Source organism: Bradyrhizobium sp. BR14999, assembly GCF_056106085.1.
Map to the genome: position 1 here is coordinate 1408627 of NZ_CM148536.1, position 115343 is coordinate 1523969.

The window sequence follows — 115343 nt, forward strand, 5'->3', positions numbered from 1 at the left end:
TCCTCGCGCGCGATGATCGTGCCGGTGGCCTCGACGATGTCGGAGAAGCAGGATTTCGCGACCTTTAGCACCGTGACCGCCGGCCCCTTGGGGGCATCGTCCTCGGCGGCCCCGGCCGGATATGGGCCGAGAACGAACACGCCGGCGATGGCTGCGGGAAACAGGCTTCGGGCAACGGCACGGGGCAAATGACGCATCGAAAATTCCACGGGGTTCAAGCCCTTCAATCGATAGCAGATGGCAACGGGCCGGACTACGGCAGCGTTGTCCCATGGCGGGATGCCACGCCGGCGCGGGCCGGCGTGGCAAGTCTTTGATTAGTCGCGGGATTGGAGATCAGGTTCGCTCCCGCCGGACGGGGAAGGTCGCGGCGCGGGGCTGGCTGGCCGTCAGCTCCGGCGATCACCCAGCAGCTTGCCGGTGGCGCGATCGATCAGGTGCAGGCGCGTACAGGCCTGACACGGCACGGAAACATGCGTCCGATCGGTTGGCTCGTCGCCAAGCCGATATTGCACGTTCATGCCGGTCTGGGGGCACTTGAAGACAATTTGACGGTCCATGCCCGATGATATCGCGCCAAGGCGGGCCTCGCGAAATTACGGATGATTACGTAGGCCGGCCGCGCGTCCCTCACGGCAGGCTCAGAAACTCCACCCAGTTCGGCTTCTTGCCGGTGGGATAGGATTTCAGCTTGGCGAGCGCGCCGCTGCTCTGGTCGATCGCATAGACCGTCATGCCGTCGGAGAGTTCGCCGACCGCGGCGAGATAGCGCCCAGAAGGATCGATGTTGAAGCCGCGGGGCTGCTTCTCGGTCGGCACGCTACCGATCGTGGTCAGCTTGCCGCTGGTTGCATCGACCTTGTAGGCGGTGAGCGTGTTCGTGGTGCGCTCGGAGGCGTAGAGGAAGCGCCCGTCCGGGGTGATGTGGATGTCGGCGGCCCAAGGCTTTTTATCGGAAGCTTTGCCGTTGAACCCTTCCGGCAGTGCGGTGGTGCGCTGGATCTCGGTCCAGGCGCCGCTCTTGGCCTCATAGCTGAATGCCGCGACGTCGCCGTTCAGCTCGTGAACGAGATAGACGAACTTGCCGCCCGGGTGGAATACGAAGTGCCGCGGCCCCGATTTTTCCGGCAGCTTGTGCGCCGGCGGATCGCTCGGCGTCAGCGAGCCGGCCGCGGCGTCGAACGCAAAGCTCAGCACCTGGTCGGAGCCGAGATTGGTCGCGAACACGAAGCGGTTGTCGGGCGAGGGCAGGACGGCGTGCGCGTTCAGCCCGGTCGGGATCACCTGCTTCGGCTCGCCGGCGACGCCATTTGCTTGAAGCGGATTCAGCGCCACCTTGTTGCCGCCATAGGAGGCGCTGAACAGGAACTTACCGCTGCGATCGACGGCGATATTGGCCATGCTGTCGGCGAGCGGCCCGTTGCCGACATGCCTGAGCTGGCCGGTCTTGGGGTCGATCGCGAAGCTCACCGCGAGGTATGGCTGCGAGCGGATTCCGGCGATCAGCACGCGCTTGTCGGGCGTGATCGCGAGCGGCGTCGAGGATCCCGGCTTTTCGACGCCGGTGAAGCCGGCTGTCTGCACCGGAATCATCTCGCCACTCTCGGCCATCTTGAACACGCTGATGTCGTTGCTGTCGGCGTTGCCGACATAAGCGAAGGTTTCGGCCATGCCGGCGCGGACTCCAGGGATGAGGGCGAGAAAGGCGAGGGTGGTGGCGATCGCAGCGCGCGGCAGGCGCGATGCGATGCGTCGGGTCGGTCTCAACATGGTCTCCTCCTCAAAGCCGGTGCGGCATTGTCGTTTTGCCGTCGAGGATAGCGGGAGGCGCGCCGTCGCACCAAATTCCAGTTGGGATCGATCGATGCCGAAATTGTATCGGTCGCGCTCGGAGGCTACCGCACCGCCGCCGTCACGCTGCGGGAGGGCAAATGCGGGCCGGGCGGTTGGCCGGGCGGACCGAGCACGGTCCATACGGTGACCGCAAGCAGCCCGCAGGTCAGGATGGTCCAGGCGATCAGTCGTTTCCGCATCAGGCCTAATCCGCCGGTCGAATCTCGATGCTTCGGCCAACGATCGTGCACCGCAAACCGCGGCGATCCTATGACCTCGTTCACAGTGCGAACCAATGCCGCGCCAGCGCATTGAAGCATCATGCCCCGTGAAAACGACCTCGAAGGCAAGCCCGACATGGGCGGCAAGCATGGCGGTCAGCAAGGCCAGCCCAAGCTGCCGCCGCATCCGCATCAGGGCGAGCGCGACGAGGACGTCGTGGCAAAGCGCCACACCGGTCAAACCGGTCGCAGCTCCCCGCCGACCAAACAAGAATAGCCCCGCATGCGCGCCGGGAACGGCAGCCTCGCCTTGCCGTTACCCTGATCCTGCGGGCGGAGGAGATCGAAACGGAGGCTGGCACGTGTTTTGGATCTATTGGGACACCGCCTGGTCGCTGATCATCAGCGGCATCATGTTTGCGACCATCGTCAGCCATCCCGACGCCGAGATCGCCGAAGTGCGTGCCGCAAAAGGCATGATGTAAACGCCACGCGGCAAAGCGCGATGAGATCGGGTGATCGTCATCGCGCTTCGGTTCGCGCTGAGCATGATCCTTAAACGGCGGCAGACTTTGCGCTAACGCGGCCCGTCAGGTTCGGATCATGCTTCTAGCGGTCAGTAGTCCCAGAACGCCGGCACCCAGCGAAAGTGATCGCCGTCGACCGCCACCCGGCCGACCGATGGGAACGGCATGTGAGTGGCGACGAGGAGTTCTCCATTCGCCGCCAGCTCCCGCAGGAGACGGACACGAACGCGGGCCGCCTCTTCGGGATCGTGCTCGAAGCCGTTGTGCCACTCGGGGTGATCGAATCCGACGGTGAACACGGCATCGCCGGCGAATGTAAGCCGCTCGCCGCCGGATGCCAGGCGGACCACGCTGTGCCCGGGGGTGTGGCCGCCGGTGCGCGTGACCACCACTCCCGGCGCCACCTCGTGCTCGTCCTCGAAGGTGCGCAGCTGGTTATGGTACTCTTTCGCGAACCGCTTGGCGGTCGCCCGCAGCGCATCCGGAAATCCCGGCGGCATCGCGACGTGGGAGAAATCGGGCGCCTCCCAGAACTTGACCTCGGCGGCTGCAACGTGGATGCGCAGGTCCGGGCGCAACCGGTCCCTGACTTCGTCGACGAGCAGGCCGCCAATGTGGTCCATGTGCATGTGTGTCAGCACCACGTCGGTCACGGACCCAAGATCGATGCCGGCGGCTTCCAGTCGCTTGCTCAACTGCCCGGCCCGCGGCAGGTGCAAGTCGGGGTCGGACCCTAGTCCAGCGTCGACGAGGATGGTCTGGCCGCCGCTGCGCACCACGACCACGTTCAGCGCCCAATCGAAAGCATCCGGCGGCAGGAACATGTCCTTCAGCCAGGCCGCGCGGACGGCCGGGTCGGCGTTGTGGGCCAGCATCGCACCTGGCAGCGTCAGCACCCCATCGCTGATCACCAGCACGTCGATCTCGCCAATCCGCAGCGCGTAGCGCGATGGGACCAGCTCTTCGGGGCCCCTGCCGAGGTGTGCAGTGTCGTGCAAGTTCATGTTCGTCTTCTCCTGGGTGTTGCGGATCGTCTGATTCATTGTTGAAAGCTCCTGCGCTCTGTCTTGACGTTCAGTTCGGGAAAAGACCGCGCGTCTTCCGTGGGCAGCGCGCTCATTGCTGGTGCTGTCCCGTGATGATTTATCGAACGCGACGTGCGAGTGCCCCAGAGCGATTGCCGTCGCTATAGAGTGATTGCTGCCAACGCATGCGCGCAGCTATGCCAGTCCCAAGCCGCCATCGATCGCGACCACTTGGCCCGTCACCCATTCTGAAGTGGGGCCGGCAAGCCGGACGATCCATTCTGCGACATCGTCCGGAACGCCGCGCCGCCCGAGCGGTATGCGCGCGCGCTCCTGCTCTTTGATTGCCGCAGCCTGCTCCAGGGACAGCCCCATCATGCCAGTCAGAGCGCCAGATTCCGTGGGCCCCGCAGCGACCGCGTTCACGCGTATACCGACCGGTGCGAGCTCCAGCGCCCAGCAGCGAGTCAAGTGCTCCAATGCCGCCTTGCTGGCTGCGTAATGGGACAGGGCGCCCGCCGGCTTGTGGCCGAAAGTGCTCGAGACATTGATGATGGTGCCCTGTGTTGCCTTGAGGTGAGGCAGAGCAGCAGCGGCGAGCAGACTTGGGCCGATCACATTCACGGAGAAGATGTCCATGATCCGATCGGCCGTCGCGTCGGCCAGCGGAAGAATTGCGCCTGCGCCTGCGTTGTTCACCAGGGCATCGACCTTGCCCCAGGTATCGACCGCCTTGGCAATTGTGCGCCTGGCATCTTCGGCGGAGGCGACATCGGCAACCAGGCCGGCAATGTTTGCGTGCTCGGCAACTGTTTCTTCGATAGGGCCGGGACGGCGGCCGGTCACGAGCACCTTGTCGCCTTGTCTGGCGAAACGCAGTGCCGCCGCGCGCCCGATGCCCGAGCTGCCTCCCGTCACGATGACGACATTTTCACTTTTCATGTTCGATCTCCTTCTTCGCTGACAGCGCAGGTCCAGCCACGATCGACCGAGACCGCCGTGCGCTCGCGCGTGGGTGCGTGGCCGATGTCGTGTGAGTGCCTAAAGCGCGATGAGATCGGGATGAATCGTCATCGCGCTTTAGGTTATTGTTCGAGCATGATCTTTTCGGAAAACCGCTCCACACTTTTCCGGATCATGCTCTAGAGGTCAGTCACGCGCTCCGGATCGGCCGAGGCCAGCGCGACGGCACGTTCGGCGCGCGGCGGGTAGATCCAGACGGTGTTGATCTCCCGTTTCGTCTTCTTGGCGACCTCACCGACGATCTCCACGTTGCGCTCCCAGCCGCGCGTGAACAGTGCGCCGGCTTCGCCGAGATCGAGGCAGGTGACATAGGCCTTCTGGTGATAAGGCCTGGTCGGCAGGCCCAGTAGCTCCGCGGCCGCATTGTTGCCGGCGAAGGCGCCCATCCGCGTGGCGTGCTGGCATGACATCAGCGCGTAATTGCCCTCGTCGTCGCAGGCGGCACGCGCCGCATCGCCGGCCGCGAACACGCCCTGGACGCCTGGCACCTGCAAGCAGCGGTCGACCAGCAAGCGGCCGAAACTGTCGCGCTCGGCGGGGATCTGCGCGGCCAAAGGCGCGGCACGAATGCCGGCCGCCCAGATCACCGTCTCGGTCTCGATGTGTTCGCCGCTGGACAGGGTGACGCCGGACCCGTCGAGCGAGGCGACGCCGGCACCGAGCCGGGTTTGAACACCGAGCTTGTGAAGGGCGTCCTCGATGACGGGGCGAGGGCCTGCGCCCATGTCGGGCGCGATCGCATTGTTGCGCTCGACGATGATGACGCGGGACTTCGCATTGGTACCGAGGATGTCGCGCAGCCGTGCCGGCATTTCGGTGGCGGCCTCGATGCCGGTGAAGCCGCCGCCGGCGACGACGACCGTGTCGCGCCCGTTCGTGGCCGGCCGCTTGGCGAGGCCATGCAGGTGCTTGTCGAGCGCGATGGCGTCGTCGAGCGAATCGACGCTGAAGCCATGCTCGGCAAGACCTGGAATGTTCGGACGGAACAGCCGGCTGCCGGTGGTCACGACGAGACGGTCGTAAGACAGCGTCTTCTTCGTGCCCTTCGCGGTGGCGATCTTTACCATGCAGGATTTGGCGTCGACCGTCTCGGCGATGCCCTGCACATAGGTGACGTCGATGGCCTCGAGCACGTCGCGCAGGGGCGCCGTCAGGGTCTCGGGCTTCGGTTCGTAGAGCCGCGGGCGAACCACGAGCGTCGGCTCGGGGGCCACAAGCGCGATCTCGAGCGCCTCCGGCGAGACGCCCTGGATCTCGCGCAGGCGGGCTGCGGAAAGGGCGGCGTACATGCCGGCGAAGCCGGCGCCGATAATGACTAATCGCATGAGTTTGCTCCTTGGTAAGCAGTTTCGAAAGTCCGCGCGCGGGCCGTCGCTGCTCCGCTCAGGGCAGCGTCTGGCGATGGCACGAAGAGATGAGAAGAGATGATGTGAAACGCTGGTCTTAAGGCGCTACGCAGCGCGACAGCGTCGAATTCGGAGGCCAGGCTTGGCGAAAAATAACCGACTGAGCCGCGCTCGGGCCCCAGTCCTGGTAGGGAAGGCCGGAGCCATCCCGGGTCATGATCGACATCAGCGGGTAGGCTGGGTGCAGGGCCTGAGCGGGAATCTCCACCTCCTCGCCCGTCGCGGACGTGAAGCGAACGGCCAGCGAGAGTCCGTACAAGGTTGCGGTCGCAAGACCTCGGCGGCGCGAGGCGATCACCCGCCGGCTGATGAAGTTTTTCCAGGTCATCTTTTTCCAGGTCATCTTCGGTCTCCGTCGATTGGTCCGGGCATGGTGATGGTTTAGCGGATCGGATCTGCCGCTGCGCCAGAGCGATTGCCGTGGTTACAGCGCGATTGCTGCTAACGCTGGCGCCTGCGCCAGTCGCTCGGGCTCTCCCCGGTCAGCTTCCTGAAGGCAGCCGCGAATGCCGTCTGCGAGGAATAGCCAAGCGCGGCTGCGATCGAGACCACCGCATCGTCACTGTCGCGCAGCATCGTCATGGCCTGCTCGAGGCGGTGCTGGCGCAGCCAGGCATGCGGCGACAGCCCGGTGCTTTCCTTGAAGGCACGGCAGAAGTGAAAGCGCGACAGACCCGCATCGGACGCCAGCGCATCGAGCGAGACGTCTGCATCGCTGTCGGACCGCAATCGTTCGATCGCACGGAGCAGGACCTTCGGCGACAGCCCGCCCATGGTCGGCTGCAATGTGGTCGGCGAGCCCGAATGGGCCGCCAGGACGCGCGTGGCCAGAAGATCCGTCAGCTGATGCCGGAACAGATTATCCAGCGCGCCATGGCCCTCCAGCGCGTCCGCTGCGCTCAGCAGCAGTCGGGACGTGATGGGATCGGGATGCGCCGTTCGCTCCAGCAGGTCGGCCGGTCCGGTGGTCCCGGCCTCGTCGGCAATGCGCTTCAGCGTCGCATCGGGAAGATAGAGCTGAACCACGTCGACGGGTTTCGGAATGTCCCACCTGGAGCTCGATCCTTCCGGAATGATGATCAGGACCCCCGGACGAAACGTCCCGATCGCGACCGATCGTCCCGAGCGCCGCTCCATGCGCTGCATCACGCCGTTGTAGGCCATGATCACGTGGTGGCTCATGGGTTCGACGACGTCGTGCAGCGGATCGTGCTTCCAGTGCGCGATGCCGGCGCCGGAGGCATCCAGCGCCATGCGAAACGGTTCGGTCCTGAGCACGCGCGCCATCTCCGCACCGGCGACGCGCCGGTCGGAATGCGAGCTGTCCTCCCCCTGTGCGCCAGGCGCGGGTGGCAAGCCCTGCTGCGAGGGATCGCGCATGGGAGCAGTGTTTCCGGTCATTGTCGCGCCTCCTGATCAGTCGAGCTTCAAATCAGTCGCCCGTATTTGTACGGACGGCGCGCGTTCTATGGCTGCGAGGGCCCAGCGTATTGCCTGAAGCGGTCAGGCTTTGTCCGATCCTGCTCCAAGCAGGCGCGGGGTTTCGCGAACGCACGATGGGCGGAGGGGGAGGGAAACGTTTTATGACAAAAGGCGTGAGAGGCGGTCGCACGGATGTCGCGAGCGAACGTTCCGCGTTCGGTCGCGTGCCATCAGTTCAGCCGCATCACGAGCGCTTCGGTGCCGATCGTCACGGACACCGCGGATCGAGCGGCAGTCATGAGCGCGCGGCTCAAGCCGCCGCGGCCTGCGCCGACAAGAGCTGCTTCAGTTTCGCCGCAGGTACCGCCGGGCTGAACAGCCAGCCCTGCATCTGGCTGCATCCGAGCTGGCGCAGCACCTCGCGCTGGGCCTCGGTCTCGACGCCTTCGGCGGTCGTCGCCATGCGGCGGGCGGCAGCCATGTGCACCACGGCCTGCACGATCGGCGAGGAATCCTCGGGTTCGCCGATGTCGCTGATGAAGCTGCGGTCGATCTTGATCTTGTCGAAGGGGAAGCGGTGCAGATAGCTCAGCGACGAATAGCCGGTGCCGAAATCGTCGAGCGCGATGCGTACGCCGAGCTCGCGCAGCTGCTGGAGGACGGTCAGCGCCTCCTCGTCGTCGCGAATGAGCACGGTCTCGGTGATCTCGAGCTCGAGCCGTTCCGGCGCCAGCCCCGACTCCGCGAGCGCGGCGGCGACCTTGAGCGCCAGCGTCCGCGACCGGAACTGCACCGGCGAGACGTTCACCGCAACGTGGATCTGGCCGGGCCAGCTCGCGGCTTCGGTACTGGCCTGCTTCAGCACCCATTCGCCGATCTCGCCGATGAGGCCGGTCTCTTCGGCAACCGGGATGAAGTCCGCGGGCGAAACCATGCCGCGCTCGGGGTGGCGCCAGCGCAGCAGCGCCTCGCAGCCGGTGACGACATTGGCCGCGAGGTCGACCAGCGGCTGGTAGTGCACCTCGAACTCGCCGCGCGCGAGCGCCTGCCGCAGATCGAGCTCGAGCTGCCGGCGCGCCTTCGCCTTGGCGTCGTATTCGGGTGAGAAGACGCGGAAGGTGCGACGCCCTTCCGACTTCGCGGCGTACATCGCAAGATCGGCGCGCTTGAGCAGGTCGTCGATATTATCGCCATGGTCGGGCGCGATCGCGATGCCGATGCTGGCATCGGTCGGAATCTCCTGGCCCTTGCAATTCACGGGTGTGCGCAGGGCATTCAAGATCGTTTCCGCAAGCGTGGTCAGCTGGGCCTCATCGTGGGTGCCGGCCTTGATGATGGCGAATTCGTCGCCACCGAGCCGTGCCACCATGTCGTTGCCGCTGACGCAGGCGCGCAGGCGGTTCGCGACCTGGCGCAGCAGCTCGTCGCCGACCTCGTGTCCTAGCGAATCGTTGACGCCCTTGAACTCGTCGACGTCGATATAGAGGATCGCGAACGGCTTGCCTTGGGCAAGCTCGGCGACGCGGCGCTCCAGATGCCCGCGCATCAGCACGCGGTTGGGCAGGTCGGTCAGCGCGTCGTAATGCGCCATATGGGCGATACGCTCCTCGGCGCGGATGCGCGCGGTGACGTCGTCATGGGTCGCGAGCCAGCCGCCGGCCGCGCCCGGCTGGTTCTTGATCTCGATCAGCCGGCCGTCGGCGGTCTCGACGATGGTGCTCTGGATGCGCCCGACATTGTTCAGGATGTCGTCGCAATAGGACGAGACGTCGCCGTCGAACGAGCCGGTGTCGTGGCGATGCTGGATCACCTCGCGGAAATGGGCGCCGGGCTTCACCACCTCGCTCGACAGGGCATACATCTCGATATAGCGGCGGTTGCAGACGATCAGCCGCTCGTCCTGATCGAACATCAGGAGGCCCTGCGTCATGGTGTTCATGGCGGTGTCGAGCCGCTGCTTCTCCAGCGAGAGCCGGTGCGTCACCTGACGGAAGATCAGATAGAGCGTGAGCACGAGCAGGCCGATCGACACCACGGCCACCGTGACGAAGAACTTCGTCTGCGTGCGCCAGGTGGCGAGCGTCGCATCCATCGACTTGGTCGCAACCACCACCAACGGCTCGCCGGTGAGGAGGCGCGAGGCGACGATGCGGTCCTTGCCGTCGATCGGGCTTGCGAGCTTCGTGGTGACGAAGGTGCGCTCGAACACCGCCATCTGCTCGGGCGTGCCCTTGCGGTAGTTCTGCCCGATCATCGCGTCGACACGCGGGATGCGCGCGAGCAGCTGGCCGTTCTGGTGATGCATCGCGATCGAGGATTCTTCGCCCAGCCCAGTCGAGGCGAAGAAGGATTCGAGCTGCTCCGGCGCGATCGCGCGCGAGACGAGCCCAAGGAATTCGCCGTGCGGGCCGGAGACGCGCCGGGCGAACACGATCGCCGGTCCGTTGCCGAGCCGGCCCTGTACGACCTCGATCTCTTCCTGCGCGGCCGGATCGTTCTTGAGGCGATTGAAGTAGCCGCGGTCGGCCACCGAGATCTCGGCGACCGGCCAGCGCCGCGACGAGTTGATCAGCACGCCCTTGGAATCGAACACATTGGCGCCCGCGACGTCGGACCAGCCGCTGGCCTTTGCGCGCAGCACCTCGTGCATGGCGAGTGTGCCCATCTCGCTGCGGAACACCTCGGCGGATTCGATGCCGCGGCTTTCGAGCTCGGCGATGATGCTCTTCTGGAGCACCGCAAAGTCCTCGAACTCGCGGTCGAAATGCCGCGCCAGCAGCCGGACGGAGCTCTCCAGGCTGTCGCGGCCGCTCTCGATCGCGTTCTGCCGGAAGCGGTCGACGGTGAGCGCGGTGCCGATGGCGGTTGCGGCCATCAGCACGAAGCCGCCGACGATCAGCCATGTCAGCGGTGCCCCGCGCCAGCGGCGCAGCAACACGCGCATCCGCGCGGTCCATCGGATCGATGTGCCCATCCAGTCCTCCCGTGGGACGCAAGATGCAGCAAAACCGACAAGACCGCGTTACCAGCAAGGGTTACGAAAATATGAATCGGAACGGAATCAGGGGGTTGTTCCCCGGCGTCACCGCCGGATCTCCCACTTCAGGGCTTCCGCATTCGCCTTGGCGAACATCGCCGGCACGTCGAAGGTCCCGGTCTTGAGATCATAGCGGCAGCGCCAGTCGGCGAGGCCCTTCATGGCGACGTTCTTCGGATGCTTGTCCATTTCGCCCGACAGCGAGATCACGAGGTAACGGTTGTCGGGCCATGTCACGCCGAGACCGCGATAGGCCTCTTCCGTGCCTTTCACGAGATTGGCCGAGATGTGGTAGTCGAGCTTCATCTTCCGCGTGTCCGGCCGGCTGTGGAAATAGGCCCAGGCGAGATCGCTCAGCGAATGCTTCGTCGCGCTGACGAAGGCGCCCTTCTCGACATGGTAGAGAAAGAGGTCCTGCTCGCCGGAGCCGGTCTTCTGCATCCGCACCAGCCATTGCGAATCGCTCGTGAAACGGAAGCCGGCCGGATAGCCCTGCTCGGGCTTCAGTTCGGTCATCCCTTCGCCGTGTCGCGCCCACACCTGCCATTTGACGTCGAAATCCTCGCCGTCCTTCATGTACTGCTCGAGCTTGGTGGCCTTGTCGGGCGAGGTGAAGCCGAGATGTTCATCGTCGGTGAGGACGAAGCCCGGCGGCGGGCCGGAGGCAGCAAGCGCAGGCGAGGCGGCCAGCGTCAGGGCGAGCGCCAGCCATGGTGCAGGGCGGCAAAATGCGTTCACGGGGAAAATCCTTAAAAAAATTGGGCGCAATGCGGTCTCGTTGATTTGACGCCGACGGGGCCCTGCCGGTTCATCTCGGGCGCGGCTGCGCATCATCCCAACGATCGTCTTGCTGCCGCAGCGAAAACGGCGCAATTTGCGGCCCTCGGCTGATTTGCGTCCCAAGGTTCATTTCCGATGATCACCGCATCCAAGGCCTTCATTGCCTTCTGTCTGCTCGCGGTGGGCGGCACCGTGCTGGTGATCGGCCCCACCGAACTGCGCCGCCTGCTGCCGGGCGAGGCGAAGACCGAAGTCGCCGTCGGCGCCAAGCCGGAGGCCAAGGCCGAAGCCAAAGTCGAACCCAAGGCCGAAGCCAAGCCCGCGCTGAAGCCGGAACCCAAGCCGGAAGAGCAAAAGCTTGCCGCCAACGCGCCGCCGGCCCCAGCCGCATCGCCGTCGCCGGCGCCCGAGCCGAAGGCGGGCGCGCTGGCCGAGACGCAGAAGCAGGTCACGGCGCTGGCCGACCTCGCGCCGGTCAAGCCGCCGCCGGCAGCGGCGGATGCGGGTCCGCGTTTTGACGTCGCGCGCATCGACGATCATGGCGAGGCGGCGGTGATCGCCGGCCAGGCCACGCCGGGTGCGAAGGTGGAGCTGCTGCGCGACGGCAAGCCGCTCGACACCGTCACGGCCGATGCGTCGGGCCAGTTCGTGATGACCCCGCTGCAGCTTCCCGCCGGTTCCTATGAGCTGACCTTGCGGGCGAAATCGACCGACGGGACCGTCACGCAATCCAGCCGCAGCATGCCGGTGACCATTGCCGAGGCCGCGCCGCCGCCGGCACCCGCCGTGCGGCAAGAAGCGAAACAAGAGGCGAAACAGGCCGAGAAGCCTGACGACAAGCCTGAAGTCGTGGCCTCCTTGCCCTCGGCATCGCCACACCTGGCCTCAGCGCCCGACAGGCCCACGGCTCGGCCCAGATTGACGGGCGCACCGAAGCCGAAGGTGATGGCCCGGGCAGCGTCGACCGCGGTCGCATCGGCTTCCCCGGCGGACGCACTCAGTGGCACACCTGCGGAAGCGGGTGGCAGCCGTGTGATCTCCCGCGGCGACAGCCTGTGGGCGCTCAGCAAGCTCGCCTATGGTGACGGCGCCCGCTACGCCGTGATCTTCAACGCCAACCGCAACAAGATCCACAATCCCAATTTGATCTATCCCGGCCAGACCTTCGTGATGCCGCCAAAGGCGCAGTGACGGGCACGGTCTTTCCTCTCCCTCTCGCCAAAAGCGGGAGAGATAAGCAGTTGCCCGCGACGCTTTGCCCTCTGTGGTTCCGGAACAATCGGTTCCCCCGCGCGTCATTGTGATGCGACGCAGTGCGCGCTTGGCGTTGGGAGGAGGCCGAGGTGGTCAGGTCAGTTTTCATGTCCGGACGCATGGGACTGGCGGTGGCGGGCGCTGCTCTCATGTTTGGGGCCGTGCTGCTGCCTGGCAAGGCCGAGGCCCAGTTCGGATTGCGCGGCGGTCCGCTCGGCGTTGCACGTTTTGCCGTCGGCCACATGATCGGCCTGTCGCGCTTGCGCCATGCCCGCATGGCGGTGCGCGGTGGCCGCTACCGCTCGGCCGCGCTGAGGTCGCAGGATCCCCGCGGCGGCGAGCGCGGCCAGCCGGCCAACCCTTACGTCCTGCGTGCGGCGCTCACCGCGCAGGCCGCGCTGTCGGGCTGGCAGGGCGGTCGCCGCCCGCAGGGCTGGTGGCGCCACCCCGATGGCAGCTATGGCTGGGTCGGCCCGGTGTTCTGGCCGTTCGCGCATGACGATCTCACCACCGCGATCTTCTTTGGCGACACCACCAGCCTCTCGCTCTATGGCTATGGCGACATCTATGCCGCGATCTTCACGCCTTATGCCGCCACGGAGCTTGCCGCCTACACTGCACCGCAAGGCCGGCGCGCGCGGCGCACCCCGTCCGCGGAGACTCTTTGCGAAGCCAGCGACACCGGCGGTCTGCCCGTCGAACGCATCACTGCCGCCGTAGCGCCGAACGAATCGCAGCGCACCGCGCTCGACGAGCTCGCATCCACCTGGAATGCTGCGCGCGACACCATCCGGGCCGCCTGCCCGGCGCAGGCCCCGGACACCGCCGCCGAGCGCCTCGGCCTGATGCGCGAGCGGCTTGAGGCCATGATCAAGGCAATTGACGCGGTCGCGCCGCCGCTTGCGAAATTCGTCGGGCTTCTCAATGACGACCAGAAAGCCAGACTCAATGCGCTCGGCAATGAGCGTCGCGCCGCGCTTGCCGCGGCTCAGCCGAAGGACGCGCAGGCGGCCGCCGCGTGCAAGCCGGGCTACGATCCCCGCTATGACGAAAAGGCGCAGCGCCAATATGAGCAGCTGGTGCAGCAGCAATGGCCCGCTGCCGAGATTGCTTCCACGCTCAAGCTCGACGAGACCGCCCGCGCCCGCTTTGAGGTGCTCCAGGACACCACGCTGCGCACCATGGAGACGCTGAGCGCCTGCCCGGCGGAAGCCGCCGCGACACCGCAGGCCCGCCTCGCCGCCGTGAAGGCGCGACTTGAGACGATGCTGCAAGCGGTCGGCGGCATCAGCGATGCGCTCGACGACTTCGAGGCCGATCTGAGCGACGAGCAGAAGGCCGGCTTCGAGGCGATCGGACCGAAACGGGGGGCGTGATCACCCGCACGCCCAGTCGAACTTCATGTCCCTGAAGTCGAGCTGCGCATTGCCGCCGCCAAAATTATAGCCGCCGAAATATTCTTCGAACTCGATGTAGAACGGGCTCATCTCCGGCACCGCCTGGCACGGCCGCATGGTGCCGCCGAGGTGATTGTGGGCGTGGTCCTTGCTCCAGTCGTGCAGGCGGAAATTGTCGCGGCCCGGCACGCCGCCGACGTAATAGTAGTAAGGCTGATAGCCGGTCGGCGCCTTCTCGCGTGTGTGCTCGTCCTGCGGGCCCTTGCCGGCGTTCGGATCGCTCGCACGCGGCGTCAAGGCAATCGCGCGATTTTCAATGAGAGCAGCGCGCGGAGCGCTGGCGAACATCTTCTGCCCGTATGGCGGCGCGGCCTCGAAGAAGGCGCTGGCGCCACCAACGTCGAGCCAGCGCGGCCGCTCGGCCGTCGCAAGCGCCAGCGGCGCCGGCGGCGTCGCGAACGCGCCGTCATATTCGGCCTTGGTGAGCAGCAGCGCGGCATATTCATAGTCGAGGATGTCGGTCATCCGCGACAGCCGCGGATGCGCTGGTAGCGTCAGCACGGCCTCGCGGATTTCTGGGTCGTCGGGCGCGCCGCCGTCATTGTGATCGGGCGCGGTGGCAAAGAACGACACCGCGGCGATGTCTTCGCCATGCACGCGATAATCCTCCGGCAGCAGAAGCGTGAAACCGTGCATCAGCGGATAGCCGCTGACCGGATCGAGCGGCCATTGTTCGGATGTGATGCCCGGCGGCAGCCCATAGACCCAACCATGATCGCGCGCGCGGTCAGCGGGACGGTCCAGCATCTGCAAATCATAAGCACGCGAAGGCAAGGCAAACGCCACAGATCGTCTCCATCCGGATTTTCGCGAAGCGAGGATTGGTCGCAGGGAGGCGGGATATGGTTCGTGGGAGGGTGAATTGCGCGAGATCCTCGGCTTCGCCGGTGCGCCTCCCAAGAAGGCATCGGCTGCAGGCCTCTTGAGGAGAAATGATATCCGTTTTATGATATACATTAGATGATGTATATCATGGAGGGTTCCGTGCTGGTTTCCAAATGGGGAAATAGCTTGGCGGTTCGCCTGCCCAAGGCGCTTGTCGAGGCCCTGAATCTTTCGCCCGGCGACGAGCTCAACGTGGTGGAGGCCTCGAAGGGCCGGCTCGCAGTAGAGAAGATCGACAAGCGAGCGGAATTTCTCAGGCAGGTGGAGCAGTTCCAGTTTCCCCTGCCCGAAGGCTACAAGTTCGATCGCGATGAGGCGAACGAGCGGTGAGTGCCTTCTTCGACAGCAATATTCTGATCTACGCCTATTCGACCGACACAAAGCGCCAGCGGGCGCTGAACACGATTGCTGGCGGTGGTGCCATCAGCGCGCAGGTGCTGAACGAGTTCACCAACGTGTTGCGTAAGAAGCAGAAGCAGGATTGGCCAATGATCGAGGCAGCTGTGCAGTCCCTCCGCTTTCGCTTTCCCGACATCTTGCCGCTGACATCACACACGCACGCCGCGGCGCTTGCGCTTGCCAGCGGTCACACCCTTGCCTTTTATGACGCGCTGATCGTCGCTGCGGCGGTCGAGGCCGGCTGCGACACGCTCTACAGCGAAGACCTGCAACACGGCCGCAGCATCGGCGGGCTCACCATCGTCAATCCGTTTCTCGGGAGCGCACCGTGAACGCCCAGACTCACGTCGCCAAGATCTGGAATTTTACGCATGTCCTGCGCGATCAGGGCGTCTCTGGAGCGCTTTCGTAACGTCGCGAAATCAGCCTGAGCGCCCGATCATGTCAAATCACGCCAGCACCCGCGCGAGATTCGCGTAAGTCATTGATCCCAAAGCCCCCGGCTACTGTGCATGGGGTTGTTTTCGCACTTTTTGTTTGGCCGCTCAGCCTCGCCGCCGCGCCGCCGCGGCATCCACCACGTTCTCGACCTCGTCGCGCCAGGACAGGATCTCCATCGCGAGCACGGGGTGATTGAAGCCCTTGAGCTGGAGATCGTCGAGGGCGCGGGCTTCGACCCAGGGCTCGACCATGCCGTAGACGCGGCGGCTCACCACGATCTGGTTGGGCTTGGCCTCGCCGCAGAGGCGGGAGGCGAGGTTGGTGACGCTGCCGATCGCGGCATATTCCAGCCGCTGCTCGAAGCCGACCTGGCCCAGCGTCGCATAGCCGAGCGCAATGCCGATGCCGAACCCGAGGCTATGTCCGCGGTTGCGCCAGCGCTCGGTCAGCGGGCCGATGGTGTCGCGCATCTCCACCGCCATCTTCACCGCGCGCTGGATGTGGTCCTCGAATTGGATCGGCGCGTTGAACAGGATCATCACGCCGTCGCCGGCATATTTGTCGAGCGTGCCCTCATATTTGAAGATCAGCTTGCCGAGCGCTGCGTGATATTCGCGCAGCACGTTCATCGCCTCTTCCGGCTCGGTCGCTTCCGTGAACGCGGTGAAGCCGCGCAAATCGCAGAACACCACGGTCACCTCGCGGCGTTGGCTGGTGAGCAGCCCCTCGGGGCTGTCGGAGGAGGCGATCAGCTGTGCGACCTGCGGCGCCAGGAAACGCTCGAGCTTGCGGATGCGCTCGATCTCGCCGAGCTGGGTCTTGACGCGCGCCTCCAGCGACTTGTTCCAGTCCTTGAGCTGCTCGGTCTGCTCGCGCAGCTTGTCGGCCTGGGCGCGCACGGTCTCGTTCGCCGTCTCCAGCGCGTGGCTCTTGTGGTCGACCTCGGTGAACAGCCGCGCATTGCGCATCGCCAGCACCGCCTGGTTGGCGAAGGTGCGCATCAGGCCGATGATGCTGGGGGCGAATGCGCCGCTGGCACGGCGCAGCACCACCAGCGAGCCGAGCGTGCCCTGCTGGTCGACCAGCGGCACCACCAGCACCGCGTGGAAGCCGGCATTGATCGCGGCGTCGCGCAGCGGCTGCTCGGTGGCATCGTCGAGATCGGCCAGCGCGATCGGCGCGCCGCTCCCGGCCGAATCGCTCAGGATGTTCTCGCCTTCGTCGATGGTGACATGCGCGCCCTCGGCCGATTTGTCGATGCCGCCCGCCTCGACCAGGTTGAAGCGGCGCTTGTCCGCGTCATAGCCGTAGATCAGCACGGCATCGGCATGGGTGATCTCGATGGCGCGGGCCGCGATCGTCGGCAGCACGGCATTGAGATCGAGCGAGGAGGCGACCGCGCGGCCGACCTCTTCCAGCACCTTGAGCTCGTGGATCGACTGCGCGAGATCGCGGGTGCGCTCCTCGACCTTGGTCTCCAGGTTCGAATAGGTCTCCTGGATCTGATCGGCCATGCGATTGAACTGGCCGGCGAGGTCTTCCAGCTCGTCGGAGGTGTGGACGTCGATGCGGTGGCTGAAATCGCCCTCGCCGAGCTTGTGCGCGCCGTCGCGCAGCGCCGTGATCGGGATGATCATGCGGCGGGCGAGCAGCGTGCCGGCGAGGATCGCGACCAGCAGCCCCATGCCGATCAGCAGCGCGATGCGCACCAGCTGGTCGCGGATCGGCATCAGGGCCTGCGTGGTCGGCTGCTCGAACAGCACGCTCCAGCCGAGCTTCGGCACCGTGCTTGCGGCGCTCATCACCGCATGGCCGTTGAAATCGGTGCCCGACGTGTCGGGCTCGCGGCCGGGCGCAATCGCGGCCGCGACCTGCGGCAGCTTCGACAGGTCCTTGCCGACATCGGGCCCTTTCGAGGACGTCGCCAGCACGCGGCCCCGCGGATCGACCACATAGGCGAACGCGGCCTTGCCGACCTGGGCGTCGGACAGGAAGTCGGAGAGGAAGCTGAGATCGATCTCGGCGACCGTGACGCCGGCGTTGAAGCCGGAATGCGCCACCGAGATCGACATCAACGGGGTCCGGTCGGCGAACCAGGCCGGCGCGTAGCTGACGCCGCGGGCGACGGTGTCGGTGAAGCGCATGTCGCGGGAGAGGTCGGCATTGCTGCCGGTCGTGGTCGACTGGCGCGAGACGCGCAGCACCTCGCGGCCGTCGCCGTTGAGCTGGAACAGCTGGTTGACGACCGCGACCTGATGCAGGAGCGAGGCGTAATCGGCACGGCGCTTTTCGAGCGTGTCCTGGCTCGCCCGCGTCACCCAGCTGATCTGGCGTTCGAGCTCCGAGATCGATTGCTCGATCCGCCGCGCGGCGCCTTGCGCCTTGTCCTCCAGCCCGTCGGTCAGCGACGTCCGGGTGGCGCGGTAGGAGATCCAGGTCTCCATCGCGCCGTTGACGGCGAGCACGAACACGACGAGGCCGACGAGGGAGACGACATATTTGGCGAACAGGCCCTCGCGCAGAAACCGTGTCTTGTCGTTCGCTCCTGCCATCCCGATCCTCTCGCGCCGCCATTGCCGCCGCGCGCTACCGGCCGTACCGGCCCTTTCGCGCCGTTCTACCACAATTTGGGTCAGGGGATTGCCAAGGGGCCGGCCGAGCCGCCGTTGTGGTTACCCGCTATGGACGTCAGAAGCGGTGGCAAAGGGGCAGGTGGAAAAGCGGATGAATTGCCGCAGCCTGCGCGTTGGTCCGCCCCTCATCGATTAAAGAGTTGCCGCAGCACGTCGTTCATTGGCTGACTATCCTGCTGCGCGACGGGCGGATCCTCCAGGGCGGGAGCGGAAGGCGAGGCCTGTGGGGCCGGCGTGGATGGCGTCGCCGGCAGGCTGCGGCTGCGGCCGGTGCCAGTGCCGGTCCCGGCACCGCTGGAAAGCCCCTGCTGGATCAGATTGCCGATGGCTTCGCCCAAGGGGCCGCCGAGCAGATTGTTCTGTCCCGGCTGCTGACCTTGCGGATTGGCATTGCCGGTCGCATTGCCGCCGCCCGGTGCGGTGGTGCCGCCGAGCCCGAGGCCGCCCAGGATATTGCCGAGCCCGGCGCCATCGGGGCCGAACAGGCCCTTGCCCATCTCGCGCAGCTTGGCATAGGCGGCATCCGGATTATCCAGCACGCCGGCCATGTCAGGATAGATCCGCGGCTGCGACCAGGTGCCCTGGATCATCACGGGAATGCCGAAGCCGACCGGATCGGACGTGCGGCCCTGGCCCTCGGTCGTCATCACGAGCTTGGGCTCGACGCGAAAGCCCATCATCTTGGTGTCGAGGGCGATGGTGCCGGCGCCGGTCACGCGCACCAGCGGTCCGATCAGATTGAGATCGGTCGTCACCGCCTGGCCCTTGTCGATGCGGAAGGAGGCCGAGAGCTGCGACAAGTCCGTGCTCTGCTCCTGGCCGGGGTCCTGGCTTTCTTGCCAGCCGGACAGCGTGCTCGTGGTCAGCGAGCGGATCATCTGCGCAACGTTGATGCCGCGGATCGCGCCGTCCTGGAAATTGACGAAGGCCGTGCCCTGCATGTTCGCCATCAGCGCGCGCTGGCTGGCGCCGGCGCTGCGCAAAGCGAGCTTGGCCTGCAGCTTGCCGTCGATCCGGTCGAATTCGGCAAGGCCCTGGAGCAGCGGCAGCGCGCGCACGCCGACGAGATCGGAATGCATGGCGAAGCTCGGCGCGCCGGTGGTCGCATCCAGGATCACCTCGCCCGAGACCTGGCCGCCATAGGCGCCGAGGTTGGCGGTGCTGGCCTTCAGCACGCCGCCGGCGAGTTTTGCATCGAGCGCGAGCGGCGAAAGGCTGGCATCGCCGATCACGGCTTCGTTCGCCGAGATCCTGACTTGCGCGTCGACATAATTGAGCCCGGAGACGTCGATCGGCGCATTGCTCCAGGGTTGTCCGGCCGTGCCTTCCGGCGATTTCGCCAGCGGAATCGCGAGCCGCTGGAAGTCGAGATCGACCTTGACCAGCGGCTTGCTCGCGATGTCGACCGAAGCCCAGCCGTTGAAGGCGCCGTCGCCGAGTCTGCCATTGACGCCGTTGATCATCACGACATCGCCGCTCAGCCGCATGTCGGCGTGACCTGCGAGCTGGGATTTCAGCACGTCGGGCATGTCGATGGCGAAGTCGACCGGAATCGTCGGCCGGTCGCCCGGCGCCGTCGGCGTGGACGCCTTGATGTCGAACTTGGTCGGGTGCTCGCCGACGCGCGCGGTGCCGGTGATGTCGACCCGGCGGTCGCCGCCAACGACGGCATCGGCATTGATGGCACTGATGCGGCCCTCGACGCGATCGCGTATACGCGCGAATGCAACCTCGCCGTCGATGACCTTGACGCGGTCGATGGTCGCACCGCTCGTGTCGAGCGCGAGCGGCTTCGACGCGGTGCCGGCATTCGGCAGGCGCTCACGCAGCAACGGCTGGTAGAGCACGGGATGGGTGACGACGAACTCGCTGATCTCAGGGCGGCCCGACCAGACGCTGGAGAGCGACATGTCGGCCTGCACGCTGTCGACCGTCAGGCGCGTGATGCCGCTGCGGTCCTTCGGGTCTTGCAGCGTGATGTCGTTCAGGGTGACGTTCAGCGTCGGCCACAGGCTGATCTTGGTGGTGCCGTCGATCGACAGGCGATAACCGGTCGCCCTCTCGACCCGCGCGGCAATCGTCGAGGTCAGGAAGCCGGAGGGGATTCCGACCACCAGCAGGACCGCGATCGCGATGATGACGACAGCCAAAGCCGCGCCGACGAATTTCAGTGCTCTCATGTCGACTTCCCAACGACGGACGATCGGCAGCGAACCCGGCAGATTAACTGTCCTTTGCGCCCGTCTTTTGTGCCTCAGTTTATCCCGGGACGGGAAGCGGCTCCAAGCGCGCAAAAATAGTCGGGGGGTGCTGCAAAGTTATGTGACTTATGACACACTTCTCCGGCGCGGTTTTACGCGATCCTGATGTTGATGGTTCCAAGCGATTTGCCAAGGACATTCACGAGTAAATTGACGAGGACATTGAAATGAGCAAGCAGGCCGAATTTGCGGTCATCCTGAAGATGAACGCGATGTTCGCGGATCTCGGCGCGGACGAACTCCAGCGGCTGTCCAATCTCTGCCACACCCAGCATCTGGGGAGCGGCGAGGTGTTGTTTCAGAAGGGCGATCCCGGAAACGCGCTGTTCGGCGTGCGCCGCGGCCAGGTCCGCATCGAGACCGGCGCCTCCGACGGCAGCCGGCTGACGCTGAACTTCATGGGGCCGGGCGACCTGTTCGGCGAGGTCGCGGTGCTGGACGGCCAGAGCCGCACGGCCGATGCCACCGCGGGTGAGGCGAGCGAATTGTTCGTGCTGCGGCGCGAAGATTTCCTCGGCTTCCTCGAGCGCGAGCCGAAGGTCGCGATCAAGATCATCGCGCTGCTCTGCCAGCGCATCCGCTGGCAGAGCGAGCGCATGGAGGAATCCATGCTGCAGCCGCTGCCGGTGCGGCTGGCGCGGCGGCTCTGCGCGCTCGCCGCCGATTTCGGCTCCGAGGTGCACATCTCGCAGGAGCAGCTCGGCGTCTTCGTCGGCGCCGCCCGCGAAAGCGTCAACCGCCAGCTTCAGGCCTGGCGCAAGGAGGCGATCCTGGATCTCCAGCGCGGCCGGATATTGCTGCGGAACATGACCAAGCTGACGGCGATCGCGCGGAACGAGTAGGAGGTAGTTAAGCTGCTTCCGGCACATAGTGCAGGGTTAGCAGCTCTGACCGCAGGCATGGTGCTATAGCATATGATCGGCCGTCATCATCGCTGAATTCGACGAGCACCGTCTTGTCGTCAAGCTCTTCGACGATCGTGCCGACGTTTCCTCGCGCCAAGCGGTGCTCTGGAAGGCTCGCCAGCAAAGCGACGACATCCAGTGTCGCCGGCGCCCGCTTTCTTTTGCTCGCTACGCTCATCATAGCACCCAACAGGTGACGAATGTCGGCCGGTCGTCGCCGGTCCGTATGATCCATGCGGTTCTTACCACAGCCTGCTTCTGTTGTCGCCTAAGCAGGATATCCATGCGCCAGCGGCTGCCCCAGCGATCTGTCGCAATCTGGGACGCATCGCCAGAAAGGACTGCATTGAGGAGCGCACTGCGAAGCCAGGTTGCATCACCGCGCTGAAGATCGAGAGCGTCGCGGAAAACTCTCGCTTTGTGTCGACCGCGCGAATGCGAGGGGTTCAGGCAATAGTCTTCGAGCTTCCGAATGTCGACAGTAGCCTTCTTGCCATTCGGAATATGCATCGTGATGGCACCCAGTTTCGTTCCCGCTAACTCTACTCCGCCGCTGGGCGCGCGATATTCTTCGGCGCTGGTGTGGCTTCCGCCGGAGCTGCTCCGTGGTGGCCGGCAGCCTCCGCATCCTCGCTGTGCACGATCAGCCGCTTGCCGAAGCGCCAGATCAGGGCGCCGAAATCGTCCATCACCATGAACATCGCGGGCACGAACACCAGCGACAGGATGGTCGAGAAGATCAGGCCGCCGATCACCGCGAGCGCCATCGGTGAGCGGAACTCGCCGCCGGCGCCGACCGCGAGCGCGCTCGGCATCATGCCCGCGGCCATCGCGATCGTGGTCATCACGATCGGACGGGCGCGCTTCATGCCGGCATCGATCATGGCCTCTTCGCGCGGCTTGCCGGCGTGAATGGATTCGATGGCGAATTCCACCAGCATGATCGCGTTCTTGGTGACGATGCCCATGAGCATCAGGATGCCGATCCACACCGGCGTGGTGAGCTGCTTGCCGGTGACGAGCAAGGCGGCGATCGCGCCGCCGATCGAGAGCGGCAGCGAGAACAGGATGGTGATCGGCTGCAGGAAGGTGCCGAACAGCAGCACCAGCACGGCATAGACCATCATCAGGCCGGCCGTGATCGCGGTCGCAAAACCGTCAGACAATTCGTTGAGGCTTTCGGCGTCGCCCGAGGGTGAGACTTTCACGCCTTTCGGCAGGCTCTTCATCACCGGCAGCTCGTAGATCTTCTTGGTGGCATCGCCGAGCGCGGCGGAGCCGACGAGGTCGGCCGCGACGGTCGCCTGTCGCTCACGGTCGTAGCGGTTGATGCTGGTGGGGCCCTGGTCGAGCTTGACGTCGGCGATGACCGAGAGCGGCACGCCGCCCTTCTCGCCGTGCTCGCCGAGCGGCACGCGGAGCTGCTCGAGCGTCTTCAGATTGCCGCGCGCGGCGTCCTCGAGCTGAACACGGATCGGCACCAGGCGGTCGCCGACGTCGAACTTGGCAAGTGCAGGCCCGACGTCGCCGATGGTGGCGACGCGGATGGTCTGCGACAGGCTTTCGGTCGAGACGCCGAGCCGCGCGGCGAGATCGGCGCGCGGCTCGATGCGCAACTCGGGTCGTTCCAGCGAGGTTTCCGAGATCACGTTGGAGATGGTGGGAATGCGCTTCATCTGCGTCGCAAGCTCGCTCGCGACGTTGTTGACGATGTTGGGATCGACACCGGTCACCACCAGCGAGATCGCGCGCAAGCCGTTCTCGTCCAGGAACCAGAAGCGGATGTCGGGAACGTTCTCCAGCTCCTGGCTGATCGAGAACTCGAGCTCGCGCTGAGTGATGTCGCGGCTGTCCTTGGGCGTGTAGTTGATGATCAGGGCGGCGCGCCGGACTTCCTGGGTGCCCGGCGGGACGCGCCCGCCGTCGACGAAGATGCTCTTCACCTCGGGCCGCTTGCGCAGGCGCGCGACGATGTCTTCGGTGACCTTTTCGGTATAGGCGAGCTGAGTGCCCGGCGGCAGCTCGAGCGCAAGCAGCGAGCGGGCGCTGTCCTGCGCCGGCAGGAAGCCCTGCGGCAGCAGCGTGATGCTCCAGATCGAGGCGGCGAAGATGCCGAGTCCAATCAGCACCGTGATGAAATAGTGCCTCACCGACCAGGCCACGATTCCATGATAGGACCGCAAAATGCGGCCGGGCGGCGGCTCCTCATGCGAACTGTGCTTGAGGAAGTAGGCGGCCAGCACTGGGGTGACGAAGCGGGCCGCGAGCAGCGAGAAGAACACTTGCACCGAAACGGTGATGCCGAACTGCTTGAAGAACTGTCCGGCGATGCCCGACATGAAGCTCGCGGGTGCGAAGATCGCGATGATCGTCAGCGAGATCGCGATCACCGCGAGGCCGATCTCGTCGGCAGCCTCTAACGCGGCACGATAGGGCGACTTGCCCATGTTCATGTGCCGGACGATGTTCTCGATCTCGACGATGGCGTCGTCGACCAGAATACCCGTCGACAGCGTGATGGCGAGGAAGCTGACGAGGTTCAGCGAGAAGCCGAGCAGGTCCATCGCCCAGAACGCCGGGAAGATCGACAACGGCAGCGAGATCGCGGCGATGATGGTCGCGCGCAGGTCGCGCAGGAACAGGAGCACGATGACGACGGCGAGGATGGCGCCTTCGAACAGGGTCGAGATCGCCGCGTGGTAGTTGCCCTTGGTATATTCGACCGAGGTGTCGATCAGCTTCAAATCGACGTCGGGATAGGCGGTCTTGAGCGCGTCGATGCGCTTCTGCACGGCCTCGGCCACCTTCACATCGCTGGCGCCCTTGGAGCGCTTGATGCCGAGCGCGACCACCGGCTCGCCGTTGAATCGGGCGAAGGTGCGGCGGTCGGCGATGGTGTCGGTGACGGTGCCGAGATCGTCGAGCCGGACCTCGCCGCCGCCGAACAGCGGGATCATGGTGCCGGCAAGATCGCCCAGCGTCTTGGCGCCGGCGAGCGTGCGGATGGCCTGGTCGTTCTTGCCGATCTCGGCGCGGCCGCCGGCGACGTCGACATTGGTGCCGCGCAGGCTCTGGCTGACATTGACCGCGGTCAGCCCCATCGCCTGCAAACGGTCGGGATCAAGCGAGACCAGGATCTCGCGCTCGACACCGCCGATGCGCTCGACCTGGGCGACGCCGCGCACGCCTTGCAGCGCGCGCTTGACCACGTCGTCGACGAAATAGGAGAGCTGCTCCGGCGTCTTGCCGGGTGAGATCGCGGCATAGGTGACGATCGGCAGGCCGATGACGTCGACGCGCTGGATCAGCGGTTCGGTGACGTTCTGCGGCAGGTTGGAGCGCACGCGCGTCACCGCGTCCTTGACGTCGTTGAGCGCGCGGTCCGTGTTGGTCTCCAGCGCAAACTGGATCGTGGTGACCGACAGGCCATCGGTGATCGAAGAGGTGATGTGCCGCACGCCCTCGACGCCGGAGACCGCGTCTTCAACCGTCTTGGTGACCTGGGATTCGAGCTCGGCCGGCGCTGCGCCGAACTGCGAGACCGCAACCGAGATCACGGGGATGTCGGCCGACGGCAGCCGTGTGATCGCGAGCTTGGTGAAGGAGGTCCAGCCGAGAACCAGCAGGATGATCGAAAAGACGACAGACGGCAGCGGATGACGTATCGACCATGCCGAGATATTAAGAGCCATCAGCGTACTCGCGTGCGATCGAGTTCATCGGCGAACATGGTTTTGATCTGGTCGCCATCATGGAGCGAAGAGCCGGCGTCGGCGACGACGATTTCGCCGACCTCGAGCCCTTCCAGGATTTCCGTCGCGCTGTCGGACGACAGTCCGACCCGCACCTTGCGCGTCTCGACAATATTGCCTTTGACGACTTGCACGGTGAGATGGTCGATCGCGGTCTTCGGGATCGAGACGCCGCAGCTTCGCTTGGCGTCGATCGAGGCGCGGGCGAATACGCCGACCTTCAGCGAGGGATTGTTGGTGACGCTGATGCGGACGCGCCCGAGCTGGGTGGTGCGGTCGATTTCGGGCGCAACCAGCCGGACCCGGCCGATCAGATCGGGTGCGTCATCGCGGCTGATGCGCACGGTCGCGCCGGAGCTGAGCTTGGGCATATGAACCGCCGGGACTTGGGCGTCGAGCTCGATCTCGTTGTTGACGGCGATGCGGAACATCGGGCCGGCCTGCGGCGAGGCCGGCGCGCCGACGATGGTGCGGACCTCGGTGACGAGGCCCGGCGCGGGCGCCTTCAGCGAGAGCGGGCCTTGCGGGCCGGGGCGCTGCGGCTGGCCGGGCATCTGCGGTGGCGCGGTCAGGCGCGCCAGCTCCTGATTGTCGGTGACAACAGTGCCTTCGGTGACGAAGAGGTCCGTGACCCGCGAGCCTTCCTGGTCGGCGACGACCACGGCCTCGCGGCGCGGCACGAAGAAGCCGGTCACCCGCACGAGGTCGGAGAAGCAGGCATTGGTCGACTTCGTCACGATGACGAGCGCCTCGCCCGGCGTTTCCTTCGCCTCGGGGCGGCGCCGATGCTCGAACAGATAATAGCCAATGCCGAGCGCGACGACGAACGCCACCGTTCCGGCCGGCTTGAGATATGCGGAAAGGTTCATCGCCGGATCACCCTGGCCTGGCTCACGGCCGTCCGTACGAGGCCTATCGAGAGCGTTTCCCCGAAATAAAGCGGCGTCCCGCAAGGCTGCGGGACGCGCTTTGGAAGCGAGACGTTACACCACATCACGACGTGTCACTGCAAAGGATTGCGTCGTGCTTACTTCGATGCGGTGGTCTTGTTTTCCATGTTGACCACCTGCACGCGGCGGTTGACCTCCGCCATCGGCTGGCTCGGATCCTTCAGCTTGCTCTTGCCATAGCCGACGGTGACGAGGTCGGTCGCCGAGATGCCGTACTTGTCGACGAGGTAGCGCTTGATCGAATCCGCGCGGCGCTCCGACAGGTCCTGGTTGTAGGCTTCGCCGCCGGCGGCGTCGGTGTGACCGGCGACCACGAAGGTCGAGCCCTTCAGGTCGGGGCTGGTCAGCGCGCGACCGAGCGCCTGCACCGAAGGCATCGATTTGGCGCTGATATTGGCGGAGTTGTAGTCGAACGTGATCTCGAGATCGATGTTCGGCTTGTCCTTGGCGACGGAGGCGATTTCCTCGCGCTCGGTCGACGACAGCGAGCGCGTCGAGCGGCCGCGCACGGATTGGATCAGCTTGGTCTCCGCCGCGTTCGGCGCGGGATCGGCCTGCGGGGTGATCGAGAGGCCGCGGGTCAAAGGCTTCTTCGGCGGCGGCGCGAGTGCGCGGACGATCTCGTCCTCGGTGACGTTCTTGCTGTTGCTTTCGTCGCCCGCGAAGGCGGGCGACGCCGGCAGCGACAGAGCGGCGCCGATGGTGATGATGGACAGGATCGCGGTCAGTCCCTTTGCAGCCAATTTCATAGCAGTCCCTCCTGCGCAGCCAGCTCGCGCATTTCCAAATTCCTGCAATAGCCCTCGGGAAAGGCCCCCTTGCGGCATCCGCCCATTAGTCTTCCTTGGGCTGTTGAAGGTTCGAGGCGTCTGCTGCCTCAATCCAAAAAAATATCAACGCACTCCGTAGCTTGCGAATTCCTGAACGATGTTCGGATCCATCGCCTTGGCATTGGCGATGTCGAGCGCGCCTTCCTGGGCGGAGCCGTTGCGCTGCTTGGCGAGGCCGCGTCCGTAGAGCGAGGACGTCAGGCGCGGGTTGATCCTCAGGGCCGCGTCGAAATCGGCGATGGCGTTCTTGACCGCGCCCGATTTCAGGTTGACCAGCCCGCGGCTATCCAGCGCATCGACGAAGTTCGGCCGCAGCCGCAGCGCCTCGTTGCAATCCTTGAGCGCGCCCTGGAGATCGCCGACCACGGTGCGGGTCCAGCAGCGGTTGTTGAGTGCCTCGACGTCCTTCGCGTTGATGCGGAGCGTATCGTCGAAATCCTTGATGGCGAGGTTGTAGGCGCCCTTGCTGGCATAGACCTGGCCACGCCGGTACAGCGCGTTCACGTCGTCCGGATTGGCGGCAATCTTGGCCGTCAGGCTCTTGATCGTGGGGTCGTCAGCCAGGACGGCGGGGCTCGGTCCGCTGTCCGTGCTCGGCGCGGGACCGGGATCAACCGGCTTTACGGGCGGCGGCGGTGGCGGCAGGGCGGCCTCGACCTGCGGCTTCGGCGAGGCCGCCGGTGCGGGCGCAGGAGGGGGTGGAGGTGCAGGAGCCGCAGCCGTGTCGGCCGGCTTCGGCGGCGAAGGCGGTGTCGGCGGCGCGGGTGGTGCCGGCGGCGGGTTGTTGGCGACCACGGCCGGCGGCGCGGGTGGCGGCGTCGTTGACGGACGCGATCCGCCGGCCCCTGGAATGAACGAGAAATCTTCGGCCAATGAAGAGGATATCCACGGCACCTGCTCGCCTCGCGAGGCGCGGGTGACGCCCATCTTGGTGCGGTTCAGCGTCTCCTCGGCCATCAGGTCGGGGACGCGGATTTCCTTGAGCAGTTCCTGGACGAACAGGCTGTGCTCGCCACCGGCGTCCGAGACCACCGAGGCCAGCGCCGCCGAATACATCACCAGCGTGCCATTCGGCGCGATCACCGGGGTCAGGCCGGCCGAGAAGCTGCGGAACCGGCGCTCAAACGGGTTGCGTCTGGAGGCATCGACCAGCGCGATCTTGACGCCAGCGCCGCGGGTGTTGAGTTCGCCGAGCACGGTCTCCAGGCTGAAACCGTCGCGGCGCACGTCGGATTCGGTCCAGATCTGCGCATCGACCGGCAGCATGTAGCTCTGACGCGCGGACTGGATGCCGAATCCGCTGAAGAACACCAGCGCCACGGAGCCGGGCTTGATCTTGCCGTAGAGCTTGTCGAAGGCGCGGCGCATGCCGTCGCCGGTCAGGTTCTCGCCGATCTCGACGGAAAAGCCGTCGCGCTTGAGCTCGTCGGCGACGTCGCGCGCATCATTGATCGGTTCCTTCAGCGGGGCATCCGCATCCGGATATTTGGCGTTGCCGATCACCAGCGCAAAGCGGTCGCCAGCCGCAAGTGACGGGGCAGTCGGAACAAGCGAGATCAGCAAAGGCAGCAGAAAAAGGAAGCGAATTTTCATAATCAGCGCGGTCCAGCCAAAAAGGCACCGTTCCCAGCTTGCGCCGCGGCGACCTTAACTTTCGCTCCATGCATTATCAGACCCGGGATGGGGGGCGTCAACCGCTTGGAGATTCGACTTTATCGCGACGATCGACCGCAAGGCATGGCCGCGCTGCGAGGGGAATAAAGAGGCTGTCATGGTTGCACTCGATGCGATCTGGCTCGATCCTGTCCACGGGACGTTAGGGCAGCCAGGGCGACTAAAATGTGATTGGTCTCACATTGCAGGACCGCGGTCGTCGCAACCTCAGGTGTTTGACCTTTGCAACGGACAATGGCTTGGTCCGCCGGTGCGTCTCTGCAGGTCCACTCAGAAAAAAGCAAAACAAAGAGCAGCGTCATGGGAAACGTCTACGAGATCTACGCACTGCGCTATGCGACGATGTCGCCGCGCACCCCTCACATGAACTTCCTCGTGCCCGACCCGCATGACAGCGCGGCGCAGGATCTCGACTATTTCGTCTGGCTGATCCGAGGGCACGGTCGCGACATCCTGGTCGACACCGGCTTCAACGCCGAGGAGGCGAGCGCGCGGGCGCGCAAGCTGACGCTCAATCCGGTCGACGCGCTGGGGCGCTTCGGCGTCGCCGCGGCCGCGATTCGCGACGTCATCGTGACGCATCTGCATTACGACCACGCCGGCAATCTCGATCGCTTCCCACACGCCCGCTTCCATCTCCAGGAGCGCGAGATGGCTTACGCGACCGGCCGCTGCATGTGCAACGGCCTCTTGCGCCATCCGTTCTCGGTCGAGCACGTCACGCTGATGGTGCGTCACGTCTATGGCGAGCGCGTCACCTTCTATTCCGGCGATGGCGAGGTCGCGCCCGGCGTCACCGTGCATCGCGTCGGCGGCCATTCCGACGGCTTGCAGGTGGTCAAGGTCGAGACCGCGCGCGGACCGGTGGTGCTGGCGTCCGATGCCGCGCATTACTACGCCAATCTCCAGCGTAAGAGCCCGTTCCCGATCGTCTACAATGTCGGCGACATGGCGCAGGCCTGGGAGACGATCGAGCGCCTCGCCGGTCACCCTGATCGATTCATTCCCGGCCATGATCCGATCGTGACCGAGATCTATCCGCGCGCCAGCGACAAGGTCGACGCCTGGGCGCTGCACCTGCCGCCGGCGCGATCGTTTGCGAAATAGCCTGACGCAGACCCTCATCCTGAGGCGCGCGCTCTTGCGTGCGTCTCGAAGGATCAAGGCCGAGCTGCAGCAGCGGGGCCTTCATGGTTCTCGCGGCACGAGGTTATAAACGTCGGCAACGACCGTGGGCAGCTTGCTCGGATGTCGAAGCAAGCCAAAGAAGTACTCGAAGTGGACAAGCTCGAGGCGGTCGCCGACCGTGGCTACTTCGACGGAGAGGAGATATTAGCCTGCGAAGAGGCTGGCGTTGCAGTCACCTTGCCCAAGCCCATGACTTCGAACGCCAAGGCGGAGGGCCGGTTCGGCAAACAGGACTTCGCCTACCTGCCTGATGAGGACGTCTATCGCTGCCCCTCCGGCGAGCTGCTGCCCTATCACTTCACCAACATCGAGCATGGAATGACGCTGCGCCGTTACTGGTCGACGGCGGCATGCCAAGGCTGCGCGATCAAGAGCCAATGTACGCCGTCCAAGGAGCGTCGCATCACGCGCTGGAAGCACGAGCATGTGGTCGAGGAGGTCCAAAGAAGGCTCGATTCCAATCCCGACGCCATGCGGACGCGGCGCGAGACGGTCGAGCATCCCTTCGGCACGATCAAGGCCCGTATGGGTGCGACCCACTTCCTGATGAAGCGCCTGCGGAATGTCGCTGCTGAGATGGCGCTGCATGTTCTCGCCTATAACCTCACACGGGTGATGAACATCCTCGGCAAACCAAGCCTGATTGCAGCCATCCGCGCCGCCTGACGGCCGGAAGTGCGTCCAAAACTACAATCCCCCGGTCGCGGTACCTACTTTGGCCGGTCATTGGACGATTCGATACGCAAATACCGGCCGCGCGCAATACTTGGCGACCACGCCGCGTCAGGCCTATGCGTTTGCACACAACCAAGGCCCATCGGCGAAACTGCGGATAGCCTAGAGTTCTGCTTCGCAGGGTCTAGCGGACGCGAATTGCTCTCGTTGAGCTTTTCTCAGTTTGACCCGAAGGCGAAGATCGCGATAGCGCCCGGACGTCAGCAGCTGACGCCAGACCGGACGTGGTGGCCGCGGCCAAATCGACGCGAATGACCTTCAACGGACGTTTACTTGGGGTCGCTTCCCGCCAATTAGCTTAAGGATATAATCTGGCCAGCCTCCAGTCGGACTGCTGCCAGGTTCAGACCCATGAAGCGGTGGCGCTCAGTCAGCATTATCTGCATTGTCGTCACTGCGGGCCTGCTGGGTGCCGGGGCCCTTGTCGTCGGCCAGTCACGCGTGCCGACAGAAGCCATTGCATTCTCGGTAACTCGTACACCGGAGCTTATGGAACGCGCGTGGCACCTGCCAGTGGCCGCCACATTCCATGGGAACGTGAACTGGCAATCAAATAGCTCTCGTTGCGGACCTGCAGCTGTTGCGAATGCGTATAGGTCGCTCGGCGAGACGGCAAGCACGGAGGGTAAGGTGTTGGCCGGCACCGGGCGGTGCTGGACGGGCTTATGCATCCTGGGTCTCACGCTTGACGAACTGGCCGAGGTGGCGCGGACCAACACGAGCCGCAAAGTCACGGTCTTGCGTAATCTCAGCGAGGGCCAGTTTCTGGAACATTTGCGTCGTTCCAACGATCCAAGCCGACGCTACATCGTGAATTTCAATCGCGCGCAAATTTTTGGTGCTGGTGTTGGACATCATTCGCCCATTGGTGGCTATCTGGAAGCCGACGATCTAGTTTTCGTGCTCGATGTCAATTCCAATTACCAGCCATGGCTAGTCGAGCGAAAGCGGCTGTTCGCAGCTGTGAATACGTACGATGGCGATAAGAAGCGCGGGCTGTTGCTGATCGAGTAATTGCAAATCCCTGCGGCCTGTCACGTACAGCCCTGGGCTGAAGAAGGCGAGCGAGGCGGTGGAGGTGACGAGGCGATCGAATAAAACAAGGCTGCGAGCAGCTGCCTTGCGACGGCTCTGCTCGTGGCCCTGAGTCGAACAGCACTGCAGCCGTCACGACGTCGGCTGTCTGATGTGGTCCGGATTCCGATGAAGCATTTTCTGGAAGGACAGTCGGTTTTAGCGCGCCTCCCTGTTTTACTTTTGCTGGGCGGTTGTGCCGGAACGATGCCCGAGTGTAATTCTTTGGATGCGCGTAATACAGTGATTAAGATCGTTTCGGACGACAGCAACAACGCGCTTGTCAACTACGCCGTTATGAATTCGAGCGCGGTTGCGGCGATGATAAGTAATGCGGCCACAGAGGCCGAAAAACTAGCGATTTGGGAAAAGGCGAGACAAGGTGCCGCTTATAGGTTGGATGATGCGATAAGCACAAATTCAAGAAGCAAAGCCAAGCGAGCAGTTACCTGTACCGCGTTATTGTCTGCGACGGTTGAGGATGTGACAGCGCAAAAGGAGGTGGACTTCGAGGTGGAACTAACCGCAGACGGCAAGATTTCCGTTTCGGTCAGACCGTTTCAATTTTGACCGATGCCACGTAGTGGCCTCTTTCATATCAGGCCAAGCAGGGAATGTCGCCTTTGATGCTGTGGACGGCTCCTCCACCGGCACGAGAGTGCCAAGGTATGGGCGCCGTTTTTGAGGCTCCCACGATTCGGAGGAGCAGCCTATGCAGTCAATTTCGACGATCGGTCTGGATATTGCGAAGTCGGTCTTTCAAGTGCATGGCGTCGATGCAGCCGGGCAAGTGGTCATACGGCGTCAACTCAAGCGCCGTTTCGTGCTGTCCTTCTTTGAGAAGTTGGCGCCGTGCCTGGTGGGGATCGAGGCTTGCGCATCATCCCATTATTGGTCCCGTGAGTTGCAGGCGTTGGGACATACGGTGCGATTGATGCCTCCGGCCTATGTGAAGCCGTACGTCAAGCGGCACAAGAACGACACCACCGACGCGGAGGCGATTTGCGAGGCGGTCACGAGACCCAACATGCGGTTCGTGCCGACCAAGACGGTCGAGCAACAGAGCTGTCTGATGCTTCATCGAGCGCGCCACCTCTTCATCCGCCAGCAGACTGCCGTCATCAATTCAATCCGCGCCTATCTTGCCGAGTTCGGGATTGTCGCCCCGGTCGGGCGCCGGGGCGTCGATCAGTTGCTGGAAGTCGTCGCCGATACAGCTGACCGCCGGCTCCCGGAGGTGGCCCGCGCATGTCTTGCTGCCCTCGGCAGTCAATTGCGGGCGCTGAAGGTGCAAATCCTGGAGTTCGACAGGCGCATTGTCGCCTGGCATCGATCGAGCGCGACGAGCAAGCGACTGGACGCGATCCCTGGTGTCGGTCCGGCGCTGGCAACGGCGCTGGTCGCGAGCGCGTTCCGATCGGGTCGAGACTTCTCGGCCTGGGTTGGGCTCGTGCCGAAGCAGAACTCGAGCGGAGGCAAGGACAAACTTGGCAGTATCAGCAAGCAGGGCGATCGCTATTTGCGCAGCCTGTTCACGGCCGGCGCACTCGCCGTGATCCGCTATGCCAAGATCCATGGAACGGGGCGTCGGCCCTGGCTCTCCGCATTGCTGGCGCGGCGAGCAACTAAGGTCGCTGCCATCGCGCTCGCCAACAAACTCGCCAGGATAGCCTGGGCGATGATGGCGAGGAACGAACGCTACAAGGAACCCGCCGCTCTCATGGCGTAAACGAGATTACGCCGGATATGCCGGTGTGACGTAACGGTTGGAAGGGCGAACAGCACTTAATGCAGCGCCGGTCGATCCGGCGATCAGGACAACCCACACGGGCCACGGCATCTCCGAATGCGTGCTTTTGATCGGGACCTGATCCGCGGAGGGCATTATGGCCAGCGGTCACGTGAACCGCGCAAACAGGCCGAACACATGGCCGCTCCGACCAACGCCGCAAAGTGAAGATTCTCCTTGCCAACCCGGAGCCGTCCACACATGGCCCCGTAGCAGACCTTGGCCTATGTTTCGTCGATTTCCGCTTTATAGCTACCCACCCTAATACGCCTGCTTGGCGTCCGCCTCTTCGCTGGTCTGGATCAGGTCGAGACTCTGCTCGATCTTGCCGAGCAGCGCCGAGAGCTGCTTGCGCTCTTGCGCAGAGAGGCAGGCGAGGATCTCGTCTTCCCGCCGCAGCAATTGCGGGAATAGCTCCTCATAGAGCGCGCGGCCCTTCTTCGTCAGTTGCAGGCGGAACTCGCGACGGTCGGCTTCGTTCTCGACCCGCTCGATCAATCCCTGGTGCAGCAGCATCGTCACCGCCCGACTGATGGTCGATTTGTGCGTGCGGGTGCATTGCGAGATGAATTGCGCGCTACAGGCATCATTGCGGAAGCCGAGCGTGGCGATCACGCGCCATGCCGGAATGTCGAGGCCATGCCGCTCCTGATATTCGACCGCGAGCGCGGAACTCACCTCAGCCGCGAGCCGGTTGAGGCGGAACGGCACGAATTTGAACAGATCAAGCCGAGGCTTTGGCCGCGGCGAAGCCTCGTCGGCTTGCCGTGCGTTCAGCGCGATGTCGCTGGATGTCCTCGCCAAGGAAAGCGCTCCGAATTCAGTTGACGGCCGGCCGGCTCCGGTCCAAAATAGTTGCACGTGAGACTATCTAGCAGATCAGTCCTCTCCTGACCAGAGCGAAAGGTTAGCGCATGGCGCAGGCCAAATCCCAGTTCGGCTATCGCCGCCACCCCGATCAGGATCGTCCGGGCCAGGACCCGGCCGCGCATCCTGTCGTGGTCGTTGGTGCGGGCCCGGTGGGGTTGTCGCTCGCGATCGATCTTGCCCAGCGCGGCCAGCGCGTCGTGCTTCTGGACGATGCCGACCGTATCGGCGAAGGCTCGCGCGCGATCTGCTTCTCGAAGCGTTCGCTGGAATATTGGGACCGCCTCGGCGTCGGCGACCGCATGGTCGAGAAGGGCGTGATGTGGAGCGTCGGACGGATCTTTCACGGCGAGTCGCAGCTCTACCAGTTCAATCTGCTGCCCGAGGACGGCCACAAGCGCCCGGCCTTCATCAACCTTCAGCAATATTACGCCGAAGCCTATCTGGTCGATCGCATCCAGGATCTGCCTGCGATCGACCTGCGCTGGCGCAACAAGGTGACGGCGCTGGAGCAGCGCAACGATGCCGTCGCGCTGACGATCGAAACGCCGGAGGGAGCCTATCGGCTGCACGCGCAATATGTCATCGCCTGTGACGGCGCGCGGTCCTCGCTGCGGCAGATGGTCGGCGCCGAGTTCGCGGGACAGGTGTTCGAGGATCAGTTCCTGATCGCCGACGTCAAGATGACCGCGGAATTCCCGACCGAACGCTGGTTCTGGTTCGATCCGCCGTTCCATGCTGGACGTTCGGCGTTGCTGCACCGGCAGCCCGATGACGTCTGGCGCATCGATCTCCAGCTCAATCGCTACGCCGATCCGGTTCTCGAGAAGAAGCCGGGAAACGTGCGGCCGCGCATCGCGCGCATGCTCGGCCATGACAAGTTCGAGTTCGAGTGGATCTCGCTGTACAAATTCCAATGCCGGCGGATGGACCGCTTCATCCATGGCCGCGTGATTTTTGCCGGCGATTCCGCGCACCAGGTCTCGCCCTTCGGCGCACGCGGCGCCAACTCGGGACTGGAGGACGCCGAAAACCTCTCCTGGAAGCTCGTTCGCGTGCTGCGCGGGACTTCGCCCGCGAGCCTGCTCGAGAGCTACCATGTCGAGCGCAGCATGGCGGCCGACGAGAACATCCGCGAATCCACCCGCTCGACCGATTTCATGGCGCCGAACTCGCACCAGGAAGCGCGGTTGCGCAAGGCGGTGCTGTCGCTCGCCAAGGAGACCGAGTTCGGCAAGCGCATGGTCAATGCCGGCCGGCTGTCGGTGCCGTGCAGCTACCACTCGCCGCTGTCCTCGCTCGATGCGGATACGTGGCGCGGTGGACCGTCGCCCGGCTGTTCCATGCTCGACGCGCCCGTCGCAACGCGTGCCGGCGACCAGATCTATCTGACGGATGCCTTCCGCAAGGATGGAACGGACTTCACCTTGCTGTCGTTCAGCAATGGCGCGCCGGTCGATGTGCCCGATGGCATCAAGGGCATCTGCATTGGAGATGAGGGCGGGTTTGCCGATCCCTCGGGCCTGGTCGCAAAGCGCTACGGCGCCGAGTCGGGTGCCGCCTATCTGCTCAGGCCCGACGGTTATGTCGCGGCGCGCTTCCGTCGCCCGACGCGCGCGACGATCGCGGCGGCGCTGGCGCGGGCCGAAGGTTTGTATTGAGGTTTCGCATGCCGCTCTCCACCAGCTCCAACTTCGCGCGTCCCGACGATGCCTTTCGCGCCATCGTCGAGGCGCATCGCGGCCTGACCGAGGAGCAGAGCGCCGATTTCGACGCGGCGCTGGTGCTGATCCTCGCCAACCATATCGGCGACATCGACGTGCTGCGCGAAGCGATCGGGCTTGCCAAGCGGCGCATGATCGACGGCCAGCAGCAACAACAGCAACAACAATAACCCAGTGACTTGAAGGACGAATTGATGGCGAAGAACTTCGCATCCACCGGCGATCTCGCCGAGAAGAAGATCACCTTCTCCGAGATCGGCACCGATCTCTATGCCTTCACCGCCGAGGGCGATCCGAACACGGCCGTCATTGTCGGCGACGACGGCTGCCTCGTGTTCGATGCGCAGGCAACGCCCGCGATGGCGAACAAGGTGATCGAGCGCGTGCGCACCGTCACCAACAAGCCGATCAAATATGTCGTGCTGTCGCACTATCATGCGGTGCGCGTGCTGGGCGCATCCGCCTACAAGGCGCAAGGTATCGTCGCCTCGCAGGAGACCTATCGGCTGATCGAAGAGCGCGGCAAGCAGGATTGGGATTCCGAATACGACCGCTTCCCGCGCCTGTTCCAGGACGCGCAGAGCATCCCCGGCCTGACCTGGCCGACGCTGACCTTCGAAGGCGAGATGTCGATCTATCTGGGAAAACGCGAGGTGCGCCTGATGCAGCTTGGCGCCGGCCACACCTCCGGCGACATCGTCGCCTGGGTGCCGGATGCCGAGGTGATGTTCTCCGGCGATCTCATCGAATATCACTCGGCCTGTTATTGCGGCGATGCGCATTTGCGCGAATGGCCGCTGACGCTGAACGAGATCCGCAACTTCAATCCCAAGGCCATCGCGCCGGGCCGCGGCGATGCCCTGAAGGGCCTCGCCACCGGGCGCGAGGCCATCGCGATGACGCGCGATTTCGTCTCCACACTCTATGGCGCGGCCGAAATCTCCGTCGCCAAGGGCCGCACCTTGAAGGAGACGATGGCGGCGACGCGCGAGGTGATGGATCCGAAATTTTCGAGCTTTGCCATCTACGAGCACTGCCTGCCGTTCAACGTGTCGCGCGCCTTCGACGAAGCGTCGGGGATCGACGACCCCGTGATCTGGACCGACAAGCGCGACCAGGAAATGTGGGCGAACTTGCAAGGAGGAGGATAGTCATGAACATCAACACCTCGCCCGATCAGATCGTTCGCAGTTCCGCACAGGTGACGCCGGGCTACATGTCCGGCTTCGGCAACAGTTTTGAGACCGAGGCGCTGCCCGGCGCGCTGCCGATCGGGCACAACTCGCCGCAGCGCTGCGCCTATGGCCTCTATGCCGAGCAGCTCTCGGGTTCGCCCTTCACCGCGCCGCGCGGCACCAATGAGCGCTCCTGGCTGTACCGCATCCGCCCCTCGGTGAAGCATTCCGGCCGCTTCGAGAAGATCGATGCCGGGCTGTGGCGCTCGGCGCCGTGCCACGAATACGACCTGCCGATCGCGCAGCTGCGCTGGGACCCGGCGCCGATCCCGAAGGAGGAGGTGACCTTCCTCCAGGGCGTGCAGACCATGACGACCGCCGGCGACGTCAATACGCAGGCCGGCATGGCGGCGCATGTCTACCTCATCACCAAGTCGATGGTGGACCAGCATTTCTACAATGCCGACGGCGAGCTGATGTTCGTGCTTCAGCAGGGCGTCTTGCGTATCGTCACCGAGTTCGGCCGCATCGATGCCGAGCCCGGCGAGATCGTGGTGATTCCACGCGGCGTCAAGTTCCGCGTCGAAATCCCGAACGGTCCGGCGCGCGGCTATCTCTGTGAGAACTATGGCGGCGCCTTCACGCTGCCGGAGCGCGGGCCGATCGGCGCCAATTGCCTCGCCAATGCGCGCGACTTCCTGACGCCGGTCGCATATTACGAGGACAAGGACACACCGACCGAGCTTTACGTGAAATGGGGCGGCTCGCTGTTCAAGACCACGTTGCCGCATTCTCCGATCGACGTCGTCGCCTGGCACGGCAATTACGCGCCCTATAAGTACGACCTGCGCACGTTCTCGCCGGTCGGCGCGATCAGCTTCGACCATCCTGATCCGTCGATATTCACGGTGCTGACGTCGCCCTCGGAGACGGCGGGCACCGCGAATATCGACTTCGTGATCTTCCCCGAGCGCTGGATGGTCGCCGACAACACCTTCCGCCCGCCTTGGTATCACATGAACATCATGAGCGAGTTCATGGGCCTGATCTACGGCGTCTACGATGCCAAGCCGCAAGGCTTCGTCCCCGGCGGCATCAGCCTGCACAATTGCATGCTGCCTCACGGCCCCGATCGCGACGCGTTCGAGCATGCCAGCAATGGCGAGCTGAAGCCCGTGAAGCTGACCGGCACCATGGCCTTCATGTTCGAGACCCGGTACCCGCAGCGCGTCACCGCGCATGCCGCGAAGTCGTCGACGCTGCAGGACGATTATGCGGAGTGCTGGAAGGGCCTGGAGAAGCGGTTCGATCCGAACAGGCCGTGAGGCTTCTTACCCTCCCCTGGAGGGGGAGGGTCGATCGCGCGTAGCGCGAGCGGGGTGGGGTGACGGTCTCTCCACGTCCAACAGTGCTCGTGTTGAGAGATCACCCCACCCCGTCTCATATTTCGCTGCGCTCAATACGAGCCGACCCTCCCCCTCCAGGGGAGGGTGACACCGTCACCGCTGCGCCACGGAAAACCAATGCCCCACCCCAACGACCCCAGCCTTCGCTGCTTCATCGACATCGATCCCGCATCCGACTTCCCTATCCAGAACCTGCCCTATGGCGTGTTCTCGACCGCGGGCAATCCGACGCCGCGCGTGGGTGTTGCGATCGGCAATTACGTGCTCGATCTCTGGGAGCTCGAGCAGGACTCGCGGCTCGACGTTGGTCCGCTCGGTGTGTTCTCCGGGGCCTCGCTCAATTCCTTCATGGCGCTGGGACCGAGGGTCTGGACCAAGACGCGGGCACGGATCAGCGAGCTCTTGCGTCACGATCATCCGGAGCTGCGCGACAACGAGGAGCTGCGCAGCCGTGCGCTGGTGCCGATGCGCGATGCAAAACTGCATCTGCCCTTCACCGTCTCGGGCTACACCGATTTCTATTCCTCCAAGGAACACGCCACCAATGTCGGCGTGATGTTCCGCGGCAAGGACAATGCGTTGCAGCCGAACTGGCTGCATATGCCGATCGCCTATAACGGCCGCGCCTCCACCGTCGTGGTGTCCGGCACCAAGGTGAAGCGGCCGCGCGGACAGCTCAAGCCGCCGAATGTGGATGTGCCGAGCTTTGCGCCGTGCAAGCGGCTCGATTTCGAGCTGGAGATGGGCGCCGTGATCGGTCAGCCCTCAGCCATGGGCGGCATGCTGAGCGAGAGCCAAGCCGAGGAGATGATCTTCGGCTTCGTGCTGCTCAACGACTGGAGCGCGCGCGACATCCAGCAATGGGAATATGTGCCGCTCGGGCCGTTCCTGGCAAAAGCGTTCGCGACCTCGATCAGCCCGTGGGTGGTGACGCGCGAGGCGCTGGAGCCGTTCCGGCTGAAGGGGCCGAAGCAGGAGCCAGAGCCGCTCGACTATCTCAAGCAGACGAAGCCGCAGAACTACGACATTGCGCTCGACGTCTCCTTGCGCGCCGCCGGCGCCAACGTCCCCGCCAGCATCAGCCGCACCAATTTCAAATACATGTACTGGTCCTCGGTGCAGCAGCTGATGCACCACGCTTCCAGCGGTTGCGCCATGAATGTCGGCGATCTCCTTGGGAGCGGCACCATCTCCGGTCCGGAGAAGGATCAGCGCGGCAGCCTGCTCGAGATCAGCTGGAACGGCACCGAGCCGGTCGAACTCCCCGGCGGCGCCAAGCGCTCCTTCCTGGAAGATGGCGACAGCCTCGTCATGCGCGGCTGGTGCCAGGGCAATGGTTATCGCGTGGGGTTCGGCGAGGTCGAGGGGACGATTCTGGCGGCGGAGTAGGGCGCGCCGCCGCCACGACCTCCGTCATTGCGAGCGCAGGTCTCGTAGGGTGGGCAAAGGCGCATCAGCGCCGTGCCCACCATCCTTCGGCGATCGCAGTGACCATGGTGGGCACGCTTCGCTTTGCCCACCCTACGAGACCTATCGCTCCTCCGGCCGCACCTCGCTGTCATTGCGAGCGCAGCGAAGCAATCCAGAATCTCTCCGCGGAGGGATTCTGGATTGCTTCGTCGCAAGGGCTCCTCGCAATGACGGTGTGGCAGCAGTTCACCGCCTCTCCGGCGCCACGTCCTTGATCCGCGCGCAATGCGCCGCGACATCGTCCAGGCTGTACTTCAGATGCACCCGCTTGTCGGACGGCACCTGCTTCGCGGTGCACACACCCGGCCGCCATTCCTGCGCCGGCCTGATTGGGCGCGGGGCAAAACCGCCGCCGCAGTTTGGGCAGACGTTGAAGAGTTTCGTCTCCACGCAATACGCACAAAACGTGCATTCATACGAGCAGATCCGCGCGTCGGTTGCATCAGGCGGCAGGTCGCGGTCGCAATATTCGCAGTTCGGTCGAAGCTGGAGGGCCATGGTTGAATCTCCCGGATTGACCGGGATCATCGCAGATCGCGCCCGCGACGCGAATGACGTAGTTCCCTCGATTTCAGTCGGGCTCCAGGCGATTGCCTAGCGCCGCTAGCGCCCGGCCTTCCACGCAGCCGTCACAGCCCCGATCTCCGCCGCCTCCGGGTCGCGGACGGCCGAAGGCGTGCGTGAGAATCTCGGCGCGGGCGCTGGCTGCTTCACGCCGTGACGCTCGACGAAGACGTTGCGGGCGACCATGTGCGGGTGTTGCGTGGCTTCCGACATGGTCAGCACCGGCGCGAAGCAGATGTCGGTGCCTTCCATGATCTTGCACCAGTCCTCGCGCGTCTTGCTCTTGAACACCGCCTTCAGCTTCTCCTTCAGCGCCGGCCAGGCGTTGCGGTCAATCTGCGCGTCGAAATCGGCGTCGGTCAGGCCCGCGTGCTGGCGCAGCAGCGCGTAGAATTGCGGCTCGATCGAACCGATCGAGACGAAATGGCCGCAGGCGCATTCGTAGACGCCGTAGAAATGCGCGCCGCCGTCGAGGAAGTTCTGGTTGCGCCCCTCGGTCCAGCGTCCCATCGTGGTCATGTCGAAGAAGAACGACATCAGCGACGCCGCGCCGTCGCACATGGCGGCATCGACCACCTGGCCCTTGCCGGACTTTTGCGCTTCGAGAAGCGCCGCGAGCACGCCGACGACGAGATAGAGCGCGCCGCCGCCGAAATCGCCGACCAGATTGAGCGGCGGCACCGGTGCCTCCTTAGGTCCGATCGCGGCGAGCGCACCGGTGATCGAGATGTAATTGATGTCATGGCCGGCGGCGTTCGCGAGCGGGCCTTCCTGACCCCAACCGGTCATGCGGCCATAGACCAGCTTCGGGTTGCGCGCGAGTACGACGTCAGGGCCGAGCCCGAGCCGCTCCATCACGCCGGGACGGAAGCCTTCGACCAGCGCATCGGCGCTCGCCAGCAGGTCGAGAACTTGCGCGATCGCCGCCTTGTCCTTGAGGTCGAACTCGATCACCTTGCGGCCGCGGCCCGCCACCGACTTCATGCTCTTCCTGGCGCCGATGCGATCGAGCGTGACGACGTCGGCGCCCATATCGGCCAGCATCATGCAGGCGAACGGGCCGGGTCCGATGCCGGCGAATTCGACGATGCGGAAGCCCGACAGCGGGCCGGAGGCGCGGACGGAGGAGCCTTCTGATTTTTCTTGGGCTGGTTTATCGAGCACGTTGTTGTTTCCTCGGGTCGCGGGCGGATGCCGGTGATCCGGCAATGGCCTCGGACATTGCTCTTTGGGGCGAGTTAATTGGCTGATTAACTTTTCTCGCCTTCACACCAGCGAGGCAAGCGGTTTTCATGCCGCATGGCCAAAATAAAAACGGCGCGCACCGAAGTGCGCGCCGCGGAAAATTTGTGTCGAGGCGCTAAAGCGCGATTGTCAGCCCGCAGCGGTCACCGCGCGCTGTGCCATCACTTTGACGAGGTTGGCGCGGTACTCGGCCGTGCCATGGATGTCAGCCAGCAATCCGCTCGCAGAAATACTGACGCTGTCGATCGCCGATGGCGACCAGTTCGCCTTCAACGCGGCTTCGATGGCGGGGACCCGCATGACGCCGTTCTGCGAGGCGCCGGTGGCGGCCACCCGCACCTCGCCCGATTTGGTCTGCGCGACGAACACCCCGGTTAGTGCGAAGCGCGAGGCCGGATGCCGCATCTTGGCGTAGCCCGCTTTCGCCGGAACCGGGAACGACACGGCGGTGATGATCTCACCGTCTTCGAGTGCCGTGGTGAACAGGCCCTTGAAGAAATCATCCGCCGAGATCGACCGCTTGTTGGTCTTCACGGTGGCGCCGAGCGCGAGCAGTGCGGCGGGATAGTCGGCAGCGGGATCGTTGTTGGCGATCGAGCCACCGATCGTGCCGCGATAGCGCACCGCGGGGTCGCCGATCAGCGACGCCAGATAGGCGAGTGCCGGAATCGCCTTATTCGCGGCATCGCTGGTGGCGACGTCATGATGCGGCGTGGCGGCCTTGATAGTCAGCGTGTCGCCGGAGGCCTCGACGCCGATCATGTCCTTGATCTTGCCGAGGTCGATGACGTCTGACGGATTGGCGAGCCGCTGCTTCATGACAGGCAGCAGGGTTTGTCCGCCGGCCAGGAATTTCGCCTCGCTGCTCTTGCCGAACAGGCTCACGGCTTCGTCGACCGAGGAAGCCCGATGATAGGTGGTCTGGTACATCTTGGTTCCTCCCTCTTAAGCGGCGTTGATCGTGCGCCACACCCGGTCGGGGGTTGCGGGCATTTCCAGATTGTTCTTGCCGATCGCATCCGTGATCGCGTTGATCACGGCTGCAGAAGCTCCGATTGCGCCGGCCTCACCGCACCCCTTGATGCCCAGGGGATTGCCCGGGCACAGCGTTGTGGTGTGGGAGAGGTTGAACGAGGGCAGGTCGTCGGCACGCGGCATGGAGTAATCCATGAACGAGGCCGTCACCGGCTGGCCGTTGGCATCGTAGATCGCGTGCTCGAGCAGCGCCTGCCCGATGCCTTGGGCGAGGCCGCCATGGACCTGTCCCTCGACGATCATCGGGTTGATCAGCCGGCCGAAATCGTCGGCCGCGACGAAGTTGATGAAGGATGTCTTGCCGGTGCCGGGATCGACCTCGAGCTCGCAGATATAGGCGCCGGCCGGGAAGGTGAAGTTGGTGGGGTCGTAGAAGGCGCTCTCCTTCAGGCCGGGCTCCATCCCCTCGGGCAGATTGTGCGCGGTGTAGGCCGCGAGCGCGACCATCGGGAAGGCGATCGCCTTGTCGGTGCCCGTGACCTTGAACTCGCCGTTCTCGATGACGATGTCGGCCTCCGAGGCCTCCAGCGCATGCGCGGCGATCTTCTTGGCCTTGGATTCCATCTTCTCCATCGCCTTCAGGATCGCGGTAAGACCGACGGCTGCGGAGCGCGAGCCGTAGGTGCCCATGCCGAACTGCACCTTGTCAGTATCGCCATGGACGATCGAGACCTGGCTGATCGGAACGCCTAAGCGATCGGCGACGAGCTGGCAGAACGTGGTCTCGTGGCCCTGGCCGTGGCTGTGCGATCCCGTGAGGATCTCGATGGTGCCGACCGGATTGACGCGCACCTCGGCCGATTCCCACAGGCCGACGCCGGCACCCAGACTGCCGACGGCTTTTGACGGCGCGATGCCGCAGGCCTCGATGTAGCAGGACACGCCGATGCCGCGCAGCTTGCCTTGCGACTTTGCCTGTGCCTTGCGGGCAGGGAAGCCGGCATAGTCGATCGCCTTCATCGCCGCATCGAGCGAGGCGTTAAAGTCGCCGGTGTCATAGGCCATGATGACAGGCGTCTGGTGCGGGAACTGAGTGATGAAGTTGGTCCGGCGCAGCTCGGCCGGATCGACTTTCAGCTGCCGTGCCGCCGTCTCCATCAGCCGCTCCAGCAGGTAGCTGGCCTCGGGGCGGCCGGCGCCGCGATAGGCGTCGACCGGCGTGGTGTTGGTGTAGACGCCGATCACCTCGGCATGGATCGCCGGGATGTTGTATTGGCCCGACAGCAGCGTCGCGTAGAGATAGGTCGGCACCGACGACGAGAACAGCGACATGTAGGCGCCGAAATTGGCGTAGGTCTTCACCTTCAACCCGGTGATCTTGCTGTTGGCGTCGAAGGCCATCTCGGCGTGGGTCACATGGTCGCGGCCATGCGCGTCGGTGAGGAAGGCCTCGGTGCGGTCGCCGGTCCATTTCACGGGACGACCGACCTTCTTGGAGGCCCACAGCGCCACCATCTCTTCGGGATAGATGAAGATCTTCGAGCCGAAGCCGCCGCCGACGTCGGGCGCGATCACGCGCAGCTTGTGCTCGGGCGCGATGTTATAGAACGCCGACAGCACGAGGCGGGCGACGTGCGGGTTCTGCGACGTGGTGTAGAGCGTGAAATGCTCCTCCGCCGCGTCGTAATCGGCGATCGCCGCGCGCGGCTCCATCGCGTTCGGGGCGAGGCGGTTGTTGGTGACGTCGAGCTTCACCACATTGGCCGCCTTGGCGAAGGCTGCATCGACCGCACCCTCGTCGCCGATCACCCAGTCATAGACCTGGTTGCCGGGGGCTTCGGGATGCAGCTGCGGCGCGCCGGCCTTGATGGCGGCGTGCATGTCGGCGACCGCGGGAAGCTCCTCGTAATCGACGACGACAGCTTCCGCCGCGTCGCGCGCGAGATTCTTGCTCTCGGCGATCACGACGGCGACGGCCTGCCCGACGAACCGCACCGTCTCCGGCGCCATCGCCGGCCATGCGCCCATCTTCATCGGGCTGCCATCCTTGGAGGTGATGGCCCAGCCGCAGATGAGGTTACCGACCTTGTCGTCGACGAGTTGCTGTCCCGTGAGCACCGCGACCACGCCCGGCATCTTCAAGGCGGCAGAGGAGTCGATCCCCTTCACCTTGGCATGCGCGTGCGGGCTTCTGATGAAATAGGCATGAGTCATGCCCGGCAATTTGATGTCGTCGACGTAGCGGCCCTTGCCGGTAATGAAACGCTTGTCTTCCTTGCGCACGACGCGCGCACCGATGCCTTCAACACCCATGTCTGGTCCTCCCGACCGGAAATTTGTTGACCCGCGCTTTCCATCGAAAGCGGCAGTGGTTTTCTTGTTCGCGGCGGCCGCTCTACTCGGCCGCCTGCGCAACCTTCATGCGACCGGCCGCATCCAGCACGGCCTTGACGATGTTGTGGTAGCCGGTGCAGCGGCAGATATTGCCCTCGAGCTCTTGACGGACGGTGGCCTCGTCGAGCTGACCACCGTGGCGCTGCACGATGTCGATCGCCGACATGATCATGCCCGGCGTGCAATAGCCGCATTGCAGGCCGTGATTGTCGCGGAAGGCGGCCTGCATCGGATGCAGCTCATCGCCCTTGGCGATGCCTTCGATCGTGGTGACGCTCGCGCCGTCCGCCTGCCCTGCCAGCATGGTGCAGGATTTCACGGCGCGGCCATCCATGTGCACGACGCAGGCGCCGCACTGGCTGGTGTCGCAGCCGACGTGAGTCCCCGTGAGGTTGAGGTGATCGCGCAAGACGTGGACCAGCAGCGTGCGGTCCTCGACGTCGACAGCAACGGCCTTGCCGTTGACCGTCAGTTTGACTGTAGACACGTGGAGTCCTCCCAGAATGATTTTGATTGGTTCTAATTAGAAACAGCGCAACGGAACTTTGCAACTGGCATTTTGGTGACCTCGCGTCATGGAAAGGTCATCGTGGCGGCCGGCACGGCGCGCGATTCGATCATGATGCGCCCGGCCGTCGCCAACGCATGGCGCGACCGCAAGGCAGGTTCGGAAAGTTCTCATCGCGTCCGCGGACAACGTCGCATCGTCGAAGCCGCGTACCGCCGCCGCTCGCCTGCGAGCTCAGCCCTCCCGCACGTTGTTCTCCCTTGGATGTCTTGTTCCCTAGTGTGAATAGGAGCACGCGCTCGCGGCTTTGCAATCGCGATCTTGGTAGTAGGCGGCGGGACGCTAAGCCATTGATTTTATTGCGGCTGCACCCTGGACCTGCCGAACGCCTGATGTCGCTGCGCCAGCCTTCGCGCCGCGTCGGCGAGGGCGCCGGCGGCGTGGCCGGCTTCGCCAAGGGCGGCGCGAAGGCCAGGCTCGATGGAGAGGCGGCGACGTCACCACCCTGCATTGCGAAGCCGAGGCGCAGATCGGCGGCAAGCTCGCGCAGCTCGGCTCGCGGTTGATCGATTCGACGTCGCGAAAGCTCGCGGCGAATTTCTTCGAGAGCTTCGCCGCCGTGATCGCTCCACCCTCCTCACTCGCTAGGCAAGACGCATGGCGCGAATCCCGTGGAGCTGTCGAGTTCTCGCGTGATCTTGCCGGATTCCAGCAGCTCGTTTCAGGCTGCAAGCGGGCGGCAAGATGCGAGTGCCGATAACGATATGCGCGGCGAAAGCCGCCGACGATTTGCACTACTACCTTCCGCCTATACTAAGCGCGAAAAGCCGATGCTGTAATTTGCGCGATGGCTCGCAGGCAAACTGCGCATCGGGAGCGCAATGCGTTCCAGCGCCCAACCGGCGTACACAACAACACCGCGGAGGGAATACATGACCTTTGGAACGAAGGGCTTTTTGGCTGGTATTTCGATGGTTGCGATGCTGGCCGCCGGCACATCAGGCGTCCGTGCCAACGACTCGCTGATCAAGGCGCAATCCGATTCGAACCAGTGGGCCGTTGCCGGCCACGATTACGGCAATACGCGTTACAGCCCGCTCAAGCAGATCAATACCGAGAACGCCGGCAAGCTGACGCTCGCCTATTCGTTCTCGCTGGCGTCGTTGCGCTCGAACGAATCCTCGCCGATCGTCGTCGGCAACACGCTGTACGTCTCGAGCTCATGGGGCCCCAAATACGTCTATGCGCTCGACGCCGCGACCGGCGCGCGCAAATGGACCTGGGAGCCCGAAATTCCCGATGACGTGCTGCAATATGCCTGCTGCGACGTGAACAACCGCGGCGTCTCCTATGCGGACGGAAAGATCTTCGTCGGCCGCCTCGACGGCAAGCTGACGGCGCTCGATGCCGCGACCGGCAAGGCGCTGTGGACGACGAAGGTCGTCGATTACAAGCAGGGTTCGGTCATCACCTCGCCGCCGCTGGTGGTGCGCGACAAGGTCATTACCGGTTTCGGTGGCGGCGAGTACGGCGTGCGCGGTTCGCTCCAGGCCTTCGACATCAACAGCGGCAAGCAATTGTGGCAGACCTTTACGGTTCCCAGCCCGGATGAGCCCGGCGGCGACACCTGGAAAGGCGATTCCGCCCAGCATGGCGGCGGGGCGGCCTGGCTGGTCGGCTCCTACGATCCCAAGAGCGACACCGTCTATTGGGGCACCAGCAATCCTGGTCCGTGGAACACCGGCGTACGTTCGACCGGCGACGGCAATTTCGGCAAGCTGACCAACCTCTACACCGCCTCGACGCTCGCGCTCGATCCCAACACCGGCAAGATCAAGTGGCATATCCAGACCACGCCGGCCGATGCCTGGGACTATGACGGCGTCAACGAAGCCGTGCTCGCGGATCTGAAGATCGGCGGCAGCACGGTGCCGGCGCTGATGAAGGCGGATCGCAACGGCTACTTCTTCGTAGCCAACCGTGAGACCGGCAAGGTGGTCTCGGCGGAGAAATACGTCTTCTCCAACTGGGCGAAGAAGTGGGACGTCAACACCATGCGGGCGGTCGAAGATCCGGACAAGCGTCCGGGGCCGGGCCATCCCGCCAAGGACATCTGTCCGAACCTGATTGGCGGCAAGAACTGGCAGCCGATGTCGTTCAATCCGCAGACCGGGCTCGTCTACATCCCCTCGAACAATGTCTGCATGGACTGGTCGGTTTCCGATGTCGCCTACAAGCGCGGCGTGTTCTATCTCGGCGCCGAATTCCCGACCAAGGAAGGCCCCGGCGGCTTCCTCGGCGAGCTCGTGGCCTGGGATCCCATCGCCCAGAAGAAGGTCTGGTCGATCAAGGAAGACCTGCCGTTCAACGGCGGCACGCTGACCACCGGCGGCGGCCTCGTGTTCGCCGGTAACATCCATGGTGACTTCCGCGCCATCGATGCGAAGTCCGGCAAGGTGCTGTGGAGCAAGAATCTCGGCTCCGGTATCGGCGCGGGCCCGGTGACCTACAGCGTCGACGGCAAGCAATACGTCGCCATCGTCGTCGGCCGCACGGCTGCATTGCCCGCGTTCCTGGGCGAGGTTGGGAAGAAGATGACGGCCGCAGCCCCCGAGGGCGGTTCGCTCTTCGTGTTCTCCGTCCAGTGACGACTCGCGCGCGTATCCCAGACGGGATACGCGCGCGCTTTCTCGACATCGCGCGGCGATGGCATAGGCCAGATCTCGGGCCAGATCTCGGATCAGATCCTGTGCCGCCACGCCTGGTCCAACAATTCCCACCTGCCGGAGATGAGGATGCGTCCGATCAATCCAGGAAACGGCAAGAGCCGCCATCGCACCATCGCGGGACTGTTCGCATGGGCTGCCGCGTCTGCGCTGATTGCACCGGCCGCAACCGCTCACGCGGACGAGGCGAAGCCGTTCCGTCTCTGCGCCGATCCGACCAATCTGCCGTTCTCGAGCGATGATCCGTCGCGGCCGGGCTTCTATGTCGAGATTGGCCAGGCGCTGGCGCAGGCGCTCGGCCAACCGATCACTTACGATTGGTACAAATCCTATTTCGGCAAGCGCACCGTGCGGGTCACGCTGCTGGGCAAGCAATGCGACGCCATGATCGGCTTGCCGCGCTCCGAGGATTTCATGGGACCTGCCGTGATCTTCTCCAGCACCTTTGCGAAGGAAGGCTACGCCCTGGTCGCGGCGAAAGGTCAGGCGATCGGCGGCGTGGACGACCTCAGGGGCAAGCGCGTCGCTGTCCAGTACGCCAGCACACCACAAAACCTCCTTGCGACACGTGACGACATCCAGAAGGTGACCGTGCTCTCGCCCGAGGAGGCCATGCAGGCGCTCGATCAGGGCAGGGCCGACGTCGCCTTCATCTGGGGGCCCGTCGCCGGCTGGTTGAACATGACCGCCTATCATGACCGCTATCAAATCCGGCTCACCGAAGGCGAAGGCCTGTCATGGGATGCCGCCATCGGCTTCGCGAAGGGTTCGACCGAGCTGCGCGATCGCGTCGATGCGATCCTGCCGACGCTTCAGACGACAATCGCCGATCTCGCGGTGAAATACGGCTTGCCGGCCGGACAGCCTGTCCGCTTTGGCGCAGCCCAGGCTGTGCCGGCGGGAACCACGACAGGGGCGGGCCCCGGGCCGAGCGTGAGGCAGGTCGCAAATGTGGTGGCAACCGAGATCAAGGGCGATGCGTCTACGCCGAATGCGGAGACCATCGGCGCGGGCAAGGAGATCTTCAACGGAACCTGCGCGCATTGCCACGGCCCAGACGCCATCCAGAGCGAACGGAAGATCGATCTGCGGCTCTTGCGTCACCGCTACGGCGACGACATGCGCGACACGTTCTGGAAGACCGTGCACGAGGGGCGCCCCGCCAAGGGCATGCCGGCCTGGAAGGAGGTCTACACCGACGACCAGTTCGACAGCATTTATTCCTTCCTGCTGACGGTCCAGGTCGAATCGAACGACTGAACGGCCTTGACCGGACGGGATCGGGAAGATGTGGTAGCGTCCATCATGCACCTTTCCGACGCCGGACCGGCGCAGGATGGGTGCGCTGCCGCCGCTCGTGCGGTGGATCCTTTGGAAGGCGCCATGGCCAGCTTCCTGATCATCGACGATCATCCGCTGTTTCGCGAAGCTCTCGGCAATGCAGTGCGGCTCGCCTTGCCGGAGGCCCGCATCCTGGAGGCGATGTCGATCGAGGACGCCCTGCACATCCTGTCGGCCGAGCAGGGGATCGACCTCGCGCTGCTCGATCTGTCGCTGCCGGATGCGACCGGCTTCTCCGGCTTTCTCCGCTTGCGCGAAACCTATCCGCGCCTGCCGGTCGCCATCGTATCGAGCGAGGAGGACCAGCATGTGGTCCGCGAAGCGCTGGCGCTCGGCGCGGCCGGCTATCTCCCGAAGTCGACGTCGAAGCGCGAGCTGGCCCAGTCGATCGAGGGCGTGCTTTCCGGATCGGTATCGGTGCCCCGGGATTTCGTGCCGACGCCGCCGCGGCGAAAAGCCGAGACCAGCAAGGCCCTCGTGGTCAAGCTCCGCGAGCTCACGCCGCAGCAGCTTCGGGTGCTGGACCTGCTTCGCCGCGGTTATCCGAACCGGCAGATCGCGCAAGAGCTACAGCTCGCCGAATCCACGGTGAAAGCGCACATCACCGAGATCCTGCGCAAGCTCGGACTGTTCAGCCGCAACAAGGCGATCATCGAAATCGGCAAGATGGACCTGCCCGATCCCAGGAGTCGGCCCTATGCGAGGGTCGATCGCGGGAGACCGCAATGATCCGCGCCGCCGTTCTTGACCTGGATCAACCCGGCGCGGGCTGGCTGATACATGCTCGGTTCAAGCTCGAACCCGGCAACGATTTGGGAATGGCTCACGCGTGATGCGATTTCTGATTGTCGAAGACCATCCGTTATTTCGCGAGGCGCTCGAAGGCGCGCTGCAGATGGTGGCGCCCGGGGCCGAGATCCTGCAGGCGACGTCGATCGACGGCGCGCTCGAACAGCTGTCCGCGGGTGCCGAGCTCGATCTCCTCCTCCTCGATCTGTCGATGCCGGGCACGACCGGCCTCTCGGGCATCATTCGTATCCGCAAGGCATTCCCGAAGGTTCCCGTCGTCATCGTGTCGGGTCATCAGGATCCACGCATCATCTCCGGCGCCTTGTCGCTCGGGGTGGCCGGCTACATCTTCAAATCCTCGTCCAAGCAGGAGCTTGCCCAGTCGATCGGCGAGGCGCTGCAGGGTCTCGTCTGTATTCCCGACGCCTATCGCGCACTCCGGCCGCGGCGGGCCCCAAGTCCTGCACATGATCTGCTGAAACGGCTGGATGACCTGACGCCGCAGCAATTGCGGGTCCTCGACATGCTCAAGCGCGGCCTGCAGAACAAGCAGATCGCCTATGAGCTGAAGATTTCCGAGACTACCGTGAAGGTCCATGTCTCGGACATCCTGCGCAAGCTGAACGTGCTGAGCCGCACCAAGGCGATCGTCGAAATGTCGCAGATCGATTTCGCGACGCTGGCAGGCGAGGGCACTACGCCGAGGCGCGAGCGTGCCCAACCGGATCAGCAGTGACGCGAATTTCTTCCGTCCCGCCCCGCCGATTGGCGGCCGTGCTGTCGATGACTTTGCTTAAGAATCAATGTCTTGGCGGACCGCTACTGTGCATGGGGTTGTTTTTCGATATTTTGTGTGACCGTCGCACCAGCTAGCTCAGCAGGAACGACAGCAGCGCGCGCATCTCGGCAGGCTTGACCGGCTTCTTCAACACTTCGAGGCCGGAGAGGCTCGCTTGCTTGGCGGCCTTCTCGGAATAGTCGGCGGTGATGATCATCGCGGGCACGTCGAGCTTCAGTTGCTGCCGGATGTCGGCTATCGCCGACAATCCGCTTTCGCCGTGATCGAGATGAAGATCGGCGATGACCGCGTCGGGCGCGCCGCCCAGCTCGCTGAGACGCAGCAGCGCTTCCGCAGTCGATCGCGTGGTCGCGACATCGCAGCCCCAGCCTTCCAACAAGGCGGCCATGGCCTCCGAGCCGGATGGATCGTTCTCGACCAGCAGGATCTTGGCGCCTTCGAGGCCACCATACTGACGTTCGGTGAGCTTGGTCTCGTGCACCTCGTCGCTGACCTCGGCAAGATCGGCCGGCTCGAGCTCCAGGACGAACGTCGATCCTTTGCCGACCTGCGACGACAGCTGCACCGCATGTCCGAGCACCGTCGCGAAGCGGCGAACGATGGAGAGTCCGAGCCCGAACCCGGCCTGGTCGGTTGCGCTGGCCTCACCGCGCTGGAATTCGCGAAAGATTGCCTCCTGTTGCGCCTGCGCAATTCCCGGTCCGGTATCGGAGACCTGGACGCAGATGCGGTTGTTCCGGCGCCTGCATCCCATCACGACGCCGCCGCTGCGGGTGTAGCGGATGGCATTGGCAAGCAGATTTTGCAGGATGCGCCGGAGCATCATCACGTCCGACGATACCGCGAGCGGCGAGTTGCGGATGCGCAAGGTCAGGCCCTGCCGTGCCGCGATCGGCGCGAATTCGTTGCGGAGCTGCTCGAACAGCGGCGCCAGCGCCAACGGACGCACGTCGGGCCTGAGCGCGCCGGCGTCGAGCTTGGCGATCTCCAGCAACGACCGCAACAGGTCCTCCAGCGTCACCAGCGAGCGGTCGACCTGGTCGATCAGCAGGCCCGCCTCCTGCGTCTCCATCATCTCGGCCAGCGCCGAGAGCGTCAGGCGCGCCGCGTTCAGCGGCTGCAACAGGTCGTGGGTGACCGAGATCAGAACCGACGATTTGAGCGAGCTTGCGGCCTCGGCCTGCTGCTTGGCGCGATACAGACCCTCATTGGCGCGTTCGATCGAATGCAGCGCCTCGCGCAACTGGTGCGTTCGGTCTCGAACCTGGCGGTCGAGCGCGATGGCTGTCTCGAACAACGAGAAGGCATTGAGCTGCTGGTCCATCGAGCGCTCGACGCGGGACATCAGCGCGGCATTGATCTTCTTCAGCTTCGCGGTTTCCCGCTGCAGCTGCTCGACCGTTTCGGCATCCTGCCATAGCCCGGTCACGAGGAGCGCCTGCCGATGGCGACGCCCGTGAACGTCTGGTTCACATGCATCGAGCCGAACTGTTCGCCGTAGGTATGAAAACCGACCACGCGGTTCTGGCGGTAGAGCTCGGACATGTCGCGGGCGAGCTGGTGCTGCTCGGCGTCGAGCCGGCGCAGCAGGCACTCGAAACCGATATAGAGCGAGACCTCGCCGATCTGGTCGCGCGTTTCCGCGAAGGCCTCGCGCGTCGTGCCGACGAGGCTGCGCGACGTCGCCGCCGTCAGCACCATGCCCTCGTCGATGGCGCAAAAGAAGTGCAGCGAGCCGTCCGGTTCGACGCGCTGGATCGACCGGGCGTAGTAGGAGCCGCCGACGCGGACCAGAACCGGATGCGAGGCGAACGAGAACGGATCGAGCTTGGCGTCCATGATCCCGACGACGCGGGAATATTCCTGGGCCGCGGGCTCGGCGTTCAGCTCCCTGACCGTCCGATTCTCGATGTCGGCCTCGGTGACCACCATCTTCTGCGGCCGCGGTTCGAAATTGTCACATTTGAATACCCGGAAGGGCAGCGACGTGCTCAAGACGACCAGGAGAGCGGCATTCGTGTACGCCTTGCCGTCGAGGAACACCCAGGTCCTCTCGAAGCGCATCCCGTCGCCCGCAGATCCACCGACGATCGGAATGTCGTCCAGCGAGGCATAGATCGCAGACATCACCGCTTCTTCCCGGCGGCACAGGCCGTCGATCAGGACCAGGCCGAACGGATTTCCGCGCTCGACCTGGGAGGACACCCGCAACAGCTCCTGCCGAAGCTCGGCGCCGATCCTGCGGCCGTCCTCGACGTGAAAACTGTCGAGATTGAGGATGGGGCGCACCACGGCCGAGAAGTCGGCTCGGCTGAATGCGAGAGCGACGACGCTGTTCTCGTCCCAGCCGTCGGGGGCAAGCTCGCCGGCAGTGGTGCAACCGCAGACCGGGACTCCGTCAAATTGTCGGCTGATCTCGGCGATGAATTGGTGCGGATCGTAGCTCGGGGAGACGAAGAGCAGAATGAGCGCCAGCTCGTCGGAGGGGAGCTGGCCGGCGAGGTCGGCAACGGCTTGCTCGGCGCCCGCGGCCTTCGACTTCGCGACAGCAACGCCAGACGCGCCGCCAAACCGAAAGTCGGTTTGCCCCACTCCGTTTCTCCCCTCGAGGACCCGCTCGGTCTAATGCCAAGTGCCTGACAAGTGTCCAAAGAGTATGGCCTTTTTCGCCCGGTCGCAACTCGGCGGCCAGGTCCGCGGGGCGCGTGTTCCGCACCAAGCCGCCGTTGCGGAGGAGGGGCGGACGAATTTACCGCCCCTTGACGATTCTGCCCTAATTTTCATCGCCGGTCCGGAAGGGGCTGCTTCCTGGCCGCGTTGCACTTGCAAGAACAGATGTTGGGGGTTGGAATGTCCGGGCGTACCGCAGCGCCGTCGAAGCGCACACTATTTCCGACCCTCAGGTTTCGTACCAAGATCATTCTGGGCTTCGCCGCAGTGCTGGTGATTTCCGCCGGCAGCATGGCCTTCTCCTATTTCGGCTTCGAGCGGGTTTCCTCCGGGGTCGGGTCCTACCGCACCAGCGTTTCCGAGGCCGACCTTGCTCGCAACATCGACCGCGAGTTGCTCGCCTATCGTTCGGCCGCCCGCTACTTTGTCGTGACCGGCAAGGAGGACGACGCCAAGGCGGCGCTGGAGGCGGAAGCCAGCCTGAAGAGCGCGATCGACCAAGCCATCAAGAGCGCCAAGAAGCCGGCGAGGCAGGAGGGCCTCAACAAGCTCGCCAAGGAGTTTTCCAACTTCTCCGCGACCTTTGCCAAGATTTTGCAGGCCAAGCGCGACAGCGCGCTGCTGGTCCAGAACCAGCTCCAGCGCAACGCCAATCTCCTGAAATACAAGCTCGACGACATCGGCAACAACGCCTCCGACGCGGAAGCGCAGGCGATCGAGTTCGGCACCAAGCAGGTCAATGCCCAGTTCCAGACCGCAAGTTCTGCCGCGAGCAATTTCATCCTCAATTCCGACCAGGCGGTCGCGGCAAGCGCGCTGGCGCGGCTGAAGTTCGTCGATAACTCGCTCGGTGCGGTCTATTCCATGGACGACAAGATCGTCGCCGGGTTGAAGGACGCCAAGGCGCTGCTGGGAGCCTATCGGCAAGCGCTGGAGAAGCTGATCGCCAACGCCAAGATGATCGATGACCTCGTGACCGAAATGAGCGGCTCGGCCGGGGCGATCCTTCAGGGCGCCACCGCCATGAAGGCGGACCTCGTCGCCGAACAGCAGCGGCTGGATGCGCAGTCGGAAGCGACCATCGGACAGACCGAGCAACTGGTGCTGATCCTCGCCGTCGGCGGCACGCTGCTCGGTGCGGTCCTCGCCTTCCTGCTCGGGACCGGCATGTCGCGTCCGATGATCGCGATGTGCAAGGCGATGCGGGAGCTGGCCTCGGGCAATTTCGACGTGGTGCTGCCGGGACTTGGCCGCAAGGACGAGATCGGCGAGATGGCCGGCGCGGTCGAGGAGTTCAAGGTTCAGGCGGTGGCCAAGGCCGAGCGCGATGCCGCTGCCAGCGAAGTCCAGAACCGGGAGCAGGCGGCAAGCCGGCGCGCCGAGCTGATCCGCTTTGCCGACGATTTCGAGAGCGCGGTCGGCGCCATCGTCTCCAACGTCTCGGCGTCCGCCGTGCAGCTGGAATCGGCGGCCTCCACGCTGACCCGCACCGCCGAGACCACGCAGAGCCTGTCGAGCCAGGTCGCCGGCGTCTCCGAGCAGGCCTCCTCCAACATGCAGTCGGTCGCGACCGCGACCGAAGAGCTGTCGGCCTCGGTCGAGGAGATCGGCCGCCAGGTCCGCGACTCCAGCCGCATTGCCGAGGCCGCCGTGGTGCAGGCCAAGGAGACCGACGGCCGCATCGGCAAACTGTCGCATGCCGCCCAGCAGATCGGCGAAGTGGTCAAGCTGATCACGGCGATCGCCGAGCAGACCAATCTTCTGGCGCTCAACGCCACCATCGAGGCGGCGCGCGCCGGTGAAGCCGGCCGCGGCTTTGCGGTGGTTGCGAGCGAGGTGAAGTCGCTGGCGAGCCAGACGGCGAAGGCGACGGATGAAATCTCCTCGCATATTACCGGCATGCAGGGCGCCACGGCCGAATCGGTCGCCGCGATCAAGGAGATCGGCGCGACCATCGGCCAGATCTCGTCGATCTCGACCTCGATCGCGAGCGCCGTCGAGCAGCAGGGTGCGGCAACGCAGGAGATCGCCCGCAGCGTCCAGACCGTCGCCCAGGGCACCCAGACCGCGGCCACCGATATCGGCGAGGTCAACCGCGGCGCTGCCGAAACCGGTTCGGCCTCGGAAGAGGTGCTGAACTCGGCCAAGACGCTGTCGAGCGAAAGCACCCGCCTGCGCGCCGAGCTCGACCGCTTCATGGCGAATATCCGGGCGGCGTAAGGCCCTGCAGTCGCACCACCCTCGGCTGTCGTCCCGGACAAGCGCGCCCTCAAGCGCGCGCCGATCCGGGACCCATAACCACCGAATTGCGTTGCTGCACGAGCTGGCAACTCCGAGTCGTCGCAAAACGATTGCTGCGGAGTATGGGTCCCGGATCGGCGCTACGCTCCTGACAACGCTGCGCGTTGTCGGGAGCTACGCTTGTCCGGGACGACAGCGGAGGATTTGCGCGCCGGCCTTTTGTCGCGGCGCGAGAAAGCCCGCCTTAAGAATTCCCCGCGTCACCTCACCGCCAGTTGCGGTGCCACAAATTTACCACAGCTTATCCTTTGCCCCGTAACGTGCCGCGGAGTCGGGAAGCGGGCTGCTTCCGGCTGCGCCTGGTTTTCCGCGAATGGAATGGGGTGGGGGAATGTCGGTCAAGTCGAAGTCGCAGCAATCGAAGCTGCCAACGCTACGGTTTCGCGCAAAAATCATCCTTGGCTTCGTGGCGGTGCTCGCCATCCTCGCCGTCAGCATGGCTTTCGCCTATTTCGGCTTCGAGCGGATCCAGGCCGCCGTGGGCTCCTACCGCGCAAGCGTCTCGGAAGCCGATCTCGCGCGGACCGTCGACCGCGAGCTGATCGCCTATCAGGGGTTGGCGCGGGCCTACACGCTGACGGGTGCGGCGGATGACGAGACCGCGGCCAAGGCCGCCGAAGAGAATCTGAGGAGCGCGATCGGCAAGTCGATGTCTGCCACGACCGGGGCCGCCCGCCGTGAGCAGGTCGGCAAGCTCGAGGCCGAATTCCAGCGCTTCACGAAGGTGTTCGGTGAGATCATCACCCTGACCCGCGAGAACAACAAGATCGCGGCCGATGAGCTCAACAGCGTCGGCAACAAGATCCGCTTCAAGTTCGACGATCTCGCCGACACGGCTGCGCTGGCGGGGCTTGCATCGGTCCAGACCACGGCCAAGGACGTCACCTCGCAATATCTGGCGGTTTCCACCTCGGTCAGCGCCTTCGTCGCCAAGCCAGAGCCGAAGACCGCCGATGGCGTGATCGCCCGCATCAAGTTTCTGGAGACCTTGCTGGTCTCGATCTACGCGAACGACCAGAAGATCACCGACCGCGTCACCGAGATCGGCAATCTCCTGAAGCAGTACCGCACCTCTTTCGCGAAGCTGACCGAAAACGTGAAGGTCATCGTCAAGCTGAACGGCGAGATGACCAAGACGGCCGCGTCCATCCTCAAGCTCTCGGCCGAGCTGCGTTCGGACCTCACCGCCGACCAGCAGCGCATCGAGGCGAGCGCCAATGCGACCATTGGGGAGACCGAGCGGCTGATGCTGATGATGGCGCTCGGCGGTCTTGCCGTCGGCGCCGTGCTGGCCTGGATGCTCGGCAATGGTATCTCGCGTCCGATGATCGCGATGTGCAAGGCGATGCGGGAGCTGGCCTCGGGCAATTTCGACGTGGTGCTGCCGGGACTTGGCCGCAAGGACGAGATCGGCGAGATGGCCGGCGCGGTCGAGGAGTTCAAGGTTCAGGCGGTGGCCAAGGCCGAGCGCGATGCCGCTGCCAGCGAAGTCCAGAACCGGGAGCAGGCGGCAAGCCGGCGCGCCGAGCTGATCCGCTTTGCCGACGATTTCGAGAGCGCGGTCGGCGCCATCGTCTCCAACGTCTCGGCGTCCGCCGTGCAGCTGGAATCGGCGGCCTCCACGCTGACCCGCACCGCCGAGACCACGCAGAGCCTGTCGAGCCAGGTTGCCGGCGTCTCCGAGCAGGCGTCCTCCAACATGCAGTCGGTGGCGACCGCGACCGAAGAGCTGTCGGCCTCGGTCGAGGAGATCGGCCGCCAGGTCCGCGATTCCAGCCGCATCGCCGAGGCCGCCGTGGTGCAGGCCAAGGAGACCGACGGCCGCATCGGCAAACTGTCGCATGCCGCCCAGCAGATCGGCGAAGTGGTCAAGCTGATCACGGCGATCGCCGAGCAGACCAATCTTCTGGCGCTCAACGCCACCATCGAGGCGGCGCGCGCCGGTGAAGCCGGCCGCGGCTTTGCGGTGGTTGCGAGCGAGGTGAAGTCGCTGGCGAGCCAGACGGCGAAGGCGACGGATGAAATCTCCTCGCATATTACCGGCATGCAGGGCGCCACGGCCGAATCGGTCGCCGCGATCAAGGAGATCGGCGCGACCATCGGCCAGATCTCGTCGATCTCGACCTCGATCGCGAGCGCCGTCGAGCAGCAGGGTGCGGCAACGCAGGAGATCGCCCGCAGCGTCCAGACCGTCGCCCAGGGCACCCAGACCGCGGCCACCGATATCGGCGAGGTCAACCGCGGCGCTGCCGAAACCGGTTCGGCCTCGGAAGAGGTGCTGAACTCGGCCAAGACGCTGTCGAGCGAAAGCACCCGCCTGCGCGCCGAGCTCGACCGCTTCATGGCGAATATCCGGGCGGCGTAAGGCCCTGCAGTCGCACCACCCTCGGCTGTCGTCCCGGACAAGCGCGCCCTCAAGCGCGCGCCGATCCGGGACCCATAACCACCGAATTGCGTTGCTGCACGAGCTGGCAACTCCGAGTCGTCGCAAAACGATTGCTGCGGAGTATGGGTCCCGGATCTGCGCTCCGCTCCGGACAACGCTTCGCGTTGCCGGAGCTCCGCTTGTCCGGGACGACAGCGGAAATTTGAATCTCACTCCCGCCCGAACGCCCGCTTCAGCTCCACCTTCGCGCGCTCCAGTCGCGTGCGCTGCGTCTTCGGCAGCGTCTTGCCGGCGCGGTTGATGTAGAACGTCAGCATCGACAGCGCGGAGCGATAGGCACCTGCCTTGCGGCGCGAGCTGTGCTCGGCCGAGCGCTTCAGGGAGCCCGCGATTTTCTTGGGGTCCTTGAGCTTGAACACACCGCGCTTGAGATCGAGTGCGTCGCTCTCCTTCGTCACACGCTGCGACCATCGCTTCGGTGCTGCGCGTCGGCTTGACCTCTTGCGTGTCGTGCTGGCCTTGCGGCGCGCGGTGTTGCGCGCGCCTGTCTTCCGTGAATGTGTCGTCTTTCTGACCTGAGCCATGCGTCAACTCCTTGCAGCTCCATCGAAAACGGATGTTCTCGGCAGCTGTTCCTATGGGAACCCAGCCTCGTCGCAAACGTTGTCGCAGGTGGCAGGCGGAATGCCGCATCCCCATCATCGGATCGACCCCGTCCACGCTATGTGAACCGGGGCCGCTTCCATTGATCAGACACAACAACGCGATGGAATTGCAGCAAAGCCCAGCGCTGAATTATGAATCTGCGATCTCGGCGGTGGCGACGGATCGCGTCGTCGAGACCAGCATTCCCTCGCGCCTCGATGCGCTGCCGTGGAGCGGCTTTCATACGCGCGTCGTGCTCGCGCTCGGCATCACCTGGATCCTCGATGGACTCGAGGTGACGCTGGCCGGTGCGCTCTCGGGCGCGCTGAAGCAGAGTCCCTCGCTGCATTTCTCCAATCTCGATCTCGGCATCGCCAATTCCGCCTATCTTGCCGGCGCGGTGCTGGGTGCGCTCGGCTTCGGCTGGCTCACCGATCGCATCGGCCGCAAGAAATTGTTCTTCATCACGCTTGCGCTTTATCTCTCGGCGACGGCTGCGACTGCTCTGTCATGGGATATCGCGAGCTACGCGCTGTTTCGTTTTCTCACCGGCGCCGGCATCGGCGGCGAATACACCGCGATCAATTCGACCATCCAGGAGCTGGTGCCGGCGCGCTATCGCGGCTGGACCGATCTCATCATCAACGGCAGCTTCTGGATCGGCGCTGCGATGGGCGCGGTGGCGGCCATCGTGCTGCTCGATCCGGCCTTGATCGGTCCCGATCTCGGCTGGCGCCTCGCTTATCTGATCGGGGCGACCGTCGGCCTCGTCGTGCTCTTGATGCGGATGTGGATCCCGGAGAGCCCGCGCTGGTTGATGATCCACGGCCGACCCGACCAGGCGCATGCCATCGTCGACGAAATCGAATGCTCGGTGATCGGACAAGGCCAGGATACGAGCGACGGACGCTTTGCGAAGATCCGCCTGAAGATGCGCGATCACACGCCGATCCCCGAGGTCGTCCACACGCTGTTCTCTGCCTATCGTCAGCGCGCGCTGGTCGGCCTCGTGCTGATGAGCGCGCAGGCGTTCTTCTACAACGCAATCTTCTTCACCTTCGCGCTGGTGCTGACCGATTTCTACGGCATCAGCGCCGATCACGTCGGCTGGTATCTGCTGCCCTTCGCCGCCGGCAACTTCCTCGGTCCGCTGCTGCTCGGCCGCCTGTTCGACACGCTCGGCCGCCGCACCATGATCGTGTTCACCTATGGCGTATCGGGCTTGTTGCTGGCGCTGTCAGGCTATCTGTTCTCGATCGGCGCGCTCAGCGCGCAGGGGCAGACCGTGGCCTGGATGGTGATCTTCTTCTTCGCCTCGCCGGCCGCGAGCGCGGCCTATCTCACCGTCAGCGAGAACTTTCCCTTGGAGGTCCGCGCGCTGGCGATCGCAGTATTCTATGCAGTCGGCACCGGCATTGGCGGCGTGATCGGGCCGGCACTATTCGGCGCGCTGATCGACACGGGATCACGCACCAGCGTGTTCGCCGGCTATCTGCTGGGGGCAGTCCTGATGATCGCGGCCGCGATCGTGGCGTGGCGCTATGCCGTCTCGGCAGAGCGCAAATCGCTCGAACAAATCGCACGGCCGCTTGCCTTTATGGAGTAGACTATGAAATCGGAACTTGCGGAAATGGCATTGGACGAGAAGCTCACCATCCCTGGTGACGACGAGACGCCGGAAACGGTGCCGGTGCCGCATGCGCTCGTGCCGCATCTGGACGAGACCGCGATCCTGCTCGACATCGACGGAACGCTGCTCGACCTGATGCCGACGCCGCGCGAGGTGTGGGTGCCGCCGGGGCTATCGGACACGCTCAATCGTCTGGTGGAACGCACCTCCGGCGCGCTGGCGCTGGTCAGCGGCCGCTCGCTCAATGACATCGACCTGATCTTCGCGCCCGACGTGTTTCGCGCCGTCGCCGGTCACGGCGCCGAGATGCGGCTGTCGGTGGACAGTGAAGCCGATGACGTCCACGCGCCGCCGCTGGACAAGGAGCTGAAGCGGCGGCTGGCTGCGATCGCCAAGCTCAGCCCGGGAATTCTGCTCGAGGACAAGGGCTATTCGCTGGCGCTGCATTACCGCCTTGCGCCGCATGCGGAGAAGGCGATCTACGAATCCGTGTCGCTGATCCGCGCCGATCTGCCCAATGCGCCGATCGAGGTGCTGCCTGGCAAATTCGTCTGCGAGATCAAGCATTCCGGCTTCACCAAGGCGAGCGGTGTGCACGAATTGATGAAGCATGAGCCATTCAGGGGACGTCGTCCTCTGTTCATCGGTGACGACGTCACGGATGAGACCGTGTTCGCGATCATGCCTGATATGGACGGGCTCGCCTTCTCGGTCGGCCGCCGCGCCATGGGTGTGAATGGTCACTTCGATGCGCCGAGCGATGTGCGTGCGTTCCTTGCGCGCTTGCTCGATCCGAGGTGAAACAAAGGCAGCGCCACCTCGCGGACATAATACCCGGCAGTATCGTTGCGCATCGCAATGCATGCTGCGCAACACACACCGTAAAAAGCTGATGAATCGTCGGGTTCCGCGAGGGAAGCCAGTTCCAACGCGCACGCCCGATTTTGGTTTCAATTCGTTGAAACGATGATCCGGAACCATATTGATGAACGGCAGTTAAACGGGCTGGAATGAAACAGGAGGGGACGACCTGTGAACTTAGTTGTCGTTTCAAATCGCGTCGCGCGCGGCAAACCCAATGAACCCATGACGGGCGGCCTCGCGGCGGCCTTGCTGCCAGTGGTGGAACATTCGGGGGCCATTTGGGTGGGCTCTTCAGGCCGCGTGCGTGATGGCCATCAGAAGGAACCGTTCGCCGAGATCGAAGCACTGGGCTCGGGCGCGATTGCGACGCTGGATCTGCCGGCGGCACATTACGGCGGTTATTACGAAGGCTTTGCCAATTCAGCGTTGTGGCCGGCACTGCATTCGCGCAGCGATCTGATCCGCGTCTCGCGCGAGGACTATGTCAGCTATCGCGAGGTCAACGCCTTCATGGCGCGCGCCTTGATGCGTTTTCGAAAAGCAAAAACCGCGTTCTGGGTGCAGGACTATCATTTTCTCGCGCTCGGCGCAGAACTGCGTAGTCTCGGCGTCGGCGATCCCATCGGTTTCTTTCTTCATACACCGTGGCCCGTCGCCGCGGTGGTGCAGGGCGTGCCCAATCATCGCGAGCTGATCACGGCGATGCTGGCCTACGATCTGCTCGGTTTCCAGACCAATGAGGATTGCCAGAACTTCCTCACTTATGTCGGCGGCGAGCTCGGCCTCGCCATCGAGGACGGTGTTGCGATCTCTCAGCATGGCCGCACGCGCTGTGAAGTGTTTCCGATCGGCATCGATGCGGAAAAGTTCGCGCAATATGCGGCGAAGTCGGCCTCGCATCCCGACGTGTCGCGGCTGCGGCGCAGCCTCAATGGCGAGCGCCTCGCGATCGGCGTCGACCGCCTCGACTATTCGAAAGGCCTCGTCAACCGCATCAGTGCATTCGACCGGCTCTGGACGGAGCATCCGCAGTTTGCGCGCAGCATCTCGCTGCTCCAGATCGCGAACCCGTCGCGGGGTGGCATCGAGGCCTATGGCAATCTCCAGAACGAGGTCGCGCGCCTCGTCACCGACGTCAACGGTCGTCACGGCGAAGTGGACTGGACGCCGATCCGCTATTTGAACAAGGGTTTTAGCCAGACCGTGCTCGCGGGCCTCTACCGCACGGCGCAAATCGGCGTGGTGACGCCGCTGCATGACGGCATGAACCTCGTCGCCAAGGAATACGTCGCTGCGCAAAACCCGGCCGATCCCGGCGTGCTGGTGCTGTCGAAGTTCGCCGGCGCGGCCAACGAGCTCGACACCGCCTTGATGGTCAATCCGCACGACATCGACGGTATGGCGCGCGCGATCGCGGTCGCGGCATCAATGCCGCTCACCGAGCGCAAGATGCGCTGGGACGTGATGATGAAGAAGCTGCGCGGCCACACCATCCAGCAATGGTCGACCGACTTCGTGGCTGAGCTCGAGAAATGCCGGACCGAGAAGGCCGCCGTTGTCCCGCTCGCAGCGCAGCCGCCGCAGGCGCTGCGCTGGCTGAAGTCGGCGATCTCAGGTGTGCGGTTGATCTAGTTCTTTTCCCTTGCCCGGTTTTTACGGGGAGAGGGGCCGCACGTGATTTATGAAAGGACCTGTACCCCCTTGCCCGGATCGCGCCGGACGATGCTTCGCATCGCCGGGGCGATCCGACCCGTCCCCGCTTGCGGGCGAGGTGAAGAAAGGAAGCCCGCGAAACCCGCTTCCCCAAATTAGTTATATCCTATAATGATTGGCGGAAGCGTTGACCGGCCGGACCATAATGGCCGGGGAGGAGTTCGCCAAATGACATTTACCTATCCCACGGACAGCAACAAGGCGCATCCGCTGCCGCTGTCGCCCGAGTACAAGAGCTCGATCAAGCGCGCGCCGAACAAGCCCTTGATCCCGATGCGCCACACCCTGTCGGAGCTGACCGGTCCGGTCTATGGCCACGAGACGGTGCGCGAGGGCGACAACGATCTCACCCATCAGCACAGTGGCGAGCCGCTCGGCGAACGCATCATCGTGCACGGCCACGTCCGCGACGAGGACGGCCGCGGCGTGCCGAACTCGCTGGTCGAGATCTGGCAGGCCAATTCCTGCGGCCGCTATGTCCATGTCCGTGACCAGCACCCGGCGCCGCTCGATCCGAATTTCACGGGCGCCGGCCGCACCGTGAGCGATGCCTCCGGTTACTACCGCTTCGTCACCATCAAGCCGGGCGCTTATCCCTGGGGCAATCATCACAATGCGTGGCGGCCCGCGCACATCCACCTCTCGGTCTTCGGTCACTCCTTCGTCACGCGTCTCGTGACGCAGATGTATTTCCCGAACGATCCGCTATTCCCGTTCGACCCGATCTTCAATTCGGTGCCGGACGAGAAGGCGCGGGCGCGGATGGTCTCCTCGTTCGATCTCGAGAACACAAAGCCGGAATGGGCGCTGTGCTACCGCTTTGACATCGTGCTGCGCGGCCAGAACGCCACGCCTATGGAGAACCATTAAGTGCAGGATTCTGTGAAGCCCAATGGTATCACCCCATCGCAAACCGTCGGCCCGTTCTTCAAATACGGCCTGACGCCGAACGGCGAATACGCCTGGAACGACGCATTCACCAACTCGACGCTCACCCCCGACGTCTCCGGCGACCGTATCCGCATCGAGGGCCGGGTATTCGACGGCGACGGCATCGCGGTACCGGATTGCATGCTGGAGATCTGGCAGCCGGACGCACAGGGCCGCTTCGCCGACCCGCAGGACAAGCGTGCGCTGCCGAATGCGAGCTTCCGCGGTTTTGCCCGCTGCGGCACCGATAAGGACGGCAATTATTCCTTCGACACCATCAAGCCGGGCGCGGTGCCCGATCCCCAGGGCAAGCCGCAGGCGCCGCACATCCTGCTTGCGGTGTTCGGGCGCGGCATGCTCAGGCATCTCTATACCCGCATCTATTTCAGCGACGAGGCCGGCAACGCCGCCGACCCCGTGCTGGCGCTGGTGCCCGCTGAGCGCCGCGCCACGCTGGTCGCGACGCGCGAGGCCGGCAAGGCGGTCTACCGCCTCGACCTGCGGCTCCAGGGCGACGACGAGACGGTGTTCTTCGACGTCTAACTCCCGCCTCGTCCCGGATCCGCGCCTGCCTGAGGCGCGCTTGTCCGGGACGACCGCCGGGGCGGGTATCGGAAGCCCCCTCTGACCGTTTTCCCGTAATTCCCCGGAGTTCGCGCGGATTCAATTTCCGCGCGTAGCAATCCCGTGTTTACCGCAGTCGTTTAGGATCCATTTGGATTTCGACGTGCGGCATTGGATTGTTCCATGAAAATTCGTCTTTCGCTTTCTTCTGCGATCATTGCATTCGGCACCGTCCTGGCCCTCGGTTTCACGGCCGTGGTCTCCACCAGTCTCTATACGCTACGCGAGCTCAAGGTCGGCGGCCCGCTCTATTCTGACATCAAGCTCGGCAACGACCTCATCGCCGACATCCTGCCGCCGCCGGAATACGTCATCGAAGCCTATCTCGAGGCCACCCTCGCCATGCGCGAGCCGGACCAGCTCGCGGCCCATGGCGAGCGCCTGGTCCAGCTCCGCAAGGACTACGACGAGCGCAAGGCATTCTGGATCTCCTCCAGCCTGTCGGCTGATCTGAAGACCGCGCTGGTGTCGAAATCCGATGCCGAGGTGCAGAAATTCTGGAAGGCGTCCGACCAGCTCCTGCCGGCCCTCAAGGCCAAGGACGCGGCCGCTTCCGAGCGCGCCTATGCGCAGCTCAAGGACGCCTACACCGCGCATCGCACCGTCATCGACAGCATCGTCGAGAGCGCCAACAGGCAGAATGCCGCCATGGAGAAGCTGGCCGCGGATCGCGACAGCTCGATGCTCTACATCCTCCTCGGCGTCTCCGCCGCTGTCCTCGCCTTTATTGCCGCGGGCCTGCTCGGCGTTGCACTCGGCGTGGTGCGCCCGATCGTGCGCATGACTGACACGATGCAGAAGCTCGCGACCGGCGATCTCGCCGCCGACATTCCTTTCGCGCACCGCCGGGATGAGGTCGGCTCGATGGCCGGTGCACTCCTGGTGTTCAAGCAGGCGGCGGTCGAGAATTCCCGCCTGCGCGAGGAGCAGTTGCGGCAGGAACAGGAGGCCGCACTCGCCAAGCGCGGCGCCCTGCAGCAGATGGCGGAGACCGTCGAACGCGAGACCGGCCGATCGGTCGACACCGCGAGCGCGGCGACGCATGGCGTGGAGCGCGCCGCCACCAGCCTGTCCGAGATCGCAAGTTCGCTCTCCGCGCAATCGCAGGCGGTCGCCGCGGCCTCCACCCAGGCTCTCGGCAGCTCGCAGACCGTCTCGGCTGCGGCCGAAGAGCTGAGCGCCTCGATCCGAGAGATCGCGAGCCAGGTCGCGCGAACCAGCACCGTTACCAAATCTGCTGTCGCCGGCCGCGAGCAGGCGCGCTCGACCATTCAGGCGCTGGCCGGGTCGGTGAAGAAGATCGCCGAGGTCTCCGATCTGATCGGCGGCATCGCCGGCCAGACCAACCTGCTCGCGCTCAACGCCACGATCGAGGCGGCGCGCGCCGGCGAGGCCGGCCGCGGCTTCGCGGTGGTCGCCGCCGAAGTGAAATCCTTGTCCGATCAGACCGCCAAGTCCACCGAGGAGATCGGGCGGCTAATTGCCGAGATCCAGACCTCGACGCAGGCCGCGGTCGATGCAGTCGAGACCATGGGAGGCCACATCGTCGAGATCGACGGCGTCGCGACCTCGGTTGCCGCCGCGATGGAAGAACAGGATGCCGCGACGCGGGAGATCACGCGGTCGATCTCCGAATCGGCGTCCGCGGCACAGGAGGTCTCGGCCAAGATCGGCAATGTCAGCCGCGACGCCGCCGCGGTGAACGAGCGCGCCGCGGAAGTCAGGCAGGCGATCGCCGGCATGGCGGCCAATCTCGAACAGCTGCGGTCGGTGGTGGTCAGGACCGTGCGCGACTCGACCGCGGCGGCGTGACGCCCGGCATCAACTCGGCCGCTGGTGTGTGGGGTTATGATCGTGCAGTATGGCGCGGGACAGGGGCATCGTGGTTATGACATCCCCACAATTGCCGGCGGTCATTGAGCCCGCCCGACTGACGGCCGCGCTGCGCAGAGGCGGCGTGCTGGACGCTGGCGCGGTCCGCGAGGTGAAGGTGCTGCATCAGCGCGACACCGTCGTGTCACATATCATGCGTCTCGGTTTGCGCTATGTTGGGGAGTCAGCTGGCGCCCCGCAATCGCTGATCCTCAAGACGCCACATGCCGACTTTGCCAAGACGCTCGCCGATGGCGGCCGGCGCGAGGTGACCTTCTATACGAAGCTCGCACCGAACATGCCGTGGGGGTTGGTGCCGCGCTGCTTCGACGGACGCTTCGACGAGCCGGGCGGGACCTGGCATCTCCTGCTCGAGGACCTCACCGAAAGCCATGAGATCGCAACCCAATGGCCACTGCCGCCGTCGCGCGAGCAAATAGTCGCGATCGTCACCACGCTCGCGCGTTGGCATGCGGCCTGGTGGGACCATCCCGATCTCGGCGACACGATCGGCACCTGGGCGAGCCCCGAAGACAGCGCGCAGCACATGGAGAGCTTTGCCGGCCATTACGACCGGTTCGCCGATCTGCTCGGCGATCGCCTCAGCGAAGAACGCCGGCTCCTCTATCGTCGCCTGATCGACCAGTCGGCCCGGCTATCCGAGCGCTACCATTCGCGCCGTAACCTCAGCATCACCCATGGCGATGCCCATACCTGGAATTTTTTCCTGCCGCGCGCTGGCGTTGCCGACACCGTGCGCATCTTCGATTTCGACCTGTGGGGCGTCAATGTCCCGACCAACGACCTCGCTTACATGATGGCGCTTCATTGGTTTCCGGAGCGCCGGCAGGCGCTCGAGCGCCCCCTGCTCAATCTCTATCACGAGACATTGCTCGCAAGCGGCGTCACCGGATACACGCGCGGCGCGCTCGATCGTGACTACCGCTTGTCGGTGCTCTGGCACATCACTAAGCCGGTCTGGCAATGGGCCATCAACATCCCGCCGGTGATCTGGTGGCACCATCTGGAGCGGATCATGATGGCGGTCGAGGATCTGGGGTGCGAGGAGTTGTTGGGGTAGGCGGTGCGCCGCTCCCTCGTGAGGCGCGATGACGGCTCAACCTTCTCGGTGTCGTCCCGGCGAAGGCCGGGACCCATACTCCCAGGGAGAGGTTGTAGCGTGAGCTGCCAACTCCGAGTCTTCGTCAAACTCAATCTGGTGGTTATGGGTCCCGGCCTCCGCCGGGACGACGACGTACCTACTCCATCACCGCGTGCTCCGGCCCCGCGGCTTGCTTGCGCAGTGTGGCCTTGGTCGAGCCGATCAGCAAAGCGAGCGGAATGGTGCAGAGGATGAAGACCATTACCAGCTGGTAATCGTGCGCGAAGGCGATGATCTGCGCCTGCACGCTGACCATTCTGTCGGCCATGGCGCGGCCGGCGTCGGTGGAGAGATTGATCATGCCGCTGACGCTGGGCATCTGGAGCGCGTGGTTGAACGGGTTGATGTGCTCGGAGAGGATCGCGTAGGTCCGCCGCGTTCCCTGCGTCAGCTCGGCGATGACGACGGAAATGCCGACCGAGCTCGCGACGTTGCGCATCAGGGTCAGCATCGCGGTGCCGTCGGTGCGCAAATCGTTCGACAGCGTCAGGAACGCCACGGTCGAGAGCGGCACGAAGACGAGGCCGAAGCCGAAGCCCTGGATGACGCTGACGGTGACGATCTCTGGCACCTGGGTCAGGTCGGTCCAGCCGGTCATCTGGAACAGCGAGCCTGCAGTCAGCGCCAGCCCTGTGATGATCAGCGTGCGCGCCTCGAAATAACGCATCATGCGGCCGACCAGCATCATGGCGAAAAAGGTGCCCAAGCCGCGGCTCGCCAGCAGCAGGCCGGCGGTGATGATGGGATAGCCGATCACGTTCTGCATGTAGGGCGAGGCCAGCGCCATGGTCGAGAACAGCACGAGTCCCATCACGATCATGAACACGCAGCCGGTGACGAAGTTGCGATCCCGAAACAGCGCGAAGCGGATGAACGGCGTTGAGGTCGTGAAGGAATGCGCGAGGAAGAAGTAGAAGGCGATGGCGGAGACGATGAACTCCGCCAGGATCTCGTTGGATTCCAGCCAGCCCAACTGCTCGCCGCGGTCGAGCGCGAGCTGAAGCGCGCCGATCGCGATCGCCAGCGCGGCGAAGCCGAACCAGTCGAATTTGAGGCTGAAATCCTTCCGGGTCTCGTCCATGAAGACGATCAGCCCGAGCACGGTGATGGCGCCGAACGGCAGGTTGACGAAGAACACCCAGTGCCAGGAATAGGTCTCGGTGAGCCAGGCGCCCAGCGACGGGCCCATGATCGGGCCCATCATCACGCCCATGCCCCAGATCGACATCGCCTTGGCGCGTTCCTGGAGCGTGTAATAATCCAGCATCACCGATTGCGACAGCGGCACCAGGGCGGCGCCGAACACGCCTTGCAGCAGGCGGAACAGCACCATCTGGTTGATGTCCTGCGCGAGGCCGCACAGCACCGACGCCATGGTGAAGCCGGCCGAGCAGATGATGAAGATGCGCTTGCGGCCGAAGCGGTTGGCGATCCAGCCGACCGGCGCCGTCATGATCGCGGCGGCGACGATGTAGGAGGTCAGCACCCAGTTGATCTGGTCCTGCGAGGCCGAGAGCGTGCCTTGCATATAGGGCAAAGCGACATTGGCGATGGTGGTGTCCAACGCCTGCATGATGGTCGCGGTCATGGCGCAGATCGTCACCATGTTCCGGCGCAGGCCGGGGACCATCAGGTTGGCGTGGGGACCGGACATCGGATCAGTCCTTGTCGTGGTCTTGGCCCGCGGTCGCCGACAGGCCAAACAGGCCGGCGAGTGAACGCCGATGGCCGGTGTCGATGGTGGCGTAGACGCTCATGCCGGCCTTCAGCTTCCGCACGTATTTGTCGGTCTCGTCGAAATAGATCCTGACAGGCACGCGCTGCACCACCTTGACGAAATTGCCGGTGGCGTTCTGCGGCGGCAGGATCGCGAATTGCGCGCCGGTGCCGGGCGAGAGCGAGCCGATCTTGCCCTTGAAGAGGTGGTTCGGGAAAGCGTCGACCTCGAGCGTGACCGGCTGTCCTTCGGTGACGTAGGTGAGGTCGCTCTCCTTCGGATTGGCGTCGACCCAGGGATGCGCGACGTCGATGATGGAGAACACGGGCGCGCCGGCGGCAACGTAACGGCCAAGCTGAATCTGCTCGACCTGCGTCGCCACGCCGTCCATCGGCGCGCGCAGCACGGTGTGGTCGAGGTTGCGCTGGGCGTCGTCCAGCTTGGCTTTCGCCTGCGCGTAGGGCGGGAACTGCTCCAGCGGCAAGGCGGGATCGCCGAGCAATTGCGTCTTGGCATTGGAGAGCTGCTGCTTGATGAATTGCGCCTGCGCGCCCGCGGTGACCAACGCATTCGCCGCGTTGTCGAGATCGAGCTGGGAGCCGTAATTGTTCTTCACCAGCGCCTGCTTGCGCTCGACGTCGCGCTGCTTGAGATCGACGCCCTGTTGGGCGAGGTTGAGCATGTCGCCATAGATCTTGATGTTGGCAACGAGGTTGTCGTAGGTCGTGCGGGCCTGTGCGAGCTGCGCCTTGGCTTCATCCACCGCGTGACGGAAGGGAACGGGGTCGATCTCGAACAGCTCGTCGCCTTGCTTGACGACTTGACCTTCTTTCACCACGACCTTCTGGATCTTGCCGGAGATGTCGGGCGTCACCAGCACCTTCTGCGCGCCGACATAGGCGTCATCGGTGCCGACATAGCGGCCGCCATGCAGATAAAAGGTGATGCCGCCGATGGCGACGATGACAGGCAAGACGACCAGAAGCAGGAAGCGGCGATAGCGGCGCAGGCCCGCCACCAAGCGGCGGCGCGGATCGCTGCCGGCTTTCTTGGTCGGCTTGCCGCTGTCGCTCTTCTGCTCGGGCTGGAACTTGAGAACCTGATCAGCCATAGCGCTGCTCCCTACGCGCTTGTTCCGCGCCGCTGGTCTGGGTCGCGTTCCGCACGTTTTCCTTGATTGTTTCGAGTTGGGTGAGGAGGCGGTGCGCATCGGCCGGGGCGATGCCATCGAGCGCGTTGGCGGTGATTTCGGACCGGAGCCCGCTCATCCGGCCGAGCAGCTGCCGGCCCGCCTTCTTCAGGTACAGGCGCTTGACCCGGCGGTCCGAGGCGTCGCTGCGGCGTTCGATCCAGTCATTGTCGCAGAGCTTGTCGATCAGGCGCGTCAGCGTGATCGGCTGCACCTCCAGGAGCTCGGCGAGCTCCGACTGCTTCATGCCCTCGCTGCGCTCCACCTTGGCCAGCACCGCCCATTGCGCGCGGGTGATGCCGAAGCGCGACGCCTCCTTGTCGGCATAGACGCGCAGCAGGCGATAGAGCTCAGCGAGCGTGAACAGGAAGTTCTGGTCGACCGACCCGCGGGTCATGAGCTTCGTCTCCAATGAGCCTGCAATATAATAAGCAAGCTTATGATTATTCCAGGGCAGATTGATGCGACGCTGTCCCGCAGCGAGAGCATGGCTGACAGCCGCAATGGCGGTCGCGCTTTGGGTTCCCTCGCCGAAATGCTAGAAGATGGGCCGCATGACCCTCGCAAAGCCGGCATTCCCCGCGCCTGACCACGATCACGGCCGCTGCACTGCGGATGCGCTGGCGCATGCCGAACAGGTCTGCGAGCAGCGCGCACAGAAATTCACGCCGATACGCCGTCAGGTGCTCGGGGCGCTGCTCTCCAGCCACCGCCCGCTCGGTGCCTATGAGGTGATCGACGAGCTCGCCAAGTCGATGGCGCGACCGGCGCCGATCACGATCTATCGTGCCCTCGATTTCTTGATGGCCAACGGCCTCGTGCATCGCATCGAGAGCCGCAACGCCTATCTCGCCTGCGCCGCCCATGACCACGACGCGACCTCGGCCGTCGCGTTCCTGATCTGCGAGCGCTGCGGCCTGGTCGGCGAGATCCCGTCGGCCTCCTTCGCCAAGGACCTTAATGCCGCCGCGCGCAGCTCAGGCTTCGCCCCCAAATTGTCCGTGGTGGAGATCACGGGCGTCTGCACCCATTGTCAGAAAGCTGCTTAAAGCAACAACGGCACAAAGCCGGTATTCGGGAAGAGATGTCCTCGCCACAAGCCATACCATCCGCCGCACGTCCCCTCAGTGCCGGCGCCATAGCCTTGATGCTGATGCTGTGCCTGACCTGGGGTTTCAACCAGATCGCGGTGAAGCTGGTGCTGCCGGACATCCCGCCGATGCTCCAGGCCACGATCCGCTCGATGGGCGCGCTGCCGGTGCTGTTCATCATCGGCACCCTGCGTGGCGTCAATTTCTTCGAACGTGACGGTACCTGGAAGCCCGGCCTCATCGCCGGACTGATGTTCGGCATCGAGTTCGTTCTGATCTTCCAGGGCCTGCGCTTCACGCCGGCGTCGCGCGCGGTCGTGTTCCTCTACACCGCCCCGTTCTTCGTCGCGCTCGGCTCCTACCAGGTGCTCGGCGAGCGGCTCGGCGGTACGCAATGGCTGGGGCTCGCCGTGAGCTTTGCCGGCGTCGCGCTCGCCATCGGCGTGCCGCAGCCGGATGTCGATGCCAAGGTGTTGCTCGGCGACCTCATGATCGTCGGCGGCGCGGCGTTGTGGGCGGCGACCACGCTGGTCGCCAAGGGCACGCGGCTGCGCTTCGCCGCGCCCGAGAAGGCGCTGGGCTACCAGGTCGCGACCTCGATCCCGATCCTGGGGCTGGCGGCCTGGCTGTTCGGCGAATCCATCACGCACACGCCGGCGCCACTATCGCTCGCCCTCATGGCCTTCCAGGCGATCTGGGTGGTGGGAACCACGTTCACGCTTTGGTTCGCACTGGTGAAGGCTTATTCGGCCAGCAAATTGTCGGCTTTTACCTTCATCACCCCTTTGTTTGGCGTGGTCGGTAGCTATTTCATCATGCACGACACCTTAAGCCTGACATTCGGGGCCGCCGCGGTCCTTGTAATTGCTGGGCTTTTTCTGGTTAACCGTCCGAGCCAAACGGCTGCGGCGCCGCGTGATGCATTGCTGAACGTCACCAAAACCTGATATTTGGACCCCATGAACAAGCTCGAAAACACCATCGATTCCGATCTCGCAGGCCCCGCGCCCCGGCACCGGACCACCCAGGTCAAGGTCGGCGACGTCTCAGTGGGCGGCGGTGCGCCGATCGTCGTGCAGTCGATGACCAACACCGACACCGCCGACGTCGACGGCACCATCGCCCAGGTCGCAGCGCTCGCGCGCGCCGGCTCCGAAATGGTTCGCATCACCGTGGACCGCGAGGAAGCCGCTGCCGCCGTTCCGCACATCCGCGATGGCCTCGCCAAGCGCGGCATCACCACGCCCTTGATCGGCGACTTCCACTATATCGGCCACAAGCTGCTTGCGGCCTATCCGGCTTGCGCCGAGGCGCTCGCCAAATACCGCATCAATCCCGGCAATGTCGGCTTCAAGGACAAGCGCGACACCCAGTTCGCCGACATCATCGAGATCGCGAACAAGAACAACAAGCCGGTGCGCATCGGTGCCAATTGGGGCTCGCTCGACCAGGAACTGCTCACCAAGCTGATGGACGAGAACGCGGCCTCGGCCAATCCGCGCGACGTGCGCGCGGTGACGCGCGAGGCCATGGTGCAGTCGGCGCTCTTGTCGGCCGCGCGCGCCGAAGAGCTAGGTATGCCGAAGAATCGCATCATCCTCTCGGCCAAGGTCTCGGCGGTGCAGGATCTGATCGCGGTCTACCAGGATCTCGCCTCCCGTTCCGACTACGCTATCCATCTCGGTCTGACCGAGGCCGGCATGGGCTCGAAGGGCATCGTGGCGTCCTCGGCTGCGCTCGGCATCCTGCTGCAGCAGGGCATCGGCGACACCATCCGCATCTCGCTGACGCCGGAGCCCGGCGGCGACCGTACCCGTGAGGTGCAGGTCGGCCAGGAGCTGCTCCAGACCATGGGCTTCCGCACCTTCGTGCCGCTGGTCGCGGCGTGTCCGGGCTGCGGCCGCACCACCTCGACCACGTTCCAGGAGCTGGCCCGCTCGATCCAGGATTTCATCCGCGACGAGATGCCGACCTGGAAGACGAAATATCCCGGCGTGGAAGAGCTCAACGTCGCGGTGATGGGCTGCATCGTCAACGGCCCCGGCGAATCCAAGCACGCCAATATCGGCATCTCGCTTCCCGGCACCGGCGAAGCGCCCGCCGCCCCGGTGTTCGTCGACGGCAAGAAGTTCCGCACCTTGCGCGGGCCCACGATCTCCGCCGACTTCAAGGCGCTCGTGATCGACTACATCGACCAGCGCTACGGCCAGGGCGCCAAGCTGCCGGTGACGGCGGCGGAGTAGTTTTCTCTACTCTCGCCCCACACACCTCCGTCGTCCCGGACAAGCGCGCCTAAAGCGCGCGCAGATCCGGGACCCATAACCACAGAGTCTGTGGTTATGGCAGGTCGTCACTCCGAGTCTTCGCCAAACCTAACCCTGTGGTTATGGGTCCCGGATCTGCGCTTACGCTTGTCCGGGACGACGGCCATGTTTGCGGTGCAGATTGCACATCCATCACCGCGCGCTACCATGCTCTCAATCAAAATGATCGGGAGACACGCCATGAGCTCGCTCGCCGGCAAGCAGGGTCCGCGCTATCGCCACACCGCCGATGACGGCGCCCCTTATGAGACCATCGCGGTCGAAAAGCTCACGCCCATCATCGGCGCGGAAATCTCCGGCGTCGACATCGGCAGGCTCGTCGAGGGCGACACCCGCTCCAACCGGCAGATGGACGAAATCCACCGCGCGCTTGCCGAAAATCTCGTGATCTTTTTCCGCGATCAGCACATCACGCCAAAACAGCATCTCGCCTTCGGCCGCAAGTTCGGCGAGCTGCATTTTCATCCGGCCGCACCGCACGAGGACGAAGACCCGGCGCTGATGAAGATCTACGCCGACAAGGACTCGCCGCGCGCCAATGGCGAGGGCTGGCATTCGGATGTGTCCTGCGATCTCGAGCCGCCGATGGGCTCGATCCTCTACATCAAGCAATGTCCGCCGCGCGGTGGCGACACGCTCTTCGCCAACATGTATGCGGCCTATGACGCTCTCTCGGATCGCATGAAGGCCTATCTCGACGGGCTCACCGCGCTGCATGACGGCGAGCCGATCTATCGCGGCCTCTACGCCAATTACGGCGTCGCCGACCGTCCCTCCTATCCGCATGCCGAGCACCCGGTGGTGCGCACGCATCCGGTCACGGGCAGGAAGGCGCTCTACGTCAACCGCGGCTTCACCCGCCACATCAACGGCATCCCGCGCGACGAGAGCGATGCGATGCTCGCCTATCTCTACCAGCATGCCGAGAACCCGCTGTTCCAATGCCGCTTCCGCTGGACCGAGAATGCCATCGCCTTCTGGGACAACCGCTGCACCCAGCATCGCGCGATGTGGGACTACTGGCCGCATACGCGCTCCGGCACGCGGGTGACGGTGAAGGGGGAGCGGCCGGTGTAGGCGCCGCCGAGAAAGCTTCGGCATCAGTTAGGTGGCATCATGGATGCTCCCTTGGGCAACGCCGCATTGGAGGTGCCGCTGGTGTTTTGCGATGATGTGCTTCCGGAATCGGCAGCATTGAGTATGGTGCCGAGTTTGGTGGCCCAATCCTGCACCTGCTTGCCGTACGTGTCGTCTTTGTCCTTCGGGTCGAACTTTGGACACTTGTCCGGTGGTTGCAAAGTCGTGCTCGCGATCTTCGCTGCGATGTCTGAATGAAGTTGCCGAAGTCCCGCCAGCGAGCGCTCGCTCTTTAGATATGATTCCCGAGGACCGTAGAAGGAATTCAGCGCGGAGGTCGCCGTGCCCAACGAAGAGAATATTATGGCGAGGATGCCAACCCAGAGCGACAAGTTGTTCGTCGTCGGGGAATCGCCCGTCGGTGCAATGGATTTGATGCTGATCAGGATTGTGGTGATTGCACCGATCCCGACGATCGCAAGCTGAAACCAGAACATGCTCGAATAGTTCAGGTTCGCGGCGGTGGCCGATTCGACTCTGCTGCGGGTGATCGAATCGCTCAGATATATGACGGCGCGCTGGTAGTTCGACAGCGTCAGCGTGCCGCTGCTTTGTCGTTCTTTGGAAGGAAAGTAGCCGCGGCTGCCGTTGGGCAGCGTGTCCAACCTTAGCGCGGCCCGAATGAAATCCGGTTGGGCATCGAGATCCTGTATGTTCGAGCAGGAGGCGACCGCCGCGGCGATCATCTCGTGGTCAGCGCGGGCAAGCTGCCATTCCTGTATCGCGGCGATGCTGACGTCCGAGTAGAGTTGTGCGACTCTTGTCCTGTCCGAGCTCGGTGCGTTGAAACTGTCGTAGGCGTATCGCGCGAGAAACAAGGCAGCGACGATAATGACGCCGCCCAGAGCGAGCTTCCCTATGGTGCGAACAATCCGCCAAAAGCCCGTGCCGCCCGTTGGCGGGGCAGGGGGCGGGTCAGGGTCATGCGGTGGGGTATCGGGCAATTGATCCTCCAAATCTAAGAATGAAATATCGAAATGATACAACTTGAGCGTCGATCGATCAATCGCTCTTGCAGTGCCACGGAAGTGACTATTCGCAGTCTATTGACCGTTCGTTTGAGCTGCGCCAAGCTTGCCTGCCGGCGTCACCAGCAAGACCAAAGACCTGCCCGCCGTGATGCTGGAAAGTTTCGGCGATGTCGCGGGCTGCGTCGGTCGCCCGCGGATCGCGGCAGCGGAGTAGAGCTTGGGGCAATCGCGCAGCATCATCGCCGGGCTCGTCGCATCGATCCTGCTGTCGCCGCTCGCCCTTGTCGACGCCGGCGAGGCTGCTGCCGCGCGAAAAATCACGAGACCCAGGCCGAAGCCGTCGCCGCCGGCCAAATGCGAGATGCCGAAATTCCGCATCGTCGTGGATGTCGGGCACACCCCGGACTCCTACGGCGCGTTGAGCGCGCGCAATGATCCGGAGTTCGGCTTCAACTTCCGTCTCGCAAGTCTGATCGCAGCAAAACTCAAGTCCGAAGGCTTTGCCGCAACCCGCCTGCTCGTCACGGACGGCAAGGCGAGGGCGAGCCTGTTCAAGCGCGTCAGTGTCGCGAATGACGACCGGGCCGATCTGTTCCTCTCGGTCCATCACGATTCGGTGCCGGACAAGCTGCTCGAGAGCTGGGAATTCGACGGCGCCACCAGCTATTTCAGCGACCGCTTTTCGGGACATTCGCTGTTCGTGTCGCGCCAGAATGCGCACTTCGCCACCAGCCTGTTGCTGGCCCGGATGATCGGCAGGCAGTTGAAGGAGCAGGGCCTGCACTATGCGAGGCAATACACCCTTCCGGTGATGGGCCGCTACCGGCACCAGCTGCTCGACAAGGACGTCGGCGTCTACCGCTACGACGGGCTCATCGTGCTCTCGCGGACGAGAAGCGCCGCGGTGCTGCTCGAGGCCGGCTCGATCATCAATCGCGACGAGGAGATGGAAATGAATTCGTCGGAACGGCAGGAAGCGGTTGCGGAGGCCGTTGCGGCCGCGATGAGGGAGTTTTGCGAGCGGCGGTAGATTGCTTCGCTGCGCTCGCAATGACGGCGTGATGCGGCCGGCGGATCTCACTGTTGTCGTCCTGGCTCAGCACTCGCTCCGCTCGCTTGTCCAGGACGACGTGGAGATATTGTAGCAGGAAGCTACAGCGGCGCGCCCCGATACTCCCTGTTTGCCAAACTCGCCTCCTCCAGATCGAGATCCCGCTCGATCCGCCGCCGCGTCTCGTCGGTGATCTGACCGTCGCGCAAGAGGTCGTGGATGAATTTGCGCTCGGCGACGATCAGCTCCCGGGTCAGTGCGATGCCGGCGGCGGAGACGTCGTGGTGGGTGGGATCGAGCGAATCGGGAAGCTGGTTGATGCGGATCTCGTGGCGGGCACGAAGGAGCCGCATCACCTCGTCCGATACCTCCTTCTCCGCGGTCAGCGCGTCAAGCGACCTCAGCGCGGCGTCGAGCGCCTGGCGGCGTGCTGCGATCTCGGCCTCGTGCTCGCTGACATGCTCGTTGCGGCCGGCCTCGGCAATGCCGAGCCAGCGCACCACTGGCGGCAGCGTCAGGCCGACGCCGATCAGCGTGATGAAGATGACGCCGAAGGCGACGAACAGAATCAGGTCACGGTACGGAAATGCTTCGCCGTTCGGAAGCGTGAACGGCAGCGCCAGTGCCGCCGCCAGCGACACCGCGCCGCGCACGCCGGTGAAGGCGAGCGTGAACGCCCATTGCCAGGGCGGCGACGGATCGCGCTCGCGCAGCGATTTGCTGAGCATCCGCGGCAGATAGGTCGCGGGATAGAGCCAGGCGAAGCGCGCGATCACGACGATCAACAGAACCACGGCGGTCGCGATCAGGATGTCGTCGAGCGGAAAGGCCTTCGACTTCTCGTAAAGCGCGCGCATCTGGAAGCCGGTGAGCAGGAACAAGAGGCCCTCGATCAAATAGATCACGAGGTCCCAGAAGAAGATGCCCTGCAGGCGTGTTGCGGAAGAAATCAGCAGCGGGCCGTTCCAGCTCACATAGAGACCGCAGGCGACCGTCGCGATCACTCCGGAGCCGCCGACATGCTCGGGCAGCCAGTAGGAGACGTAAGGCGTGATCAGCGACAGCGTGAGCTCGACCTGCGGATCCCCCGACCATTTGCGGAAACGCAGGGAAAGCCACCCCACGCCGATGCCGAAGGCGATCTCGCCGGCGATGATGAGGAGGAATTCGCCGGCCGCCAGCGGCAGCGAGAAATGCCCGACCATGATCGCGGCGAGCGCAAAGCGGTAGAGGATCAGCGCGGTGGCGTCGTTGGCGAGCCCTTCGCCCTCGAGCACGACCAGGATCCGGCGCGGCATGTGCAGCCGGCGCGCGATCGCGAGCGGCGCCACCACGTCGGGCGGCGCGACGATGGCCCCCAGCAGGAAGCCGATGGTCCACGGCAGGCCGATCATGTAATGCGTGGCGGCCGCTACCATGGCTGCAGTGAAGATCACCGCGCCGACTGCGAGCAGCACGATCGGGCGCAAATTCTTCTTGAACTCGCGCCAGCTCATGGCGACGCTTGCCGAGTAGATCAGCGGTGGCAGCACCAGCAGCAGCACCAGCTCGGGCGGCAGTTCCACCGATGGCATGCCCGGCACGAAGGCGAGCCCGACGCCGGCGAGCATCAGCAGGATGGCGGGCGCGATGTTGAAGCGGCGTGCGGTCAGCGCCACGCCTGCCAGCACGGCCAGAAGGATGAGAAAGGTCTGAAACTTCGCTTCCATGACGGTCTGTCTTGACCCGGAAGCGACTGCTGCGTCAATGCGCGCGGCTCACGCCAGCCGCTCGGCCATCCGCCCGATCCGCGCGAACGCCGCCGCGATCTGTGCGGCGCTCGGCGTGCCGCCCTGGGTATAGGCCGCGATCAGGATCGGAGCATCCGGCCGCGGCCACACCACCGCGATATCGCCCGATGCGTCCTTGCCGTTGTTGCCGGTCTTGTCGCCGATCCTCCAGCCTGCCGGCAGGCCGCCGCGCAGCCGGTTTGCGCCGGTCTTGCAGTTCACCATCCATTCGGTGAGCTGCGCGCGCGCGGCCGGCGACAATGAGTCCCCCAGCACCAGGCGGCGCAGGTTTCCGGCCATCGCCGCCGGTGTCGTGGTGTCCCGGGGATCGCCCGGCCGGGAGCGGTTGAGCTCGGGCTCGTTGTGGTCGAGCCGCGAGGTGGTATCACCGATCGATCGCCAGAACGCGGTGAGCGCGGCCGGCCCGCCGATCCGCGCCAGCAGCAGATTGGCGCAGGTGTTGTCGCTGAGCTCGACGATCGCCTTGCACATCTCAGAGACCGACATTGCGCCGGCCGCGAGATTTTGCTTGGCAACCGGCGCATACTCCAAGAGGTCGGCCTGGCCGTAGGGAATCATGGCCGCAAGCTGCTCCTCGCCGCGATCGACCCGCGCCAGTACACAGGCCGCGAGCGAGGCCTTGAATGTCGAGCACATGACGAACCGCTCGTCGGCGCGCCAGGCGAGTTTTGCGCCGGTCGCGAGGTTCTCCGCATAAACGCCGATCCGCCCGCCGCTCTCGCGTTCGTAGGTTTCGAGCTCAGGCGGCGCAGCCGCGGCCAGTGCGGGAGAAGCGGCCATCCAGCACAGCGAGGCGAGCAGGGAGCGACGATCGAGCAGCATGGGGGACTTTCGGGCGAGTGTGGCAGGAAGATGTAGCCTATGCTTCATCCGCACCGTCATTGCGAGCGCAGCGAAGCAATCCAGAATCTCTCCGCGGAGGGATTCTGGATTGCTTCGTCGCAAGGGCTCCTCGCAATGACGTGTGGCGAGAGTTTGCCCGCACTGACGGAGAATGGAAGAGAGCGAGTCCGAATTCGGGCAGCGGAGGGTCGAGGACTCCCTCACTCCCTCAGATCATACCGATATGACTTCGACACGATCTGCCAGCCGTCGGCGAGCTTCATCGCCACCAAATAATCGGTGAAATAGCGCGGCGGGAGTTGGCACCGGACCTTGATGAAAGCGGTCTTGTCATCCGAACGGTCGATGGTGACGATGAAATCCTCGCGCGGCTTGCCTTCGGCCTTGCCGGAGGGGCGCTTGCGCACGCGGTCGAGCCAGTCCGGCACGGTCAGCACCTGCAATTCGCCCTTCTCGACCCAGCGCAGGTCTGCGGAGGGATGGAAGATGGCGCCGAGCTTTTCGGCGTCGCCCTCATAGAGACCGTCGAAATAGGATTGCACGACGGCTTCGACACTTGAACGATTTGGGCTCATGGGTCATCCCTTCGAATGATGGCTTGGGGCGAACTTAGTCGTACGCATCAAAATGCGCTATGGGTGTCTGTCGCCAATTGCGCGAGGACGCTGAAATGACCGCATCAGAGAAATCGAACGCCCGTATCCTGATCGGCGAATGCTATTGCCGCACCGTGCGCTTCGAGGTGACGGATGCGTTCTCCTATGCGATGAACTGCCACTGCTCGAACTGTCGCCGCACCACCGGCGCCGCCTTCAAGCCGTTCGCGGGCATCGCCCAGGACCAGCTCCGCATCGTCAGGGGCGGCGACCAGCGGATCATGTTCGGCGACGACACCACCCATGACGCGCATTGTGCCCGATGCGGCTCGCTGCTCTATTCCCGGGTGCGTGGAGGAGAATGGGTCCATGTCGCCATGGGAACCCTGGTCGATACCCCCTCGATCCGGCCGAGCGCCCACATTTTCGTGGGCTCGAAGGCGCCCTGGCACGAAATCACGGACAATCTACCGCAATATCGGGAGCACATCGGGGTTGTCTGAGGGAACCCGATCCTCCCCGCGAACCCGCGATCCCTCTGGTGCGACAAACAAAAGTGGCCTTTCGGCTTGTCGTTGGTACCTTCGTGACCTCCATCACAAGCGCCCGCGGTGGATCTTGCTAAAGCGGTCCCAAAGGGCCCAAGCGGCCCCGAATTTCGGAAGTCGTGTCATGCGCAATTTGCTCAGACTTTGTCCGCTTCTCCTCGCCCTCGCGCTGCTGCTCGGCGCCCAACCTGCTTTCGCCGGCAAGCGCGTTGCGCTGGTGCTCGCCAATTCGGCCTATCAGCATGCGCCGTCGCTGGCCAATCCCGTCAATGACGGTTCGGTGATGGCGAAGACGCTGAAGGAGGCCGGCTTCGATGTCGTCGAGTCTCGGCACGATCTGTCGGCGCTGGATACGCGGCGCGTGCTCCGCGACTTCGCGGATGCGACCCGCGATGCCGACATCGCCGTGGTCTACTATGCCGGCCACGGCATCGAGGTCGAAGGCTCCAACTATCTGATCCCGGTCGATGCCAAGCTCGAGCGCGACACCGACGTCTACGACGAGGCGCTTTCGCTCGATCGCATCCTGGTCGCGGTCGAGCCCGCAAAGCAGCTCCGCCTGGTGATCCTGGATGCCTGCCGCGACAATCCGTTCGGCAAGAGGATGAAGCGCACGATTGCCTCGCGCGGCATCGGCCGCGGCCTCGCCCAGGTCGAGCCGACCAGCCCCAACACGCTGATCGCCTATTCGGCCAAGGCCGGGTTCACGGCGCAGGACGGCGACGGCGCCAACAGCCCGTTCACGGTGGCGCTGTCGAAGCATCTGACGACGCCGGGCCTCGACGTCCGCCGCGCCTTCGGCTTCGTGCGCGACGACGTGCTCAAGTCGACCGGCAACAAGCAGGAGCCGTTCGTCTATGGCTCGCTCGGCGGCGAGGATGTTCCGCTGGTGCCGGTGAAGATGACGGCTGCGGCCCCCGCACCTGCGGCGAACCCGCAGGCCGATATCCGCCGCGATTATGAGCTCGCGCTCCAGGTCGGCAACAGGGCGGCGTGGGATGCCTTCCTCGCCCAGCATCCCGACGGTTTCTATGCGAGCCTTGCCAAGCTTCAGCTCGAGAAGATCGGCGCCGAGCAGGCTCATGCCGCGGCGATCGCGAAGGCGAAGCAGGCCGAGGTCGAGCGCGATCGTCTTGCCGCGCTCGGCGCCCAGAAGGATGCGCAGGCCAAGGCTGCGGCCGATGCCAAAGCCGCCGAACAGGCGCAGCTTGCTGCCCAGAAAACGAAGGAGCAGGCGCAGCAGCAGGCCGCCGCGGCTGAGCAGCAGCGCGTCAACCTCGCCGCTGCGGCACCGGGCGCAGCGCCGGCCAGCACGGCCGGTCCGGCCGGCACCAACGTCGCCGCGCTGACGCCTGCGACTACGCCGGCTGATCTCAGCCGCTCGGTGCAGACCGAGCTCGGCCGCGTCGGCTGCTTCTCCGGGCAGGCCGACGGCAATTGGAATGCGTCCTCGCAGCGATCGCTGTCGCAGTTCAACCGTTATGCCGGCACCAAGCTCGACGTGAAGGTGGCGAGCACCGATGCGCTCGATGCGGTCAAGTCAAAACCATCGCGCGTCTGCCCGCTGGTCTGTGAGCACGGCTTCAAGGCCGACGGCGACAAATGCAGCAAGATCGTCTGTCGTGACGGCTATGCGGTCAACGACGACAATGAGTGCGAGAAGCAGCGTGCCGCCAAGCCCGCAACGGCCAAGCGTGTAACTGCCAAGCGCGACGATGGCGAAGAGCGTCCTGCACGGCAGCGTCGTCAGTCCGCCGGCGCAGCAGGCGGTTATGGCGCCGCTGCCGGCGTTGCTGCTGCCGCTGGCGGCGGCCGCGCGACGGGCGGCGGACAGGTCTACTGCAATAGCGGTGGCTGCCGTCCGGTCCATCGCGGCTGCCGTCTCGAATATCGCGGCGGCGGCGGCCCCGGCAACGACGCCAATGCCGAGGTCTGTTACTAGGGATCGCGGTGTTCCCACATGGTCGTCCTGGCTTTCGCCAGGACGACTCCCTGGAGTGAGTTCAGGTCGCAATCGCGCTTGCCGCGATGTTCACCGTCAGGGCCAGCAACGCGGTGTTGTAGATGAAGGACACGATGCCGTGCGCGGTCGCCGTGCGGCGGATGGTCTTGTCGGTGATGCCGACGTCGGAGACCTGCGCGGTCATGCCGATCACGAACGAGAAATAGACGAAATCCCAATAATCGGCGTGGTCTTCCTTGTCGCCGCTCGGAAACTGAAGGCCTCCTGCCGTGCCGTCCCGATAATAATCATGCGCGTAATGCAGTGCGAAGGTCGTGTGCACGGCAGCCCACGACAGCGCGATCGTTGTGATCGCGATCGTCAGCTCCAGGACGCCGCGATGCGACGTGCCGAGCTCGGAGACGATCGCCGCGATGCTGGCGAAGGCGCCGGTCGCCGTCACCAGCAGGATCACGAAGCGGCCGTCGTCCTGCATCGCGGCGGCGCGACGGATGTGCTGGTGATCGTTGCACAGCATCATCGCATAGACTAGCACGAGATAGACCGCGATCAGTGCGTCCCAGCCGAACAAGAGCCGCGTCACCAGCCGGTGCGTGCCCGGCAGCAGCAGGCAGACGAGGACGCCGACAGCGAGTGCGATGAACGTTCGCGGCCGCGCATAAAGCAGCCGCATCGGCCGCGACATCTGGCGGAAGCGGACGAGGACGGGATCCTCTTTGCCGCCGGTCGCCATCGACGCGCGTCAGTTCTTCCGTTCGGCGACGAATCGCGCCGCGGCTTGCAGCACGGCGGCGCGGTCGCCGAAGATCGACACGGCGCTGTCGGCGCGCGCGAGCAGGTCGCGCACGCGCTGCTTGGCGCCTTCGATGCCGAGCTGGGTGACGAAGGTGGTCTTGCCGAGCGCGGCGTCCTGGCCCGAGGGCTTGCCGAGCGCTGCCGCATCGCCTTCGACGTCGAGCAGGTCGTCGGCGATCTGGAAGGCCTCGCCGAGCGCGCGGCCGTAATCGTCGAGCGCCTGGTATTCTTTCTGCGAGGCTTGGCCGAGGATTGCACCGGCGATGCAGCCATAGCGCAGAAGTGCGCCGGTCTTCATCTGCTGAATACGAGCAACATCGATCGGTTCGTTGCCGCCGAAGCGGCCTTCGCCGGCGAGATCGAGGATCTGGCCGCCGACCATGCCGCCGATACCGGCGCAACGCGCCAGCGCGCGCGTCAAGAGCAACCGCACATTGGCATCGCGATGGATCTCGTCGCGGGTGACGATGTCGAAGGCGAGCGTCAAAAGACCGTCGCCGGCAAGGATCGCGGTGGCGTCATCGGTCTGCTTGTGCAGGGTGGGGCGGCCGCGGCGCAGGTCCGAATTGTCCATGGCCGGCAGATCGTCATGGATCAGCGAATAGCAGTGAATGCATTCGAGCGCGGCGCCCACGAGCAGCGCCGCTTCGCGCGGCACGCCGAACACGGTCGCGCTCTCGACCACAAGGAACGGCCGAAGACGCTTGCCGCCGTTCAGGCTCGAATAGCGCATTGCGTCCATCAGTCGCTTGGGCCGGGCGATCTCGTCGTGCAGGATGTCGTCCGACAGCAGGCGCCCGAGCAGGGCCTCGGTGTCATCAGCGGTCTTGTCCAGACGTTTGGCGAAATCGGACGGGGACGTGCCGGTCATCAAGAAGGGCTCCAGAACTAAAATTCGGCCGGACAATCCTTTATGCGCCCGCCTCAGTCAATCGTTTGGAAGGCCTAAAAAGTGCTGGAAAAGGCCCGAATTATCACAGACTTAATGGCCCAGCCCGTGGCCGCGTTTCATTTTGCGCCGGAAAGGTCGATTTGCGCATCGTCAAGATCCTGCTGGTCGTGCTCGCGGTCGTGGCTCTCGCGCCCTATGTGATCGCGCCGTTTTACCGGACCGGCCATCCGGTTTCGACGCTGATGGTCTGGCGTTCGCTTCGGGGCGCGCCGATGCAGCGGCAATGGATCGATCTGGCGGCGATGTCGCCGTATCTGCCGCGGTCGGTGGTGGCAGCCGAGGACGCGCATTTCTGCAAGCATCATGGCATCGACTGGGGTGCGCTGCGTGAGGCGATCGATGACGCCCAGGAGGACGGTACGCCGTTCCGGGGCGCCTCCACCATCACCCAACAGGTCGCAAAGAACCTGTTCCTCTGGCAGGGGCGGGACTTCGTCCGCAAGGCGCTGGAATTCCCGCTGGCGCTGTGGATCGACCTCGTCCTGCCCAAGCCGCGGATCCTGGAGATTTACCTCAACATCGCAGAGCTCGGTCCACAGGGGCAGTTTGGCGTCGACGCGGCCAGCCTCTATGCCTTCGGCAAGTCGGCCGCTAGCCTCTCCTCCCGGGAAGCCGCCCTTCTGGCCTCGACCCTGCCCAATCCGGTCAAACGCAGTGCCCGGACCCCGGGACCCGGTGTCAGGCGGCTGGCGGCGACCTATATGGCGCGGGGGCAGGCGAGCTCGCTTGCGACCTGCTGGCGCGAAAATCGCTGATTTCGGGCCCATTTCGGGCGTATTTTCTGGCCCAAGAGCCTAGCTTTACAGCCAGCCTTCCTCTATAAGCGCGGCCTTGATCGGCATTCAGCTCGCCTCGTATTGCGGGTGCTGAGCCGTCCCTTCGCGGACGATGCCCTTGATGACACCAATCCCTAGAGGATATTGAAATGGCCGTTCCGAGAAGAAAAACCTCGCCGTCGCGCCGTGGCATGCGCCGCTCGGCAGACGCCATCAAGAAGCCGACCTATGTGGAAGACAAGGACTCCGGCGAGCTCCGTCGTCCGCACCATCTCGACCTCAAGACCGGCATGTACAAGGGCCGCCAGGTCCTGAAGAAGAAAGAGTCCTGAAGGCAGGACCTTTCTTCAGGCGGGATGATTGGGCCCGCCTGATTTCGGCCAACCCATGAGATAGACGGTGACGGCGGCGGAGCAAATGCTTCGCCGCCGCATTGTCCTGTCCGGATATCTTGATCGAGAAGGCATTTTGCCGATGGTCGGTTTCCCGCTGCTTCTGATTCCGCTCGCGGTCTACAACATCATCGCCTTCCTGATGCCGACGGTGTCCTTTACGGACGTGCTGTTCAAGGTGCCGATGGTGTCCGGTGAGACCTGGCCGGTCACGCTTGCCGACCTCCTGCTCGCGCTCGGCGTGGTGCTGCTGCTGCTCGAGGTGGTCAAGGGCGCGCGGCCCGGCTCGAAATTCCTGATGGATCACCTGCTGTCGCTGATCGTGTTCGGCACGGCCGCCGCCGAATTCGTGATGTGGCCCAAATTCGGCAACTCCACCTATTTCCTGCTGGTGCTGCTCGCGATGGCCGACTTCCTCGGCGGCATCGCCCAGCGCACGCGCCGTCGCGTCACCTATGTCGCCGAGACGACGGTGGCGGCGCCACGCAAGGCCAAGCGCCAGGAAGCGCCGGAGGAGGACGTGGCGTCCGAGCGCAAGTTCGAGCCGGTGATTGCGCCGCAGCCGGCACCGGCGGTGCCGCCCGCACCGTCGGCGCAATCCGTCGCCGAATCCGTGCTGATGGATCATCCGGCGCCCAAGCCGGTGCAGGGCGCGCCCTCGCCGGAAATCCCCTCGCCGCAGCTTCAGCCGGGCAACGGCACGCCGTCCTCTCCCGACGCGCCACCGCGCTGATTTCTCTGGATTCGCCTGCATCTCACCGCGGAGGCTGTGTGCTCCCTCGCCCCGTTCTTACGGGGAGAGGGTTGGGGTGAGGGGCCTCTCTCCACGGATGAGATAGCTGTGAGACCTGTACCCCCTCACCCGGATCGCGAGAGCGATCCGACCTCTCCCCGCAAGCGGGGAGAGGTAAGAAGCGCCGTCTCACTTCAAATCAATCTCAAGCCACCTGCCGTGTCCGCGCGCTGACGCTTTGCAGCGGGCGCTGGCTGCCATAGGCCATCAGCGCGTCTTCGGACGAGGCGCGGCGAAGCCGGCTCGTCTGGGGCATGTGCTCGGCATTGGCGATCAGTTGGGTGACGAAGCTGGGATCGGGGCGCGGCAGCGGCGCCTTGTGGACCCACTGCAACGTCGGCATCACCGGCACGAGGGCCGTGCCTGTGCCGTTGTCCGCCGCGTCCGATCGATCAGTACTCAACATCGCAATCACCGTTGATCCGGCCGGATTGTCGCATTTCGGGACGCTGGCGCCGGTGCGTGTCATGTACTCGCAAGCCCTATGCCGGCCGGGCCCGATTGGTTCCCTGGGGTCGGCAAACGTGGTTTCCAAATTGTTTATCAACTTTGCCTAGGGTCGAGGGCGAATCTGGCTTTATTCTGTGCCGGCTCAGGACTTTCCCACTGTCCCGAAACGAGGCGATTTTGACCCCAGCATTGCCGCAAGCCTCCGACATCCTGGCCGCGCTCGGCCAGGCCGTGTTCGCCTGGGACATCGCCAGCGACGTCATCGTCTGGGGTGAGCAGGTCAGCGCCGTCTTCCCGGGCATTCCCGCCGAGCGGCTCGCCACCGGGGCCGAATTCGCCAAGCTGATCGAGCCGGCGCAATCGCTGCGGACCGCTGCGCTGGCACAGACCTCCGCCGTGCACGGTGCCGACGGCACACCTTACCGGGTCGAGTACGGCGTGCGCATGAGCGCCTCCGATCCCGTGGTCTGGATCGAGGAGACCGGCCGCTGGTTTGCCGGTCCCGACGGCCGCCCCACGCGCGCGATCGGCTCTGTTCGCATCAACAATGAGCGTCATGCCCGCGACGAGGAATTGAGGAAGCTGGCCCGGCTCGATCCCTTGACCGGCGAGCTCAACCGCTCCCATCTGATCGCGTCGCTGGCCGAGGCGATCGAGGAGACGACCCGCTTCCGCTCGACCGCAGCCTTCATGCTGGTCGGCATCGATCATCTCGCCCGCGTCAACGACGCCTTCGGCTTCGACGTCGCCGACGCGGTGATCCTCGACGTCGCCAAGCGCATTCGTGCGCGCTTGCGCGGCGGCGACGTGCTCGGCCGCTTCTCCGGCAACAAGTTCGGCCTGATCCTGAAGAACTGCACCGTCGACGACATGAACGTTGCCGCCGAGCGCTTCCTCGCCGGCATCCGCGACGAGGTGGTGCCGACGAAATCAGGGCCGGTCTCGGTCACCGCGTCGATCGGCGCGGTCAGCGTGCCGCGCTATGCCCGCAACACCGACGAGGCGGTCAACCGCGCCCATGAGACGCTGGATGCTGCCAAACGCCGCCGCGTCGGCTCGTTCGCGACATGGCGCCCGGATGCCGCGCGCGACGCGCAGCGCCGCGTCAACATCCGCGTCACCGACGAGATCGTCACCGCGCTGAACGAGCGCCGCATCAAGCTCGCCTATGAGCCGGTGGTCTCCGCCGCCTCGCGCGAACGCGCCTTCCACGAGTGCCTGGTGCGGATGGATCAGGGCGATGGCCAGGTGCTGCTCGCACCCGACATCGTGCCGGTCGCCGAACGGCTCGGCCTGATTCGCCTGGTCGATCATCGCGTGCTCGAACTCGTGGTCGCCGAGCTTGCGGCTGCGCCCGACGTCTGCCTCAGCCTCAACATCTCGCCTGATACGACCATGGATCCCGATTGGTGGGCGGGAATCGAATCGCTGATGCTGGCCCATCCCGGCGTCGCCGAGCGGCTGATCGTCGAGATCACCGAAACGGTCGCGATCCAGGACATCGATGATGTCCGCGGCTTTGTCACGCGGCTGAAGAATTTCGGCAGCCGCATTGCCATCGACGATTTCGGCGCCGGCTACACCTCCTTCAGGAACCTGCGCAAGCTCGGCGTCGACATCGTCAAGATCGACGGTGCCTTCGTCCAGAACGTCACGCGGTCCGCCGACGACCGCGCCTTCGTGCACACCCTGATCGACCTCGCCCGACGCCTCGATATCAAGACGGTCGCCGAATGGGTGCAGGACGAAGAGGCCGCAAGCATGCTGCGCGACTGGGGTTGCGACTACATCCAGGGCCGCCTGATCGGACTCGCCTCCGCCGAGCGCCCGTGGGGCGTGGCGGCAGATAGCGCACTACCCGCGGCGGGGTAGGAGTTATTCGCTCGCCAAGCTTGCGCACTCGCTTCCCCTCTCCCCTTGCGGGAGAGGGTGGCTCGCCGCCTAGCGGCGAGACGGGTGAGGGGTCTCCCTCCGCGAGTCGATTTCTTGCGATTGAGTTTGAGGAGGCAACCCCTCATCCGGCGCTTTGCGCCACCTTCTCCCACAAGGGGAGAAGGAAGAGATCGTGCAGCGGCTACGAAATCTCTCACGCCCCTTCATCCAATGCCACCAGCTCGCGCTTCTTGCGCAGCGCGGGCAATAGCGGCGCGATCAGCAGCACCGTTGCGAGTGCAAGGCAGGCCGCCGAGATCGGACGCTGCACGAAGGTCCAGAGATCGCCCTGCGACAGGATCAGCGACTTGCGCAGATTGTTCTCCAGCATCGGGCCGAGCACGAAGGCGAGCACCAGCGGCGCCGGCTCATAGCCGAGCTTGCGCATGAAATAGCCGATGATCCCGAACGCGATCATCACGTAAACGTCGAACACGTTGTTGCTCGAGCAATAGACGCCCAGGATCGTGAACAGGATGATCAGCGGGAACAGGATGTTGTAGGGCAGCTTCAAGAGCTGCACCCACATGCCGATCATCGGCAGGTTGAGGATCAGCAGCATGACGTTGCCAATATACATGCTGGCGACGATGCCCCAGAACAGGCCGGGATTCTGCGTGATCAGCAGCGGTCCCGGTTGCAGGCCGTGAATGACAAAGGCGCCGAGCAGCAGCGCCATCACCACGTTCGGCGGGATGCCCAAGGTCATTAGCGGAATGAACGCGCCGCCGGCCGCCGCGTTGTTGGCGGATTCGGGGCCCGCGACGCCCTCGATCGCGCCGTGGCCGAACCGTTCCGGCGTTTTCGACAGCCGCTTCTCCAGTGCATAGGACGCGAACGAGGCCACCACGGCACCGCCGCCCGGCAGGATGCCGAGCAGAAAGCCGAGCAGGGTGCCGCGCGCCACCGGGCCGGCGCTCGCCTGCCAGTCGGTCTTGTTGGGCAAGAGCTGCGTGATCTTGGCGTTGATGATGTCGCGCTTGATCGCCTGCTCGGTGTTGAGCAGCACCTCGGCGACGCCGAACAGGCCCATCACGACCGGCACGAGGCCGATGCCGTCGATCAGCTCCATGCGGCCGAAGGTGAGGCGCGGCTGTGCCGTGATGCTGTCGAGACCGATCAGGCCGAGCACGACGCCGATGCAGGCCATCAGCAGCGCCTTCGGCATCGAGCCCTGGGTCAGGAAGGTGAGCACGACGAGGCCGAGCACCATCAGGCTGAAATACTCGGCCGGGCCGAACGCGATGGCGATGCTGGCAAGCCTCGGCGCCACCAGCATCAGCGCGACCAGCGCAAAGGTGCCGGCGATGAAGGAGCCGAACGCGGAGATGCCGAGCGCAGGGCCCGCACGGCCCTGCTTCGCCATCTGGTGGCCGTCGATGCAGGTGACGACGGAGGCCGCCTCGCCGGGGATGTTGACCAGGATCGAGGTGGTCGAGCCGCCATACATCGAGCCGTAATAGATGCCGGCCATCATGATGATGCCGGATTCCGGCGTGCCCGAGAGCGTCACCGGCAACAGCAGCGACATCGCCGAGATTGGGCCGATGCCCGGCAGCACGCCGACCAGCGTGCCGATGAAGACACCGATGAAGCAATAGAGCAGGTTGATCCCGGTCAGCGCGACGCCGAACCCATGGGAGACATTGGAAAGCGTATCCATGCGATCAGCCGATCCCGAACAGGCCCGAGGGCAGCTGGATCAAAAGCAGCCGCTTGAGCACCCACCACATGCCTGATGGCACCAGCACCGCGATCGGAATCGCCAGCGTCCAGCGCACGGGATCGATCAGGCGCAACAGCAGCAGCATCAACGGGATCGCCGACAACAGGAATCCCAGCGGCTCCAACGCGAATGAGAATGCGGTGAGGCAGGCGATGACGAGAAGCGGCTTGCTCCAGCGCACATTTTCCCAGCGCGAGGCCAGCGTCGGTCCGCCCTCGGTGATGGCCGAGATGATGATGGAGCTTGCGAACACGCAGATCAGGATGCCCGTGTAGAACAGCACGTAACCGGAGCCGGGATCGTTGATGGTGCCGAGCTTGAGCTTCAGCCCCGACCAGATCACGAAGCTGCCGAGCGCGAGCCCGATCAAGCCGCCCCAAAGTTCGGAATTGCTGAGGCGGAGTTTGACGTTGGTTTGGTTGGTCATCGACGCCCTCTCGGCCGTTCCCCGGACGCTGCGCAGCGCGAAGCGGTGCGCTGCAGATCCGGGGTCCATGGATGCGTGGCAAGAGTGGGTCCCGGCTCTGCGGTGCACCGCTGAAGAGGCGCTGCACCGCGTCCGGGACACGGAGGTGGATCAGTTCTACTTCTTCGCAAGCCCGAGCGTGTCGATCACCTTGCGCTCGGACTCCGTGACCTCGACGACGAACTTCTTGTAGTCCTCGGTGTTCTTGTAGTTCGGCACCATGTCGTATTTGGCGAGCGTTGCCACGACGGCGGGGTCCTCGACCGCCTTCTTGAAGGCATCGTGCAGCTTGGCGACGATTTTCGGATCCATCCCCTTGGGGCCGGCGATGCCAAACGGCGAATCATAAATCATGGGATAGCCGAGCTCCTTCAGCGTCGGCACGTCAGGGTAATTCGGCGAGCGGGCGCCGGTCCACACCATCAACAACCGCAGCTTGCCGGCATCGACCAGCGGCCGCCATCCCGTGGAATCCGCCTGAAGCATCGTATGCTGCCCCAGGACCGCGGCGTTGGTTTCCGCGCCGCCTTTGAACGGTACCTGCGTGAGCTTGATGCCGGACATCGCGGCAATCTGCTCCATGCCGATATGCAGCGAGGTGCCGGTGCCCGGCGTCGCGTAGGTCACCTTGCCCGGGTTCGCCTTGGCGAACTCCACCACGTCCTTCCAGCTCTTGAACTGGGATTCCGCATTGGTGGTGACGCCGAAGGTATAGCCGGTGAGATGGATGACGTAGGTAAAATCCTTCGCCGGATCCCACGACACCTCCTGCATCAGAGGCAGGCGGAAGACGGTGATCGGGATCTGCGAGATGGTGTAGCCGTCCGGCTTCGCGCCCGCGGCCATGGTCGCAGGTCCCACGGTGCCGCCGCCACCGGCCTTGTTGTCGATCACGATGGGCTGTCCCAGAACCTTCGAAGCGCTGTCGGCGATCGCGCGCATCGAGATGTCAGTCGAACCGCCGGCCGGCCATGGCACGATCAGCGTGATCGGCTTGGTCGGATAGTCCTGCGCACTGGCGGCAGTGGAGAGCACTGCACCCATGACCGCATGTATGGCGGCCAAGGCAATCGTCTTCAGCCCGTATCGCGACATCGAAACGCCTCCCTCGCAGCGGCCTCGCTCGGGCCGCCGTCTCTCGTTCTTGTGGGGCGATTGTTTCCGAAATCACGAGAGAAGAAAAGCGCCATTGCGCGTGTGCCAGGCCAGCGCGAGACGGCAATTCCGCCGGAAACCATCCATGCGACAATTGGTCGTTTGGCAGCGTGCCGAGATACGGAATTTGAGTGGGGAAAGCTGCTACGCCACGCGGCGGACTGCGCTCAGCGTCTCGATGGTGCCGCCGACCTCGGCCGCCGGGCATGGCTTGCCGAAATAATAGCCCTGCACGGCGGTGCAGCCGCATTCGCGCACGAAGTCGAGTTGCTCCGCGGTCTCCACACCCTCCGCCGTGGTCTCGACGCCGAGCACGGAGCCGAGGCTGGCGATGGTGCGGACGATGGCAACGCTTTCCGGGCTTTCGCCGAGCGTGCCGACGAAAGAGCGGTCGATCTTGATGCGGTCGAACGGAAATTTGCGCAAATAGCTCAGAGAGGAATAGCCGACGCCGAAATCGTCGAGGCTGACCCGCACGCCGAGTGCGCGAAGCTGGTGCAGGATCTCGATCGTCGCCTCGCTGTCGTCGAGCAGCGCCGTCTCGGTGACCTCGAGCTCGAGTTGTCGTGGCGGCAGGCCGGCCTCCGCAAGTGCGCTCGTGACCATCGCCACCAGGCCGCGCGAGCGGAACTGCACCGGCGACAGGTTTACCGCGACGGTGACCTCGGGCCAGGAGACGGCGGTCGCACAGGCGGTGCGCAGCACCCATTCGCCGATCGGGACGATCAGCCCGGTCTCTTCCGCGATCGGAATGAATTCGGCCGGCGAGACGAAGCCGCGCGAGGGATGCTTCCAACGCAACAGCGCTTCGAAGCCGGTGAGCTCGGAGCTGTCGAGCCGTACCTGCGGCTGGAACACGAGATGGAATTCACGTGATTCCAACGCGCCGCGCAGATCCTGCTCCAGCGCGTGCCGGCTGCGTGCCTCTTCTTCCATCTCGGGCTCGAACAGCTGGTAGGCGCCGCGTCCCTTTGCCTTGGCCTGGTAGAGGGCGAGGTCGGCGCATTTCATCAGCTCGTCGGCATCAAGCCCGTGATCGGGCGCGATCGCGATGCCGACGGAGACGCCGACATGGATCGACTGGCTTTCCAGCGGCGGCGGATGGCCGATGATCTCGACCAGGCGACGAGCGAGTTTTTCAGCTGCTTGCGGCTGCGGTCCGCGCTGGAGTACGGCAAACTCGTCGCCGCCGAGCCGCGCGACGGTATCATGCTCGCCGACATTCTCCCTCAGTCGCGCCGCAACCCAGCGCAGCAGGCGATCGCCTGCTGCGTGGCCGAGGCGGTCGTTGACAGTCTTGAAATTGTCGAGGTCGAAACACAGCACGGCCATCGCGCCGCCGGCGATCGCGACCTGGTTCAGCCCTTCGCTCATCTTCTCGCGGAATAGCGTGCGGTTGGGCAGGTCAGTCAGGGAATCGTGGCGCGCCATGTGCGCGACGCGGGCCTGGGCCTTGTGGCGCTCGGTGACGTCCTCATAGGTGACGACCCAGCCGCCAAGCTCCATCCGCTTGTGATTGAGCTTGATGATGCGGCCATCGTTCAAATGGCGGTGCAGCGTGTGCTCGCCCTCGCGCAGCCTCTCGACATAGTCGGCATAGAGCCGCGCGCCTGTGGTGTTCGGGTGAATGCCCAGTTCGCAGCTATGCTCCATGATCTCGCGCATCGAGACGCCCGGTTTCACGATCTCGGGCGACAGCCCGTACATCTCGATATAGCGGCGGTTGCAGACGATGATGCGCAGGCTCGAATCGAGCATGCACAGCCCCTGGCTCATGTTGTTCAGTGCGGCGTCGAAACGTCGATACTGCTCGCTCAGCTCCTCAACCGCGCGTTCGCGTTCGGTGATGTCCTCGTAGGTGGCGACGAAGCCGCCGTCTGGCTGCGCGCAGTAACGCACCGAGATCACGGAGCCATTGGACATGCGCCGTCGCATCGACGAGGAATCGCGGTTCGCGATTCTCGCGCTGGCGGCTTCCAGGAGCTGCTGCGGGCTGTATTCGGAAGCGAACGCGCCGTTCGCCATCGAACGCTCGATCAGCTCGGAAAGATGCGTGCCGGGCCGGGTCTCCTCGGGCGACAGCCGGTAGATCTTGCGGTAGTTCGTGTTGCAGACGCGGAGCCGCATGTCGCTGTCGTAGAAGGCGAGTCCGTGCGCCATGTTCTCCAGCGCTGCATCGAGGATGAAGTTCTGCTTCCTCAGCGTCTCCTCGTATTGCAGCCGCTCGGTGACGTCTTCGTGCACCGTCACCCAGCCGCCGTCGGGCAGGAAGCGGGAGACCGCCTGCACCATCCGCCCGTCATAGCGCATCACCAGCAGGGTTTTCGCCTTCCTGGCGCGCACGTCGTCCAGCCTGGTGTCATGGAATTCATCGGCCGACATGCCCGGCAGGTTGCCGCGCGAAAGCCAGTGGTCGATGGCCGCGCTGTGCGTGACGCCCGGCTTCATGATCTCGGGGTCGAGGTTGTAGAGCTTCAGGAAACGTTCGTTGCAGACGACGACGCGGCTGTCGGCATCGTACATGATGAGGCCGTGCGACATGTTTGCGAGCGCGTGCTGGCTGCGCTCCGTCTGCACGCGCAATTCCGCCTCGAGCCGTGCGAGACGAGTGACGTCGTCGCAGATCGTCATCCAGCCGCCGCCGGGAAGAGGCTTCAACTCGAGCGCCATGACGAGTCCGCTTGCAAGCCGCTGTTCGGTGCGGAATGGTTTGCCCGCTGCGATTTGCGCAATCCGCGCCGAATACAACGCATCAAGCTCGTCCTGGGGGAAGTTTCCGCGTGTCGCGCTGTGGGCAAGCACCTCGCGATAGCTCGTGCCCACCCGCACGATATCGGCCGACATGTCGAACAGCGTGAGATAGCGCTGATTGACCAGCACGATCCGGTTGTCGGCATCGTAGACGCAGACGCCCTGCTCCATGTGGTCGAGCGCAAGCTGGCCGAGTGCGATCAGGGCCGCGGGGGCCTGTTCGCGGTGTGCACCATGCTCGTTGTCGCAGGTCGACGTCATGGGAGTCGCGGATCTCGGCGGGCAATAGACTTAACGCAACGTAATTCAGCTGCCGAGGGTAGCGAAGAGGCCGGAAAATTCCCTTAAGCGCAGTAGTTTACGGAGAGTGACTGGCGATGCGGAGACGCGTGTATCTCGGGGCCGGAATGCGCCCAACATTGCCCGTCGTCCCGGCGAAGGCCGGGACCCATAACCACAGCGAGAAGCTTGGCGGAGATCGGTAGTGAAGAGGTTTGGTACAAACACCGGCGCCTATCGATAGATCACGCGGTATGGGTCCCGGCCTTCGCCGGGACGACAATACGGGATAGATTAGCGCTACGGCCCGTACAGCACGAGCTCCGTATCGGTGAGATCGGCAAGCTGTGGCCGATGCGGGCCCTTGAAATATTTGCGGCCGCGGCGCTCTGTGTAGAGGCCGATGAGGCCGGGAAGCGGGCTGTTGCAATCGACGGCCACCGAGATTTTGCCGAACCGCAGCAGCAGCCGGCCGATCCGGCCGGCGCAGGCGGCATATTCGGCGATGTTGCGGCAGTAGATCAGTTTCATCGCGGGCGGCGCGATGAAGCCGCGGCGGATGCGCACCGGTTGCAGGATGAAGGGGAACGTTCCCTGCGGCGTGCGGCAGACCAGGCTGAGGCAATTGTAGCGCGCATGACGTGTCAAGAGCTCGGTCTCTGCGTCGGAGAGCCCTTCGATCGCCTTGGCGTGCTGCGAGATCACCTCGATCTTGCTCCAGCGCGGGGCGCGCGCCAGCGCGGGCATCGAGAAGAAGATGCCGCGGCAGTAATCACGAAAGCCCTGCGTCTCGATGATGGGCCAGGTCCACGGCGCCGGGCTGATGTTGAGGTAAGTGACGTCCTTGTGCCGCTGCGCAATCTTGGTCAGCAGCGGCGCGTAGTTGCGATAGGCCGGATCGACATACCAGCTCGACAAATTGCACTGGATGGCGGTCTCTTCGCTGTTTTTGCGCGCCGTGTAGATCAGCAGCAGCACGCCGACCGGCGTGCCGTCATCCTCGAGCATGTAGCCGAAGCGCGGATAGCCCTCCGGCACGGTCCGGAAAGCCTGCCGGCGCAGGCCCTGGATCCAATAGTCACGCGAGCGGCCGACGAAGCCGCGCGTCAGCAGGTCCGCGATGGCTTCGACATCGGACTCGGTGATTTCGCGGCATCGGACCTTGGTGTGGATCACGTTCGTCTTGCCCGTGGAAATGATCGGCCTCGTGAGTTCCGTTAGCGCCAGCCTTCGCCATGGGCCTCGGCCGCAACATGCGGCTGTAAGCCCAGGACGTCGCGCACCTTGGCCGGCCAAGCGGCGGTATCAGTGCCGTGGGTGTGGAACATGGCGACCGCGAGCCGGTCCATGCCGAAGGCAACGCAGCCGGTGTGGGCCGGCTCGCCATTGGCGTCCCTAATGTCCCAGGTCGTGCCGAAATGCTCGCGGTGATAGTTGAAGCTCATGCAGGCGGTCGGCTGCTCTTCCGAGCGCAGCGGGATCAGGAGTTCGAACTTCAGCTGCTGCTGCTTCTGGCTCACCGCCTTCATCTGGCCGACGCGGCCGAAGAAGGGATCGCTGGCATAGTCGACGCGGAAGGTGAGGCCGAGATCGCGCGCGATCGCCTGCGCGCGGACCATCCAGCGCTCGCGGAAGTCGGCGACGTCATCGGGGCTGCCGATGCAGACATATTCGCGCATCCGGAACGATTGCAGCCGGTCGAGATGCTTCGACGGCTCGCGGCGGAAGCAGTCGGCGGCGACGTCGAAGCGCAGACCGCCCTTCGGCAATTGGCCGCGGCTCGCCGCGATCGGGTAGACGGGATAGCAGGCGGCCGGCGACAGCACGAGGTCGGCCGGCGAGAGCGATGAGGTCCAGTCGCCGCCGGCATCGAAGCGGCTCACCGCGGCGTTGATCTCGCGTTCGGTGCCGTGCAGGCCGCAGACGCAGCCGAGCAGGTTCGGAAAGCTCTTGAGGTAGCCGGACTTCTCCAGCTGAGCCCGGCTCATCACCGGCGGAAAGCGCATCACCTCGGTTCCGGCCTCGCGATGGCTAGTGATCAGCGTGGCGAGCTTCTCGACGATGCCTTCATAGAGCGCGGTGCGAGCGTAGACCCCGTCCGAGCCCATGCGGTGGAACAGTTTGTCGGCGAGATGATCGAGCGGATCGATGATCTGCGGCGCGGTCTCGGGCGAATTGGGGAGGACGGCAATATTCATGGGTCGATGTCCTGCTATTTCAAAATTGTTCTTGTTGATTCAGTCACGAAGGCTCATTGGCACGCCGCTCATCAGCGTCGCTGTCGCGGCGTTGGCGAGAATACGGTCGTTGTTGATCATGATCGGCGACGACAGCACGTCGCGCAGGTGACGGCCCATCGTGAACTCGCCGTCGTTGCGGTAGCCGGAAAGACCCGCGGTGCGCATCGCATGCATCACCGTCTCGACCGCGAGCTCGGAGGCCTGCACCTTCAAAAGCGTGATCGAGGACTGGAAGTCGAGCGAGCCGAGCGCGCGCTCGTCATGCTCGGCGCGATCGAAAGCATCGATATTGGCTGCTATCAGCGCGCGCAGCTTGGCGAGCGACATCTTGGCGGCAGTGAAATGCGCCGCGGCCGGCGGCATTTGCCCGCCGGAGCTGCGGGCCGCCTTGCGGATGAAGGCCTGCGCGCGGGTCACCGCGGCGGCGGCAATGCCGGCCCAAGCCGACGACCAGCACAAATGCGCGAATGGCGTCATGGTCTGGGCGTGGATCTTGTCGTAGGATTCCGGGAAGACGCGGTCGGCGGGGCAATCGACCTTCAGCTCGAAACCGGTCGAGCAGGTGCCGCGCATGCCGAGCGTTTCCCAGCCCAGCGTCCGCTTCAGCGAATAATCGTCCTTGGCGAGCGCCAGCAGCACTTGGTCGGAAGCGGCGGCGTCGGTGGCGCGGCGGGCGATGGTGACGAGGCCGTCGGCCTCGGCGCCGTAGGAGATGACGGTGGCGTCGCGCACCAGCGACACGGTGTCGCCGGCGTGGTCGACCGCGGCCGCGCTGGCGCGGATGTTGCCGCCGTTCTGGCCTTCGGTGGTGGAGGAGGCGAGCAGCCACTGGTCGCGCGCGACCCGGCGCATCATGGTTTCCATCCAGGGGATGCCGTGGCCGTGCCTGACGACGCAGGCGACCTTGGTCTGGTGCATTGCGTAGATCATCGCAGTGGAGGCGCACGCGCGCCCGAGCGTGTAGCAGACATCGGTGACGTCATAGATCGAAGCGCCGAAGCCGCCGAACTCGACCGGGATCATGACGCCGAGCAGCTTTTGCTCACGCGCGACCTCGAAAGCTTTGTGGGGGAAGCGGGCGTCGCGATCGACCCCGTCTGCATCGGCCGCTGCGGCAGCGGCGGTCCGGGCGGCACGCTCGATCAGGGAGGGACCCTGCTCGAGAAAGCTCGTCTGCGTTTCGTCGACAGTGAGGACTGCTTCACGCACGTTCATTCTCGTCCGCCTCCGGTTTGCCGTTCGAGATCGCCGCCATCATTCGCGATGCCGCCAGCGATCCTCCGACCATCTTTGCTTGTAAGACGAGGCTACGGATTTAATTCAAATTCGTCGATGAAATAGAGGGTAAACAAATCCCAATTCCGAACGAACAGTTAAGGTCCGGTTGTTTGCATCACCGGAATTTCCGCGGTCGCGTTAGTGATCTGGAAGAGGTCTGAATTTTAGTCAATCTGAGTCATCGTTTACTAAGAAAAGCGAAGTAACCCTCGCGCCCATTGCGGGATCGACTGGCCGTGCCCATCGTAGCCGGCAGTCCGGTCCGCCTCCGATAGATAGATGGGAATTTGCCGATGCAGGCCTTCGATACCGACGTGCGCGATCGCATCATCAAGCTGGTGAAGGGCATCCTCGAACAGAACTCGCTCACCGCGGACATCACGCCACAGGCGAAGCTCGTGGACGTTGGCCTGACTTCGATGGACATGGTCAATCTGATGCTCGGCGTCGAGGCCGAGTTCGACTTCACCATCCCGCAAGCCGAGATCACGCCGGAGAACTTCCAGTCCGTCGAAACGCTGGAGCGGATGGTCGCGACCCAGCTGCAGCCGGCAACGGCGGCTTAGTTAAACGCGCCAATCTCACAGCGTCGTCCCGGCGCAGGCCGGGACCCATACCGCGTGATCTATCGGTTGCGAACGGTCGTTGTACCGAGCGACGAGTCTTAGCCAAACTACTCCCTGGGGTTATGGGTCCCGGCCCCCGTGCGCAATTGCGCACTAGGCCGGGACGACTTCGAGTGTGAGGCGCGCTCCTCACAGTCCCTCCATCCCCTCTCCACCCCCCGTTTCAAATCCGCTGCAAAACTGGCATAGCTTAACCATGTCGCACGTGGCGGACGGGATGGAGCAGGCATGACGCAGGCGGTATTGGGCATCATCGGCGGCTCCGGCATCTATGATCTGCCGGGCCTGGAGGGCGCGCGCGAAGAGGTAATCAAGAGCCCCTGGGGAGAGCCGTCCGCGCCCGTGCGGCGCGGCACCATGGCGGGCCTGCCGGTCGTGTTCCTGCCGCGGCACGACAAGGGCCATCGGCTGTCGCCCTCCGACATCAACTATCGCGCCAATATCGACGTTCTGAAGCGGGCCGGCGTCACCGACCTGATCTCGCTGTCGGCCTGCGGTTCCTTTAGGGAGGAACTGCCGCCCGGCACCTTCGTTCTCATCGATCAGTTCGTCGATCGCACCCACAAGCGCGAGAGCTCGTTCTTCGGCAAGGGTTGCGTCGCGCATGTGTCGATGGCGCATCCGATCTCGCCGCGGCTGCGCATTCACCTGGCCGCAGCCGCCGAGGCCGAGGGCATCGCAATCGCGCGGACCGGTACCTATGTCTGCATGGAAGGGCCGCAATTCTCTACCTATGCGGAAAGCATGACGTACAAGACGCTGGGCTACTCCGTGATCGGCATGACCAACATGCCCGAGGCGAAGCTCGCGCGTGAGGCGGAGCTCTGTTACGCCACCGTCGCGATGGTGACGGATTTCGATTGCTGGCATCCCGACCACGATGCGGTCACCGTGCAGGATATCATCCGTGTGCTGAACTCGAATGCCGACAAGGCGAAAGCGCTGGTGGCGCGGCTGGCGAGGGATTTTCCGCGCGAGCACGAGTCGTGCCCAATCGGTTCGGATCGTGCGCTCGACACTGCGCTGATCACGGCGCCCGAGGCGCGTGATCCCGAGCTTTTGAAGAAGCTCGATGCGGTGGCAGGGCGCATCCTGCGTGGTTGAGACGAAAGGCAGAATGCCATGAAGGTCGACGGCAAGCATTTTCGCAGCATCTGGCGTGAGCGTGACGGCTGGTCGGTCGGCGCGATCGACCAGCGCAGGCTGCCCCACGAGTTCGTCATTGCGAAGCTGACGTCATGCGAAGACGCGGCAGTCGCCATCCACGACATGCTGGTGCGCGGTGCGCCGCTGATCGGCGCCACCGCGGCTTACGGCATGGCGCTGGCGATGCGCGAGGACGCCTCCGACGCCGGCCTGAAGCGTGCCTATGAGACGCTCGTCGTGGCGCGGCCGACCGCGATCAATCTGAAATGGGCGCTGGACGAGATGCGCGCGGGGCTGGCGCCGATCGATCCGGTCGAACGGGCGGAGGCGGCCTACGCGCGTGCCGACGAGATCGTCGAGCAGGACGTCGAGATCAACCGCGGCATCGCCGGCAATGGCCTCAAGCTGATCGAGGCGATTGCGGCGAAGAAGCCGGGCGAGGTGGTCAATGTCCTGACTCATTGCAACGCCGGCTGGCTTGCGACGGTCGACTGGGGCACGGCGACGGCGCCGATCTATCTCGCGCATGAGCGCGGCATCAAGGTCCATGTCTGGGTCGACGAGACCCGTCCGCGCAACCAAGGCGCCTCGCTCACGGCCTGGGAGCTGGGCCATCACGGCGTGCCGCACACGGTGATCCCGGACAATACTGGCGGCCATCTGATGCAGCACGGCATGGTCGATCTCGCCATCGTCGGCACCGACCGCGTCGCCGCCAATGGCGATGTCTGCAACAAGATCGGCACCTATCTGAAGGCACTCGCCGCGCATGATAATGGTGTGCCGTTCTACGTTGCGCTGCCGTCGCCGACGATCGACTTCGCCGTTCATGATGGAATCCGCGACATCCCGATCGAGCAGCGCAGCGGGTTGGAGGTCACCGACATGACCGGTCGCACCGCCGACGGCCGGCTGGAGACGGTGCGTATCGTGCCGGAGGGTTCGCCCGTCGCGAACTATGCGTTCGACGTCACGCCGGCGCGTCTCGTCACCGGCCTGATCACGGAGCGCGGCGTGCTGAAGCCGGATCGTGAATCGCTCGCGGCCGCCTTTCCCGAGCGGATCGCCGCCGCGGCGGAATAGTTCTATCCCGTAGGGTGGGCAAAGGCGCATCGCGCCGTGTCCACCATCTTCATTCCGCGCCGCGCGAGCTTGGTGGGCACGCTTTCGCTTTGCCCACCCTACGGCTGCGCTCGCAATGACGGAGAATGACGCGCTAGCTCAGCTTCAGCCCCGTCGCGGCCTGGAGCTCGGCGATGGCCTGGGCTCCGCTCGTCACCTTGATCGTGGTCATGCCCATCTCGCGCGCGGGTTTGAGGTTGACGCCGAGATCGTCGAGATAAACGCAATTCTTCGGATCGACCTTCAGCGTCTCAACCATCAGCTTGTAGATGCGAGGATCGGGCTTGCGCAGGCCGATCTTGGCGGATTCGATGACGTGATCGAACAGCACCATCACCTCGGCGATGTAGAGGGAACGTCCCGTCATGCTGCCGATGGCGTTGGCCGGCAAATTGTTGGTGATGCAGCCGGTCTTGAATTGCGCCTTGATGCGCTTCAACGCCTCGACCATCTCGGGACGCAGATCGCCCTGGAGCAGCGGCAGCACGTCGCGGCCGCGCACCTCCGCGCCAAGTGCACGTGATTCCTCGGCGAACAAATGATCGAATGCGTCGATATCCACCTCGGCGCGCTCGAACTTGGCCCAGGCATTTTCCAGATGGTTGGCGGCGTTGGTGCGCCGGATGATGTCGATGGGCAGGCCACGTTCGGTCTCGAACCGGGCGAACGCCTCGAACGGTGAGCTCGTCAACACGCCGCCAAAATCAAAGATCACAGCTTCGATCGTCAAGGTCCCGCCCTCGTCAATTCAGTGCCAAGATGGCTGACAAGACGGCTAGCACGCGCTATCGGCAAGGGCCAGCCTGAAGCACACTCCGCCCCTGACCGAACCGACTGCCAAGACGTTCCCATGAAAACAATTGCGACATTCATCACGGCCGCTCTGCTGCTCGCCACGCCTGCTCACGCCATCGTCGGCGGCGGCACGCCGCAGGCGGATGGTGTCGCGCGCGCCATTGTCACGATCGTTGGCTCGCGCGGCAATTTCTGCACCGGTAGCCTGATCGCACCAAAACTTGTGCTCACCGTCGCTCACTGCGTGCAGCCCGGTGCGGACTACAAGATCGTCGATCGCGGCGCCGACGGCCAGCCGCAATTGCTGAACGTCCGCACCGTCGCGATCCATCCGAACTTCAACATGCAGGCGATGCAGGCGCATCGGGCGACCGCCGACGTGGCACTGATGCAACTGGAAATTCCACCCAAGGGAAAATCGACGGTGCCAGTCGGTGCACCGAATATTCCGATCCGCGTCGGCAGCCGTTTTACCATCGCCGGCATCGGCGTCACAGTTCGCGGCGATGGCAAGAGCGGCGGCATCACGCGTGTCGCTGCGCTTGTCGCCACCGGCCAGCCCGGGACGCTCCAGATCCGGTTGGTCGATCCCGTAACCAACGGTGTTCGCGATGGAATCGGCGCTTGTACCGGTGATTCCGGCGGTCCTGTGTTCGAGGACAAGCCGAATGGCGCTGTGCTCGTCGGCGTCGTCAGCTGGTCGACAGGGCCAAACGGCGCCGACGGTTGCGGCGGGTTGACCGGCGTCACGCCGCTCACGCTCTACCGCGATTGGATCTTGCAGACCGCACGGAGCTGGGGTGCGGCACTGTGATTTGACCGCGACCTGATCTATGTCATCTTGAAGCGGAAGCGCGGCGGGCGACACTGCCTGTCGCGGAGGAAACGCGCCGTCCGATCAAGGCCGGCCACAAAAACAAAGCAAGGCAATAAGTAACAATGAATGTCGCTGTTCGCGGTCACACCGCCACCAAGCAAGCTTCCGAACATTTCGACGTACTGATCGTCGGCGCCGGCATCTCCGGCATCGGCAGCGCCTATCATATCGAAAAGCAGCTGCCGGGTACGAGCTACGTCATCCTCGAAACGCAGGCGACGTTCGGCGGCACCTGGAACACGCATCGCTATCCCGGCATCCGCTCGGACAGCGACCTCCACACCTTCGGCTACAGCTTCAAGCCCTGGGTCGGACCGCCGATCGCGACCGCCGAGGAGATTCTCTCCTACATGAACGAGGTGATCGAGGACAACGATCTCGCGCGGCATATCCGCTACAAGCACAAGATCAATTCCGCGAGCTGGTCGAGCGAGCAGAATCTCTGGACAATCGAGGCGACGACCACCGATACGGGCGAGGCAAAGACCTTTACCGCAAACTTCCTCTGGATGTGCCAGGGCTATTACCGCCATTCGGAGGGCTATACGCCGGAATGGAAGGGCATGGACCGCTTCAGGGATCGCATCGTCCATCCGCAGACCTGGCCGGATGATATCGATCTCGCGGGCAAGAAGGTGGTTGTGATCGGCTCGGGCGCGACGGCGGCGACGCTGGTGCCGAACATCGCGGACAGTTGCGCGCATGTCACCATGCTGCAGCGCTCGCCGACCTATTTCCGCCTCGGCCGCAACGCCATCGAGATCGCGGAGGAGCTGCGCCGGCTGCAGGTCGACGAGGAGTGGATCCACGAGATCGTGCGGCGCAAGATCCTGTTCGAGCAGGATGCGTTCACAAAACTCTGCGTGTCCAAGCCCGAGCAGGTCAAGAAGGAGCTGATCGGTCAGATCAGCGCGGTGCTCGGCCCCGACTACGACGTCGAGACGCATTTCACGCCAAAGTACCGGCCGTGGCGGCAGCGCATTGCCTTCGTGCCGGACGCCGATCTGTTCAAGGGGATTGCGAGCGGCAAGGCCTCCGTCGTCACCGACGAGATCGAGTGCTTTGTCGAGAACGGCATTCAGCTCAAATCCGGCAAGCTTCTGGAAGCCGATGTCATCATCACCGCGACCGGCTTCAATCTCGCCGCCCTCGGCGACATCGCCTTCGAGATCGACGGCAAGCCGCTCGCCTTCGGCGACACCGTCACCTATCGCGGCATGATGTTCACGGGCGTGCCGAACATGGTCTGGGTGTTCGGCTATTTCCGCGCGAGCTGGACCCTGCGTGTCGACCTCGTCGCCGACTTCGTCTGCCGGCTGCTCGGTCATATGAAGGCCAAGGGCGCCAAGAAGGTCGAAGTGAGCTTGCGCCCCGAAGATCACAACATGCCGATCCTGCCCTGGATCGATCCGGAAAACTTCAACCCCGGCTACATGATGCGCAACATGGACCTGCTGCCGAAGCGCGGCGACAAGCCGGAATGGCAGCACAGCCAGGATTACTGGACCGAGAAGGACGATATCCCAAAGACGGATCTGGACGATGCGGCGTTTGTGTATGGGTGAGTCGTTAGTGCGCAGGTGAGGGACTGTAGCCATCGCCATACGCTCCGCCGTCGCCGGGACGACACTGGTTGTTGGGTCAACGGCGTTGCGACTTACTCGGTGTCGTCCTGGCGAAAGCCAGGACCCATTACCCCAGGGAGATGTCGTGGCGCGAGCGGGCAACTACGAGTCTTCGCCAAACTTCTCCCTGTGGTTATGGGTCCTGGATCGGCGCTCCGCTTTGCTGCGCTTGTCCAGGACGACGCCATTTATTGCGCAAGCGGCGCCTCAACTCACTCGCACGATACGCTCACGAATTCCGCCTCGTCGCATTTGTCGCAATCGCCGCCGCGGCCGTCCGGTTCTCCACGCCGAGCTTGGCGTAGATCTGCTCCAGGTGCTTGTCGACCGTGCGCGGACTCAGTCCCAAAATCTGCGCGATGTCGCGGTTGGTCTTGCCCTTGCTGAGCCAGGCCAGCACCTCGCCTTCGCGGGTGGTGAGGCCGAGCTCGCTGGTGAATTCGGGCGGCGGCGCGGTGCCGGACTCCTTGGACAGCCGCAGCAGGAACTCGTTCGGCGCGGTTTCGCCCATGTAGTAGAACCGGAGTTGCGGATTGTCGGGCAAAGAGGCCGCCTGAGGTTTCGAGCTGCCCTTGCTCCTGGCCTGATCCAGCCATTGCAGCAGTGATGGCGGCAGGACGAAGCCGTCGGCCTGCGGGCCGTGGCGGTCGGATAGCAGCCTTTGCGCCTGCGGCGTTGCCCAGAGCACGTCGCCCTGCCGGTTGACGGCGAACAGGAAGCGGCCGGAGACGTCGAGTGCGGCGCGCGCGCTCTGGGTCAGGCGGGCATTGCCGAGATGAACGCGGATGCGCGCCAGCATCTCCTCGATCACGATCGGTTTTGTCACGTAATCGACGCCGCCGGCTTCCAGCCCGCGCACGATGTGCTCGGTTTCGGCAAGCCCCGTCATGAAGATCACGGGAACATTGGCAAGGCCTGTATCGCGCTTCAGGCGGCGGCAGGTCTCGAATCCGTCGATGCCGGGCATCACGGCGTCGAGCAGAACGATGTCGGGCGTGAGCTGGTCGACGATACGCATCGCGGCCGCGCCGTCGAGCGCCACCATCACCGTCATCCCGGCGCTATCGAGCGCATCGGTGAGCAGCCGCAGCGTCTCCGGGGAGTCATCGACAACAAGCGCGACATCGCGCTTCCTCGACTCAATGCTCATGCGCATGCAACGCCTTCAATGTGGTCATGTACTGGTCGAGATCGAAGCGGTCGACCAGCGACCGCATTTCCGCGACGAAGTCGGCGTGCTCGGGATGCTCGCTGCCGATCTCGTCCAGCTTCAGCTGGATGCCCTTGACGTAGCCGATCTGGCCGAGGCCGATCAGCGCCTCGATGTGCCGCACCGGCGGTTTTGATCCACTCTCGGGCCGCCAGAACGGTGCCGTGATCTCATCCGAGCCGTATTGCCATTCAATCTTGAGGAGCTGACGAATCGTCTCCAGCAGCCGCGGGATGTCGATCGGCTTCATCAGATAGCCATCGTGGAAGGGCTGCGCCAGCGGCGTGCCGTGGGCCTCCAACGCACTTGCCGACACCATCAGGATGCGCGCCTGATGATGGCCGCTCGCGCGCAGGGCTTCGGCCACGGCCCAGCCGTCCATGGCCGGCATGGAGATGTCGAGCAGGAACAGATCAGGCCGGCAATGCTGCGCCAGCGCGAGGCACCCCGGGCCGTCGGGGGCGCTGAGCAGGATGAAACCGAGCGGCGTCAGTACCTCGCGCAGGAGGTCGCGATGCACGGGGTCGTCGTCGGTGATGAGGATGGTCTTGCGCGCGCCGCGATAGCCCGAGACCGGCGCCTCCACCGGCGCGATACGCTGAGGATTGGTCACCTCCGACAGCAGGATCTTGACCTTGAACGTGCTACCGGCGCCGACCGTGCTCGTCACCTTGATGTCGCCGCCCATGACGCCGGCGAGCAGTCGGCTGATGGTGAGACCCAGGCCAGTTCCGGTCTGTGGCTGCGAGACACCGAGCGCACCGCGCTCGAACGGCGCGAAGATGCGCTCGAGATCGTCCCTTCGGATGCCGGGACCGGTATCGATCACCTCGAACTCGGCGACGGGGCTGCGATAGTGCACGACAAACTGCACGCTGCCGGCCTGGGTGAACTTGATCGCGTTGGAGAGCAAATTGATCAGCACTTGGCGCAGCCGCTTCTCGTCGGCATAGACGACGAGCGGCAGCGAGGTGGGCCTCCTGAACACGAAGTCGACACCTTTGGCGGCGGCTTGAAGGCGGAACATGCCGACGAGCTGGTCGAGGAATTCGCTGAGGCGCACCTCGTCGCGTGATAAATACAGCCGCCCCGCCTCGATCTTGGAGATATCCAGGATGCCGTCGATCAGGCCGGAGAGGTGATCGGCACTGCGGCGGACGACACGGACCTGGTCGCGCGGCTTGGTCGCGAGCGTTGCGTCCTGCTCCAGGAGCTGGGCGTAACCGCTGATGGCGTTCAGCGGCGAGCGCAGCTCGTGACTCAGGCCGACGACATAGCGGCTCTTGGCGAGATTGGCGGATTCGGCGACCTCCTTGGCGCGCTGGAGCTCGGCGTCGGTGCGCTTGTGCGCGTCGATCTCCTGGATCAGCAGCGCGGTCTGCCGTTTCGTTTCAGCTTCCGCGGCCCGGCGGCTCTGCTGTGCCAGCACGAACAGCCAGGCCACGACGCCGATGATGATGCTAAGCGAGAAGAACACCTTCCAGAGCACGTTGGAAACGAGCATGTTCTCGCCATATACGGTCGCCGAGGTCTGGAGATAGATCAGTCCCAGCACCAGCGCGACAAGACCCGCGGAGACCACGAACACTCCGATGTAATGGCCGAACTGCGAATTGATGCGCTGATAGATCGGCTGCGGCAAAATCCTGCTGAGCGCGTCGGAGAACTGCACCTGAGCGCGCGCGTGCGGCTTGCAGAGATCGTGGCAGCGGGCATCGAGCGAGCAGCATAGCGAGCAGATCGGGCCGGCATAGGCCGGGCAGGAGGTGGTGTCTTCCGGCTCGAAACTGTGCTCGCAGATACAGCACTGGATCGCCTCGATATTGGCCCAGCTCTTCTTGGGCTTGCGCGCGATGTAGTATTTTCCGTCGGTAAGCCAGGCGATGACAGGCGCGGCGACGAAGGCGACGGCCAATGCGACGAACGCGGCGAGCGCCTTCATGACAGGGCCGAACAGGCCATAGAATGCCGCGATCGAGACGATGGTCGCGATCGTCATGGCGCCGACGCCGACCGGGTTGATGTCGTAGAGATGGGCGCGCTTGAACTCCATCTGCGGCGGGCGCAGGCCGAGCGGCTTGTTGATGACGAGATCGGCGACCAACGCGCCGACCCAGGCGATCGCAACGTTCGAGTAGAGCGCCAGCGTCTGCTCCAGCGCCTTGTAGACGCCGATCTCCATCAGCAGTAGCGCCACCATGACGTTGAACACCAGCCACACTACGCGACCGGGATGGCTGTGCGTCAATCGCGAGAAGAAGTTCGACCAGGCAATCGAGCCGGCATAGGCATTGGTGACGTTGATCTTGATCTGCGACAGGATCACGAACGTGCCAGTGAGCGCCAGCGCCATGTCAGGCTGCGACAGCACGTATCGAAATGCTTCGAGATACATGTGCGCTGGCTCGGCCGCCAGCTCGCTGGAGAGGCCGTGGCTCAGCGCAAAAAAGGCGAGAAACGAGCCCAGCAGCAACTTCAGCGCGCCGAAGATGATCCAGCCGGGCCCCGCGATCAGCAGGGCGATCCACCATGACGTGCGCGACGTGCGGCGGTCGCGCGGCAGAAACCGGAGGAAGTCGACCTGCTCGCCAATTTGCGCCACCAATGAAAACACCACGGAGGACGCGACGCCGAACAGCAACAGGTCGAAATGTCCGTTCGCGTCGCCGTGCTCGCCGGCGAACTTGCGCCACTCCGCGAACGAATAGGGGTTAGCCCAGGCGATCGCGACAAAGGGCAGGATATGCAGGATGACCCAGATCGGCTGCGTCCAGAGCTGGAAACGGCTGATCAGCGTGATGCCATAGGTGACGAGCGGGATGATCGCGACCGCGCTTATGAGGTAGCCAATCGGGCGTGGAATGCCGAAGCACATTTCGAGCGCGGTGGCCAGGATCACCGCTTCGATGGCGAAGAAGATGAAGGTGAAAGAGGCGTAGATCAGCGAGGTGACGGTCGATCCGATATAGCCGAAGCCGGCGCCGCGTGTGAGCAGGTCAATGTCGATGCCGCATTTGGCCGCGTAATAGGCAATCGGCACGCCGCAGAAGAAGATGATGGCGGAGACGACGAGGATCGCGGCGCTGGCGTTGGTGACGCCGTAGTTCAGCGTGATGGTACCGCCGATCGCTTCCAGCGCCAGAAAGGAGATCGCGCCGAGCGCCGTGTTGGCGACGCGGGCGGCGGACCAACGGCGTGCGCTCTTCGCGGTGAAGCGCAGCGCGTAGTCTTCCAGCGTCTGGTTGGCGACCCATTGGTTATACTGGCGCCTGACGCGGTCTATTCGCTGCCGCCCTGCCACGCTTTACCCCACTCCAGATACGGACCCGGAGCCCCTCGCAATTTCCGTACCAAAAGCCTACGTCGGCATTTTGCGGTGCAATATACGCGATCTTGCGTATGCTTGAGCTGTACAAATTCGAGCCATCCTCACGGCACCAACGCGTGTCCTCGAACAAAAGTGGGGTGCTCATGTCAGACGAAGCAAACAAGGGGCTGTTGTCGCCGCTCCGGCGTAAACTGTTGATGGGAATGGCGGCCGTGCCTGTTATCACGATGCTGCCACGGGCATCTTTTGCGCAGGCCCCGGCGACGTCGGCAGTCAACACCACAGGCCTCGCGGTCACCGACACCGAGGTGACGGTCGGCATCCTGCACTCGGCGACCGGCACCATGGCCATCTCCGAGACCGGCTCCATCGAAGCCGAGAAGCTCGCCATCGAGCAGATCAATGCCGCCGGCGGCGTGCTCGGGCGCAAGATCAAGTTCATCCAGGAGGACGGCGCCTCGGACTGGCCGACCTTCGCCGAAAAGGCCAAGAAGCTGCTCGTCAACGACAAGGTCGCGGCGATCATGGGCTGCTGGACCTCGGCCTCGCGCAAGGCGGTGCTGCCGGTCGTCGAGCAATACAACGGCATGCTCTATTATCCGACCTTCTACGAGGGCCTCGAGCAGTCCAAGAACGTCATCTACACCGGCCAGGAGGCGACCCAGCAGATTCTCGCCGGCCTGAACTGGATCGCCAAGGAGAAGGGTGCGAAGTCGTTCTTCTTCATCGGCTCCGACTACATCTGGCCGCGCACCTCGAACAAGATCGCGCGCAAGCATGTCGAGAACGTGCTGAAGGGCAAGGTGGTCGGCGAAGAGTACTATGCGCTCGGCAGCACGCAGTTCAACTCGGTCATCAACAAGATCAAGCTGACCAAGCCCGACGTGATCTTCACCGACGTCGTCGGCGGCTCGAACGTCGCCTTCTACAAGCAGCTCAAGGCCGCCGGCATCGATCTCGCCAAGCAGCCGCTTCTCACGATCTCGGTGACCGAGGACGAGATCGACGGCATCGGCGGCGAGAACATTGCGGGCGCCTATGCCTGCATGAAGTACTTCCAGTCGCTCGACAATCCGAACAACAAGGCGTTCGTGCCGGCGTTCAAGAAGGCGTGGGGTGAGAAGACCGTGATCGGAGACGTCACCCAGGCTGCCTATCTCGGCCCGTGGCTGTGGAAGTTGACGGTCGAGAAGGCCGGCTCCTTCGACGTCGACAAGATCGCCGCGGCCTCGCCGGGCGTCGAGTTCAAGGGCGCGCCGGAAGGCTACGTGCGCATCCACGAAAACCATCACCTCTGGTCGAAGACCCGGGTGGGACGCGCCAAGCTCGATGGCCAGTTCGAGCTGATCTACGAGACCGCCGATCTCGTCGAGCCGGATCCGTTCCCGAAGGGTTACCAGTAAGGCCCGCGGCGTCGCTCGCGCTTCCCTCTAGACCAAGCCTCTCCCTGGCGTGGATCGCAAGTCCATGCCCAAGACCCCGCGTCGCGAATCTGCTCGCGACGCGGGACCCTTTCCCCGACGGAGGACATCGATGTTCGGCGACTACTCGCTTGGTGACCTTGGCTCCATCTTCGTCATGCAGGGCTTTGCGGGACTGATCCTGTTCTCGGTCTACGTCCTGATGGCGTTGGGATTGGCCATCATCTTCGGCCAGATGGGCGTCATCAACATGGCCCATGGCGAGTTCATGATCTTGGGGGCTTACGTCACCTGGATGACCTCAAGCTTCTTCCAGGCCTATTTGCCGAGCCTGTTCAGTGGCTACTTCTTCCTCGCGATGATCCTGGCTTTTGTCGCATCCGGCGCGCTGGGCATGCTGGTGGAATGGGTTCTGATCCGGCATCTCTACAAGCGTCCGCTCGACACATTGCTCGCGACCTGGGGCCTCAGCCTGATGCTGCAGCAGGCCTATCGCTCCGTGTTCGGCGCCCGCGAGGTCGGCGTCGAGCTGCCGCAATGGATGCTCGGGTCGCTGCACGTGACTGACAGCATCGAGGTGCCGATCAACGGCGTCTTCGTGATGTGTCTCACGGTGCTGATCACCATCGCAGTGGCCTACGTTCTTTATATGTCGCGCTGGGGCCGCCAGGTCCGTGCCGTGGTGCAGAACCGCATCATGGCCGGTGCAGTCGGCATCAACACCGAGAAGGTCGACCGCTACACGTTCGGGCTTGGTTGCGGCATTGCCGGCGTCGCCGGCAGCGCCTTCACAATGATCGGCTCGACCGGACCGACCTCGGGCCAGCTTTACATCGTGGACACCTTCCTCGTCGTCGTGTTCGGGGGCGCCGCCAGCCTGCTCGGCACCATCGCCTCGGCCTTCTCGATCTCGCAGACGCAATCGACGCTCGAATTCTTCATGTCGGGATCGATGGCCAAGGTGCTCACGCTGCTTGCTGTCGTCGGCATCCTGATGCTGCGGCCGCAGGGTCTCTTCGCCCTCAAAGTCCGCAAGTAACGAGAAGCAGACAAGTCATGATCATCAACTCACGCTTCTTCAATCGATCCGAGCTCATGGGCTTCATTGTTCTTGCCGCCATCCTGTTCGTGATCCTGCCGCTCTCGCTGGACGTATTCCGCCTCAATCTGGTCGCGAAATACCTGACCTACGCCTTCGTCGCGCTTGGTCTCGTGCTGTGCTGGGGCTATGGCGGCATCTTAAGCCTGGGACAGGGCGTGTTCTTCGGCCTCGGTGGCTATTGCATGGCGATGTTCCTCAAGCTCGAGGCATCCAGCGTCGAGAACACGAAGATCCAGTCGACGCCCGGCATCCCTGACTTCATGGACTGGAATCAGATCACGTCACTGCCGCTGTTCTGGCAGCCATTTCACAGCCTCACCTTCACCATCCTCGCCATCATCCTGGTCCCGGGTCTCTTTGCTCTGATCATCGGCACCGCGATGTTCAAGCGTCGCGTCGGCGGCACCTATTTCGCGATCATCACCCAGGCCGTCGCGGCCATCCTGACCATCCTGATCGTCGGGCAGCAGGGCTATACCGGCGGCATCAACGGCATGACCGACCTGCGCACGCTCAAGGGCTGGGACATCCGGCCCGACCATGCCAAGGTCATCCTGTACTTCGTCGAGGTGGTGCTGCTGTTCGCCTGCATCGGCATCGCGCAGTTCATCCGCCTGACCAAGCTCGGCCGCATCCTGGTCGCGATGCGCGAGCAGGAGGACCGCGTCCGCTTCTCCGGCTACAGCGTTGCCAACTTCAAGATCTTTGCCTTCTGCATGGCCGCGGTCTTCGCCGCGATCGGCGGCGCCATGTTCGCACTCAATGTCGGTTTCATGTCGCCGTCCTTCGTCGGCATCGTGCCGTCGATCGAGATGGTGATCTACACCGCGGTCGGCGGCCGGATGTCGATCTTCGGCGCGATATGGGGCGCTATCCTGGTGAATTTCGCCAAGACCAGCCTGTCGGAATCGTTTCCGCAGCTCTGGCTGTTCGGCCTCGGTGCGTTGTTCATCGCCGTCGTGCTCGCCTTCCCGAACGGTCTGTCCGGGCTCTGGGCCGATTACGTTCAACCGCGCATTGATCGTCTGTTCGCCTCGCGCAAGTCGAAGCCGGGCTGGAACGACAACTCGGTCGCCGACGGCGCGCCGGCAGAGTGAGGAGGCCATCATGCTCATTGGACATCACGATGCCGATGCCACATTGGCAGTGAGGAGATAGATCATGCTCATCGGTCATCAGCCGAAGGAATTCCTGCTCGCGGTCTCCGGATTGACCGTCTCGTTCGACGGGTTCAAGGCGGTCAACGATCTCTCCTTCTATGTCGAGGAGAACGAGATCCGCGTCATCATCGGTCCCAACGGCGCCGGCAAGACCACGGTGCTCGACCTGATCTGCGGCAAGACCAAGGCGACCTCGGGCTCCATTCAGTTTCGTGGCAAGGAGCTCACGAAAATGAAGGAGAACGAGATCGTGCAGACCGGCGTCGGTCGCAAATTCCAGACGCCGTCGGTGTTCGAGGATCTCACCGTTTTTGAGAACCTCGAGATCTCGTTTCCGCGCGGTCGCACCGTGTTCGGCTCGCTGACCTTTCAGCGTGACCAGCCGGTCAAGGAGCGGGTCGAGGAGGTCGCGGAGATGATCTTCCTCAAGGACAAGCTCGACACCTATGCCGACGAGCTCAGCCATGGCCAGAAGCAGTGGCTCGAGATCGGCATGCTGCTGATCCAGGACCCGGACCTCCTGATGCTCGACGAGCCCGTTGCCGGCATGAGCGTATCCGAGCGCACCAAGACTGCCGAGCTGCTCAACCGCATCATCAAGAACCGCTCGGTTCTGGTGATTGAGCACGACATGAAGTTCGTCGAGGACATCGCGCACAAGGTCACCGTGCTGCACCAGGGCCAGATCCTCTCGGAGGGCACCATGGAGAAGGTGAAGAACGATCCCAAGGTCGTCGAAGTCTATCTGGGGCACTGACGATGGCGAAAACCAGCGAGTCCGCAGCGGCATTGACGGTGCACCTCTCCCCTTGTGGGAGAGGTCGGATCGCGCAAGCGATCCGGGTGAGGGGTATCTCTCCGCGCATCAAACTGCCTCTCGAATCCGCTGATGCATACCCCTCATCCGTCGCGGGCTTCGCCCGCGCCACCTTCTCCCACAAGGGGAGAAGGAAGGCATACCGAGCTTAGGAGCCAACGATGCTGGCAATTTCCGACCTTCACGTCGCCTACGGCCAGAGCGAGGTGCTGCACGGGCTCAACGTCAAGGTCGCGCCCAACGAGATCGTGGCGATCATGGGCCGCAACGGCATGGGCAAGACCACGCTGATGAAGTCGCTGATGGGCATCCTGCCGGCGAAAAGCGGTTCGGTGACCATGGACGGTGCCGAGCTCGATGGCCTCAAGAGCTACGAGCGTGTCGCCAAGGGCCTCGCCTATGTGCCGCAGGGCCGCATGATCTTCTCCACCATGACGGTGAAGGAGAACATCGAGACCGGGCTCGTCGTCTCCGGCGGGGCGGAGGTGCCGGGCGACATCTACGAACTCTTTCCGGTGCTGCTGGAGATGAAAGGCCGCCGCGGCGGCAATCTCTCCGGCGGCCAGCAGCAGCAGCTCGCAATCGCCCGCGCGCTCGCGACCAAGCCGAAAGTTCTGCTGCTGGATGA

General features: G+C 64.3%; 100 protein-coding genes and 1 pseudogene (2 of these 101 only partly in view). 52 read left to right on the plus strand and 49 right to left on the minus strand.

Annotated features, from left to right (window positions below):
• The 4 genes from ACR9YP_RS06615 to ACR9YP_RS06630 all read right to left on the minus strand — a co-directional run.
• Window positions 1-197, minus strand: partial view of an efflux RND transporter periplasmic adaptor subunit gene (locus tag ACR9YP_RS06615; protein WP_474219244.1) — the 5' portion only. Its footprint begins 697 nt before the window's first position; 197 of the gene's 894 nt are visible here — the first part of the coding sequence; its start codon is at window positions 195-197; the stop codon falls past the left edge of the window.
• Window positions 198-389: 192 nt separating this feature from the next.
• Window positions 390-560: a hypothetical protein gene (locus ACR9YP_RS06620; protein ID WP_164940478.1), complete on the minus strand. Its 171-nt coding sequence runs from the start codon at window positions 558-560 to the stop codon at window positions 390-392.
• Window positions 561-630: 70 nt separating this feature from the next.
• Window positions 631-1770, minus strand: coding sequence for a lactonase family protein (locus ACR9YP_RS06625; RefSeq protein ID WP_438103551.1), 1140 nt, complete (start codon window positions 1768-1770; stop codon window positions 631-633).
• Window positions 1771-1895: 125 nt separating this feature from the next.
• The gene (locus ACR9YP_RS06630) at window positions 1896-2033 is read right to left on the minus strand and encodes a hypothetical protein (RefSeq protein WP_438103550.1); all 138 of its coding nucleotides are present in this window, start codon (window positions 2031-2033) and stop codon (window positions 1896-1898) included.
• 121 nt (window positions 2034-2154) lie between these two features.
• On the opposite strand from ACR9YP_RS06630, the gene ACR9YP_RS06635 reads away from it, so the two are divergent.
• Together ACR9YP_RS06635 and ACR9YP_RS06640 are read left to right on the plus strand one after the other, a co-directional pair.
• Window positions 2155-2331 (plus strand): hypothetical protein, encoded by a 177-nt coding sequence (locus ACR9YP_RS06635; protein WP_438103549.1) that lies wholly within the window; start codon window positions 2155-2157, stop codon window positions 2329-2331.
• Between the two features lie 85 nt (window positions 2332-2416).
• Window positions 2417-2539: a hypothetical protein gene (locus tag ACR9YP_RS06640; protein WP_256477651.1), complete on the plus strand. Its 123-nt coding sequence runs from the start codon at window positions 2417-2419 to the stop codon at window positions 2537-2539.
• A 131-nt stretch (window positions 2540-2670) separates the two neighbouring features.
• Here the strand turns inward: ACR9YP_RS06640 and ACR9YP_RS06645 are convergent, their stop codons facing one another.
• The 7 genes from ACR9YP_RS06645 to ACR9YP_RS06675 form a co-directional block, all read right to left on the minus strand.
• Window positions 2671-3624, minus strand: a complete 954-nt coding sequence (locus ACR9YP_RS06645) for an MBL fold metallo-hydrolase (protein WP_091897885.1) — start codon at window positions 3622-3624, stop codon at window positions 2671-2673.
• A 177-nt stretch (window positions 3625-3801) separates the two neighbouring features.
• Window positions 3802-4548: an SDR family NAD(P)-dependent oxidoreductase gene (locus ACR9YP_RS06650; RefSeq protein ID WP_438103547.1), complete on the minus strand. Its 747-nt coding sequence runs from the start codon at window positions 4546-4548 to the stop codon at window positions 3802-3804.
• 200 nt (window positions 4549-4748) lie between these two features.
• Window positions 4749-5954: an NAD(P)/FAD-dependent oxidoreductase gene (locus ACR9YP_RS06655; RefSeq protein ID WP_438103546.1), complete on the minus strand. Its 1206-nt coding sequence runs from the start codon at window positions 5952-5954 to the stop codon at window positions 4749-4751.
• A gap of 118 nt (window positions 5955-6072) precedes the next feature.
• The gene (locus ACR9YP_RS06660) at window positions 6073-6378 is read right to left on the minus strand and encodes a hypothetical protein (protein WP_244551392.1); all 306 of its coding nucleotides are present in this window, start codon (window positions 6376-6378) and stop codon (window positions 6073-6075) included.
• A 98-nt stretch (window positions 6379-6476) separates the two neighbouring features.
• Entirely contained in the window at window positions 6477-7436 is a 960-nt protein-coding gene (locus ACR9YP_RS06665) for a helix-turn-helix transcriptional regulator (protein WP_438103545.1), read from the minus strand.
• Between the two features lie 331 nt (window positions 7437-7767).
• Window positions 7768-10431, minus strand: a complete 2664-nt coding sequence (locus ACR9YP_RS06670) for a bifunctional diguanylate cyclase/phosphodiesterase (protein WP_438103544.1) — start codon at window positions 10429-10431, stop codon at window positions 7768-7770.
• Window positions 10432-10539: 108 nt separating this feature from the next.
• Complete coding sequence (locus ACR9YP_RS06675) at window positions 10540-11232, minus strand: hypothetical protein (protein ID WP_438103543.1); 693 nt, start codon at window positions 11230-11232, stop codon at window positions 10540-10542.
• A 177-nt stretch (window positions 11233-11409) separates the two neighbouring features.
• On the opposite strand from ACR9YP_RS06675, the gene ACR9YP_RS06680 reads away from it, so the two are divergent.
• Window positions 11410-12465 carry a LysM peptidoglycan-binding domain-containing protein gene (locus ACR9YP_RS06680; protein WP_438103542.1) on the plus strand — a complete coding sequence of 352 codons (1056 nt, stop codon included), beginning with the start codon at window positions 11410-11412 and terminating at the stop codon, window positions 12463-12465.
• Window positions 12466-12635: 170 nt separating this feature from the next.
• The gene (locus tag ACR9YP_RS06685; RefSeq protein WP_474221000.1) at window positions 12636-13904 is read left to right on the plus strand and encodes a Spy/CpxP family protein refolding chaperone; all 1269 of its coding nucleotides are present in this window, start codon (window positions 12636-12638) and stop codon (window positions 13902-13904) included.
• Here ACR9YP_RS06685 and ACR9YP_RS06690 read toward each other — a convergent pair whose 3' ends face one another.
• Entirely contained in the window at window positions 13905-14732 is an 828-nt protein-coding gene (locus ACR9YP_RS06690) for a hypothetical protein (protein ID WP_438103541.1), read from the minus strand. It abuts the gene before it with no gap.
• A gap of 237 nt (window positions 14733-14969) precedes the next feature.
• Here ACR9YP_RS06690 and ACR9YP_RS06695 point away from each other — a divergent pair, with 237 nt between their 5' ends.
• Window positions 14970-15200, plus strand: a complete 231-nt coding sequence (locus ACR9YP_RS06695) for an AbrB/MazE/SpoVT family DNA-binding domain-containing protein (RefSeq protein ID WP_091897901.1) — start codon at window positions 14970-14972, stop codon at window positions 15198-15200.
• Window positions 15197-15601: a PIN domain-containing protein gene (locus tag ACR9YP_RS06700; RefSeq protein ID WP_438103540.1), complete on the plus strand. Its 405-nt coding sequence runs from the start codon at window positions 15197-15199 to the stop codon at window positions 15599-15601. Before ACR9YP_RS06695 ends, ACR9YP_RS06700 begins: the two co-directional genes overlap by 4 nt.
• Window positions 15602-15814: 213 nt before the next feature.
• On the opposite strand, the gene ACR9YP_RS06705 is transcribed toward ACR9YP_RS06700, so the two are convergent.
• Window positions 15815-18262 carry an adenylate/guanylate cyclase domain-containing protein gene (locus ACR9YP_RS06705; protein WP_474219245.1) on the minus strand — a complete coding sequence of 816 codons (2448 nt, stop codon included), beginning with the start codon at window positions 18260-18262 and terminating at the stop codon, window positions 15815-15817.
• A 206-nt stretch (window positions 18263-18468) separates the two neighbouring features.
• On the minus strand, window positions 18469-20523 hold the full coding sequence (locus ACR9YP_RS06710; protein WP_474219246.1) for an AsmA family protein: 2055 nt from the start codon (window positions 20521-20523) through the stop codon (window positions 18469-18471).
• A 248-nt stretch (window positions 20524-20771) separates the two neighbouring features.
• On the opposite strand from ACR9YP_RS06710, the gene ACR9YP_RS06715 reads away from it, so the two are divergent.
• Window positions 20772-21446, plus strand: a complete 675-nt coding sequence (locus tag ACR9YP_RS06715; protein WP_128930729.1) for a Crp/Fnr family transcriptional regulator — start codon at window positions 20772-20774, stop codon at window positions 21444-21446.
• Between the two features lie 7 nt (window positions 21447-21453).
• Here the strand turns inward: ACR9YP_RS06715 and ACR9YP_RS06720 are convergent, their stop codons facing one another.
• The 6 genes from ACR9YP_RS06720 to ACR9YP_RS06745 form a co-directional block, all read right to left on the minus strand.
• On the minus strand, window positions 21454-21744 hold the full coding sequence (locus tag ACR9YP_RS06720; RefSeq protein WP_438103537.1) for a DUF4926 domain-containing protein: 291 nt from the start codon (window positions 21742-21744) through the stop codon (window positions 21454-21456).
• Window positions 21687-22019, minus strand: coding sequence for a DUF6883 domain-containing protein (locus ACR9YP_RS06725; protein ID WP_438103536.1), 333 nt, complete (start codon window positions 22017-22019; stop codon window positions 21687-21689). The genes ACR9YP_RS06720 and ACR9YP_RS06725 overlap by 58 nt, the downstream gene beginning before the upstream one ends.
• Window positions 22020-22051: 32 nt before the next feature.
• Window positions 22052-25201 (minus strand): efflux RND transporter permease subunit, encoded by a 3150-nt coding sequence (locus tag ACR9YP_RS06730; protein ID WP_474219247.1) that lies wholly within the window; start codon window positions 25199-25201, stop codon window positions 22052-22054.
• On the minus strand, window positions 25201-26130 hold the full coding sequence (locus ACR9YP_RS06735; protein WP_091899067.1) for an RND family efflux transporter: 930 nt from the start codon (window positions 26128-26130) through the stop codon (window positions 25201-25203). Before ACR9YP_RS06735 ends, ACR9YP_RS06730 begins: the two co-directional genes overlap by 1 nt.
• Before the next feature lie 158 nt (window positions 26131-26288).
• A complete protein-coding gene (locus ACR9YP_RS06740; protein WP_474219248.1) occupies window positions 26289-26960 on the minus strand; it encodes an OmpA family protein in 672 nt (223 codons plus the stop codon).
• A gap of 144 nt (window positions 26961-27104) precedes the next feature.
• Window positions 27105-28634 (minus strand): caspase family protein, encoded by a 1530-nt coding sequence (locus ACR9YP_RS06745; RefSeq protein WP_438103534.1) that lies wholly within the window; start codon window positions 28632-28634, stop codon window positions 27105-27107.
• A gap of 381 nt (window positions 28635-29015) precedes the next feature.
• On the opposite strand from ACR9YP_RS06745, the gene ACR9YP_RS06750 reads away from it, so the two are divergent.
• From ACR9YP_RS06750 to ACR9YP_RS06770, 5 genes and pseudogenes are all read left to right on the plus strand, one after another.
• Window positions 29016-29822: an N-acyl homoserine lactonase family protein gene (locus tag ACR9YP_RS06750; RefSeq protein WP_438103533.1), complete on the plus strand. Its 807-nt coding sequence runs from the start codon at window positions 29016-29018 to the stop codon at window positions 29820-29822.
• An 18-nt stretch (window positions 29823-29840) separates the two neighbouring features.
• Window positions 29841-30569 (plus strand): annotated as a pseudogene (locus ACR9YP_RS06755) (transposase); the annotation flags it as partial.
• 420 nt (window positions 30570-30989) lie between these two features.
• Window positions 30990-31652 (plus strand): phytochelatin synthase family protein, encoded by a 663-nt coding sequence (locus tag ACR9YP_RS06760; RefSeq protein ID WP_474219249.1) that lies wholly within the window; start codon window positions 30990-30992, stop codon window positions 31650-31652.
• A gap of 189 nt (window positions 31653-31841) precedes the next feature.
• Window positions 31842-32282 (plus strand): hypothetical protein, encoded by a 441-nt coding sequence (locus ACR9YP_RS06765; protein ID WP_438103532.1) that lies wholly within the window; start codon window positions 31842-31844, stop codon window positions 32280-32282.
• Window positions 32283-32424: 142 nt separating this feature from the next.
• Window positions 32425-33441, plus strand: a complete 1017-nt coding sequence (locus ACR9YP_RS06770) for an IS110 family RNA-guided transposase (RefSeq protein ID WP_474219250.1) — start codon at window positions 32425-32427, stop codon at window positions 33439-33441.
• Window positions 33442-33762: 321 nt separating this feature from the next.
• On the opposite strand, the gene ACR9YP_RS06775 is transcribed toward ACR9YP_RS06770, so the two are convergent.
• Complete coding sequence (locus tag ACR9YP_RS06775) at window positions 33763-34305, minus strand: MarR family winged helix-turn-helix transcriptional regulator (protein WP_474219251.1); 543 nt, start codon at window positions 34303-34305, stop codon at window positions 33763-33765.
• A 110-nt stretch (window positions 34306-34415) separates the two neighbouring features.
• On the opposite strand from ACR9YP_RS06775, the gene ACR9YP_RS06780 reads away from it, so the two are divergent.
• The 5 genes from ACR9YP_RS06780 to fahA all read left to right on the plus strand — a co-directional run bounded on the left by ACR9YP_RS06780 (window position 34416) and on the right by fahA (window position 40062).
• Window positions 34416-36029 carry an FAD-dependent oxidoreductase gene (locus ACR9YP_RS06780; protein ID WP_474219252.1) on the plus strand — a complete coding sequence of 538 codons (1614 nt, stop codon included), beginning with the start codon at window positions 34416-34418 and terminating at the stop codon, window positions 36027-36029.
• Between the two features lie 8 nt (window positions 36030-36037).
• Window positions 36038-36262 (plus strand): DUF2783 domain-containing protein, encoded by a 225-nt coding sequence (locus tag ACR9YP_RS06785; protein ID WP_025032749.1) that lies wholly within the window; start codon window positions 36038-36040, stop codon window positions 36260-36262.
• Between the two features lie 24 nt (window positions 36263-36286).
• Complete coding sequence (locus ACR9YP_RS06790) at window positions 36287-37243, plus strand: MBL fold metallo-hydrolase (protein WP_438103529.1); 957 nt, start codon at window positions 36287-36289, stop codon at window positions 37241-37243.
• A 2-nt stretch (window positions 37244-37245) separates the two neighbouring features.
• A complete protein-coding gene (hmgA, locus tag ACR9YP_RS06795; RefSeq protein ID WP_474219253.1) occupies window positions 37246-38592 on the plus strand; it encodes a homogentisate 1,2-dioxygenase in 1347 nt (448 codons plus the stop codon).
• Between the two features lie 198 nt (window positions 38593-38790).
• Entirely contained in the window at window positions 38791-40062 is a 1272-nt protein-coding gene (gene fahA / locus ACR9YP_RS06800) for a fumarylacetoacetase (RefSeq protein WP_438103527.1), read from the plus strand.
• A gap of 267 nt (window positions 40063-40329) precedes the next feature.
• On the opposite strand, the gene ACR9YP_RS06805 is transcribed toward fahA, so the two are convergent.
• The 5 genes from ACR9YP_RS06805 to ACR9YP_RS06825 form a co-directional block, all read right to left on the minus strand.
• Complete coding sequence (locus ACR9YP_RS06805) at window positions 40330-40641, minus strand: DUF1272 domain-containing protein (protein WP_438110452.1); 312 nt, start codon at window positions 40639-40641, stop codon at window positions 40330-40332.
• A 105-nt stretch (window positions 40642-40746) separates the two neighbouring features.
• Window positions 40747-41871, minus strand: coding sequence for a CaiB/BaiF CoA transferase family protein (locus tag ACR9YP_RS06810; RefSeq protein ID WP_438103526.1), 1125 nt, complete (start codon window positions 41869-41871; stop codon window positions 40747-40749).
• A 210-nt stretch (window positions 41872-42081) separates the two neighbouring features.
• Window positions 42082-42882, minus strand: coding sequence for an FAD binding domain-containing protein (locus ACR9YP_RS06815; RefSeq protein WP_438103525.1), 801 nt, complete (start codon window positions 42880-42882; stop codon window positions 42082-42084).
• Window positions 42883-42897: 15 nt separating this feature from the next.
• On the minus strand, window positions 42898-45240 hold the full coding sequence (locus ACR9YP_RS06820) for a xanthine dehydrogenase family protein molybdopterin-binding subunit (RefSeq protein ID WP_438103524.1): 2343 nt from the start codon (window positions 45238-45240) through the stop codon (window positions 42898-42900).
• An 82-nt stretch (window positions 45241-45322) separates the two neighbouring features.
• A complete protein-coding gene (locus tag ACR9YP_RS06825) occupies window positions 45323-45808 on the minus strand; it encodes a (2Fe-2S)-binding protein (protein ID WP_438103523.1) in 486 nt (161 codons plus the stop codon).
• A 550-nt stretch (window positions 45809-46358) separates the two neighbouring features.
• Here ACR9YP_RS06825 and ACR9YP_RS06830 point away from each other — a divergent pair.
• From ACR9YP_RS06830 to ACR9YP_RS06850, 5 genes are all read left to right on the plus strand, one after another.
• On the plus strand, window positions 46359-46589 hold the full coding sequence (locus ACR9YP_RS06830; protein WP_474221001.1) for a hypothetical protein: 231 nt from the start codon (window positions 46359-46361) through the stop codon (window positions 46587-46589).
• A 172-nt stretch (window positions 46590-46761) separates the two neighbouring features.
• Complete coding sequence (locus ACR9YP_RS06835; protein WP_474219254.1) at window positions 46762-48477, plus strand: PQQ-dependent methanol/ethanol family dehydrogenase; 1716 nt, start codon at window positions 46762-46764, stop codon at window positions 48475-48477.
• 147 nt (window positions 48478-48624) lie between these two features.
• On the plus strand, window positions 48625-49815 hold the full coding sequence (locus tag ACR9YP_RS06840; RefSeq protein WP_438103520.1) for a c-type cytochrome: 1191 nt from the start codon (window positions 48625-48627) through the stop codon (window positions 49813-49815).
• Between the two features lie 123 nt (window positions 49816-49938).
• Window positions 49939-50625 (plus strand): response regulator, encoded by a 687-nt coding sequence (locus tag ACR9YP_RS06845; protein WP_091896604.1) that lies wholly within the window; start codon window positions 49939-49941, stop codon window positions 50623-50625.
• 103 nt (window positions 50626-50728) lie between these two features.
• Window positions 50729-51421, plus strand: coding sequence for a response regulator (locus ACR9YP_RS06850; protein WP_438103519.1), 693 nt, complete (start codon window positions 50729-50731; stop codon window positions 51419-51421).
• Between the two features lie 133 nt (window positions 51422-51554).
• Here ACR9YP_RS06850 and ACR9YP_RS06855 read toward each other — a convergent pair whose 3' ends face one another.
• Both ACR9YP_RS06855 and ACR9YP_RS06860 read right to left on the minus strand, forming a co-directional pair.
• Entirely contained in the window at window positions 51555-52913 is a 1359-nt protein-coding gene (locus ACR9YP_RS06855) for a hybrid sensor histidine kinase/response regulator (protein ID WP_438103518.1), read from the minus strand.
• On the minus strand, window positions 52910-54076 hold the full coding sequence (locus ACR9YP_RS06860) for an FIST N-terminal domain-containing protein (RefSeq protein WP_438103517.1): 1167 nt from the start codon (window positions 54074-54076) through the stop codon (window positions 52910-52912). The genes ACR9YP_RS06855 and ACR9YP_RS06860 overlap by 4 nt, the downstream gene beginning before the upstream one ends.
• A 258-nt stretch (window positions 54077-54334) precedes the next feature.
• Between ACR9YP_RS06860 and ACR9YP_RS06865 the strand changes: the two genes are divergently transcribed.
• Both ACR9YP_RS06865 and ACR9YP_RS06870 read left to right on the plus strand, forming a co-directional pair.
• The gene (locus ACR9YP_RS06865; protein ID WP_474219255.1) at window positions 54335-56374 is read left to right on the plus strand and encodes a methyl-accepting chemotaxis protein; all 2040 of its coding nucleotides are present in this window, start codon (window positions 54335-54337) and stop codon (window positions 56372-56374) included.
• 412 nt (window positions 56375-56786) lie between these two features.
• The gene (locus tag ACR9YP_RS06870) at window positions 56787-58820 is read left to right on the plus strand and encodes a methyl-accepting chemotaxis protein (RefSeq protein WP_438103516.1); all 2034 of its coding nucleotides are present in this window, start codon (window positions 56787-56789) and stop codon (window positions 58818-58820) included.
• Between the two features lie 230 nt (window positions 58821-59050).
• On the opposite strand, the gene ACR9YP_RS06875 is transcribed toward ACR9YP_RS06870, so the two are convergent.
• Entirely contained in the window at window positions 59051-59425 is a 375-nt protein-coding gene (locus ACR9YP_RS06875) for a DUF3175 domain-containing protein (protein WP_128940947.1), read from the minus strand.
• Between the two features lie 182 nt (window positions 59426-59607).
• Between ACR9YP_RS06875 and ACR9YP_RS06880 the strand changes: the two genes are divergently transcribed.
• The 7 genes from ACR9YP_RS06880 (at window position 59608) to ACR9YP_RS06910 (ending at window position 68200) form a co-directional block, all read left to right on the plus strand.
• Window positions 59608-61092 (plus strand): MFS transporter, encoded by a 1485-nt coding sequence (locus ACR9YP_RS06880; RefSeq protein ID WP_474221002.1) that lies wholly within the window; start codon window positions 59608-59610, stop codon window positions 61090-61092.
• A gap of 3 nt (window positions 61093-61095) precedes the next feature.
• Window positions 61096-61917: a trehalose-phosphatase gene (otsB, locus tag ACR9YP_RS06885; protein WP_128940946.1), complete on the plus strand. Its 822-nt coding sequence runs from the start codon at window positions 61096-61098 to the stop codon at window positions 61915-61917.
• A gap of 231 nt (window positions 61918-62148) precedes the next feature.
• A complete protein-coding gene (locus ACR9YP_RS06890) occupies window positions 62149-63612 on the plus strand; it encodes a trehalose-6-phosphate synthase (RefSeq protein ID WP_438103514.1) in 1464 nt (487 codons plus the stop codon).
• Window positions 63613-63861: 249 nt separating this feature from the next.
• Window positions 63862-64563, plus strand: coding sequence for a protocatechuate 3,4-dioxygenase subunit beta (gene pcaH, locus ACR9YP_RS06895; RefSeq protein WP_474219257.1), 702 nt, complete (start codon window positions 63862-63864; stop codon window positions 64561-64563).
• Window positions 64564-65166 carry a protocatechuate 3,4-dioxygenase subunit alpha gene (gene pcaG / locus ACR9YP_RS06900; RefSeq protein WP_438103512.1) on the plus strand — a complete coding sequence of 201 codons (603 nt, stop codon included), beginning with the start codon at window positions 64564-64566 and terminating at the stop codon, window positions 65164-65166.
• A gap of 204 nt (window positions 65167-65370) precedes the next feature.
• Window positions 65371-67059 carry a methyl-accepting chemotaxis protein gene (locus ACR9YP_RS06905; protein ID WP_438103511.1) on the plus strand — a complete coding sequence of 563 codons (1689 nt, stop codon included), beginning with the start codon at window positions 65371-65373 and terminating at the stop codon, window positions 67057-67059.
• 49 nt (window positions 67060-67108) lie between these two features.
• Window positions 67109-68200 carry a phosphotransferase gene (locus tag ACR9YP_RS06910; protein ID WP_474219259.1) on the plus strand — a complete coding sequence of 364 codons (1092 nt, stop codon included), beginning with the start codon at window positions 67109-67111 and terminating at the stop codon, window positions 68198-68200.
• A 178-nt stretch (window positions 68201-68378) separates the two neighbouring features.
• Here ACR9YP_RS06910 and ACR9YP_RS06915 read toward each other — a convergent pair whose 3' ends face one another.
• From ACR9YP_RS06915 to ACR9YP_RS06925, 3 genes are read right to left on the minus strand one after another with little or no spacing between them, the layout of a single operon-like run.
• Window positions 68379-69935 (minus strand): MDR family MFS transporter, encoded by a 1557-nt coding sequence (locus ACR9YP_RS06915; protein ID WP_091896559.1) that lies wholly within the window; start codon window positions 69933-69935, stop codon window positions 68379-68381.
• A 4-nt stretch (window positions 69936-69939) separates the two neighbouring features.
• Window positions 69940-71109 (minus strand): HlyD family secretion protein, encoded by a 1170-nt coding sequence (locus tag ACR9YP_RS06920; RefSeq protein WP_438103508.1) that lies wholly within the window; start codon window positions 71107-71109, stop codon window positions 69940-69942.
• The gene (locus tag ACR9YP_RS06925) at window positions 71102-71584 is read right to left on the minus strand and encodes a MarR family winged helix-turn-helix transcriptional regulator (RefSeq protein WP_091896610.1); all 483 of its coding nucleotides are present in this window, start codon (window positions 71582-71584) and stop codon (window positions 71102-71104) included. The genes ACR9YP_RS06920 and ACR9YP_RS06925 overlap by 8 nt, the downstream gene beginning before the upstream one ends.
• A gap of 157 nt (window positions 71585-71741) precedes the next feature.
• Between ACR9YP_RS06925 and ACR9YP_RS06930 the strand changes: the two genes are divergently transcribed.
• The 4 genes from ACR9YP_RS06930 (at window position 71742) to ACR9YP_RS06945 (ending at window position 75679) form a co-directional block, all read left to right on the plus strand.
• A complete protein-coding gene (locus ACR9YP_RS06930; protein WP_091896613.1) occupies window positions 71742-72236 on the plus strand; it encodes a Fur family transcriptional regulator in 495 nt (164 codons plus the stop codon).
• 35 nt (window positions 72237-72271) lie between these two features.
• Entirely contained in the window at window positions 72272-73225 is a 954-nt protein-coding gene (locus ACR9YP_RS06935; protein ID WP_474219261.1) for a DMT family transporter, read from the plus strand.
• 12 nt (window positions 73226-73237) lie between these two features.
• The gene (ispG, locus tag ACR9YP_RS06940) at window positions 73238-74521 is read left to right on the plus strand and encodes a flavodoxin-dependent (E)-4-hydroxy-3-methylbut-2-enyl-diphosphate synthase (protein WP_474219262.1); all 1284 of its coding nucleotides are present in this window, start codon (window positions 73238-73240) and stop codon (window positions 74519-74521) included.
• A 261-nt stretch (window positions 74522-74782) separates the two neighbouring features.
• On the plus strand, window positions 74783-75679 hold the full coding sequence (locus ACR9YP_RS06945; protein ID WP_438103507.1) for a TauD/TfdA dioxygenase family protein: 897 nt from the start codon (window positions 74783-74785) through the stop codon (window positions 75677-75679).
• A 23-nt stretch (window positions 75680-75702) separates the two neighbouring features.
• Here the strand turns inward: ACR9YP_RS06945 and ACR9YP_RS06950 are convergent, their stop codons facing one another.
• Window positions 75703-76725 (minus strand): hypothetical protein, encoded by a 1023-nt coding sequence (locus ACR9YP_RS06950; RefSeq protein ID WP_474219263.1) that lies wholly within the window; start codon window positions 76723-76725, stop codon window positions 75703-75705.
• Between the two features lie 202 nt (window positions 76726-76927).
• Here ACR9YP_RS06950 and ACR9YP_RS06955 point away from each other — a divergent pair, with 202 nt between their 5' ends.
• On the plus strand, window positions 76928-77740 hold the full coding sequence (locus tag ACR9YP_RS06955; RefSeq protein ID WP_474219265.1) for an N-acetylmuramoyl-L-alanine amidase: 813 nt from the start codon (window positions 76928-76930) through the stop codon (window positions 77738-77740).
• A gap of 122 nt (window positions 77741-77862) precedes the next feature.
• Here the strand turns inward: ACR9YP_RS06955 and ACR9YP_RS06960 are convergent, their stop codons facing one another.
• The 3 genes from ACR9YP_RS06960 to ACR9YP_RS06970 all read right to left on the minus strand — a co-directional run bounded on the left by ACR9YP_RS06960 (window position 77863) and on the right by ACR9YP_RS06970 (window position 80969).
• Window positions 77863-79470 carry a Na+/H+ antiporter gene (locus tag ACR9YP_RS06960; protein WP_438103504.1) on the minus strand — a complete coding sequence of 536 codons (1608 nt, stop codon included), beginning with the start codon at window positions 79468-79470 and terminating at the stop codon, window positions 77863-77865.
• 48 nt (window positions 79471-79518) lie between these two features.
• Window positions 79519-80373 carry a class A beta-lactamase gene (bla, locus tag ACR9YP_RS06965; protein WP_438103503.1) on the minus strand — a complete coding sequence of 285 codons (855 nt, stop codon included), beginning with the start codon at window positions 80371-80373 and terminating at the stop codon, window positions 79519-79521.
• 221 nt (window positions 80374-80594) lie between these two features.
• Complete coding sequence (locus ACR9YP_RS06970) at window positions 80595-80969, minus strand: nuclear transport factor 2 family protein (RefSeq protein ID WP_130219830.1); 375 nt, start codon at window positions 80967-80969, stop codon at window positions 80595-80597.
• Between the two features lie 95 nt (window positions 80970-81064).
• On the opposite strand from ACR9YP_RS06970, the gene ACR9YP_RS06975 reads away from it, so the two are divergent.
• Window positions 81065-81493, plus strand: coding sequence for a GFA family protein (locus ACR9YP_RS06975; protein ID WP_438103502.1), 429 nt, complete (start codon window positions 81065-81067; stop codon window positions 81491-81493).
• A 169-nt stretch (window positions 81494-81662) separates the two neighbouring features.
• On the plus strand, window positions 81663-83480 hold the full coding sequence (locus ACR9YP_RS06980) for a caspase family protein (protein WP_438103501.1): 1818 nt from the start codon (window positions 81663-81665) through the stop codon (window positions 83478-83480).
• Between the two features lie 61 nt (window positions 83481-83541).
• On the opposite strand, the gene ACR9YP_RS06985 is transcribed toward ACR9YP_RS06980, so the two are convergent.
• Entirely contained in the window at window positions 83542-84234 is a 693-nt protein-coding gene (locus tag ACR9YP_RS06985; RefSeq protein ID WP_438103500.1) for a DUF1345 domain-containing protein, read from the minus strand.
• A gap of 9 nt (window positions 84235-84243) precedes the next feature.
• On the minus strand, window positions 84244-85167 hold the full coding sequence (locus tag ACR9YP_RS06990; protein WP_128930779.1) for a polyprenyl synthetase family protein: 924 nt from the start codon (window positions 85165-85167) through the stop codon (window positions 84244-84246).
• Between the two features lie 161 nt (window positions 85168-85328).
• Between ACR9YP_RS06990 and mtgA the strand changes: the two genes are divergently transcribed.
• The 3 genes from mtgA (at window position 85329) to ACR9YP_RS07005 (ending at window position 87149) form a co-directional block, all read left to right on the plus strand.
• On the plus strand, window positions 85329-86003 hold the full coding sequence (gene mtgA / locus ACR9YP_RS06995; protein ID WP_438103499.1) for a monofunctional biosynthetic peptidoglycan transglycosylase: 675 nt from the start codon (window positions 85329-85331) through the stop codon (window positions 86001-86003).
• Window positions 86004-86173: 170 nt separating this feature from the next.
• A complete protein-coding gene (gene rpmF / locus ACR9YP_RS07000) occupies window positions 86174-86356 on the plus strand; it encodes a 50S ribosomal protein L32 (RefSeq protein ID WP_007598106.1) in 183 nt (60 codons plus the stop codon).
• A gap of 142 nt (window positions 86357-86498) precedes the next feature.
• On the plus strand, window positions 86499-87149 hold the full coding sequence (locus ACR9YP_RS07005; protein ID WP_438103497.1) for a hypothetical protein: 651 nt from the start codon (window positions 86499-86501) through the stop codon (window positions 87147-87149).
• A 205-nt stretch (window positions 87150-87354) separates the two neighbouring features.
• On the opposite strand, the gene ACR9YP_RS07010 is transcribed toward ACR9YP_RS07005, so the two are convergent.
• The gene (locus ACR9YP_RS07010; RefSeq protein WP_438110448.1) at window positions 87355-87615 is read right to left on the minus strand and encodes a hypothetical protein; all 261 of its coding nucleotides are present in this window, start codon (window positions 87613-87615) and stop codon (window positions 87355-87357) included.
• Window positions 87616-87836: 221 nt separating this feature from the next.
• Between ACR9YP_RS07010 and ACR9YP_RS07015 the strand changes: the two genes are divergently transcribed.
• A complete protein-coding gene (locus tag ACR9YP_RS07015; RefSeq protein ID WP_438103496.1) occupies window positions 87837-89531 on the plus strand; it encodes an EAL domain-containing protein in 1695 nt (564 codons plus the stop codon).
• Between the two features lie 214 nt (window positions 89532-89745).
• Here ACR9YP_RS07015 and ACR9YP_RS07020 read toward each other — a convergent pair whose 3' ends face one another.
• From ACR9YP_RS07020 to ACR9YP_RS07050, 7 genes are all read right to left on the minus strand, one after another.
• Window positions 89746-91254: a tripartite tricarboxylate transporter permease gene (locus ACR9YP_RS07020; RefSeq protein ID WP_438103495.1), complete on the minus strand. Its 1509-nt coding sequence runs from the start codon at window positions 91252-91254 to the stop codon at window positions 89746-89748.
• A 4-nt stretch (window positions 91255-91258) separates the two neighbouring features.
• Entirely contained in the window at window positions 91259-91744 is a 486-nt protein-coding gene (locus ACR9YP_RS07025) for a tripartite tricarboxylate transporter TctB family protein (protein ID WP_438103494.1), read from the minus strand.
• Between the two features lie 156 nt (window positions 91745-91900).
• Window positions 91901-92878, minus strand: coding sequence for a tripartite tricarboxylate transporter substrate binding protein (locus ACR9YP_RS07030; RefSeq protein ID WP_438103493.1), 978 nt, complete (start codon window positions 92876-92878; stop codon window positions 91901-91903).
• A gap of 204 nt (window positions 92879-93082) precedes the next feature.
• Window positions 93083-95950 (minus strand): PAS-domain containing protein, encoded by a 2868-nt coding sequence (locus ACR9YP_RS07035; RefSeq protein ID WP_474219267.1) that lies wholly within the window; start codon window positions 95948-95950, stop codon window positions 93083-93085.
• Between the two features lie 318 nt (window positions 95951-96268).
• Window positions 96269-97144 (minus strand): acyl-CoA acyltransferase, encoded by an 876-nt coding sequence (locus tag ACR9YP_RS07040; RefSeq protein ID WP_438103491.1) that lies wholly within the window; start codon window positions 97142-97144, stop codon window positions 96269-96271.
• Window positions 97145-97185: 41 nt separating this feature from the next.
• Window positions 97186-98166, minus strand: a complete 981-nt coding sequence (locus ACR9YP_RS07045; protein ID WP_438103490.1) for an amino acid--[acyl-carrier-protein] ligase — start codon at window positions 98164-98166, stop codon at window positions 97186-97188.
• Window positions 98167-98205: 39 nt separating this feature from the next.
• The gene (locus ACR9YP_RS07050) at window positions 98206-99423 is read right to left on the minus strand and encodes an acyl-CoA dehydrogenase family protein (protein WP_438103489.1); all 1218 of its coding nucleotides are present in this window, start codon (window positions 99421-99423) and stop codon (window positions 98206-98208) included.
• Between the two features lie 356 nt (window positions 99424-99779).
• Here ACR9YP_RS07050 and ACR9YP_RS07055 point away from each other — a divergent pair, with 356 nt between their 5' ends.
• The 3 genes from ACR9YP_RS07055 to mtnA all read left to right on the plus strand — a co-directional run bounded on the left by ACR9YP_RS07055 (window position 99780) and on the right by mtnA (window position 102341).
• Window positions 99780-100052, plus strand: a complete 273-nt coding sequence (locus tag ACR9YP_RS07055) for a phosphopantetheine-binding protein (protein WP_370990712.1) — start codon at window positions 99780-99782, stop codon at window positions 100050-100052.
• A gap of 288 nt (window positions 100053-100340) precedes the next feature.
• Window positions 100341-101216: an S-methyl-5'-thioadenosine phosphorylase gene (locus ACR9YP_RS07060; RefSeq protein WP_438103488.1), complete on the plus strand. Its 876-nt coding sequence runs from the start codon at window positions 100341-100343 to the stop codon at window positions 101214-101216.
• A gap of 18 nt (window positions 101217-101234) precedes the next feature.
• Window positions 101235-102341, plus strand: a complete 1107-nt coding sequence (gene mtnA / locus ACR9YP_RS07065) for an S-methyl-5-thioribose-1-phosphate isomerase (protein ID WP_438103487.1) — start codon at window positions 101235-101237, stop codon at window positions 102339-102341.
• A 133-nt stretch (window positions 102342-102474) separates the two neighbouring features.
• Here the strand turns inward: mtnA and ACR9YP_RS07070 are convergent, their stop codons facing one another.
• On the minus strand, window positions 102475-103110 hold the full coding sequence (locus ACR9YP_RS07070) for an HAD-IA family hydrolase (RefSeq protein WP_438103486.1): 636 nt from the start codon (window positions 103108-103110) through the stop codon (window positions 102475-102477).
• Between the two features lie 120 nt (window positions 103111-103230).
• Between ACR9YP_RS07070 and ACR9YP_RS07075 the strand changes: the two genes are divergently transcribed.
• Together ACR9YP_RS07075 and ACR9YP_RS07080 are read left to right on the plus strand one after the other, a co-directional pair.
• Window positions 103231-103989: a S1 family peptidase gene (locus ACR9YP_RS07075; RefSeq protein ID WP_438103485.1), complete on the plus strand. Its 759-nt coding sequence runs from the start codon at window positions 103231-103233 to the stop codon at window positions 103987-103989.
• Between the two features lie 125 nt (window positions 103990-104114).
• Window positions 104115-105617 carry a flavin-containing monooxygenase gene (locus ACR9YP_RS07080; RefSeq protein ID WP_438103484.1) on the plus strand — a complete coding sequence of 501 codons (1503 nt, stop codon included), beginning with the start codon at window positions 104115-104117 and terminating at the stop codon, window positions 105615-105617.
• A 289-nt stretch (window positions 105618-105906) separates the two neighbouring features.
• Here the strand turns inward: ACR9YP_RS07080 and ACR9YP_RS07085 are convergent, their stop codons facing one another.
• Complete coding sequence (locus ACR9YP_RS07085) at window positions 105907-106833, minus strand: response regulator (protein WP_474219269.1); 927 nt, start codon at window positions 106831-106833, stop codon at window positions 105907-105909.
• Window positions 106817-110188 carry a hybrid sensor histidine kinase/response regulator gene (locus tag ACR9YP_RS07090; RefSeq protein ID WP_474219270.1) on the minus strand — a complete coding sequence of 1124 codons (3372 nt, stop codon included), beginning with the start codon at window positions 110186-110188 and terminating at the stop codon, window positions 106817-106819. Before ACR9YP_RS07090 ends, ACR9YP_RS07085 begins: the two co-directional genes overlap by 17 nt.
• A gap of 170 nt (window positions 110189-110358) precedes the next feature.
• Here ACR9YP_RS07090 and urtA point away from each other — a divergent pair, with 170 nt between their 5' ends.
• The 5 genes from urtA to urtE all read left to right on the plus strand — a co-directional run.
• Window positions 110359-111618, plus strand: a complete 1260-nt coding sequence (gene urtA, locus ACR9YP_RS07095; protein ID WP_128930796.1) for an urea ABC transporter substrate-binding protein — start codon at window positions 110359-110361, stop codon at window positions 111616-111618.
• Between the two features lie 130 nt (window positions 111619-111748).
• Window positions 111749-112675: an urea ABC transporter permease subunit UrtB gene (gene urtB / locus ACR9YP_RS07100; protein WP_091887114.1), complete on the plus strand. Its 927-nt coding sequence runs from the start codon at window positions 111749-111751 to the stop codon at window positions 112673-112675.
• Between the two features lie 17 nt (window positions 112676-112692).
• Window positions 112693-113835 (plus strand): urea ABC transporter permease subunit UrtC, encoded by a 1143-nt coding sequence (urtC, locus tag ACR9YP_RS07105; RefSeq protein ID WP_438103482.1) that lies wholly within the window; start codon window positions 112693-112695, stop codon window positions 113833-113835.
• Window positions 113836-113899: 64 nt separating this feature from the next.
• Window positions 113900-114655 (plus strand): urea ABC transporter ATP-binding protein UrtD, encoded by a 756-nt coding sequence (gene urtD, locus ACR9YP_RS07110; RefSeq protein WP_091887116.1) that lies wholly within the window; start codon window positions 113900-113902, stop codon window positions 114653-114655.
• A 221-nt stretch (window positions 114656-114876) separates the two neighbouring features.
• Window positions 114877-115343 carry the 5' portion of an urea ABC transporter ATP-binding subunit UrtE gene (gene urtE, locus ACR9YP_RS07115; protein WP_438103481.1) on the plus strand. It continues 223 nt past the right edge of the window, so only the first 467 of its 690 coding nucleotides appear in the window; it begins with the start codon at window positions 114877-114879; its stop codon lies off the right edge, out of view.

Bases quoted from the DNA above. Each gene is read 5' to 3' on its own strand.
- ACR9YP_RS06620 (WP_164940478.1), bottom strand. From the start codon at position 560: ATGGACCGTCAAATTGTCTTCAAGTGCCCCCAGACCGGCATGAACGTG.
- ACR9YP_RS06625 (WP_438103551.1), bottom strand. From the start codon at position 1,770: ATGTTGAGACCGACCCGACGCATCGCATCGCGCCTGCCGCGCGCTGCG.
- ACR9YP_RS06630 (WP_438103550.1), bottom strand. From the start codon at position 2,033: ATGCGGAAACGACTGATCGCCTGGACCATCCTGACCTGCGGGCTGCTT.
- ACR9YP_RS06635 (WP_438103549.1), top strand. From the start codon at position 2,155: ATGCCCCGTGAAAACGACCTCGAAGGCAAGCCCGACATGGGCGGCAAG.
- ACR9YP_RS06645 (WP_091897885.1), bottom strand. From the start codon at position 3,624: ATGAATCAGACGATCCGCAACACCCAGGAGAAGACGAACATGAACTTG.
- ACR9YP_RS06650 (WP_438103547.1), bottom strand. From the start codon at position 4,548: ATGAAAAGTGAAAATGTCGTCATCGTGACGGGAGGCAGCTCGGGCATC.
- ACR9YP_RS06655 (WP_438103546.1), bottom strand. From the start codon at position 5,954: ATGCGATTAGTCATTATCGGCGCCGGCTTCGCCGGCATGTACGCCGCC.
- ACR9YP_RS06660 (WP_244551392.1), bottom strand. From the start codon at position 6,378: ATGACCTGGAAAAAGATGACCTGGAAAAACTTCATCAGCCGGCGGGTG.
- ACR9YP_RS06665 (WP_438103545.1), bottom strand. From the start codon at position 7,436: ATGACCGGAAACACTGCTCCCATGCGCGATCCCTCGCAGCAGGGCTTG.
- ACR9YP_RS06670 (WP_438103544.1), bottom strand. From the start codon at position 10,431: ATGGGCACATCGATCCGATGGACCGCGCGGATGCGCGTGTTGCTGCGC.
- ACR9YP_RS06680 (WP_438103542.1), top strand. From the start codon at position 11,410: ATGATCACCGCATCCAAGGCCTTCATTGCCTTCTGTCTGCTCGCGGTG.
- ACR9YP_RS06685 (WP_474221000.1), top strand. From the start codon at position 12,636: ATGTCCGGACGCATGGGACTGGCGGTGGCGGGCGCTGCTCTCATGTTT.
- ACR9YP_RS06690 (WP_438103541.1), bottom strand. From the start codon at position 14,732: ATGCTGGACCGTCCCGCTGACCGCGCGCGCGATCATGGTTGGGTCTAT.
- ACR9YP_RS06705 (WP_474219245.1), bottom strand. From the start codon at position 18,262: ATGGCAGGAGCGAACGACAAGACACGGTTTCTGCGCGAGGGCCTGTTC.
- ACR9YP_RS06710 (WP_474219246.1), bottom strand. From the start codon at position 20,523: ATGAGAGCACTGAAATTCGTCGGCGCGGCTTTGGCTGTCGTCATCATC.
- ACR9YP_RS06715 (WP_128930729.1), top strand. From the start codon at position 20,772: ATGAGCAAGCAGGCCGAATTTGCGGTCATCCTGAAGATGAACGCGATG.
- ACR9YP_RS06720 (WP_438103537.1), bottom strand. From the start codon at position 21,744: ATGGATCATACGGACCGGCGACGACCGGCCGACATTCGTCACCTGTTG.
- ACR9YP_RS06725 (WP_438103536.1), bottom strand. From the start codon at position 22,019: ATGCATATTCCGAATGGCAAGAAGGCTACTGTCGACATTCGGAAGCTC.
- ACR9YP_RS06730 (WP_474219247.1), bottom strand. From the start codon at position 25,201: ATGGCTCTTAATATCTCGGCATGGTCGATACGTCATCCGCTGCCGTCT.
- ACR9YP_RS06735 (WP_091899067.1), bottom strand. From the start codon at position 26,130: ATGAACCTTTCCGCATATCTCAAGCCGGCCGGAACGGTGGCGTTCGTC.
- ACR9YP_RS06740 (WP_474219248.1), bottom strand. From the start codon at position 26,960: ATGAAATTGGCTGCAAAGGGACTGACCGCGATCCTGTCCATCATCACC.
- ACR9YP_RS06745 (WP_438103534.1), bottom strand. From the start codon at position 28,634: ATGAAAATTCGCTTCCTTTTTCTGCTGCCTTTGCTGATCTCGCTTGTT.
- ACR9YP_RS06750 (WP_438103533.1), top strand. From the start codon at position 29,016: ATGGGAAACGTCTACGAGATCTACGCACTGCGCTATGCGACGATGTCG.
- ACR9YP_RS06760 (WP_474219249.1), top strand. From the start codon at position 30,990: ATGAAGCGGTGGCGCTCAGTCAGCATTATCTGCATTGTCGTCACTGCG.
- ACR9YP_RS06765 (WP_438103532.1), top strand. From the start codon at position 31,842: ATGAAGCATTTTCTGGAAGGACAGTCGGTTTTAGCGCGCCTCCCTGTT.
- ACR9YP_RS06770 (WP_474219250.1), top strand. From the start codon at position 32,425: ATGCAGTCAATTTCGACGATCGGTCTGGATATTGCGAAGTCGGTCTTT.
- ACR9YP_RS06780 (WP_474219252.1), top strand. From the start codon at position 34,416: ATGGCGCAGGCCAAATCCCAGTTCGGCTATCGCCGCCACCCCGATCAG.
- ACR9YP_RS06785 (WP_025032749.1), top strand. From the start codon at position 36,038: ATGCCGCTCTCCACCAGCTCCAACTTCGCGCGTCCCGACGATGCCTTT.
- ACR9YP_RS06790 (WP_438103529.1), top strand. From the start codon at position 36,287: ATGGCGAAGAACTTCGCATCCACCGGCGATCTCGCCGAGAAGAAGATC.
- hmgA (WP_474219253.1), top strand. From the start codon at position 37,246: ATGAACATCAACACCTCGCCCGATCAGATCGTTCGCAGTTCCGCACAG.
- fahA (WP_438103527.1), top strand. From the start codon at position 38,791: ATGCCCCACCCCAACGACCCCAGCCTTCGCTGCTTCATCGACATCGAT.
- ACR9YP_RS06805 (WP_438110452.1), bottom strand. From the start codon at position 40,641: ATGGCCCTCCAGCTTCGACCGAACTGCGAATATTGCGACCGCGACCTG.
- ACR9YP_RS06815 (WP_438103525.1), bottom strand. From the start codon at position 42,882: ATGTACCAGACCACCTATCATCGGGCTTCCTCGGTCGACGAAGCCGTG.
- ACR9YP_RS06820 (WP_438103524.1), bottom strand. From the start codon at position 45,240: ATGGGTGTTGAAGGCATCGGTGCGCGCGTCGTGCGCAAGGAAGACAAG.
- ACR9YP_RS06835 (WP_474219254.1), top strand. From the start codon at position 46,762: ATGACCTTTGGAACGAAGGGCTTTTTGGCTGGTATTTCGATGGTTGCG.
- ACR9YP_RS06840 (WP_438103520.1), top strand. From the start codon at position 48,625: ATGCGTCCGATCAATCCAGGAAACGGCAAGAGCCGCCATCGCACCATC.
- ACR9YP_RS06845 (WP_091896604.1), top strand. From the start codon at position 49,939: ATGGCCAGCTTCCTGATCATCGACGATCATCCGCTGTTTCGCGAAGCT.
- ACR9YP_RS06850 (WP_438103519.1), top strand. From the start codon at position 50,729: ATGCGATTTCTGATTGTCGAAGACCATCCGTTATTTCGCGAGGCGCTC.
- ACR9YP_RS06865 (WP_474219255.1), top strand. From the start codon at position 54,335: ATGTCCGGGCGTACCGCAGCGCCGTCGAAGCGCACACTATTTCCGACC.
- ACR9YP_RS06870 (WP_438103516.1), top strand. From the start codon at position 56,787: ATGTCGGTCAAGTCGAAGTCGCAGCAATCGAAGCTGCCAACGCTACGG.
- ACR9YP_RS06875 (WP_128940947.1), bottom strand. From the start codon at position 59,425: ATGGCTCAGGTCAGAAAGACGACACATTCACGGAAGACAGGCGCGCGC.
- ACR9YP_RS06880 (WP_474221002.1), top strand. From the start codon at position 59,608: ATGGAATTGCAGCAAAGCCCAGCGCTGAATTATGAATCTGCGATCTCG.
- otsB (WP_128940946.1), top strand. From the start codon at position 61,096: ATGAAATCGGAACTTGCGGAAATGGCATTGGACGAGAAGCTCACCATC.
- pcaH (WP_474219257.1), top strand. From the start codon at position 63,862: ATGACATTTACCTATCCCACGGACAGCAACAAGGCGCATCCGCTGCCG.
- ACR9YP_RS06905 (WP_438103511.1), top strand. From the start codon at position 65,371: ATGAAAATTCGTCTTTCGCTTTCTTCTGCGATCATTGCATTCGGCACC.
- ACR9YP_RS06910 (WP_474219259.1), top strand. From the start codon at position 67,109: ATGGCGCGGGACAGGGGCATCGTGGTTATGACATCCCCACAATTGCCG.
- ACR9YP_RS06915 (WP_091896559.1), bottom strand. From the start codon at position 69,935: ATGTCCGGTCCCCACGCCAACCTGATGGTCCCCGGCCTGCGCCGGAAC.
- ACR9YP_RS06920 (WP_438103508.1), bottom strand. From the start codon at position 71,109: ATGGCTGATCAGGTTCTCAAGTTCCAGCCCGAGCAGAAGAGCGACAGC.
- ACR9YP_RS06925 (WP_091896610.1), bottom strand. From the start codon at position 71,584: ATGACCCGCGGGTCGGTCGACCAGAACTTCCTGTTCACGCTCGCTGAG.
- ACR9YP_RS06930 (WP_091896613.1), top strand. From the start codon at position 71,742: ATGACCCTCGCAAAGCCGGCATTCCCCGCGCCTGACCACGATCACGGC.
- ACR9YP_RS06935 (WP_474219261.1), top strand. From the start codon at position 72,272: ATGTCCTCGCCACAAGCCATACCATCCGCCGCACGTCCCCTCAGTGCC.
- ispG (WP_474219262.1), top strand. From the start codon at position 73,238: ATGAACAAGCTCGAAAACACCATCGATTCCGATCTCGCAGGCCCCGCG.
- ACR9YP_RS06945 (WP_438103507.1), top strand. From the start codon at position 74,783: ATGAGCTCGCTCGCCGGCAAGCAGGGTCCGCGCTATCGCCACACCGCC.
- ACR9YP_RS06960 (WP_438103504.1), bottom strand. From the start codon at position 79,470: ATGGAAGCGAAGTTTCAGACCTTTCTCATCCTTCTGGCCGTGCTGGCA.
- bla (WP_438103503.1), bottom strand. From the start codon at position 80,373: ATGCTGCTCGATCGTCGCTCCCTGCTCGCCTCGCTGTGCTGGATGGCC.
- ACR9YP_RS06970 (WP_130219830.1), bottom strand. From the start codon at position 80,969: ATGAGCCCAAATCGTTCAAGTGTCGAAGCCGTCGTGCAATCCTATTTC.
- ACR9YP_RS06975 (WP_438103502.1), top strand. From the start codon at position 81,065: ATGACCGCATCAGAGAAATCGAACGCCCGTATCCTGATCGGCGAATGC.
- ACR9YP_RS06980 (WP_438103501.1), top strand. From the start codon at position 81,663: ATGCGCAATTTGCTCAGACTTTGTCCGCTTCTCCTCGCCCTCGCGCTG.
- ACR9YP_RS06985 (WP_438103500.1), bottom strand. From the start codon at position 84,234: ATGGCGACCGGCGGCAAAGAGGATCCCGTCCTCGTCCGCTTCCGCCAG.
- ACR9YP_RS06990 (WP_128930779.1), bottom strand. From the start codon at position 85,167: ATGACCGGCACGTCCCCGTCCGATTTCGCCAAACGTCTGGACAAGACC.
- rpmF (WP_007598106.1), top strand. From the start codon at position 86,174: ATGGCCGTTCCGAGAAGAAAAACCTCGCCGTCGCGCCGTGGCATGCGC.
- ACR9YP_RS07005 (WP_438103497.1), top strand. From the start codon at position 86,499: ATGGTCGGTTTCCCGCTGCTTCTGATTCCGCTCGCGGTCTACAACATC.
- ACR9YP_RS07010 (WP_438110448.1), bottom strand. From the start codon at position 87,615: ATGTTGAGTACTGATCGATCGGACGCGGCGGACAACGGCACAGGCACG.
- ACR9YP_RS07020 (WP_438103495.1), bottom strand. From the start codon at position 91,254: ATGGATACGCTTTCCAATGTCTCCCATGGGTTCGGCGTCGCGCTGACC.
- ACR9YP_RS07025 (WP_438103494.1), bottom strand. From the start codon at position 91,744: ATGACCAACCAAACCAACGTCAAACTCCGCCTCAGCAATTCCGAACTT.
- ACR9YP_RS07030 (WP_438103493.1), bottom strand. From the start codon at position 92,878: ATGTCGCGATACGGGCTGAAGACGATTGCCTTGGCCGCCATACATGCG.
- ACR9YP_RS07035 (WP_474219267.1), bottom strand. From the start codon at position 95,950: ATGACGTCGACCTGCGACAACGAGCATGGTGCACACCGCGAACAGGCC.
- ACR9YP_RS07045 (WP_438103490.1), bottom strand. From the start codon at position 98,166: ATGAATATTGCCGTCCTCCCCAATTCGCCCGAGACCGCGCCGCAGATC.
- ACR9YP_RS07050 (WP_438103489.1), bottom strand. From the start codon at position 99,423: ATGAACGTGCGTGAAGCAGTCCTCACTGTCGACGAAACGCAGACGAGC.
- ACR9YP_RS07055 (WP_370990712.1), top strand. From the start codon at position 99,780: ATGCAGGCCTTCGATACCGACGTGCGCGATCGCATCATCAAGCTGGTG.
- ACR9YP_RS07060 (WP_438103488.1), top strand. From the start codon at position 100,341: ATGACGCAGGCGGTATTGGGCATCATCGGCGGCTCCGGCATCTATGAT.
- mtnA (WP_438103487.1), top strand. From the start codon at position 101,235: ATGAAGGTCGACGGCAAGCATTTTCGCAGCATCTGGCGTGAGCGTGAC.
- ACR9YP_RS07075 (WP_438103485.1), top strand. From the start codon at position 103,231: ATGAAAACAATTGCGACATTCATCACGGCCGCTCTGCTGCTCGCCACG.
- ACR9YP_RS07080 (WP_438103484.1), top strand. From the start codon at position 104,115: ATGAATGTCGCTGTTCGCGGTCACACCGCCACCAAGCAAGCTTCCGAA.
- ACR9YP_RS07085 (WP_474219269.1), bottom strand. From the start codon at position 106,833: ATGCGCATGAGCATTGAGTCGAGGAAGCGCGATGTCGCGCTTGTTGTC.
- urtA (WP_128930796.1), top strand. From the start codon at position 110,359: ATGTCAGACGAAGCAAACAAGGGGCTGTTGTCGCCGCTCCGGCGTAAA.
- urtB (WP_091887114.1), top strand. From the start codon at position 111,749: ATGTTCGGCGACTACTCGCTTGGTGACCTTGGCTCCATCTTCGTCATG.
- urtC (WP_438103482.1), top strand. From the start codon at position 112,693: ATGATCATCAACTCACGCTTCTTCAATCGATCCGAGCTCATGGGCTTC.
- urtD (WP_091887116.1), top strand. From the start codon at position 113,900: ATGCTCATCGGTCATCAGCCGAAGGAATTCCTGCTCGCGGTCTCCGGA.